The sequence below is a fragment of the Candidatus Enterococcus ikei genome (assembly GCF_017316105.1).
GTDB classification, from domain to species: domain Bacteria; phylum Bacillota; class Bacilli; order Lactobacillales; family Enterococcaceae; genus Enterococcus_L; species Enterococcus_L ikei.
Map to the genome: position 1 here is coordinate 1 of NZ_JAFLWD010000001.1, position 96,604 is coordinate 96,604.

Consider the following 96,604-nt stretch of genomic DNA (forward strand, 5'->3'; position numbering starts at 1 on the left):
CATAATAATTAAAAAATTAATAAAAGAAGGTGCAACAAAGCTTAAAAGCTTTGTTGCACCCGCATAAAATCCAATAAATAGTGTAATAAAAAACAAGTTAGTTCTTATTTTCTATCTTTTATGGATTTATTAATTTGAGTTGTCTCTAATAACAAAGCTACGTTTTTTATCGTTGTGGCGTTTTGCTGAACGATTGTCTTTGCTCTTATTGTAGCCGCCACCGTTTCCAGTGCCGCCTGTGCCTTTGTTATTTTTGTTTCCACGGTAGCCACCGCCACCGTTTTTATTACGATTACGACTGTTTCCACCGCCACCGCTGCGATTGTTTTTATTGAAACCTTTTTTATTTGATGGTAAAGGTCGTTCTGGTGTAATTTTAACAGGAACAGCATCTGATGGGTCTTTAGAAATAGTTTTTAGTAATAATGCTGCTAAATCTTCAGCAGAATATTTTTCTAAAAGATCTTTAGCAGAAGCCAAATAGTTATCTAGACCATTTTCTGCAATTTTTTCTTCGACTGTTTCGATTGCTGCACCTAATTGTCCTTTAAATGCTTCTTGCTCATTTGGTGGACGTAATGGTGTCATACGTTTTTTCGTTAATTCTTCAATGACATGCAAATAGCCCATCTCATTTGGTGTAACGAAAGTCACTGACATTCCGCCTTTTCCTGCACGACCAGTACGGCCGATACGGTGAACATAGCTTTCAGGATCTTGAGGGATATCATAGTTATACACGTGTGTTACACCTGAAATGTCTAAACCACGAGCTGCAACGTCTGTCGCTACTAAGATATCTAAGTTTCCACTCTTGAATGAACGTAAAACGCTCATACGTTTTTGCTGAGACAAGTCTCCATGAATTCCTTCAGCTTTGTATCCGCGAGCTTCTAACCCACGTGCTAATTCATCTACACGACGTTTTGTACGACCAAAGACAATAGTTAACTCTGGTGTTTGAACATCTAATAAACGTGTCATAACGTCGAATTTTTCGAAGTCTTTTGAACGTACATAATATTGATCGATCAAATCAGCTGTCATTTCTTTAGCTTTGATTTTCACGTGTTCAGGATCCTTCATGAATTTCACGCCGATATTTTTGATTGCTGGCGGCATTGTTGCTGAAAATAGTAATGTTTGACGTTTTGCTGGTATTTTAGAGATAATTTTTTCGATATCTTCTAAGAATCCCATGTTCAACATTTCATCTGCTTCATCCAAAACTAATGTTTCGATTGTATCTAGTTTTAATGTGCGGCGATTGATGTGATCTAATAAACGTCCTGGTGTTCCTACAACGATATGTGGATTTTCTTTAAGTCCACGGATTTGACGGCCAATATCTGCTCCACCATATACTGCTTGTACGCGGATTTTTTTGTCGCGACCTAAACGGTATAATTCTTCTTGTGTTTGGATTGCCAACTCACGAGTTGGGGCAATAACGATTCCTTGCAATACACGGTTTGATGTATCAATTTTTTGTAACATCGGAAGACCAAACGCAGCTGTTTTACCAGTTCCTGTTTGTGCTTGTCCAATTACGTCTTTTCCTTGTAGTGCTAGAGGGATTGTTTCCTCCTGAATCGGTGTTGCTTCTTCAAATCCTGAGCGCTCGATTGATGCCAATAAGTCTGGTTCTAAGCCAAGTTCTTTAAATTTCAAATGATATCCTCCTAATAATGTTTGTTCCAGAAGAAATGTTTCTTCTTTAGTTGTGTTACAGGTGATTTGACTTTCACTAATTTTGAAAATGTTTATGGAGTCATTAAACCATCAACATAGGTTTATTTTATTTTCTCATTAGTGTTACCGAAAAATCCACCTTATGAAGCTACAGGCACTAGAAAAGCCAAACGAGTTCGTTCAGCTTTTTTAATCTTTATATTAATAGAATAGTCTTCTTCACAGAGACTATCTATTTTTCTACTTCGATCTTCCGGCAATAGGTTATTTTAGCATAGTTTTACGTTTTCAGCAAGTTTTATGAAACCTTGCTAAATTTCAAGGAGATTATTGACGACTTCATTTAATCCCATGCCATTACTAGCTTTTAAAATCACCATATCGGTTGGTTCAAGATGTGATTTTAAGGTATTCATCAAGTCTTCTTTTTCTGCTTTTTTGAAGTAATGGATCTGATTTTCTTGATATTTTTCTTTTAGCACTTGATACAAGGCATTCATTTCAGCGCCATATAAAAAGATCTCTGAAATTTCCTTTGGATTTAGATAATCACTTACTGAAGCGTGCATAGCAGCTGAATCCGGTCCTAATTCAAGCATATCGCCTAAAACAGCTACTCGTTTGCCTGCTGTCGGCATTTGGCTGAAACTCTCTAACACTAACTTCATCGCTGTTGGATTCGCATTATAAACGTCACTTAGAATTTCGATGCCACTATTGGTTTTTAACCACTCTGTGCGATTTTTAGTTAATTGAAAACTAGCTAATCCTGCTTGAATTTTTTCTTCTGGAATACCTAACCATTGACCAATACTGATAGCAATCAATGCATTACCAACATTATATTTCCCTGGAACTGGAATGGTGAATATGGTATTTGATCCATTGATTTTAAAAGAAGTTTGTTCTTTTTTCTCTTCCAAGATTGTTGCTTCACAGTTTGCTTGCTCCCAACCAAATGTTTTGATCGTTTGCGGCAACTCTTTAGTTAGCGGCTGAAGTAGTACTTCTTCGGCGGGTATCAGCAACAACCCGTCTGTAACAAGCCCTGCTGTGATTTCCATTTTCGCTTTAGCAATGCCTGCTCTTGAACCAAGATTTTCAATATGCGCCTCACCAATCATAGTAATTGCAGCAATATCAGGTCGAGCCAACCTTGATAGAAAATCGATTTCATTTGCATGATCCATTCCCATTTCCAAGATCAGTTTTTCTGTTTCATCCGGCATATGTAAAATAGTATATGGTAAGCCGATATCATTATTGTAATTTCCTTGTGTTTTATACGTTTTGAATTGTTGGGCCAAGACCGCTTCTGTCATATCTTTTGTCGTTGTTTTCCCATTACTACCCGTAATCGCAATAACTGTCGGCGTCATTTTTTTTAAATAATAAACAGCTAAATCTTGCATTGCTTTTAACGTATCAGTTACTTGTAATATTGGTAAATCATCAGGCGACGCTTCTGGTGAACTCCAAAATGCAGCGCCAGCGCCTTTGTCTACAGCACTTTTGATGAATGAATGACCATCATTTGTCCCTTTTAGCGGAACAAACAAATTTCCAGCTGTGATCAAACGACTATCAAACTCAATACCGCTGATATCAAAATCGTCCCATTGTTTCCAATTATTAACGGCTTTTGTCGCTTCAGCGACTTCCCAAAAAGTTAATTTCATTGGTGTCTCTCCCTTTTAACATAAAATAGCATCTTTTATCAACTGCTCTTTCTAACATGACTAACCATAAAAGGGCTGAGGCAAAACTTCTAGCGTTTTGCCTCCTCCCTTTGCGTTTATCTTTCGTAAAAACTTTGTCTTTGTTTAAACCGATTTAAGGCTAATTGAATCAATTCTTCGATTAGATCATTGTATTTCAAGCCCATATTTTCCCATAATAATGGATACATGCTAAATTCTGTAAAACCTGGCATCGTATTCAGCTCATTTAGGAATAATTCATTTTTGCTAGTTAAAAAGAAGTCACATCGGCTTAAACCACTACCATCTAAAATAATATAGGCTTTTTTAGCGAATTCTTGCGCTTTTTGGTGAACTTCATCAGGAACTTCTGCTGGAATCTGCATAGTAATTTGATTATCGATGTATTTTGAATTATAGTCGTAAAAATCAACATCTTTAACGATTTCGCCTGGCATTGTTGTACGTACATCTTCATTACCTAAAATCGCTACTTCGATCTCACGTGCTTCAATTCCTTGTTCCACGATTGCTCTAGAATCATAACGATAAGCTTCTTCTAAAGCATTTTGTAATTCTTCACGATTTTCGGCTTTACTGATCCCCACACTTGAGCCCATGTTTGCTGGTTTAACAAACACTGGATAGATCAACGAACCTTCACATTGTTCAAAGACTTTTTTAGGATTTTCTTTCCAATTACTTTTTAGTACAGGGACAAATGGAACTTGTGGAATCCCCGCTGTTTGTAATAGGTATTTTGTCATGATTTTGTCCATTGCATTTGCACTTGCCAAGACACCAGCACCAACGTAAGGTAAGCCCAATGTTTCTAAAAATCCTTGGATCGTTCCATCTTCTCCGTTAGGTCCATGTAATACTGGAAAAACGATTGTATCTTCTTCTTTGATTTCACAAGGCATGATCACTTTACCAGTGTATTCGCCCCATTTGTCTACTTCACCGTTATCAGACCATGTCAGTTTAAGGATATCCTGACTTTCTGGTTTTTCTGACAGAAGAGGCCCTTTTACCCATTGCCCCTCTTTACTGATATAAACCAGTTGAACTTGGTAATAATTATAATAAATCGCATTTAAAACAGAATAGGCAGACAATATCGACACATCGTGCTCTTCACTTCTCCCACCATATAGCAAAGTAATCTTCAAATGCTGTTCCTCCTAAATTTTCTTCTATTATTGTTGTATCCTAATGATGAATTCAAAATAGCTCTTTCATATTTTAGCATAAAAGCATTAACCAGAATAGAAAAAAATCGTATCAGCATTTTTTTCTAACTAGAAGAATATTTTTTATTTATTCGGTTTAAGAGAGCTTACTTTTAAAAAAAATAACAAAAATCATTGTGGTATAAGTCCATCAATCTCTAGGTGTCAATTCATTTTTTTCCTTGATCAACGCAATCAATTTTTCTTTAAATTTGTCCCGATCCGCTTGCGTGAAAGCCTTCGGTCCTTTTGTATGACCACCACTTTTTCTAACTTTGGCACTAAAATAGCGCTGTTCCAGTAATCCGTCAATATTTTCACCTGTGTATTCATAGCCTAGCTGATGCAAAACTCTTACGCCTTTAGGCAAAACCAATGAGGCTAAACCGTAATCTTGAGTCACTAAAATATCTCCACTTCGAATCAACTGAACAATCTTATAATCAGCCGCATCGGCACCTTTGTCTACATAAACAAAAGAAACATTTTTGGGATATTCTTTCAACGAATAATGATCAATACTCGTCACGATCACAACATCGATTGAATAAACCAGAGCCGTTTCGATCGTACTTTCTTTCACTGGTGAACCATCACCATCAATAAAAATCTTCATGAGCGCACCTTTCAATTATTATGCCTAGTTTTAGTTTAAATACCAAGCAGGATGTCGTTTTAAAAAGATCGAGACTTCATCGAAAACAGCTTCTTTTACGATTTTGTACAACTCTGGGTTTCTAATTTTCTTTTTGACAGCGCCCGTATATCTCGGTCGTTTGACACTGATGGAAAGAACAACATCAAAACGTTCAGGAAAATTATCTGTTGTTAGATACTTCAATCGATTGGTTTCCTCCAAGAACTGATTAATCGCATCTACTGTTCCTTGAACAAAACCATCTAAATGTGTTCCACCATCAGAAGGTAAATGTCCGTTAACAAAACTATCTTTAACACTAGTAGAGCCATTCTTTGATATGACCGCTTGGATCGTCACACCTTCGCTGACCGTATTGATGATCAGCGGCTGACCGCTACGAGTGATGCTGTCATCTTTTTGAAAAATATATTCCACAAGTCCTTGTTTATAATGGAAATAATTTTTTTGTTTTTTTCCATCTGTCAATGAAATCGTTAATCCACTGTTTAGCATCGCTAACTCTTGGCAACGATTAAATAGGACAAAATAGGATAGTGGCTTGTTACCAAATAACGTTTCATCTGGCGTAAAGGCTAATTCGATTCTTTGACCTTCATCTTCTGACGGAATCAATGCTTTTTTATTTAATTGTCCGTGTTGATATATTTGAATCGTTCGCTTACCCAACTTTTCTATCCCAAAGCCTAATTGCTCCGACAATGCATTGACAACAGAAAGGAACAGATAGGGCGGCGTAAATTGCTCTTCAGGACTTTTATCTAAAAATAACCCTTTTTTACTGAAAAAAGAAAAAATAAATTGTTTATCCGAAAGTTCGATCGAAAGCTCTGCTTGTGTTAAATCGCCTGCTACGTACAGCAATTGATCCAGCACTTGCAATACCATACTTTCCAAGCCAGTTGGACCAATCCCGCCAATGTACATACTTGGTCGTTTTCGAATACTATCTTTCAAAACATCATCGTCTAGTGCTTTCCAAATATTTTCATCAGTCACGTTGATCTCCTCCTGAAAACAAACTTTTTTATATAAAAATAACGTATAAATAATAGCTTTTGTTCCCTAAGCATACCAATTTATCTTAGCCACGTAAATGGTTTCGCTAAATTACCTACTTATTCATTATAATGAAAAAGAGAGGAAAACAAAAGCGAGGGCGAAACAAAAGTAAAAAATACTTTTGTTTCGCCCTCTAAAACCAACTATACGCTGGTTTCCTCTTTTATTTATCGAATCAAATCTACAGTTGGCTGTTCCATAAGATGTCTGACTTGTTTACGTGTGGTCAACGGTACATCTCCTTGAATCGTATGAGCTAAAACACCGTTAGCTGTGGCAAAATCTACAGTTTCAATCAATGTCCAATTCTCAATAATCCCTAGAAGAATTCCCGATGCGTAACCATCACCTGCCCCGATTCGATCTAAATTTATGATCTCTCGCGGTGCTGACTTGACGTAATGCTCTGAATCAAATAAAAAACCAGTTAAATAGTGTTTGTCTTGATCACTTTGACGAATTGTTCCAGCAAAGTTTTTAATCTGATATTTTAGCATAAATCTGTGAACCAGATCTTCAAATTGACTAGATAAACCCAAACTTTCGTCGATCGACATTCCTAATAAATCAGTCAAATCGCGCGCACTCCCAAAAACGTAATCACAATATGGTAACATTTTTTCATATTGTTCCTTCATAAATGCAACACCATGCGCTTCATTTAAGCTTGGTCGAAAATTAAAATCAAAACAAACTTTTTTGCCCTTAGTATGCGCTTTTTTTGCCAAAACAAAGGCAGCATCTCGTGTTTGTTCTGTCAAACTTAGAGAAATTCCACAAATATGAACGAAATCGATTTCGTCTAATATGGTGTCAAAATCATAATTTGATCCATCACTCATACCAAATGAGCTATTTCGACGATTTTGATAAGTTACTTGTGTCGGTCTTGGGCCAAACCCCATTTCAGCAAAATAAGAGCCGATATGATCACCCGTTGTTCCAATCCAATGATCTTGGATACCTAATTGGCGAATACTTGCTTTGGCAGCTTCACCGATACGATTGTCGGGCAGATTCGTTATCAAGCTTGTTTGACAACCGAAATGAGCTAGATTACTTAAAATATTTACTCCTGTACCTGTAAAATCTAAACGTAATTCCTTCGTTTGTTCCAACATCAAATATTCTGGCGGAGTCAAACGCATCATTATTTCACCAAAAGCTGCAATTTTCATCGTGATCCCTGCCTATTTCCTAGATTTAAATACTAAGACTTTGGTATAAAGATAAAATTCGAATGCGGCATAAAGCACCGCAGTCAAATTTTCCTATTTTACCATCAGTCCTGGACGAGCACTTTTAGCTTTTATTTTTTTAATGTATTTTTGATCATACCTAGTAATGTTTTTACATCTTCAGGTCTTGTGTCACCTGTTTCTGAATCTATGATTGAGCTATATACGTGAGGAATAATCTTCTTAACGCCTGTATCTACGGCGATTTGGACGATTTCTTCAAAGTTTTCTAAATCGATTCCGCCTGTTGGTTCTAGGTAGAAATCATATTTCGCACACGCTGCTGCAACTGCTTTGTATTCTTCGATATGCGCTAAGCCTTTCATTGGGAAAAATTTGATTGAGCTGCCGCCCATATCTTGTAATAAACGAATTGCTGTTTCGATCGTTACTTCTCCTGCTGGTGTTTGTGAACTTAATGGTCCTGTAGCGATATTAACGATTCCTACTTTACCAGTTGGAGATACTAGACCGTTAACAATCGTTTCATTTTGCCCTAATAAAGCACGTGATGTACCCACGCCTGTGAAAACTTGGTTCACATGTTGAGGTTGTAAATCTTTAGAAATTCTTGAAACCATTTGACTTTGATTCGGGTCTCCTGCACCTAGACCGACTGATAATGCATTGTTGGTTTCTGCAGCATATTTTTTCATATCTTCGATTGCCGCTTCATCAGTTGGGTAGTTTTTAGATAATACACCTAAAACGATGTGCCCTTCGGCTGCTTCGTAACAGTCTTTAGCGTTTTCTACTGAGTTGGCTAAAACGTTTAAACAAATGCGGTCTTCTAAATAGTTTGGTGTTAATGTCATAATTGTTTCCTCTTTTCCAAAATAGTTTTTTTAGTTCATGATTGTTGTTATTCGTGTTACGATTTTAGTCATTTCTTCTTCATTGACTGAACGGATATCAAATTCGATAATCCCGTTATTGGCTTGGTATTCACGCGTATAAATCGCTGGGCTTTCAGCTTTTAATTCTTCAATAACTTCTTTCGCTGACTTTTCTCCACTGATCTTGATACTCGCTCTGTAAATATCTCTGCCAGCGCCATCTTGAACGCTTTTGGCTTCAATATTGTTTATTTGATTTAATGCTGCGATAAATGGTGCTAAACGTGCTTGCATCGATGTGCCTGATTCACTGCCGTTTTTCACATAATCTTCTACAGCTTGGGTAAATCCTAAAATGTTATCTTTGCCGATCTTCATCGCCCGTCCGATCCCTTTTCCTTGCAGACGAATCCATTCGATGTATGTTTTTTTGCCGATAACTAAACCAGCACTTGGTCCTTCGATTGCTTTTGCTCCACTGTAAATCACAAGATCCGCGCCTGCTTCGATGTATTTGAATAGATCTTCTTCAGCTGCAGCATCAACGATCAAAGGTAGCTTGTGTTTTTTAGCCACAGCTGCGGCTTCTGCCACACTTAACATACTCTTTTGAACTGTGTGATGACTCTTAATGTACAAAATTGCGGCCGTTTGATCTGTAATCATCATTTCGATATGTTCTGGTGAACACATATTGGCGTAACCTGCTTCAATCACTTGTCCGCCGCCTTGTTCCACCATCACTTCAACAGGTGTCCCATAATCCACATTATGTCCTTTCGGGAGGATAATTTCACGTTTGGTGATTTTATCCGTATATGGATGATAAGCGTGATAACTTGAGCCTTCACCGATTAAAGCAGCCACACTTTGAGCGATTCCAGCAGAAGCAGAAGAAACGACTTGAGCATCTTCAACATTCAATAATTTAGCTAAATAAGCACCAGTCTGAATACTTAACTCATTCATTTCAAAGAAATGTTCGCCACCGAACTTTTGAGCCGCTAAGACCTTTTCTGAAACTTTTGAAACACCTAGAATCGTCATTCGGCCTGAAGCGTTGATGACTTCTTTTAAGTTGAATTTTTCGTAACTAATTGTCATAAACTGTTCCTCCAATAATGGTTTTTACAGGTTTGATCAATTCTTTTGCTTCTCTGGTAAAGCCATTTGAATCAGTCAAGGTCTTTTGACCCATTTCGATCTTAAAGATCGTGATATCGCCATCGTAGCCTTCTTTCAAGTGACCTTTTGTATCGAAGTGGAAATTTTCGGCAGGAGTTGCTGTCACTTTTTCGATAATTTCAGCCCATTCATAACCTACCACACGTAATTTTTCCATCGTTGTCGCTAAATCATGTACAGGTCCTGTTTCACGATTACGGATGTAAATATCTGTACTAATTGATGCTGCTTTCATGCCTTGTGCTAAAGCTGTTTCAGCAACATGGAAGTTAAAGCTGTCCGTTCCATGACCAATATCAAATACAATCCCTTTATCATATGCCGCAAAAGCAAAATCTTTAATTTTATCTGTTGCTTGGTCCAAGATACCATTAGGTTTTCCATTAAAACAGTGAGTCAAGACATCGCCTTTAGACATATGCGCTAAAATTTCATCTAATTCTGGCGGTGCTGAACCAATATGCACCATTAAAGGCAAGTTATTATTGTCTTTTTGGATTTTTTTAGCCATTTCTAATGGTGTGATTCCGTTGTCCCCAATGACTGTTTTACTCATACGAGCTTTGATTCCTACAACAAAATCTGGTAGTTCAGTTAAGGCTTTATGGACTAACTCTTCTTTGATTTTACTTAAATCAGCTAGTTCATCTTGCTCAACAATTCCCCATTTTGAAATATTAATTAAAGCATGTACATTGGTTTTTGCTTCTTTGGCTAAGTCATAAAATTCATGGATATTTTCTGCGCCTGTAGTTCCTGCATCTATTACCGTGGTTACGCCTTTTTTAACACCAATTTCATCTGGAAAATCATAATACAAAGTCATTTTCTCGAAGCAATGGACATGATCATCGATCCAACCTGCTGATAGATATGTGCCAGCATCTAATTCAATCAATTGTTTGCTCTCTGCTTCGATTTTTTCTGAAACTTTCGCGATTTTTCCAGCGTTAATGGCGATTTCTATTGGTTTACCATCAATGGTTTGCCCATTTTTTATAATTAAGTCGTAACTCATCTTATCCCCTACTTTTCTTTAAATCTAAATTTCGTCCAGGGTTTTACAAAATCCAACAACAACAATTCTTTCTCTGTTATTTGACCTACTTTATTTTTACGGTCATCTGAATGCGGCTGTAAAACAACCTGTAATTCATTTTTATACTTTCCAAATCCATCATTACCGATCACAACATCACCCACTTGAAACTCTAGCGTATTGTCATGTGCAGGATTGGCTTTATCTTTATATTTTTTACGAACTTCCGTTGAGCGAACCACCTGATCTGTGATATCACCACGACGGAAATGTTGCTCCGTTAAAGTGATTTCTTTTTCAACCTCACTAGCCTCATTAGTAAATTCAATTGCCAATTCAAGTTGATAGCGGCTTAAACTGCCTAATAATTCCAATTCTTCATCGGAAGCATACGCATTACCAATAATCACATCATCGATCAAACCTGTCGCAAATAAATGTTTTGCTTGAACGTCCACTGGTAAATGGCGGTGTAATTCAAGTGTAGGCAATCCATCATTTACATCCCAAGGACCAATTGTCCCCGCTTGAGAATTGATAAACGCCGCGGTCCGAATCCCATGTTTTTTAAAGCGAACACTGCATCGTTCAAAGAAATCATACGGTAAAGCTGTGCCTTCCTGCGGGTAAAAATTATGACATCCATATAAAAATGGAACATTGGCTTCATACGTCAAAATATTATCCAAATAAGCCACATCGTTACTCATATTCAATTCAATCGCCAAGTCAAATGGATTAAACGTCAACCTCGCTTCTTTATTCCCATCAAAACCAGCATCTAAACGAATACCGTCAGCTCCAGTTTCATAAAAGAAGGTCAAATCATCATATGAAATTTCCAACTCATCAAAAATATTCGGTGCTACATCTAAAATCGTTTCATAACCTAAATCTTTTGCATAAGCGATCAATGATTTGAATTTTTCTTTTACAACTTCTTTGCCTTCCGTTACTTCTAACATACTCATAAAAATCCGCGAAAAACCACATTCACTGGCTTTTTTTAAATAAGCTTTATCTTTATCTATCTCACTGTGATCTGGGTAAACAGATACACCTAATGCTCTTTTCATTGCTTTTACCCTCGCTTTATATGGTCGAATTTATTACGATATTTAAAAGAAAGTACTGAACTACAAAAAATGGTCACAGTCCCCACTATAAATATAGGCTGTCTGACTAAGATTCCAATCACAATCGAAACAAAGATCAAACCAATTGAACCAATACATAAATGAAGTAACCGTAAATCAGTTAATTTTGCAGGTAGCCATTTTCTTTCAATTATTACTTGACTAAGAATAAAAAATACAATAAACCAAATTATCATGACCTTAATCACCAAAGAGGATAGTAATGTTACTACCCTCCCTCTCTTCTTAATTAAACAGTGGCTTTTGCTTTTTGTTCAGCTGCCAACTCTTCTGCTTCTTTATCTAACTGTTGTTTTTCATATACTTTGAAGAACGGGTAGTAGATCGCCAAAGTAATCGCGAAATTAACACAGACAAGAATTGCTGCTGGAACGCTCCAGTTTGTACTCATCCAAGCGGCGACCGGCGCAGGTATTGCAAATGGTAAACGAGCGGCCATCATTGGAATCAAATCTGTCACTGTTAAGAAATAAGAAAATGTTGTTGTGATCAGTGGTGCTACGATAAATGGAATCCCTAAAATTGGGTTCATTACGATCGGTGTACCAAAAATCACAGGTTCATTAATATTGAATAATCCTGGTAAGAAGGACAAACGTCCTAAACTTTTCAAGTAAGTTGATTTAGAAAACATCATTAAAACGACTAAAGCTAGTGTTGTACCGGCACCGCCGATCCAAATAAACCATTGTAAAAATTGTTCCGTAAAGATATTTGGTAAATTATGAACAGAAGCACCTTCTTGAAAGGCAAGTGTATTTTCAGCTATCGACATATCCCAGAATGGTCTGATAACAGGTCCCATAATTGCTGGCCCGTGAATCCCTAAAACCCAGAAGAAACAGATCAAGAAGACTGTCAATAATCCGCCAAACAAGCTATTGCCTGCTAACGTATCTTTTAACGGCATCAACAATGTGCTTAAGAATCCATTCAAATCAAAACCAATAACATGACGAATCACCCAGAATAGTAATAAAATCACAGCACCTGGAATCAAAGCAATAAACGAATTTGACACTTCTGGCGGAACGCCATCAGGCATTTTGATCGTAATATCTCTTTGAATAAAGAAGCGATAAATTTCAACAGATATCAGTGCGGTCACGATTGCACCAAACAACGAAGCTGAACCTAAATTAGCTAAGTTGACGTAGCGTCCAGCACCAATAACATCTTTAACATCTTCAAAAACTCTTGTTGGAGGAGCAGCTGTTACTAAAAAGGCCATCACCGCTAAGATTCCACATGTTAAAGAGTCTAACTTATAACTATTTGCCAAAGAAGAAGCAATCCCAAATGTTGCATACAAAGCCAACAATCCCATCGTATAACGTGAAGGAATATCTAAAACTGCCTGATACGGTTCAATAAACTTCGTATACGAGTCAATCGGAATATTTTGGAACACTGTAAAAAACGCACCTACGATCGTCAAAGGCATAGTTGCAATAAGTCCTTTTCTAATCGCAGTCATATGACGCTGCGAGCCAAATTTATTAGCAATCGGCATCAATTTTACTTCCATCCACTGCACAAAACCATTCATTTCTTTTGTCCTCCGTTCAAAAAATTAGTATGAATAAAAAGTCGAATTATTTCCCATTCATAATAACATGGTAACATTATAATGTAAACGGTTTTCAAAAGAAAAGTGCAAGATTATTGAAGTTTAGCTTGGTAAATCTACCGGGAAAATTGCACCAAAAATCATTGCGCCTAAAATCGCACCACCAGCAATTGGTTTTTTCCATACATAGAAAATGACTGCGCCAATAATTGAACCAATTCCGATCGGAGCAGAAGCGCCACATGCACTAATGATGATCAATGGACCTAAGAAACGACCTGACGCATTTCCTGCGCCCATCATCACATCTGCGCCAAAAGTAGAATTTGATTGATTGATCGTAAATTTACGAATCATAATAATAATTCCACCAATAACGATTCCAAGAAGCATACCCGTTAATAATGACAAGCTAAAGTTTGTAAGAGGTGCTTCAATACCCATGCTCAAAAGAATCGCTGGAACACCAATCCCAACACCTGTTAAGATTGCACCGCCAATATCTAAAATCCCCACCAGTGAACCTTCTAAAATACGAGCAAACAAGAAACTTGCGCCAAATGCTGCGGCTGCTCCATATGATCCGCCATCCATTCCCGCTTTTAACATCGCAACAATTGCTACTTCATTAAATGCCCCAACACCATAAACAAAATACATATGGGTTCCAGCAAACACACCTGCTGACAACAGACCTACTAAAATTGGAAATGACCAATCAGCAAACCAAAAATTCTTTTTTCCTTCTAACTCTACTATTTCATCCATTACAGTTTCCTCTCTTTCTATTTACATTATTTACCGATACTGAAAACATCATGCATGTTTTGTAACCAAACAGGAATTTGCAAACGGAAGCTTTCGATCATTTGTAAATCGAATCCCCGGAAAAAAGCACTGAATACAAATAATAGAATAACTGCTGCCATCATACTTTTAGTTACCTTATTCCAGCCAATTTCATCGACACCTTTACCAATTAAAATCCCTAAAACAACACCAGGAACAGCATTGCCCATAATCATTGTTGCAAGACCCCCGAAAATCGTTGCCCATAAACCTGAACGTTTTCCAGCATCAATTGCTGCTAACCAAAATAGTACTGGCATCACTGTGTTGATTAATAAATTTGCAGCTGGTACTAAAACTGCCACAGCTGTAACTTGTAATGACTCTGGAATTGCTGAAGCTGTTGTATTCAAGAAAGCTACAAGCAGCATCCCAACCACTGCACCTGAAATTCCCATTTTCTTAGGATTGTGCATAGTCTCAGCAACATTTTTGTTTTTTACTAATAATGCAGCGGCTGCCCAGTTAGGAATAACACGGTGATCCACATCTTGTGTAAATGCACCTGCTCCAACAGTTGATGCCCAAGCATTAAAGAAGAATCCTAATCCAAATGAGAAATGACTAGCCGCATCTCCTTCACAAGCATTCATCTCACCTAATGTTCTAAATGCGCCTAATCCTTGTGTACTTGGTGCATGGAACATTCTTGCTGCCCCTGCTCCTGCTGCAAATCCAACTAATCCCCCAATCAATAACGACTTGAGTAAAACAACTAACACGTCCATTTAATTTGCCTCCTTATGCATTCTTTTTTTCTTGCCAAAAGGGATGGGAAGACCATTTGGATCGGCAACTCTTTTTTCAACAAACGGAACAGTTTCCATCTCAATCAATGTGATCTCTACTTCAACATCCAGCAACACACGATAATCCGCACGCGTACGAGGTAAAAAGAAAAAGAAGAATCGTTCCGTAAAGGTTTCTTGTTCTGCTTTAACAATTTGAATATCAAGCGGCTCAATGCGTACAATCACATCATTTTTTTCTTTCAGTACACGATTGTGGATTTGGTTCAACGCATTTGCAAACGCCTGATTCTTTTCTTTCCCAGTTCCCTCGACTTGAATGATCTGCCGTTGCTTCGTTGTTACTTTTTCCATTGGACTTTCCTCCCCATAATTTAAAAGCTGAACAGGCTCATTTAGCGTTGACTGAAAAATAGGAAAATATGACTGAGGTGCTTTTTGCCTCATTCATATTTTATCTTTTTTCCGAAAGGCTAGCCTGTAAAGCTAAATGTTTCAAATGATTATCCGTTCTTTTTCACGTATGCTTCAACGATTCGTTTGCCTAATTCTTCTTGATCCATAAACCCAAAGCCTAAAACTGTTTTTCCATCATTGATTGCAGTCACACCTTCATCAATAGAGCGCATGCCGTGACGTTCTGGATAACCATATTTTGTAGCTGCTGTTAACGCTCCTGCACCACCGCTTCCGCAAAATGAAATGCCTAAGTCAGCATTTTCCTGCTGCATCACATCACCTAAACGCATATCTGCACCCATACCTGGAACGACGACAGCTTTTCCTCCTGCTGCTTCTACACCTTTTGCAACATTTTGACCTTTACCTAAACGATCTGCGATTACTACTGTTACCATTATTAATTCCTCCAATTTTTTTATTTAAAAGCTGATAATCAATACTCCAGCTCTTCTTTCTATCCTTCGTTTTGTCTTGCTGCTTCAAAATGAATCGATAAAACATACAGTTCATCTTGGGGCAGATTTCCAATGTGCTGAACCACTTTATCAGCAATCATCAATGCTTCTTTTGAGACTTCTTCAAACATTACTGGATCAACACCAGACATTTTTTCGTCTGCTTTCGATCTCTTGATCATTTCATTGACGTGATTGATTAAGATCGTCCATTGTAATTCCGTTGGCTGGATAGCTTGTTCTTTTAATAGCTCATTGATTTTTTCCAATGATGCTTCCAACTCTACTTTATAAGGACTCTCGTCAATTATTTTTTGAGCATCGTCATTTAACTTCATACGTGCTCCTCCTCTCTTATATAATTCAATAAAGCAGTGATTTCTGCTTGATTAACCATTAAATCATTTTTGGCAAAAATCTGTTCGATTTGCCCGACTAATTCTTGCTGCGCCAATAAGGTTTCTTTCACAATATTCCCTTCATTCTCGTACTGGCTGTCAAAGGTGATTCGATGAACCATCAACATCACATGGAGTAAAAACGCTTCTTTATACTCTTGCGTCAGCTTTTCAGCAAAGGCTTTAAGTAATTCTTCATAAATCACATAGGTCCGCACAAGAATATCTCGGCTTTCAGTTTCGATTCCTTGTTTTTCTTTGATTTGCTGGCGAGGAATCAATCGTGGGACTTTTCCTGATTGCGTATGTGTCAATATTTTATTGACTTCCTCTTGGATACTATGGATGTCTGCATCTGTCGGCAATGGATTGACTTTGATAAACGGCCGATTAACTATTTCTATCGGAAAAATACTCAAAACCAAGTCTGGATTTTTTTCTTCTATAACATCCACTGCATTCAAGACTGAAGCAAACCCTGCAATTTCAACATTAGAAACTTCTTCTAAAATTTTTTGTTCAATAAGACTGGTTACGCCTAACCCTGTCGAACAAACATAAACGATTCGTACCACTTTTACTTCATGCAAATTTTTTTCATAAGCAACTAAAAAGTGCAAGGCAATATAGGCAATAAACGAATCATTGATCAGTAACGCTGATCCGACGATATCACTTTGACTGGCATGTTGAATAGCTGAAAATAATTGCGGATACTTTGCCTTGATATCATCTACAAAAGGATTATACTCATTAATAAACAGATGCTTTTTCGTTAAACGTAAGGATAAATGTGCGAACAGATTCGTAAACAGCTGCTGATCTCGATAAAAAGGAAAATTGATTTCTTCTGAAACATCTTTGATCAACTCTCCGGTCAAACCAACAATATCCTGCTGATTATTTGCTACAAATACATCACTGTAAATATAAAAATACTCATCTGCCAAAAGCGGGAGCTCATAATGATCGAACACTTTCTTCATCAATAAAAATGGTAATTCCTGTTTTTGCTGCAACATTTTTTGGTTGGTCAACATCTTATAACCACCAACTGTGTGATGTAGCTGCATTCTTGACGCTGCGATTGCCACCCTTAAGGTGATTGAAAGAATCTCAGCATAATTAAATTGATCAAATAGCGAAGGATCTAAAAGATTGGTCATTTCTTTCAGCGCAACTTGATAGATTTTTTGAAAAATTGTATTGACGCCAACATGAACTTCCTGCATTTTTTTCTGTTGTCCAGATTGAACAAAGTAGCTCATGATTTGATAGATATCATATTCCGTTATTTCTTTTTGGGTAATGTATTCCATCAACAAACGTATTTTACTTTCTTTACCATGGATTGAAAATCCCTGACGACTTTGACGATTTAGTGCAAGATCATAAACCTGAATTTGTTCTTCCACACGGTCTAAATCACTGATGATCGTATTTCTACTGACTTGCAGATCATCCGCCAACTCTTGAGAGGTTAAACATTTCGAAGCTAACAACAAGCGAAAAATCAGTTGATTCACTCGTAATTCTTGATCTGGATATGTTTCAAATCTTTCCACTTCGATAATTTCATTTTTTAAGGTCAACCGTTCTGAATCCGGTATCTCTAGCCAAATCCCTTTGTTTCGGCGCGTCTGCAGTACAACATTTTGTTCTTTGAACCAATCTCTGACATTATCTAAATCATATTTGATCGTCCGAACACTAACATGGAAGGTCTCTGCCAACTCTTTTGTTGTAACACTGTCTTCTAAATCTAAAAGCAACAACAAGATTCTTATTTCTCGTTTTGATAAGTGCAGTGACATCCTACTCACCAACTTTCTTTCCCTTACACTTGAACTATAGCTTGATTTTTATTGCATCACAACACAAAAAAGTTGCACTTACACAAGTGCAACTTTCTTAGTATACTATTTTATTTGGAAATTTCACATTCCTTTATTCGTTATTTTATAGTATGCATTCACAGCTTTCCAAGCGTGAATACTGGGTTTCCTTGCTTTTTTTAGTGCAATCCAAATTATCTAATATGAAATATTTTTTTGCACCAATTATCCATTACTATTTTTGACAACAGATTAATATAACAATGCGGCTGACATATTATTGCCTTGCACAGCAAAAAAGAAGACCGAAGTCTTCTTTTTTACCACAGTATTTATAAAAATAAATAGATAACATCTTCTCCACAAAAATATTTATCCGACACGCCTACATCCGGTAGGTATGATTTAACATATGTGCCTCTGTTGTTTTGTCAATCACTAGCCGTCAAAACGGAACAGCCGAAGCTATCTGATTGAGTCAACTCGTCGCATGAGGTTACTTTAACACAGATAAAACACGATTGCAACTTCTTCTACGATTTACTTGTCATCTTCCAGCCACTCATTATATAACTGATCCACTAAACGTACAGTGTCCAATGTCATACGCTTTGTCATCACAGGACTTTCCAACAAGCTTTTTTGCAGGCAGTCGTTCACATGATCCACTTCAAAAACAAATTCACTTTCAAAGTCAACAGTCAATATTTTAGAATGTCCTTTCTCATCATAAATAATAGCTTGATTCGTCTTCCAAAAATAAGGAATTTCTATTCGACCCTTTTCACCATAAATCGTCAGGTTACTAGGAATGTCTAATTTCACTGAGATAAAAATATTACCTAGTACTTGATTTTGAAACTTCAAAGCCAGATTCACTTGGTCATCCGTTACACCTTTTTTTCTCGTAACACTTCCATGGTATTCATCGATCGACTGATCAAGCATAAATTGCATATACTGCAAAGGATAACTGCCTGATCCATGTAGCGCTCCACCGCCAGCATCCAATGAATGAAACCAACTGATATGATCCACGCTAGGATACGCCGTCACCGACTGAATCCAACGTATGTCACCAATTTGATTTTGCTGGATTGCTTTTTTGACCTGTAAACTAATTGGTAGAAAAACCGATTTTTGTGCTTCCATTAAGAAACAGCCATTTTTTTCTGCTAATTCAAAAAGTTCTTCTGCTTGGTCAATTTTCAAAGTGAACGGTTTTTCAACTAAAACATGCTTGTGATGCATCAATGCCATTTTAGCTGCTTCATAGTGACCTTTATTGTAGGTAGCTACATAGATGACCTCTACTTGATCATCCTGACATAATTCTTCATAGCTTCCGTAAGCTTTAGAAATCCCTAATTTTTCTGCCATTTGATTTGCTTTATCCAAACTTCGTGAAGCGATTGCTATCGCTTCTCCAGCTCTACTTTTTTTGATACCTTCTACAAATCTAGGAACGATTTGGGCCGTACTTAAAATCCCATAGCGAATTTTTTTCATCTACCTCAACTCCTATGACTATACTATAGCCATAAATTCTGAAAAATTCAAAAAATTTCTTTATGCTCCATTCTCTTGATCAGATAAAAAATAAGAGGATAAAACAAACACTAGTCCAGCGCTTGTCTTATCCTCTATTCTCAATTATTCAAAAAAGCATATTCGCGAATCGTTCGGTTTAACTTATCGTACAACCTTAGTTTTTCAATCCATTATTTACGAATATTTATGTATATCTTTACCTATGTACTACTCCCATTTAACGAATACCAATACTTATTTTCAGTGCTTGGTTGACCTTCAGCATATCCTCTTCATGTAAATGACAAATTTTGTGAAGAATTCGTTCTTTATCCAGCGTTCGGATTTGTTCTAGTAATACCAGTGACGGTGTCATTCGATCGTCATGCGGTATATCCACTTTGACCTGCGTTGGTTGCATTTTCTTATTCACATTCCTAGTAATAGGTGCAACAATCAACGTTGGGCTAAATAAATTTCCCTTATTATTTTGAATAATTAATACTGGCCTAATTCCCCCTTGCTCTGAACCAACAACAGGCGAGAGATTTGCATAAAAGATTTCTCCCCTTCGCATCATAATACTTTATCACCCCTAACTCACAAAAACTTCTTCCGTGTAAATTATATCATGCTTTTATGGTAAAATTTTTCAATATTTTGTACCAACCACTGAAATCTTTGATAAACTTTCAAAAAAAGAGGATTTCATGAGAAAAAAACACCAAATAATTCTTATTTAAAAATCGAACTATTATAACTACATTTTTTCATTTTCGAGCGCTATCCTTAGATAAAATCGATGTATATTTTATTTTTTTCATAAAAATAAGTCTATCACTGCATAGACAAGTGTTTAATAGGAAGATAGTCGACCGACTCTATAAATATTTTTACTATATATATCCATTTGTATTCTATAAAAAAATAATATATATATAAAAACAAGTTCAATAAAATAGTAGCTTACTTTAGTTGTCCATTTCCAAAATAGTTTTCCTCTCACCAAACTTTTATAAAAAAAGCTTGTATTTTTTTGTAAAACAACAAAGAAGTCAGGAGATTTTGCCCTCTTGACTTCTTTGTTTATAACTATTTTTCTATTTTTGAGATATGCTTTTTGATTCGCTTTCTTTCTCAGTACCATTTTCGGATGGAGATTTAGGTGTATAATTTGATGCTCCGGCTAAATTACCCAAGCTAATATCCAAGCTAACAGTATAGTCTAATGGTACATATAAATTATAAGCACTCATCCCAACAACTGTTCCTTTCGGCTCTGCAGAGTCAACATATCGAACGGTATATTTAATATTGGCTCCTTTTGATTGAAATTCTTCATAAAATTGTTTTTGTAAATCACCTTCTAATGTACTTCCCCTTAAATCTTTGAGATAAGGTTGACCAGCAGAATAGTAGACATTGACTTTCAACTCATCTTTACTCGTCAATTGCGTTCCTGCTTCAACGCTTTGAGAAATCAATTGTCCGTATGCGACATTATTCGTGAAAACACTTTTAGCCTGGACTGTCAGACCCTCTACAGCAGTTGCCGCTTCTTCTTGTTTATACTCAGCGAAGTTCGGTACAGTATATCCTTTACCTAAAGAGACAGTCACCGTGATACTATCTTTTTTAGCCACTTTTTGATCTTTGGCAATACTTTGAGAAATGATACTTTCTACTGGAATTTCTGCTGAACTAGCCTCTTCATAGGTTACTTTTATATCATTAGTTTTGGCCCAGCTTTCAACTTCAGTCTTCATTTTTTTTGTAAAATCAGGTACAGAAATATTTTTTTCAAAGGTTTCTTTGCCTTTAGAATAATAGATATTGGCTTTGTCTTTACGCTTGTAATTTTCTTTTGTCACTTCTTTATTAACGATCTCAAAACGAGCTGCTTTGCCTTTTTCCAAGGAATCACTGTACTCATCAATCAAAGAAATATTTTCAGCTTTATTATCCTTGATCCATTTTTCAGCCTCTGACTTTTTCATCGTCATAAAATCGGGTAGCTTCAATTTTTCTTCTGGATCAGCCCCCATACTTGATTCGACTGTTAATTCAGCACCTTTTTTGATTTTACTGCCTTTTTTTGATTTTTGTGAAATCACTTTGTTTGCTTCTATCTTTTTACTGTACGTTTGATCCACTTTTAATTTTACTTTATTTTCAGTTGCCCAGGTTCGTGCTTTCGCTAAATCTTTTCCAGAAAAATCTGGGAGTGCAACATGCGTCATTTGGTAGTACCCAAAATACAGGATACAAAGTGCTACAAAGGTACCCATTCCGATTAGTAAAAATTTTTGTTTCCTTTTCTTATGATAGGTCGGGTCTATTTCTGTTCCATCTTCGGTCTGACTTCTTCGTGTTTGAGAAGTTGCTGCTTGTTCCGTTTCAAAAGAAGCAGAAGAACTATCAACTTTGGGCTCAGCCACGTTGACTGGTCCGAACCTTGTCTGCGGTTCACTTTTACTTTCACCAAACGGTTTATTTGAGGGAGAACTTGTAGATTCCTGTTGGGTTGCTTCTTGTTTATCAGTGTCTTCCCGCAGCTTTTTCTCTTTGGTATCATCGTAATTGGATTTATTGAAATTAGATAAAAAATCACTCATTTAGCATCAACTCACCTTGCTTAAGAAAATAGGTTTTGTCTGATTGTTTTGCTATTTCATTGGAATGGGTAACAACAATCACACATTTATTATGTGTTTCAGCCAAATCTTTAAAGATATCCACGATTTCTTGTTCCATTCCCTCATCTAAATTCCCTGTTGGCTCATCAGCAAGAATGATATCGACATTTGTTGCTAAGGCTCTGGCGATTGCAACACGCTGCTGTTCACCCCCAGATAATTGGCCGACCAAACGATCTGCCTTGGCTTTATTGATACCGATATAATCCAGTAAATTATACGCTACTTCACGATTATCCTTTGGCATATCATTGTCAGTAATCGACATTGCCACTAGAACATTTTCTAAAGCCGTTAAATAAGGAACTAGATTGTAACTTTGAAAAATAATACTGATATCATCTCTGCGATACTTTTCCAGCCCAATTTTCTTGATATTTTGACCTTTATATAAAACTTCGCCAGATTTTGGTTCATCCAATGCACTAATCAAAGAAAGAAACGTTGTTTTTCCTGAACCAGATTGTCCTAAGATCGTATAAAACTGCCCTTGTTCAAAATTGATCGACGTATCTTGTAAAATCATTCGTCGCTTGTCTCCATCTTGATAAAAGTAGCTTACGTTTTTTGTTTGTAAAATTGTCATATTGGTTTCCTCCTACATCATGATTTTCTTTGGATTTAACCGTAAGACATAAGTCAAAGGTAAAATCGCAGATAATAAAACTGTGCTTAATCCTGCAATCAAGAACGTCACGATATAACTAATTGAGAATTTCACTTCATAAGCACTTGATACGTCTTCCGTTGTTAAGGTTGTCATATTAGTGGAACCACCAACCATCATCGTACCACCTTGACTAGCTGCATCTCCAGTTTGTGAAAATGCATCGCTGGCAATCAGAGATTCCGAGACCATTTTCCCAAGAATATTTCCTGTAACTAAAGATAGACACATAGCAACTAAACTAATTAGCAACAATTCAATCAGTATTTGCTGCATGACTTTTGCTCTTGTTTCACCTAATGATAAATAAATACCTAATTCATGTTTACGATCACGTAAGAAGAGAATGACCACTAATGAAATAATCAGTAAAGTAGCGCCAATCGCTAAGAGTACTACATAGCCGGAAATTTGAGACATTTTCTTGAACGTACCACCTACTTGATCATATTGATCGGTAGAAGCAGTTAGCTTGTAGCCTTCTGGAATCAATGATTTAGCTTCTTCTTTAAAGGCATCGACATCCTCTGGCGTTTTCAGCACATACACTGGCGTAATTTGATTCATATCTTCCACTGTCATCGCTGTGCCATCTGTTTTTTTATAGCGATCTGGAATCAATTCTTTCCCTTTTTCAAATTCTACTTTGTTGATACTCATCACAGCGTCATTTGGCATGTAAATCGTATTGAACTGCTCTGTTTCCATGAATTGCTCTTCAATACCTTTTTGGTCTTTTCCGTCTGATTTTTTCTTTTCAATACTTGTCGGCTCAAATATACCAATAATTTCTACAGGGTGATCTTGAGAAGCTAACTCTTCCGTCGAACCATCTTCTTTAAAGTCCGTTACTGAGCTATCTAGAACTACTTTATCCCCTACATTAAAACCATTCGCTTCTGCTAATTTTTTTGAGATGATGGCAACATCTTTACCACTGTTGATTTCGTCTTGCTTAAACGTTCGACCTTCAACTAGATTTACTTTTTTGTCTTTAAAATCTAGTGGTTCTAGTAAATTATTTCCTTTAAGGCTCAGTGTTTTCGGCATACCGCCCATAGTCGACGCATTTTCCATTTCATAGGTTTTGATTTTTTTCACAAAAAGACTTGTCTTCACGTTATAGTCAAATTCTTTTACGTATGGAGATTCACCCATTTTTTTAATGTCCTCCACTTTTAAAGCAGAGGGTGAAAAGGATTTGCCTTCGTCCATCATCTTTTGATAATCCATCTCGACACTGACTGTGGCACCTAGGTCATGTTTGATTTTCTTTTCGACATTTGCGGTAGATTGCTGAATCGCGATCGATCCTGCAATCACATTGCCTAATATAAAAATAACTGCAAATAAAATAACTGATTTTCCTTTTCTTCTTACAACACTGCACAGTGCTCGATTCCAATAGTTCATATATTCTTCCTTCCTACTTAAAACAATGAAGAATTAACTTAGATAGATATATCACACTATTCAGTTGAGTCAACAACAAGCTTTGATTTACGCTAAAGCTTATTCTGTTCTACATTGTCTTTGATAAATGATAGTTTTCCACCATTCAATCCCCACAATTCATCAACATATTCAGCAATTGCTTTGGATTGCGAGCTGATGATGATACACTTATTTTCATTTTTTGCGTATATACGTATGTACTCCATGATTATGTCTAATGAAAGTTCGCTTAACGATGCAACAGGTTCGTCGATCAAGACAATTTCAGGATTATTAACTATTGCTTTGGCCAAATAAATCCGTTGCTGATTGGAAACAGATAATTTTTTGATTTTTCGATTGGCTATCTTCTCATCGATTCCTACCTTTTTTAGAGCATCATAAAAATAATCATTTCCTTGTGTAACAGAGCTTGACGTGCACAATTTAAGTGTTGTCAAAGCTGTTTCATTTGAAAGAACATTATACTGTTGAAAAACGGTGCCGATTTCGTGCCGACGGTAATTGTCTCGGTCGATGTTCTCAAGATTTTGGTTTTTAAAAAAGATTCCGCCTGAATTGACCTTATCAAGTCCTGCAATAAGTGCGAGTAAGGTGGTTTTTCCTACCCCACTCTTTCCTAAAATGCCATAAACTTTCCCCGAATAAAAATTGATCGTTATATCATCCAACACAGTCACATTGTTTTTCTTATGCGTATATACTATATTTTTAAGAGAGAGGATCATCATTCGTCTACGTTCCTTTCTAACAAAAATTCAATTGGTTCAAATTTAAAAACTTTATAGCTGTCAATGGAAATGATCGTAATCAAAAATAAGATAGTAATTCCAAAAATAGTGATGAAAGAATCAACATTGAGCACCATAGGAATCGACGTTATAGATTCATTTTTTTCGCTAGCCACTATACTAAACAGCTGATCGACATTTCCCGTTAGTCGTTTTTGACTTCCTAATAACCAATCAGCAATCGGTTGTACGAACCATTTTGCAGCCACGAATGCTAAACTAAGACTAAAAAACGCAACTACCATTAATTCAATTGCTCGACTATTGATCATTTGCTTTTTGGTTATTCCGATATTGCGCAACACATAAATTTCTGTTTGCCTTTGTCTAAACGTCCGAATTGAAAATAATGCTAAACCAAAGTTGCCGAAAATCAAGAAACCTAATAGAATTGTTCCAGCTAGTGTTTCTACTCCATTAACGGGACTTAAAAATAGTTGCATATTCGCTTCATTTGTCATAACTTGATACTCATTAGGTAAACCATTTGCTTTCATCTCTTTTAAAAATTTATCAAAGGTATCCATGCTTTTTAATTCATACGATACGCTGTTATAACCAAAATGTTCAAACTCTTTCATAGCATGCAAGGTTTCCCAATTCGTAAAAATATCATTCCCACGAGTACTCATAAGTTGAGCTGTTCCAGTAAATTGGTCTTGTTTATTCGGTTGATACATTCCAGCAACCACCAGTGTCTTTTTCTCCGTTTTTTTATTTCCTGTTAAAACAACTTGAATCGAATCTCCTAGTTTAAGCTGATTCAACTGAGCAAATTCATTACTGACCAAGCATTCGTTGTGTTTTAGATCAGTGTTTCCTGCGCTGATTTTCATCCTGCTTTCAGTGAGCTCTTTTATAAGATCAGCAGATTCACCACTAAACAAATTAGCAATTGATTGATAGTAGTTGTTTTCAATTTTAGTATCCTCAAATTTTTGAAACTGGACTGAGGTTGGTGGTGCGATTGTTTTTAACGTTTCAAATGAAATCGGAGCATTACCAATCATTTTCATTCCATTTACATACTTAGACTCTCCAAATTTGCTATACTGTTCTTTTGTTAGTTTTTTTTCATGCGATAAATTACTTAAATCTGGTTCTAGAATCGTTACTAGAGTCATAAACTTCTTGTTGTAATTTTCTGTAAATAATTTAGCAGAAGTATAAATAGTATCTGTGAGCATTGCCCCTAAAATTAAAAGAAATAGCATGATACCGACTAGTAAATAATTCCAAATGTGTCTTCTAAAATTTAAGAAAGCATGTTTAAAGACAAATATGATCTTATTCTCCTCCTTTCTTGAACCTACAATACCAAACCAATTGTTAACTGAATGTTAACTTTCACCCATTTGTGGAAATGATAGATAAAAAGTAGAACCCTGATTTTGTTTACTTTCAACATAAACAAAACCTTTGCATAAGTCACAAACATGGGAAACGACGGATAATCCGATACCGTAACCATCTTGTTTTAGTCCATTGATTCGATAATTATGATTAAAAATAGTTGTGTGTACTTCTGGATCAATTCCTTTGCCATGATCTTTAATCTCAACAATAACACTACCTTTTCGGTTATTGACAGAAACTTCTATCGGTTTACCGTTCCCATATTTGATTGCATTATCTACTAAATTTGATACTGCTCGATAGATCCAACGGTTTTTACCTAAAATCAGGGTCGACTCGATTTCATCAAATGTAAAGGTGAGCTTTGGATAACTTTTACGATATGTATCACACACTTCTGCGCAGATTAATGAAACATCCACACGTTCACTCATCGCTTCTTCCGTACTGTTTGAAAGGGTTAAAATATCATCGATACTATCAGTTAGGCGATCTAAAATGTGTAGATTACCGGTTTCGTTTTGTTCGAGTTCTAAATTCGCTCTCAAAATCGCAATGGCATTTTTCTGTTCATGCGTAAGATAACTGCTGAGCCTTTTATAATCTTCTAGATTCCCATCAAATTTATCTTTTAGCTGTTTAAATGCTTTAGCGACTGATTTATCTTCAACTTTGTCTTCTGAGAATTTTTCTAAAAACTGTAGATCATGAATAATCGAAACCATTTGCTTCGTATAGATCCGTCGGAGAACAAACCATAAAGTCATAGTCAGCACTAAAATAGCCGAACACACTGCTAAAATAATCATTGGTAAATACTTTAATAAACTATTTAAATAAATATCATCCAGCGCTTGTGTACTGACTAATTCAGATGCTTTAAGTTCCAAAGTCCCTGCTGGTTGTGTTTGGGCAATTGTTTCATTTGCATCGTTTACAATATAAATAGCCGAACCAATCGATTGACCGATATTCAGTGAACTCCAGTTACTTTTTACTGCAAAAAATCCACCACTGATAATCAAAATAACAAAAAAAGCAAAGGTCAGCACCGTTAAACTGATTTTAAAATTTACTCGCATAATTGATATCCTTTCGCTCGAATCGTTTTAAGTAGTTCTTTTCCAGAAGCTTGTGCAAGTTGTTTTTTCAATCTAGCAATATGAACGCGCAAGACAGAAGAAAAGGGATCAAAATTTTCATCATAAACATGTTCGGCGATTACTTCTGTAGAAACGACCGCTGGATGCTGCTGAGCAATACATAATAAAATATCGAACTCTTTTGGTTTTAACACGACTTCTGTATTCCCATAACGAACAAAACGCTTCACAGGATCTATCATCAACTGATTGATCTGGATGTGAGGTGAGGTCCGTCCGTGGAAACGTCGAATAACCGCACGAATGCGGGCAACTAATTCTAATAATTCAAATGGTTTTACTAAATAATCATCCGCCCCGAAATCAAGTCCTTTTGCTCTTTCTTCGATTTCATCTCTCGCTGTAATAATGATAATTGGACTATCTATATTTGATTCTCTTAAAAAATTTAAAATCGATAACCCGTCTTTATCAGGCAAATTCAAATCTAATAAAATAGCATCATAGTTATTTACGTAGGCTTTTTCTTCTCCTTCTAGCCCTGAAAAAGCCAGATCAACTAAGAATTTTTCTCTTTCTAATCCCTTTTTTACTGACTTTGCCAGTTCACGATTGTCCTCAATAATTAAAATTCTCATCTAACACGATCCTCTCTTAGGTAACAGATATCCTCGTCAATAGTTATCTCATAAGATACTATACCTAAGAATGATTTGTCCATGTTTCCTTTTACTACGTTGAAATAAAATAACAAAAAATCAGCAGTTGTATTCGATGAACTCAAATACAACTGCTGATTTTTTAGTATTCACTTATTTATACTTCATTTAAAATACTTGCTACTTTTGTGGTGATCAAATCAATAGCCACATGATTTTCTCCACCTTCTGGAACAATTACATCTGCATAACGTTTCGTTGGTTCGATAAATTGATGATACATTGGTTTAACAACTGTTAAATATTGTTCAATAACAGAATCTAATGTTCTGCCGCGTTCTTCCATATCCCGTTTGATTCTGCGGATAATCCGAATATCATCATCTGTATCAACATATAACTTAATATCCATCAGTTCTCTCAATCGAGTATCTTCCAAAATCAAGATTCCTTCTAAAATAATAACTTCTTTTGGTTCTTGAATAATAATGTCAGAACTCCGAGTATGCGCAACATAATCATACACTGGTTTTTCAATCGTATCGTAGTTGATCAATTGCTGTAAATGCTCGATCAGCAAATCCGTATCGAACGCAAATGGATGATCATAATTAGTTGTTAGTCTCTCTTCAAAACTCAGATGGCTCTGATCTTTATAATAAGAATCTTGTTCCAACATCATGATAGAATGATTGGGAAAATGATTGAAAATCGCCCGACTGACACTAGTTTTCCCACTGCCGGAACCGCCAGTAACACCAATCACGATTGGTTGAGTATTTTTCATTCAACGAAACCTCTCTCTTATATGTAATAGTCATAATAACCTTTTTCTATTATAATAGAAACGAGCCAGAAAGCCACCGTTTTATCCATATTTTTTTAAAATCTGTGGATTTTATGCCAAGCCTTATAGAAAGGAAAAAATAGTATGATTATTAGAGAAATTCAAGAACTTCAAAAAATTCACTATGACTTATTACTATTAGCCGATCCAGCCCAAGATTTAGTAGAAAACTATGTCGCACGCGGTTTATGTTTTGAAGCTATTTTTAAGGAGAGCATCGTAGGTATTATAGTTTTACTTCCCACAAGACCAGAAACTCTGGAAATCGTCAATATTGCTGTTTCTGAAAAGAATCAAGAGCAAGGTTTTGGTGAGAAATTGATTCAGTTTGCACTATCTTATGCTAAAGCTAATCATTACAAAACAGTGGAAATTGGTACTGGAAGTTCTAGTTTCGGGCAATTATACCTGTATCAAAAATGTGGATTTCGCATGACAGGAATTGATCGCGATTTTTTCCTCCGTCATTATGAAGAAGAAATCATCGAAAATAAGCTTGTTTTAAAAGATATGGTGCGATTGAGTATTGATATATAAATAGAGGATGGGACAGAAGTGTTTAACCTCAAGAAATAAGAGGTTACTTCTGTTTCCACCCTTTATTCGTAGTTAGTGTGTGAAACAAAAGTGCTTTTTACTTTTGTCCCACACACCGTTTTTTATTATTCCAAAATACTAAAAATATCGTCTAAACGACTGATTTCATACGTTGGTTGAATTGCTTGTGTTGCTGGTTGTTTCGATGGATTTAGCCAAAGTGTTTGGATGTTCGCTAAGTTTCCTCCTTGAATATCTGAAGCAAGTGAATCACCAATGATCATTGTTTTTTCTCTCTCAAAATTAGGAATCCGCTCAAACACATGATCAAAATATTCTTTCATTGGTTTTTGATAGCCCACTTCTTCTGAAACAAAGATGTCGTTAAAAAATGTGGCCATATTTGAATCGTTTAGTCGTTGATATTGTGTTTTGGCTACGCCGTTTGTCACAATATACAACTCATAATCTGGCTGAAGTCGTTCAATGATTTCTTTACTATTTCCTAACAAGTCATGTCCTTGACCTAAATGATAACGATATTGCTCTCCCATTTTCTTGCCATCTACTGTTTTATTCAGCTGAGCAAATAGTAAGCTGAAGCGCGTATCCGTGACCGTTTTTTTATCTGTTTTTCCTTGCTCAAAATCACGCCAAAGCTGACTGTTGATTTTTTTATAGGTTGCTTCTATTTCATCAGTCAAAGTTAATTCTTCTTCTCGAAAAAGTGCCTGTAATGCTTTTTTTTCTGTTAATTGAAAATCTAGTAATGTATCGTCGACATCAAATAATAATGTTTTAAATTTCATGTTCCACACTCTTTTCTTTTTTATGAATAGTAAAATAAGGTAATAAGTTCTGTAATTCTTCTTGGTTTAAAGAACGATATTCACCTAAGCCAAGTGTTTGATCTAGCTGGATTGGTCCCATCGACAATCGTTTTAAATAGATTACTTTTTTGCCTACAGATAAAAACATTTTCTTGACCTGATGGAATTTTCCTTCTGTGATGTCTAAATATCCATGGCTTTCGTTTTTTTCTGAAGACAAAATCAGCAGCTCAGCTGGTTTACATTTTTTCCCGTCAGAAAACACAATCCCTTCCGCAAACGCTTTACAATCCTGGGCTGTTAGCGGTTCGTTAACAATAACTTCATAGCGTTTTGAGACTTTTTTATGAGGCAATAATAATTGATAACCTAACTGACCATTGTCTGTAATCAATAGCAGGCCTTCTGTATCACGATCTAAGCGTCCAACAGGATATAATCCTGCCCGTCGATCACTTTCTTTGATTAAATCAATAACGGTTTGATGTTGAGCATCTTTCACTGCTGTCACTACCCCTTGAGGTTTATTCAGCATATAGTAAACATGCGTTTGTTGCTGAATTTTTTTATCTCCAACGAAAATATTTTGTAAGGCTGCATCTACATTTAAACTTTCGTCCATAATGATCTGTCCATCAACAGTGACTTGTTTACTGCGGATCAGAGCTTTGACTTTTCTTCTTGAGCCGATTTTTTCTTGTTCTAACAATTTATCTAAACGCATTTATTTTCCTCATTTCAAGTAATATTTTAGTATAAACATCGAAGAATGAAAAGGAAACAGAACAAGTAAACGGTTTATTTTTTGATAGAATAAACTTTAAGTAATATTTAAAAGACAACTCATCTTCTTTCACTTCCCTTGACTTAACTTTCGATTCGCGTTATGGTTGATATAGAAAGTGAATAAGGTTTCTCAAAAACAGCGTAATGACCTGGGAGAGAATAAGGTATCATATGGAATTTTCCCCTGGATAATTGTGCACAATTATTCGGGATTTTTTGTTTTTGTTGTTCGTTTGTAGAAGCTGCTTGTTCGTTTCAAATTTGAACAGGAAAACCTTAGCTAAGTTTATGCTTTTACATGTTTACAATCTGCGTCAACAAAACTCCTTTTTTCCATCATGTTGCGTTTTGCAGATAACCAAATATAAATTCATTTTATTTATCTAGCTTCACAGGCTATATCAGCCTGCTTAGCTTTTAAATCAAGGAGGAATTTAGGTTATGTCAGTATCATTAGAAGTTAAAGAAAGAGCTGTCCGTCCGCGTTCACTAAGAAATCAACTACGTCACACAGGTCAAGTTCCCGCCGTTGTTTATGGATTTGAATTGGAAAGCACGCCTGTTTCCGTTGATGAAAAAGAATTAACAAAAGTTTTGCGCGACAATGGTGTTAATGCCGTTATCACAATGAATGTTGGTGGTAAAAAAATCAATACATTGATGTATAAAGCGCAATTAGATACGTTTACCAATAAAATTAAACACGTTGAATTTTTAGCTGTAAACATGAAAGAAGCAACAGAAGTTGAAGCTGAAATCGTTCTTGTTGGTGAATCTGAAGGTGTTAAATCCGGTGGTGAGCTAACACAAAACTTGTATAATGTTCTAGTTTCAGCTACTCCAGATAAATTGCCAGAACGAGTTGAAGTTGATATTACTAAACTTGCGATCGGTGATGCAGTTACTGTTGCTGATTTACCAAAAAATAAAGATTACGACATTATTACTGATGGTGAAGAGCAAATCGTGGCAGTTACTGAAGCCAAAGCAGCTATTGAAGAAGAAGGTTCTGAAGAAGCCGCTGAACCCACAGTAATTGGTGAAAAACCAGAATAACTGCTTGCTTAAAAATAAATTTTGAGAGATAGGGTCTTTTGACCTTGTCTCTTTTTTACTACAACAAATCGCAAGCTTTACACTTGCTTTTTTTATGAAACATGACAGAAGCACGTTTTTACTAAATAAGGTATACTGTTGATATTAGATAGATAAAGGAGGTCATATAAATGGTTGAAAGTTTTGATAGTGAACGTAGTCGGTATGCTTCTCTTGGGGTAGTTGAAAGCCTACCAGCAGCTTTGATCGACAGTATCTGGCTAATTATTGATTTGGATTTAAAAGGAGTGATTCCACTCACGAATATGCTATATTTTGATTTGATTGATAATGGCGGAAAAGTGACTGTTCATTTTTCACAAGAAATCAGCGACGTTCAAATGGCCGTTGACTTGCCTTTCCCTTATTCTGAAGAATATCCATCTCAAGTTTTTGCTTTTGATGATGGCAATAAGGAAACGATTTTACTGCCAGCAGAAATGTTGGAATAGAAATAATAATAATAAACCGCCCTACTCTTTTAATCGAATAATTAAAAGAATAGGGCGGTTTTTTTATATTTAATTCCTTAACGTGGAGCATCCCAGTGTCCAATGTTTATTTTTCTTTCTAAAATCACTGATTGTAAACAGTTGATTTTTGCGCTCGTTAATCATTGTTGGTGCCTTGGATAGTTCAATGCCATAACTATTCAATTTATATAGAAAAAATTCAAATTAAAAATAGCAGGTAAAAATCTAAGAAGATTTTTACCTGCTAATTTTTAGGCTATTCTATTTATGCCATTCGTTTAGCAATAAACGAATAAATCGCAATACAGATTACCGCACCGATCAGCGCTGAGATAATTGGAAATCCTCCGATCACTGGACCAAAGTTTCCTAAAAGCATTGTACCTACCCAGCTTCCGATAAATCCAACGATGATATTACCAATCACACCACCGGGTACATCTCTACCCAAAATTGCTCCAGCGATAGCACCTAACACACCGCCAACAATTAAAGACCAAATAAAACTTAACATAATAAACTTCCTCCTCTAATTCAAATACAGCTACATATTATTGTAATGTGCGTGTATTATTTTCTTGTTTTTTTTCGTTTTCGTTATCATCTTTTTTCTTGTTTTCAAATTTTTCTTCGTATTGTTCTTTAGACATAACATCATCTACATTCATGTTAAATTCGATGACATCTAAACCAGTCATATTTTTCACTTCATCTGCAACTTTTTTCGTTGCTGTATCAAAAACTTGGGCAATATTTTTACCATATTCACCTATTACATCTAAATCGATGGCTACTTGTTTTGTACCCACTTCTGCGCTGATTCCTTTAGTCGGATTATTTCCATTCGTAAATTTGTCGGTCAAGTTTGTAATAGCATTTCCGCTCAATCCTAAAATCCCAGGAATTTCTGATACGGCGATACCAGCAATTTTTTTCACTACTTGATCGTCAAATGTTAATTTTGTTTTGATTCCATTTGCATTTGTTCCTTCAGTTGTGTTTCCATTTGCTTTGTTATCCATTTTTTCTCAACCTTTCTGATTTTGATTCAATTTATTTTATCTTTCAAAAAAAGCTTGTATAGAAGCTAAAATTGAAGAGATAGAGCGTTTTTCATCTTGCGCTGTTCCGATAAAATAGCCGATTCCTGTTAAAACGACTAGCAAGATTGTTTTCCAAAATCCAATCGTCATAAAAAGTATGGCAATCAAGATAGCTAGAATTGTAAATATAATTTGATTGCGGTAAGGAGCTAATGCTAGTAATTTTTTCAATATACTTCCTCCTTTAAACCACGCGAGACTCTTTTTTACCGATTGGCAACAAGGTCGATTCTACTTTTTTCTTTTTGAAGATGACTTTCGTTTTATTCGTCTCTAGCATTGCCATCTGTTTCAAAGCTTGCGGGATTTGTTCTTGGATCATTTTCCCTTTACTTAGAAATAGTTTTTGTTTTTCGTCTGCCACAGTTACTTCTACATCTGCTGTTTGATGCTTCGTTAATCTTATCTTCACCTGTGTATCATCGACATTTACAATTTCTTGTAAGGAAGATCTAGCAATTGACTCTAGTGTATGCAATGGCAGATTGATCTGTCCCATGTCTTTTTTTATGTGTATTTCTTTTTTGGTGATTGGCTTGAATAGTACTAGCAAAAAAGCCAACAGCAATAGCGCTAATAGGACAAACAATACGATCTGATAAAAATAAAATAGCCAATCGTATTGAAATAATAATTCTCGGAAAAAGGTAGTCACAACGCCTAAGTTTTCCACTTGAGAATACAAACCAACGATACCAAAAATACCTGCTATTAATAGTAAAGAAATAAGACCTTTGATCACTCGCATAGATTTTCCCCTCCAACGTTGCTTTTACTTTTGCAAAAGTTTTTTCCTTGTTTCTATGTTTAATGTTAAACGCATTATCCAACAATTACAAAAGATACGCATAGGTTTTTGAGGATTTTCTGATTTTTTTCATGCTTTATATCCTCTATAAACACGACTATGAGTGTGTTCTGGAGAGCATTTAAAATAATAAAAAAATAGTGTGTGAGACAAAAGTGAAAAGCACTTTTGTCTCACACACTAAATACGAATAAACGGTGGAAGCAGAAGTAACCTCTTCTGTCCCATCCTCTATTTTTTACCTACTAGTCAACATGAGCTAAGCGATAAGAGACTGTTCTTCCAAAAGGAAAGACTTGCAAGTCTTTTAATCGATCTGCCTTCAAATAGCCAATCGCTCCTTGATAAAGCGGCAAAACAGCTACATCTTTTTCGATCAATGTTTCTTCCAACTCTTTCAATTTATCCCAGCGTTTTTCTGGTTCATTGGCTAAAGTGATTCGGGCATCGTTCAAGCCTTTATCGTACTCTGGGTTGTTATAACCTGAGGTATTCAAACCACTCTTAGAATCGTAAAACTCTAAGAAGTTGATTGGATCAGCATAATCTGGTGTCCATGTACCAAAAACGAGATCAAAGTTACTAGCTGTTTGTAAATCTAAACGATTTTGCAATGGAACAGATTTCAACGTGATTTTTAGTCCTGGCAGATTTTGTTGTAATTGCCCTTGAACATACTCGATCGTCTTTTTCGCAAGAGCTGAGTCGGCTGAAAGTAATTCTAATTCGATTTCATCTTTACCTAATTCTTTCTTAGCCGTTGCCCAACTTTGTTGCGCCTCTTTTAGATCAAATGGAAGGAAGTCTCCATTTTCTTTACGGAAGTCTTCCCCTGTTTCTGGGTCTTTCGCAAAATCTTTTGGTACAAAACCATTAATAGCTGAAGAACCGTCTCCTAAAATATCTTTTGTAAATGCTTCTTTGTCGATTGCTTGTAAGATTGCTTTACGCGCATTGGCGTTTCCTGTTACTTCTCGTTTATGGTTAGGACTTAAATAACCAACCATCGCTTTAGGTGTAAAATGAGCTTGAGGTGAATCTTTATATTGCAGAGCATACGTATCTGCTAACACAGTGTAATCTAAATCACCTGCATCAAAAAGGTTCGTTCCTGTACCGATTTCTTTGACTACTTGCACATCGATCGTATCTAGTTTGACATTTTTTTGATCCCAATAATCTTTGTTTTTTGTTAGCTTCCAGTTTTCTGTATTGCCATCCCAACCTGAAATCACAAATGGACCATTGCCAACAAAATTATCTGCAGAAGTTCCATAAGCTTCGCCTTTTTCTTTGACGAATTTTTCATTTTTCGGCATAAATGGTGTTCCTACCAAGACTTGAGCTAAATATGGAATTGGGTATTCCAAAGTCATTTCTAACGTTTGGTCATCAATGGCTTTAACACCAAGTTCATCTATTTTTGCTTGTCCTTCACGGATTTTACGACCGTTTTTGAAAATATCCATTTGGTTACTGCTACTTGACCCAAAGCTTGGATCAACAACATTTTTAAAGGATGAAACAAAATCTCCAGCTACAACTGGATCACCATTGCTCCATTTTGTATCTTTTAATTTGAATGTGTAGACTAGCCCATCATCACTAACTGTTGGCTCGCTTGCTGCAATCCCTAATTCTGGATCATGGTTTTTATCCATGCGATAAAGTCCTTCAACAACTTGACCAATCATATCTGAGCTGTAAACATCTGTGTAATGTGCGCTGTCCAATGTTGAGAGTTCACCACCAGAAGCTACTTTGATCACTTGTTCCTGTGCTGAATTACCGCCATCTTTTTCATCAGATGAATTTGTCCCTTTACCACCGCTGCAAGCTGCTAATAATAAAGTCGCTGCTAAAACAAAAACGCCAAACTTTTTCTTCATTACCTAATTCCTCCTCTTCATAAAAGCTGAACCGAACGCTTATAGACAACCAACTTAATTTCGTTTTTTAACTTTCAAGTGATTTATTTAATCGTTCTGTAAAGCTCGATGATTTATAATTCTTCAACGACATAACGAAAAACTGCCATTTCTTGTTCTAAATAATCATAAGCAAAATCTGGATGCCACTGCACACCTAAAAAGGCGACATTGGAATCTTTGCTTTCTACACCTTCAATAATCCCATCTTCACTAAAAGCAGTAACTTTTAATGTTTCTGCTAATTTTTTTACAGCTTGAAAATGAAACGAATTAACGGTTGTTTCTTTTCCATAGATTTTACGCAAAATACTCATTTCTTCTGTTCTAATCTGATGAGTGGGGATTTCTCTAGATACTGGAACTTGCATGTGAGCAATTTTAGTAGCACTGATTTCTTGGTATAAACTACCTCCAAGAGCCACATTGACTAACTGCAAGCCGCGACATACTGCAAAGATCGGTTTTTTTTGAGCCAAAGCTTCTTTGATCAACGCTAATTCAAATTGATCTCTTTCATCAGATACCGTTGCCTCTTTTACTTGATTTACTTCTCCATACAATGTTGGCGATACATTTTGTCCACCAGCTAAAATCAACTTGTCGATTTGAGTCACATACGCTTTTGCCAATTCAGGCGATCCTACAGGCAGCAATAACGGTAATCCACCAGCATTTTGAACTGCTTTTACATAGCCGCAAGGAGTGTAACAGATCGGCAAATGGTATAATTTTGCCCCCGCATCTTCTATTTCATTTGCTGCAATTCCAATAATTGGTCGCCTCAATCGACACCACTCCTTTTTACTTTCCGACAATAATTGTACCTAGTTTATCAGATATATATGGGAAAGGATAGTAGTAATAGAAACTGTGCGATAGTTTTTAACTATCACTACTTACTTACTTTTTAATAGGAATGACTATTTCCATTTTAACTCAACTTCGCATAATCAGTAACTTTTATGCTTAAAATAAGCTGTTTTCTGAATTTTCTAAACAAAGAGTTGTTGACAAGAGGAAAAACTGGTGGTAAAGTTATACAAAACAAAGAGCAGAAGAGTACCTTTATTGTTTCATTTAAGAGAGTCTTTGGTTGGTGGAAAAAGACAGAAGAATAAAGCGAACCACATCTGGGAGTTAACTTTTTGAATCGAAGAGTAGGAAAGTTCGGGAATGCCCGTTACAGCATTAGAAGTCTATGACTTCATGAGGTTATCGTTGTGAGACGATAATAAAAAAAGGTGGAACCACGAATTTTACGTCCTTTGGCTTAATTGCCAAAGGACTTTTTGTTGTGAATCACTGTGATTGGCCAAAGGACAGAGCAGATGATGAACAATACTTGGCGACCAACAGGAGAGAAGTTTCCCTACTAGCGAATCACCACAAAGTTACACTACAACCAAGGAAAGAAGCAAAAGAACCTTGCTAGTGAATGACCTAACGTATTATATCTAACAACAAATGAAAACAAACTATTAAAAAATTTCCATCGACCATTCTAACAAAACCAAAACACATAAACAGAACAAGTAATCAAAGACCATTTCCTGACAGAGACTTTTTTATTCGCTGAGAAAAAAAGCTGGAAACCTTTGCTGAACACATCTGTTTCGGTCATCTTCTGAAGCTAGTAGGAAGATGCGGAATTCTCCGTTATCAGAAAAGAATCTTTAGTTACATGAAAGATTCCAATGAGGTTGATACTGTAAAGTATTGACAAATTGAGGTGGAACCACGATTATTTCGTCCTCTTGGCTGATTGGCCGAGGGGGCTTTTTGTTTATTCTCACAAAAAAAATTAATAACTGGAGGAAAAAATATGAACTACATTTTAGAAATCATGCCGGCTTTACTGGACGGTGCAACTATGACCTTGAAAGTATTTATTTTTACACTATTAGGCTCGATTCCACTTGGGATCATCGTGGCTTTTGCTTTACAGACAAATTTTAAGCCGTTAACTTTTTTGATCAATATCTATATTTGGCTAATGCGAGGAACTCCTTTATTATTACAACTGATTTTTGTTTTTTATGGTTTGCCATTGATTGGAATCGTCTTTGAGCGTTATGATGCAGCCTTGTTTGCTTTTATTTTAAATTATGCAGCTTATTTTGCAGAAATTTTTCGCGGCGGGATTCAATCAATTCCAGAAGGACAATATGAAGCGGCAAAAGTTTTACGTTTAACACGCTTTCAAACTGTTTCAAGAATTATTTTACCTCAAGTGATCAAAGTTGTTTTACCCTCTATCGGTAATGAAGTCATCAATTTGGTTAAAGATACCTCGTTGATTTACGTACTTGGTTTAGGAGATTTATTACGTGCAGGAAAAATCGCGATGAGCCGTGATGTGAGTTTATTGCCATTAGTTTTAGTTGGTGTTATTTATCTATTATTAACTGCTGTATTGACGTTGGTTTCAAAAAAATTGGAAAAACATTATCAATATTATAAATAATCAAAACGTAATGTAGTATCGTTACCTATTTTTCATTCGAAGTTAAATGAACCTGTTCAGATTTTAAATTTAGGAGGAAACAATCATGTTAGTTATTAAAAATTTAATCAAAAGTTTTGACGGTCGACGAATTATTGACCAATTGAACTTAGAAATAAAAGATGGCGAAATTTTAACAATTGTAGGACCTTCCGGCGGTGGAAAAACAACTTTACTACGTTGTTTGGCCGGACTAGAGTCCATTGATTCTGGTGAATTGACGATGGACGGTGTGCCATTCAATCCTGTTGAAATGGACAATGCGGATCAAGTAGTCGGGATCGTTTTTCAAGATTTCCAATTATTCCCTCATCTTTCTGTATTAGACAACATAACATTAGCTCCAATGCTGGCTTTGAAACAATCAAAAGAAGCTAGTGAGAAAGAAGCGATCGACCTACTGACAAAATTTGGTTTAGGCGGAAAAGAAAAACTCTACCCTTATCAATTGTCTGGTGGTCAAAAACAACGGGTCGCTCTTGCTCGAGCTCTTGCCATAAAACCAAAAGTTTTAGGTTATGATGAACCTACGAGCGCTCTTGATCCTGAATTGCGTCAACAGGTTGAAGAAGTAATTCTAACCCTAAAAGAGCAAGGAATGACACAAATCGTAGTCACTCATGATATGAATTTTGCTGAAAATATTGCTGACAACTTACTGAAAGTCACTCCCGTTCAGTAGAAAGGACACCTTATATGAAGAAAAAAAACTATCTCGTACTTACCATAGCTGCTTTAATAGCTATTCTTTCGATAGCCGGCTGCGGTAGAAAAAAAACGAACACAGATCAATGGTCGCGGATTGCTTCCGAAAAACGAGTGATCGTCGGTTTAGATGATTCGTTTGTACCGATGGGCTTTCAAAACAAGGCTGGTGACATTATCGGTTTTGATGTTGATCTAGCTCGAGCAGTATTTGATTTATACGGAATCACCGTCGATTTCCAGCCTATTGACTGGTCCATGAAGGAAAATGAGCTGCAAAATCAAACGATCGACTTAATTTGGAATGGTTATTCTAAAAGCGCAGAACGGGAAGAAAAAGTGCTGTTTAGTGATGAATATATGAAAAATGAACAAGTCGTTGTCTCTTTGAAGAAAAATAATATCAATAGCTTTGCTGACATGAAAGGAAAAATTTTAGGCGCTCAAAATGGTTCTTCCGGCTACAATAGTTTTGAAGTACAGCCTGAAATTTTGAAAAACCTCGTCAAAGATCAAACTGCGATTTTATATGACGGGTTTAATGAAGCATTTATGGACTTGAAATCTGGGAGAATCGACGGTTTGTTGATTGATCGTGTTTATGCAAATTATTACTTGTCGCATGAAGATAATTTAGCTGACTATTCTATTGTTAGCGGTAGTTTTGAAAGTGAAGCATTTGCTGTTGGTTTGAGGAAATCTGATAAAGTTTTGGCTGAAAAAATCAATGCAGCTTTTAAAGAACTAAGAAAATCTGGTAAACTTAGCGAAATTTCTAAAGAATGGTTTGGAGAAGATGTAACCAAATAAAGGTTGCACTTTCTACTATAAAAGCAAAAGAAGCCTTGAGACATTTTCTGATTGTCTCAAGGCTTCTTTTATTTTTTAACCTAAATATTTACTCGTTACATCAACCAAACGTTTTGTTTGATCTTGGATTGCAGCTTTCACTTCATCCGCTTTCAGCATATTTCCTTCTCCGTCGATTGAAGCACTTGTTCCATAAGGATTACCGCCTGCTGCAAAAGTTGATGGATTCACGTATCCTGCTGGTACGATGATTGCGCCCCAATGTTGCATTACAGTATAAATCCCTTGAATAACTTGTTCTTGTCCGCCATTTGGGTTTTGTGCAGAAGAGAATGCTGTTACAAATTTATTAGCTAATTTACCTTGTGCCCAAAGTCCGCCTTGTAAATCAAAGAATTGTTTTAATTGGCTAGCCATTACACCGAAACGTGATGGTGAAGAGAAGATGTACGCATCTGCCCACAATAAGTCATCACTTGTAACTTCTGGAATATCCGCACTCGCTTCTACGTTTTTACGCCAAGCTGGATTAGAATCGATTGCCACATCGGGAGCCAATTCGTGAACTTTTCTTAAACGAACTTCTGCACCATTTGCTTCAGCCGCTTCTTTGGCCCATGTTACCATTTGTGTACCTGTTCCTGTTGAACTATAATAAGCGATTAATAATTTTGTTGTCATGATTTTTTCCTCCAATAACTGTTGTTTTCTTATCTACATTTATATACTAACAAAAAGTAAGTTAAACTGCAAGAGATTTAACTTACTAAAAATAAGTATTTTTCAAAACCATAATTTCTTAACAAAAAAACCGCAATGAGCACACTGCTCATCACGATTTCTTCTTATCTACAACTATTATCCTTACTGTCTCCATCCCAAACTGACATTCCTTCTGAAACAGAAACAACATTGTATCCATAATTTTCAAGAAATGAACACGCATGTTCTGAACGAACTCCATGTTGGCAAATAACATAATGCGGCTTTTCCCGATCAATTTCTGACATAGCCTCTGGTAATGTGGATAAAGGGTAATTTTTCGCAGTAACAATATGTCCTTCTGCAAACTCATCCACCTCTCGAACATCAATGATCGAAACTGGTTCGTTAACTGTTAATTCAATTAATTCTTTTAATTCCTTAACTGATACTCTTTTCATCTAAATACGATTCCTCCTACAGCTTTTTCAAATCATTCGATCGAATAATCGTCAAATTCGCCTCATTAGCAGTATACCACTGTTCTTTCCCACAACAACAATTTACTGACTTTTTTATGAATTAGATTAAAAAATAAAAAAACTAGATATAACTTTTGAAGTCATACCTAGATTTCTTATTTTTTTATTCTTGTGAACCGTTTGCTGCAATTAATTTTTTATACCAATAAAATGATTGTTTTCTAGAACGATCTAACGTTCCGTTTCCTTCATCGTCCATATCAACATAAATAAAGCCATAGCGTTTTTTCATTTCACCTGTTCCAGCACTAACTAGATCAATACAGCCCCACGGTGTATAACCAATCAAATCAACACCATCTAATTCAATAGCATCTTTCATCGCAGCTATGTGTTTACTGAAATAATCAATGCGGTAATCATCTTGGATCGTACCATCCGCTTCGACTTTATCGACTGCTCCAAAACCATTTTCTACAACAAACAATGGTACGTTATAACGATCATATAATTTACATAAAGAAATACGTAAACCTAACGGATCAACCGCCCAACCCCAATCTGATTCTTGTAAATACGGGTTCTTGACTGCAGGCATTTGATTACCGCCCACATATTTTACTTCATCCGGATTAGATGCAGAAACAGTCGACATGTAATAGCTAAAGCCAATATAATCAACAGTTCCTTCTCTGATGATTTCATCATCACCAGCTTCTTTTTTGATTACAACATTGTCACGTTCAAATTCTTTTATTTTATGAGCGGGATAATACCCTTTAACCTGTACATCAATGTAAAATTCTTGTTCACGATTAAATTTGATTGCTTCCATGACATCTTCTGGATTACAACTCATCGGATAACTTGGAATATAGGCCACCATCATCCCAATATTAAAATCAGGATTGATTTCATGTCCTAATTTAACAGCTTTAGCACTAGCAACAAATAAATGGTGAGCCGCTTGGTACTTCGCTTGTTTATCGTTTTGATGAATCCCAATTTGAGTCCAGCTTCGCAAGAAATTAATCTCATTAAAGGTCATCCAGTATTTGACTTTATCTTTGTAGCGCTTAAATAATGTTTCACAGAAAAACAAGAAGTAATCAATCACTTTTCTATTTGACCAGCCATCTAATTCATCTGCTAAATACATTGGAATATCAAAGTGATTGATCGTAACGATTGGTTCAATCCCATAACTTAATAGTTCATCAAAGACTTTATCGTAAAAGGCTAATCCTTCTTCATTGATTTCCTTTGTTCCTTTTGGACAAATTCTTGACCAAGCAATCGATAATCTAAAGCATTTAAAACCCATCTCTGCAAACAGAGCAATGTCCTCTTTATAATGATGATAAAAGTCAGTTGCTACATGACTTGGGTAATATTGATTTGGATCAACATAACCGACAGCCCCTTCAGGTAAAGCCTCTCCTCTAGAGCAGGTCTCAACTTTTCCTTCTTTTGTTTTGTAGGTAATCATTCTAGGTGTTGTATGGCTACCGCCTGTAATTGCATCTAGTGTACTTAACTCTTTACCACCAGAAAGATAGCCGCCTTCGTATTGATTTGCAGCTGTTGCTCCGCCCCATAAAAAATTCTCTGGAAATACTGATTTACTCATGTATCATTTCTCCTTATCAAAAATATTAGAAACAATGTTCCTTGCGTTTATCTATTCTATTTAGCCATGTATCAAAGAAATTGCGCTGCTTCTTCATCAAGAATCACTGTCAAATGTGGATGCAGTTTCAAAATAGAAGCAGGTATTTCGTCAGTGATTGCGCCTTCAACAAACGCTTTCATAATTTTCGCCTTCTTTTTTCCACTGGCAAAAAGAATTAAGTGCCTAGCATTCATCACACTTCTTGGTCCCATTGTAACATAAAAATCTGGTGTTTCAGCACGATTTTCAAAATGTGGCGCAATCCGTTCTTTCATTGCTTCATCACACACAACTTTGGTTGTAAAATCAGTAAATTTCGTTGTACCTGGCAAATTCCCACAATAATGTCCATCAGCTCCGATTCCTAGTAAAATCGCATCTAAACCGCCAGCTTCTGCTACTCGTTTATCCTGCTCTTCATAATTTTCTCCATCTAAAATATGGATACGTTCTTCTGAAATCTCTGCAGGCGTAAAATACAATTCTCTTAAATCACCAATTGTCACCCCTTCACGGCATCCTGATTTATACGGAATCTCATCAAAATTATAATAGTGGACGTTGTCAAAATACGATTTACCTTTAACTTCATCGACTAATTTTTCATACATACCAATGGGCGTCGTACCAGCTGTTATCGCTAAATTCACACGCTCATGCCGTTGAAACATTTCACCAATTAACATCTGTGCTGCGACCTTACTTAATTCATCATAATCCTTTACTACAATAACTTTCATTTCATTTCCTCCTTAATATAAAAGCGTAGCGGGCTCGTTCAGTGCTGACTGAAAAATAGGAAAATATCACTGAGGTGCTTTTTGCCTCATTTATATTTTATCTTTTTTCCGAAGCGCTAGCCCGCGAAGCTAGATAACATCAAAAGCGTAATCGGCTCGTTCAGCTCTGACTGAAAAATAGGCAAATATCACTGAGGTGCTTTTTACCTCAATCATTTTTTCTAAGAGAACCCGTTAAACTGCCTTTCTTCCCTCATTCTACAACTAAACCCACTTCATTTTCACCATGTCTTACTCCTGGAACTATCGTAATCAAGGCATCGTTTTCTTTAACCTTTTTTTGATCATCCATCGCCAAAACAGATAGATACTCATCAGAGTTTGTAATAACCATGACCACGCTTATATCGTACCCTAATTCACTGATTTTTTCACGGTCAAATTGAATCAACGGTGTTCCCACCTGAACTGTTTGCCCCTCTTTACACAATAACTCAAAATGCTGTCCTTCCAATTCAACCGTATCTAATCCGACATGAATCAAGACCTCTATTCCCTCTTTTGATATCAAACCTATTGCATGTTTTGTTTTAAAAGCGACAGTCACTGCTCCTGTGATTGGTGAAACAATTGTATTTTCATCAGGCATGATGGCAATTCCTTTTCCAACTAATTCTTTTGAAAAGGTTTGATCTGCAACATCACTGATTGGATAAACGATACCAGAAACAGGTGTGCAAATCGTTACAATCTCTTGATCTTTATCTACAATCACCTCTTTTTCTCTTCTATTTTCATTTTGTTCATCAATTTTCAATACACTTTTTGCCAGTAAAAATGTGCTGACAAACGTTGCAATCAATGTAACAACTAAAGCAATAATAAATCCTACCGCAGCATCGTTCAGAAAAACTGGAATCGAAAGAATACTTGGCATTACAGGAGCCATCGATTTTGCACCTAAAAGAGCACCGACAGCTCCACCGATTCCACCACCTAAAGACGCGCCTACAAAAGCAGCTTTGTATTTTACTAAAACACCATACAATGCAGGTTCCGTGATGCCTAAATACCCAGAAACAGTAGAAGACAACGCTACTTGCTTCATCTTTTTACTCGAAATCAAGAAATAAATAGCGAAAGCAGCGGTTGCTTGAGCCATCGTGCTCATAAAATTCATCGCCCCCATTGTTGAATAACCATATGTGGCAATTTGCTGTTGTGTAATTGGACGAATCGCATGATGCATGCCCATCAATACTAATAAAGGACGACTTGCACCAATCACAAATCCTGACACTAACGGAGAAAAGTTTATCAATGCTTCAATCCCTTGTGCAATGTATTCTCCAACATAAAAACCGATGGGAGCCAAAACAATCAACATCACTGGAACCATCAAAATTAAGGTCAATAACGGTGTAAAAATAACTGTCACCATACTTGGAATGACCTTCTCAAAAAAACGATACACATAGCTTAATAACCAAACAGCTAAAATGATTGGTAAAATCGAACTACTGTAATTTACGACTGGAACAGGAAGAAAGCCTAAAAACTGAACGTTTGTTAATTCTCCTGCAATTGCTGCATTGATCATCGTTGGGTACATCAATACACCTGCTAAACTTAAAGCCATATATTCATTAGTTTTAAATCTGCGTGCGCTACTGACAGCTAATAGAAATGGGAAGAAATAAAACATTGCATCTCCAGTCATATTAAGCACAAACATTGTCCCACTTTCAGGATCTGCCCATCCTAAACTTGTCAACATAAATAAAAAACCTTTTAACATCCCGCCACCAACGATTGGAGCTAAACTTGGGACTAGAATCGCTGATAAAGTATTGATCAAACGATTCAGCAGTGAATCTTTTTCTGTACTTATTTCTGCTTGCTCCTCATTGCTATCTAGGCGAGGCATTATCTTGATGATCTCCACATAAACTTTACTGACTTTTCCGCCAATGATCACTTGGTACTGTCCGCCTTGTCTTTGTACACCCATAACGCCATCTAGTTCTTCAATCGCTTGCGTTTGTGCCTTTGATTCGTTTTTCAAATTAAATCGTAGCCTCGTGACACAATGAGTCAGACTAATGATATTCTCATCACCACCTATGAGTGTAATGATTTTTTTTGCTAAATCCTGCATAGTTTCTCCTCTTTTCTGCTCAGTATTTTTATTTTTGATTCCTATCTCAGTTTCGTGAAACACTCTTTTATAAACAATCAAGACCTGCTCAAAAAAACTATTTTCTTTAGAAAATAATCTTTTTCAAACAGGTCTTGCCAGCCGAGCTGTAACGAATCCTCGTATTGATATTTATGAATGTAATAGGCGAGCTAAATGCAATGTCAGATACAATTGTTCATCAATTGTCGCTTGTTTCTTGTAACGATCTTCTAAATAATTGCTGATTTTCAAACTACATTTGAATTCTTTCGGATACTTCTTTTTAACAGTTAAAACAATTTCTTCGTTATCTAGAGAATTTACGGTTTCTTGGTCATTCAACCGAATCAAATAATACCTGAGATGATTCAAAAATCGGTGATAATTGATTGAAGTTTCATCTAGATCTACTTGAAAATAGTAACGAACTAACTGGGTAATATCACCCATCGCTTCCATATAATCCATTGTTGTTTCCATTGATTCTTGATTGAATTGATAATTCACAAAATGCATCGCAATAAATATTGCTTCAGATTCTGCTAAAACAATCCCTTTTTCTTCCTTGATTAATGCAATTGATTGAAGACCAATTTCAACTTCTTGAGGATAAAACTGTTTGATTTCCCATTCGATTGGGCTTCGAATTTTCAATTCTTCTTCATGTCGTTTAAAGGCAAATAATAGATGATCCAGTAAGCTAAATAAAATAACGGGATTAATCTCTCTTCCTAATTTTTCTTCACCCATTTTTACTATTTTCTCGACTAATAAAATTTCCTCATAACTCGCTTCATTTAATAAAACAGCCATCTGCTTAACATTCATTTTTTCTGTAGGCAGATACACCTGCTGGATTAACGTGGGATCGACAGGATCATTGGGATACACTTGAAATCCCAAACCTTTTCCAACAACAATAACTTCTAACTCCTCATCAACAGCCAACACAACATTATTATTAATTCGCTTTTTTATATACATGTTCCACCTCCTTACTATAAAAGCTGAAAAAGCTCATTCAGTCTCGTAGAAAAATAGGATAAATTGATTGAGACATTTTTTGTCTCATTCCATTTTTATCTTTTTTCCTAGAGACTAGCTTTTGATGCTAGACACATAAAAGCTGAAAAAGCTCGTTCAGTCTCGTAGAAAAATAAGAAAAACCATAACATAGCAATCACGATAAAGAAACCTTTATCATCTTTGCTATATTATGGTTATGCCTGAAAAATCAGTAACAATTCCATTAACTACGATTAATATATCACGGAAAGAAAACGCTGTCAATTCCTTTTTTATTCGTTTTTACTTTTTTCAATTAAGCTATTCTAGTATTATTTCTATCAGCTTTACCACTTATAGGATCATAACTCTTAAATAAACATAAAAAGCAGAAGTTTGATCCTTCTGCTTTTAGCTTATCATTATGGATAGTTTTTTCTATGTGCTTTCCATCTACTGAGAAGTAAATAAATCAATAGTAATACGAAGCCAATCGGAGCGATTGTTTCGATAAGACTACCAGTATTTGGAAATTTTCTTAGTTCTATATGTGCTTGTTTTGGTTGTGCTAACTTTGTATCTAGTTCTTGCTCGTGTTTTTTTGGCGGTTGCGGATTGGTTTTATTCCCACCGATTTGCCCATTTACCTCTATTTCAGCAGTGGAAGCATAAACAGAAGCTTGGAACAAACTAATACAGCCAGCCAAAAGAATGAGCGTAATGATGTGACAACTAAATTTCTTCATTGTTTATCACAGCCTTTATTTGATTATGGTGTTACACCAAGTGTTGTACCATCTTTTTGGATCGATGTGAATTTCAATGTTAGTGTGTAGTTTTCTGTTGCTGCATTTTCATTAACGTCAGTTGGTAAACTAGCCGTTGTCGTACCAGTATAATTGAATTTTGCAGAATTTGCATAAGCCGAAGCAGCATCCGTAGCGATATTCAGACGTCCATCTTTATTGGCTAAACGCATCCAAACAGGTGCACTTGTCAAATCAACTAAAGCATTGCTTTCAATCAAATTAGTCGCAGCAGGTGTCGCAACTAAACCATTGCCTTTTGCATTGATTGTTAAGGTATCAACATACTTAGGTGTTCCTTCCATTTTATTCAATGTCACAGCAACACCACGACCTGAATTATTCACGATACTATAATCAGCAGACTCAATGTTTTTGTGGGCACTTGCAGTTGTTGTATGGAAAGCTGTCGCTGTATCAACAGTCACGTTGATCCATTCATCAGACCCTTCTGGGATATTCGTATCTGGATCTGTATTATCTAGCTTACCAATCGTTCCGTTGATAATGACATCGGCTGAATTTTCTCCATCGATTGTTTCAGCTAAAACTAGTTGTGTTCCCCCTGATACGCTTAGGCCAAGCATCATTGCAGCAAGTAAAAAGTTAGGTGTTTTCATATTGTCTCTCCTTCTATGTGTAAGATGATTTATTTTCAACAGAAAATCTGTTAAATAACGATATTAGTTGTTGATACGGATTGTAATTCCAGCTTGAACTTGTCCACGCTTTTTGTTTGTTTTTGAATCATAAATATCAAACGTGGCTGTCGCTGGATGATCTCCTTGAGCAAGTTTTTTCTCTAATTTTGCTCCATTTATTTCATATCCCGGCTGAATTGCACCAGAGGAATAAACTTGTTCATTGTTGCTGTCTAAACGAATCACTACATTGATGGGATAACCGTTTTCGACTGGATTTTGAATATACAGACTGCCTTCACTGTCACCATTTTCAAATACGGCCTCTGATTTAATGACCATATTGAACTTACTAGCATCCACAGCTTTTTGCTCAGCCGCTTTCACTTCTTTGTCACTCATTTTTTTAGCGCCTTTTGTATCGGGTAAATAATCGCCAGAAATGACTTGGACAGGTTCTGTTTTAGTTGAAAAATAATAATATAAGCCGCCTGCTGATACAGCTACCAAAAACAATAACAGTAAAATCAGCAGTCGTTTCTTTTTCTTCTTTTCTTCGTTTGTTTTATCCATAGAATTCCTCTCATTCTTCATTTTTTTCAACTTTGAATGTCACTTTGTAGGTTGGAAATACCGCTTGCTTTGTCGGATTAAAGTACTTGCCCTGTAGGTTCAAACTTTTTTCTTCATTCACGTTTAAAACACCGATCGATAAAGGTTTTTTGGACAATTCACTTGTTAAAAATAGTGGTGCTGCTTGGTTGTTGTCTACCAGCATTTGCAATGCTAGTTCATCTTGTCCAGAATTTCCTGACAAACTATCTAACAATTGCAGTTGAGTCGCCGCGGCGTTTTCTTTCGTTAGGTTTGTTATCGATAGTTTTGTTGGGGTATTTCCTTTGTTTACGACTTGGTATTCACTAGAAGATACTTCGCCTTCTTTTGAGGTGCCCAGGTCTTTATTTTGAGTCTGAAAAGCCATTTCAATAGGAACTTCTACTTTGATAATTTCTGTTACTGTTTGAAATTCAGTTAAAGGATTCATTGTTAAAACAACTTCTTCTCCAGATGCTCCAGTAACTCTCACACGCACATAATAAGTAACGTCTCCATCAAGACCTTTTAATTTCGTTGAAAATTTCTGATTCTTATTGCCTGACAAAGTCGCAATTTGTGATTTTGTTGCATCAGCTGGAAAGTCTTTACTCTTGCTGTATTCCACTTTGACTTGCTGATAATTCCCACCATAATAAGCAATTTGATCTGGAAGAGCTGCAGCTTCCCCATTTGTAAAGTCTGTCCATTTTCCTGTATCACTTGCCAACTCACCGTTGATGATTGCTGACGTCGTTGTCACATCTGCCGTGATATTTTTTAGCTGAGGCTTTGTAGTGAAACTAGTTGCATCGGAAAAATTACTTTCTCCTGCTTGGTTGATGACAACCATTTGCGCCCAATAAGTGGTATTGGGATTTAAATCATTTACCTTTACTTTATAGGTTGAATCAAGCACTGTGTTTTCTTGTCCATCAAAATTGTTCAAGGTCACAATATGCTTGGCTCTTCTTAGATCATTGGTGTCACCTTTATCAGTAAATAAGAAAAATTTAACTTCTGATGCTGGACTCCCATTATTAACCGATGAACCATCTAGAGAAACGGATGTATCTGTTTCCTCTGTAGCACGCAATCCTAACTGATCTGGCACATCCATAAATTCACTAAAGACAAGTTTCTGCGAATTTTTCAAGTCTAGAATTTCTTGAGCGGAGAATGAATCTGGTGTACCTGCAATATTCGTAAAATTTGTTCCTTGTACACTTAAATCGGATGCTTTCTTAAATATTTCTTGCGTTGGTGTGCTATTTGTTTTACTAGAAAAGGTTTCAATTTTTTGTAAATAGTTGCTCGTAAATGACAAGTTATTTATACCATTCGCACCGTTTAGACCAATAGTACCCAGACTAGTTCCAGAAAATGAGACTTGTTTTGCTTTGTTCATACTGATTGCAAATGTACTAGAAGCTGCGGTTGTGAAAATTGCACCGCTCGCAACATCTATTGAAACATCTGCATTTTCTGCAATCGTCAGTCCACCTTTAGCTGAGTAGAGATTGATTGGTGAAGGGAGTTTGAAATCAACTTGAGCGTTTTCTTGAAAATCAAATAGTACTGGTTGGGTTTGAGAAGAAGCAAAAAATTGATTTCTTGTACCACCTGTAGCAAGACTTACTTTATCCAAATTAAAAACTGCATTTTTCTCAACGATATAACTTGGTGCCAAAGTACCATATGTCATATTACTGTTCGTTTGGATATCAAGTTGTGCATTTTCTCTAACTACAATTTGAGATTTTCCTGCATAAGGATTCGCTGAAGAACTGCTCGTTGACCAAATAAATGCACTGGTTTGATTGGAAGAATGTTTAATCGAAGTATGACCACTTTGAATTTCTACGTAATTGATTTCTGCCCATTCCTGGGAATATGTACTCGTACCTCTTTGATCGATCGTGTTTTGCCCTCGCATAATGACCGAACCGTTTATGTTATAAATCATTTGACCATTTGTTGAATAGTAATCGACACCATCAAAGATAAATGTCATATTAGCGGCGGATCCTCCAGATAAAAAGCCATAATACCCCACTGCACCAGAGCCATCACTATTACCAAACTGAGTATTCCGAATCTCGATTACAGCGTTTGCCTGATTTGCATAAAAACCTCTAGTAGCCGAGGCTCCTTTATTATACGTAATAATGTGATTTGCACCGTCAATAATCATGCTGTCTTTTAGTTGATAACCAGCAGTTCCTAAGTCGATATTATTGGTTAAACGAAATTTTAGCTTTTGACTATCTTTTAAATATTCAGTTAAAGTAGCTGCTGAATCCACTAGCCAGAAGCCGTCTGCATCTTGTAACGCATATGCTCTTAGCATGTTTTTACTATTTATTTCAGAATCATTTCCATCAATCGAATTTTTCATATCATTACTATCCGTTATTTTTTCATTTTCTATTGATTCTTCTTCCTCAGTCGATTCTTGACTAGATGAAGAATCACTGACAGTTGATTCTGATGAATCTGACGATTCGTTTTCTTTGGTTGACTCAGTTGTTGCAGAAGGTTCTTCAACTGATGATTCAATTTCTATAGCATAGGACCAATCAATCGGAAAAATTATTAAAATGATAAAGCTGATAAAAATCAAGTGAATATTTTTTTTCATGACCGACCTCCTCTACTATTTTATATAAATTATAACAATAATATATCTTTCACCTATTATTGTATTGTACTTCAAAGTGAATATCAATTTAATAACGCTAGTTTTTTTAAATTTATATAATTATTTTATCATTATTACCGATTGTTTTTGAAACTTTATATGTTTCATCATGGTTCAAGCCTTTTTGATCACCAATTCACAATTGTTAAGTTTTTTTAAAGATTCTAACATTATTTTTGATTTTTGATAATTTTTCTGTTTGTGTTGATGAAACTAAATTAAGTGAGTGGAACATAACTCTTTGAGTTACGCCCTACTCACTTGTAATCTGAATAAACGGCGGGAGCAGATGAAACTACTAAACTTTCGTTCCAACCTCTTGCCTTTTTTTAAATTTTATTTATTTTGAAGTGAGGATCTCTAAGTAAGTTCCTACTTCCTTCCTGATTGTCTGTTGGTCAACGATTAAAAATGTATCAAACATTTTTTGTAAAAAGAAACGGTCATGTGAAACAACAAGCAGTGTTCCGTTGAACTCTTCCAGTATTTCTTCAATCTCTTCTCTCGTTTCGATATCTAAATGATTGGTCGGTTCGTCAAGCACTAAAAAATTGACCTTATTGTGCATTAGTTTTGCTAATTCTAAACGAATTTTTTCACCACCACTTAAGAATCGAACTTGCTTCATGACATCATCACTGTAAAAGGAATACTTTGCTAAAACTCGTCGACTTTCTTGTTCAGCAAGACTGCACGCTTGATTGAATTCTTGTAAAATCGTCAGATTGGGATTTTCATACTGAATAACTTGAGGTAAGTAGCCGATATGAAGATTCGTCCCACGCTTGATCTCGCCATTATCTAGCTCCTCTAATTCTAAAGCCAATTTTAACAATGTACTTTTCCCTGCGCCATTTTCTCCTATAATCGCAGAATGATCTTTCCAAAATAGAGAAAACGCCGCTTTATCAAATAGTTTTCGTCCAGCATAACTTTTACTGACTTCTTTAAATTTAAGTACTTCTTTACCTGATCGGTCTGTTTCTTTAAATTTTTTACCTATTTTAGCTGTGTCTTCTTTAGGCTTAGGAACTTTTTGGATTTTTTCTAATCGTTTTTCAAGTTCCTTCGCTTTTTTGAAAAATTTTTCGTTATCGCCTTCGTGTCCCCATTGCCTAAAGCGACGGATAGCTAATTTTATTTTTTTGATCTCTTTTTGCTGCTCAGAAAAATCTTTTCTCAATTTTTCAAGATACTCTTCTTTTTGTTTTTTATACGCAGAATAATTTCCTTTGTATTCCAGTAAACGTCCATCTTCTAATTCTATGATTTTTTCTACCGTATGATCTAAAAATAACCGATCATGAGAAACAATCAAATACGCCATTTTCTCATGAGTTAAATACCCTTCCAACCAAGTGATTCTTTTCGCATCCAGATGATTAGTCGGCTCATCCAGTAATACAAGATCATTTTTTTGCAGTAAAATTCTTGCCAATGCAACGATCGTCTGTTCACCACCACTTAATTCTGAAAGTTTTTTTGGCAATAAATGAGCGATCATTAAACCATTCGTGATCATTTCCAATTGATTTTCCATTTCATAGCCGCCAGCCTGCTGGAATTCCTCTTGTTTTTGACCGTAGCGAGTTAAGATTTTTTCTAGGTCACATTCTTGTACTGCCATTTGTTCTTCTAAATAGGTTAATTGTTTTTGAATGTCATTCAATAATGTAAAGGTTTCTAATAAATAAGTCTTTACATTCTGCTCACTTGCTTCTGGTATTTGTGCTAGATAGCCGATCCGACTACTTTTTTTACAGCTGATCGTTCCTGAATCAATGCTTTCCGCTCCTGTAATAATTTTTAAAATCGTTGATTTACCTGATCCATTTGTGCCGATCAAGCCAATTTTTTCGCCTGCGTTTATTTGTAGATTTAATTCTTCAAAAAGTGGCACTGTCCCGTAATTTTTGGTGATTTTTTGTAATTGTACTAACATTTTCTTCCTCTTTCTGCCATTCAGACAGATGAACATAAATGATGATTATCTTTTTTAGACTAGTAAAGCTATTTTTAGCGTACACAAAAAAGCTGAACAACATTCTCTGTTCAACCTTCATTATCTACTATTAACTACAAATTCCTCACTGTTCGATCGTTGACAGTTTTGGCTTGATCCAACTGTGATCATCTTGTTATTTTATGACTGATCATTTTTAAGTAAATAAGTCTGAATGGTCTGTTTTATTCAATTGATTATCCCTTTTTGGACACACTTGTCCCTTGAGATAAAAAATTGGAAATAATAACATGACAAAAAGCTAGGTACGCTATTATATATGAAATACTTGCTGTTATTTTTGGCATGTTGACCATTGTACTTATTCACCACCTTCGTCATTTCTTAGTTGTATTGTAGCATGATGTTTTAAATTGTGCAAAGTGGGTTTTATGCTTTTCTGATGCTTTGGGTGAAGTTTGGCTGGATGATTCTTTAAATGAAATAGTAACTGAAATAGGGACAGGAACATTCAAACTTCTTATTTTTTGAAGTTAAATGCCTCTGTCCCTGACTCATTACTAAATTATTTAATTTGCTACAATATTCACCAATTTATCTGGAACAACAATAACTTTTCGCACTGTTTTTCCTTCAATAAATGATTGGATTTCTTCTGTTGCTAAAGCTTTCTCTTCTAATTCTTCTTTACTTAAGCCTCGAGCGATATTTAATTTTGCACGAACTTTTCCATTCACTTGGAAAACAACTTCGACCTCATCTTCGATTAATGCCGCTTCATCATATGTTGGCCAAGGCGCATTCGTCAAACTGTCTTCATTTCCTAGGATTGACCATAGCTCTTCACCGATATGCGGCGCAATTGGTGCTAGTAATTGAACGAATCCTTCAATGTACTCATACGGCAAAACATCAACTTTATTGGCTTCATTCACAAAGACCATCAACTGAGAAATCGCTGTGTTAAAGTGTAGGTTTTCCATATCCTCTGTCGCTTTTTTCACTGTTTGATTATAGACTTTAGTTAAGCGGCCATCATTTACAGTTGTGATGCGATCACGCATTTTATTATTTTCATCTACGATCAAACGCCATACACGATCTAAGAACTTACGACTTCCTTCAAGACCATTTTCACTCCAAGCAATTGATGCATCAAGAGGACCCATGAACATTTCATACATTCTTAGTGTATCTGCGCCGTATTTTTCAACAACATCATCAGGATTTACAACGTTTTTCAATGATTTACTCATTTTAGCTGGTGCTTCTTCTAACGCTTCACCCGTTTCGATATTTACCCAGATTCCGTCGCGCTTTTCTACCATATTCGTAGGAACTAATACACCGCGGCTATCACGGAAACTTTGGCCTAGGATCATTCCTTGATTATATAGTTTTTGGTAAGGTTCTTTTGTTGGTACAACACCAATATCATACAAGAATTTGTGCCAGAAACGAGCGTATAATAGGTGAAGAACAGCATGTTCTGCTCCACCAATATAGATATCTACAGGCAACCAACGTTCTAATTTTTCATAGTTGGCAAGTTCATTTTTATTGTGTGGATCGATATAGCGTAAATGATACCATGAACTACCTGCCCATTGCGGCATTGTATTGGTTTCACGTTTACCTTTTTTACCTGTTTCAGGATCGACTACATTGATCCATTCAGTAATATTGGCAAGCGGTGATTCTCCAGTCCCACTTGGTTTGATATCATCAGTTTTTGGTAATCTCAATGGTAATTCAGATTCCGGAACGGTCGTTGTTGTACCGTCTTCCCAATGGATCACGGGAATTGGTTCACCCCAATAGCGTTGACGAGAAAATAGCCAATCACGTAATCGATAAGTGACTTCTTTTTTACCACAGCCATTTTCTTCTAGCCACTGGTACATTTTTTCATTTGCTTCATCTTTTTTTAAGCCGTCTAAGAAGCCAGAATTGATATGAAGACCATCTCCAGTGAAAACTTCTTTCGTGATATCTCCACCTTCAATGACTTGAATCATTTCGATGCCGAATTTATCAGCAAATGCGTAATCTCTTTCATCATGAGCAGGAACAGCCATGACAGCGCCTGTTCCATAGCTTCCTAGAACGTAATCTGCAATCCAGATTGGGATTTCTTTGCCGTTCACTGGATTGATCGCATAGGCTCCCGTAAAGGCCCCAGTTTTTGTTTTAGATAAATCTGTACGATCTAAATCAGATTTTTTACTTACCTCTTCTTGATAAGCAGTGACTGCTGCTTTTTGCTCAGGAGTTGTAATCTCATCAACTATTTTCAACTCAGGTGCAACGACTAAATAACTAGCACCAAATAACGTATCTGCACGCGTTGTGAAAACAGTGATTGTATCATTGCTTCCTTTGATTTTGAAATCGACATTGGCTCCTTCAGAACGTCCGATCCAATTACGTTGCATATCCTTGATACTTTCTGGCCAATCAACTAAATCTAAATCATCTAATAAACGATCTGCATACGCTGTAATTTTCAGCATCCATTGACGCATAGGTTTTCTAACAACATCATACCCGCCACGTTCGCTTTTGCCATCGATCACTTCTTCATTTGAAATAACCGTTCCAAGTTCTGGTACCCAGTTAACTGCCACTTCTGCTTCATAAGCTAAACCATGTTCATATAGTTTTGTAAAAATCCATTGCGTCCATTTGTAATATTCTGGATCCGTTGTATTGATTTCACGATTCCAATCATAACTGAAACCTAAAGAATTGATTTGACGTTTGAAGGTTTCAATATTTTTTTTCGTAAATTCTGCTGGATCATTTCCCGTATCTAGTGCATATTGTTCTGCTGGCAAACCAAATGCATCCCATCCCATCGGATGTAGCACGCTGTATCCTTGACTTCTTTTCATACGAGATAAAATGTCCGTTGCTGTATATCCTTCTGGATGACCAACATGTAGCCCTTGACCAGATGGATAGGGAAACATATCTAATGCGTAGAATTTCTTTTTGCTAGGATCATCTTGGGTAGTAAAGCTATTATGCTTAGCCCAATATTTTTGCCATTTTTTCTCAATCTTTTTGTGCTCATAACTCACGTGTATTCTCCTCCTATTTTGACTAACTTTCATTCTGCTGGTTGATTGTACCTAGAATTGCAGATCATTAGTTTTGCAATAAAAAACGTCCTACAGGAAATAGTTCCTATAGGACGTGTGACATGCAACGTGGTACCACCTAAATTTACTTGTAATGATACAAGCCTTAATGTTGTAACGGTCGTCACCGATCTTACCTACTAAAGTGAGGATAAATACAGTCCAAAGTTCTGTTATTCATCATAACCTGAACAAATCTCAAGCGTTTCATTCAAGTACTATTCAGTAAAATAACTCAAAGGCGAGTTCGAAAGCTTCTGTGCGTATTTTCACCAACCATACGCTCTCTAAAACATGGTTCTTTCTACTATTCCTTTTCACTGTTTATCTATCAGGTGTGTGTTTCCATACTACCAAACTTCTCTGGTGATTTCAATCGTTTTTATTTAACTTTCAGTTTTTGTCCAATGTAAATTGTATCACCGGATAAACCATTCAGTTGTTTGATTTTTTGAACGCTCGTTCCATATTTTTGAGCAAGATCCCACAAGGTATCTCCACCTTTTACAGTATGTGTGCTACCTGTTTGACTACCACCTTGATTATTAGAAGTATTGCTGCTACCTGCTGAGCTGCCTTTTTTAACAATCAAACGTTGACCTGGATAGATAATATCGCCACTCAAGTTGTTCCATTGACGTAGGTTGGCAACACTTACGCCGTTTGCATTAGCGATTGCCCATAAGGAATCTCCTGATTTTACTGTGTATTGCGAGTTAGTTGTTCCTGTGTTACTTGATCCACCAGTATTTCCTGTAGATCCGCCTCCGGTATTTCCACTACCTGTGCTGCCTTGGCCTTTTTTAACGATCAAACGTTGACCTGGATAAATAATATCTCCACTTAGGTTGTTCCATTGACGTAAATTAGCAATACTTATGCCGTTTGCATTAGCGATTGCCCACAAGGAATCTCCTGATTTTACTGTATAATATGAGTTAGTTGTACCTGTATTGCTTGATCCACCAGTATTCCCTGTAGATCCGCCTCCAGTATTTCCACCGCCAGTGCTGCCTTGATCTTTTTTAACGATCAGGCGTTGACCTGGATGGATAATATCGCCACTTAAATTGTTCCACTGACGTAAATTCGCAATGCTTACGCCGTTTGCATTAGCGATTGCCCATAAAGAATCTCCTGATTTTACTGTATAATACGTATTGTTTGTTCCTGTATTTCCTGATCCACCAGTATTTCCTGTAGATCCGCCTCCGGTATTTCCACCTGTGTTACCTCCAGTGTTACCAGAACCTTTACCAACAACTAATTTTTGACCTACATAAATCACATCGCTAGAAAGGCTATTCCAGCTTTTGATATTGGCGATTGATGTTCCATATCGAGCAGCTAAAGCCCACAGACTGTCGCCAGCTTTTACCGTATGAATCACATCTTGGGTACTGGTTCCACCACCTGTATTGCCGCCAGTATTACCACCTGTGTTGCCGCCTCCAGTATTGCTACCTCCAGTGTCACCGCCTGTATTACCGCCTGTATTACCGCCTCCAGAAGATGGAGTATCATATTGTGTTAAATTATACGTTGTAATAATATTATTTAGCTTCGTATTATAACTTGGATCTGTTGCATAGCGTCCAGTCAACCAAGCTGTTGCATCTCTGTATGAACTTGTATTACTTTTCCATGCGCCAGAATAGTAATAAACTCCAGCTTGGAAAGATGTATTTTTTAAAACGTAGGCATTATCACTAAATGACTCTGAAAAAGAAGGATATTTTCTAAAAGCAGCGTTTACTTGAACCCACTGACCATTAATAACTTCCCACGTCTTCATCGTAACAGACTGTCCTTGATAACTTCCTTTAATCCCAAATAAATTATGGTTTGGAGCTGCTGATAGAGTACTTTTTCCCCAGTCGCTTTCAAGGATTGCTTGTGCCATCATTACGGAAGCGTACAAATCATTTGCAGCCGCAACAGATTGGGCATGTCCTGAAATTTCAGCGATAAAAGCGCTCGGGCTAACACTTCTAGATTGCGCAGAAAATGCTGAACGCATTGAAAGATCAGGTACAGTTACTTCTTCCGTTTCTTTATCAGTTGTGGAAGAATCAGTTGCTTCAGTCGAGTCTTCAGTAGATTCAATTGTCTCAGTGCTTTGTGTTGTTTCTGATGTATTTAATTCTGATGAGTCTTTAGTTTCAGACAGTTCTTCACTTGAAGACATATCAGGTGCTGTTGTCTGAGTCTCTTGTGTCATCGAATCGTTTGAATCAGTCGTCGCTTGCGTTTGAACGGCTTCTGTATGTGTATTTGTATCTGAGTAACTTACTTGAGCACTTGACGTTTGATCTTCTGTTGCTTCAGCTGTTTTAGGTGCGGCAATCGGTGCGGCAATAGATGACACAACAATAGCAGAGCTAAGGACAGTTGTCCCTTTTTTAAACTGTTCGTGAGCAAGCTTATTCTGCTCCGCTTTCCTCCGCTCTTTTCTTGATGTTTTGTACTTCTCCATAGTATATCCTCCAAATTTTCTTAAAAAAGTATTCCTTAATTTATAGTATACCCTTTTTTCAAAGAAAATAGAAATATTTTTTAATTTTTCCTTCTGGAAAATATAAATAAAAATGTAATTTATTTCATTCCCTTTTGTTTATTTTCTGTCTATAGCTCCTCCTAAGATTTGCATCAATATGACTAGGTCTCAAGACTGACACCCCTCTTTACTTTAGGCTGATTTTTTACTTAAGTACTTGTTATTCCCTCAAAAAATAATTATAGTTGAGAAGAAGTAATACGATTGTAAAATGAAATGAGGGGAAAAGATGAATAAAGAGCACTTTTTAATTGAATTAAAAATTTACCTGAAGCCTTTAACACCCCAACAGCAAGCATTCGTCTTGAATAAATATGAAACAATTTTTGATGAACGTTCGGCTGCTGGAGAAACAGAAGAAGAGATTGCGAAAAGTTTAGGTAAACCAAGAAGTATCGCTGAAGAAATTTTACAAGAATTTGATATCGCAATTCCTGAAAAAAAGCTTGAACGAGATGGCTGGCAAGAAATCCAGCCTAATGTGACTAATGACTACTATTATGAAGAAGCGCCTGAACATCCTTATGACGATACTTATCAGACATACGAACGTCCTCGTCATAGTGGTTTCACTAGATTCTGTCAAGTAGCTGGAGTTCTTTCGCTTAATTTTCTTTTAATGATTTGGTTTATATTTGCTTTTATTATGATATTTTTCGCTTGTTGGCTCGTCGCGGTGGTCTTTTTATTTTCACCTATACTAGGCGGAATCTCCGTGGTTGCTGGCTTTAATGATGCAACAATGTTCCAAATGTTCTTAAGTATTTTTCTTTGTGGTGCAGGAGTCATTGGAATTTTGATTTTGACTCCGTTAACTAAGTTTTTTGGAAAAGTCCTAAGACGTTATTTACAATGGAATATCCAAGTTTTAAGAGGAGAGATTTAGTATGAAAAAGACAACTGCTTTTTTTCTAACCATCGGAGTGTTAGCCATGATAATCGGCGGAATAGGCAGTGCCGTTTATTTCAGACGCGCTGAAGATTCTATGACAGACACAAAAAAACAAAGTTATGAGATAAAAAATAAACAAAGTACAAAAGAAATTCACCTAGATCTTTCAGGAGATGCAGATTTTTACATCTTAACTGAAAGCTCTAATCAAGTAGTGATGAATACTAGAAGTTCCGCTCCTGTTTCACTTAACAGCTCATTAGAGGTTAAAGAAAAAAATGATCAAATGACTATTTCTGCTACTAGCGAAAAGAAAAAGATAGCACTTGAAGGGGTAAAAATTGGTATTTTCGATAGAGGATCAGCAGTGACTTTGACGATTCCTGATAGTACAGAACGTTTAGTCATCGACGGAAAGAGCGAAGGGTCTATCAATTTTTCAAATGTTACAACGAAAGATTTTTCTATTACAATGAATAATGCAGATATCACCATTAACAATATCAATGCAGAAAAGTTAGCTGCTGAAACCAACAATGGCTATTTAAACGTTAATTCTGATGTCAAAACCGATAAATCGACATTTAAAACCACCAACGGCGACATACAAGTAAGTGATTTTGGCGCTTCAAATTGGTCTGCTGTTAGTACATCTGGCGATATTACTTTAAATAACACCAAAGGAATTGCTAAAATTGAAGCTACAAATGGTGATATTCAAGCAACTAATCTTAAAGGTGAAGCTGAGGTTAAAAGTATCAATGGCGACTTTTCACTGTATGGAACAGAAATTCCTAAAAAACTGACTGTTGAATCTCAACGAGGTGATATACAACTTCATACAGAAGAGATTTTGTATGATATTGCGATCAAAACAAAAACTAAGTTGGGTGATAGCACAATTTTTGGTAAAGAACGTACTTCCTATAAACGAGGAAAAGGATCAAAAATAATTGATCTGCAAACAAAATCTGGTGACATTTCAATTGAAGGTCCTTCTGATTTTGAAGATGATGAAGAGTAATGATCTTTGATTTAAAAAGGATTAAACCGAAGCGTTTATTTCTTTTCACTATCATTTATTTGGATTGTAAACCCCTGATAAAACTGAGTTTTAGTTTTGTTAGGGGCTTTTCTTTTTTTATTCTCAGATGTGTTCTTGATTATTTGATGTTATAATAAACTTTATCTATATAGGAAAGGATTTCTCATGAAAAATAAATTATACTACCAATTTGCGGGCAGTTGTTTTTTAGTTGTCTTTATGTTTTTAGGCTATGTGGTGCGTTTTTATCCAACATGGTTGAATGGATTCGATCAAACAATTACAAACCTTGTTCGAGCCCCTTATCCTCATGCTAATCAATTTTTTATTTGGTATACAAAGTTTGCTGATCCATTAACGGTGGGGATTCTCTGTGTGACGATCGCCTTCATATTATTTAGAGGAAAATATTATGCCGAAACACTTTGGCTTTTGATCAATACAGGATTGATTGCCGGTGTTGCAAATCCTTTGATCAAGTTGTTATTCATGCGTCCTCGTCCAACATTGGATCATTTAGTATCAGAGCATAGTTACAGTTTCCCTAGTGGGCATTCTACTGGCAGCGTGTTATTGTATGGTACGATTATTTTATTGTTACCACAATTTATTAAACAAAAAAAACTATGCTTATTTTTACAAATCTTATTAGGTCTAGGTATCTTTTTGATTGGAGTCAGCCGAATTTATGCTGGTGTTCACTTCCCTAGTGACGTTTTAGGTGGTTTTTGTTTTGGTTTAGCTTGGCTACTTATGACTTATCCAATTTACTTAGAAAAACGTTTTGTTTGGCGCTTTAAAAATAAACAACAATAGAAAGAAGAAGAACTATGTCTGAATTTGCATATACAGAAGATCCTAATAAACGCTATCATTCATGGAATTATGCGTTACGTCAGCAATTTGGCGGAAAAATTTTTAAGGTTCCGTTGGATGGCGGATTTGATTGTCCTAACCGTGACGGTACTGTGGCTAAAGGCGGCTGTACATTTTGTAGCGTTTCGGGATCTGGTGATATGATCGTTGCACCTAAAGATCCGTTACCGATTCAATTTCAAAAAGAAATTCACATGATGCATAAGAAATGGCCTCAAGTCGACCAATACATCGTTTATTTTCAAAATTTCACTAATACACATGCTCCTGTAGAAGTCATTCGTCATCGTTTTGAACAAGTTCTAAATGAAGAAGGCGTCGTTGGTATTTCGATTGGAACACGTCCAGATTGTCTGCCAGATGATGTGGTGGAGTATTTAGCTGAGTTGAATCAACGTTATTATTTATGGGTAGAATTAGGCTTACAGACGACTTATGAACATACGAGTACTACGATCAACAGAGCACATGATTATCAAACTTACTTAGATGGTGTAGCGAAATTACGTAAGCATGCTATTCGAGTTTGTACGCACCTAATCAATGGTTTACCAGGTGAAAGCTTAGTGATGATGAAAGAAAATGTTCGCCGAACGATTCTTGATTCTGATATCCAAGGAATTAAATTACACCTGCTACATCTGATGACCAATACACGAATGTTGCGAGATTATCATGAAGGTCGTTTGCAATTGATGACACGAAAAGACTATGTTGACGTTATTTGCGATCAGTTGGAAATGATTCCTCCAGAAATCGTTATCCACCGTTTAACAGGAGATGCACCCACCGATACTTTAGTTGGCCCGATGTGGAGCTTGAAGAAATGGGAAGTTTTAAATGCTATCGATGATGAAATGAAACGTCGTGATAGTGTTCAAGGAAAATATAATGTACGAGTAGAAAAGGAGTTGCTTATTTAATGTTGCAGACAGCACTTCATTTTAGTCACACGCTTTTGCAAGAGGTGATTCAAGAAGGCGATACGGTTGTTGATGCTACTATGGGTAACGGAAACGATACAGCTTTTCTAGCACAACTTGTAGGTTCAACCGGATTAGTTTATGCCTTTGATGTACAAGAACAAGCATTGATAAACACTGAAAAGAAACTCACTGAATCAGACTTAATCAATCAGGCTCGTTTAAATCATAAAGGACATGAAACGATCGATACAACCCTTCCAGAAAAAACGCAACTATCCGCAGCTGTTTTTAATCTAGGTTACCTTCCTAAAAGTGATAAGCAAATCATCACAAAACCATATACAACTAAAAAAGCCCTTGATGCTTTACTTCCTCGCTTAGCACCTAAAGGTCGTATTATTGTAGTGGTTTATTATGGTCACCTTGGCGGAGAAGCAGAATTAGCTCTTATACAAAATTATTGCCAAGAGCTACCGCAAGAAAACTATAGCGTATTAACTTATCAATTTATCAATCAGAAGAATAACCCGCCGATTTTGTTTTGTATTGAGAAAAAAGCAAAGTCGTAAATTTTAGAATTTCTTTGGGTTTATCTACGAATAATAAAAGAGAATAGCAGATAAAATCAATGTTGGCTGATTTTATCTGCTATTTTTAGTGAATCTATTGATGCTTATCTGTTCCAACCAACTTTGAAGCTCCTGCTCTGATTTCTTCTGGACTCTCTCCGTAGTTTCTCTAAGTACAAAGTGAACCAGATAAATGGTAGTAACAGAAGCAACTTATTATTAATTGGAGTTAACCACTTCTGAGCCCTGCTCTTTTTGCTCTATTTTATTCGAACACAAATTGATTATGATAAAGTTCTGCATAAAAACCATCTTGTTTCAACAATTCATGGTGACTACCTTCTTCGATCACTTCACCATTTCTTAAAACAACGATACGATCTGCATTCAAAATTGTTTTCAATCGATGGGCAATCACGAAACTGGTTCTGCCTTTGATTGCTTCATCCATAGCTTTTTGAATTTTCGCTTCTGTTACGGTATCAACATTACTTGTCGCTTCATCTAAAATCAGCAACGATGGATTGGTAATAATCGTACGCGCGATGCTGATCAATTGCTTTTGTCCAGTACTGAAAATGTTGTTTTCTTCAGTTATTTCAGTATCATAGCCCTTTTCTTGCTCCATGATAAACTCATGGATGTTTGCTTGTTTAGCGGCTTCTATAATTTCTCCTTCAGTAGCTTCTGGTTTTCCAAATGCTATATTCGCTCGAATCGTTCCAGCAAATAGGACGGAATCTTGTAGAACAATCCCAACATGCGTTCGCAAACTACTTAATTCAATTTCGCGAATATCCGTTCCATCAAACCGAACAGAACCACTAGTTACATCATAAAAACGATTCAACAAATTCATAATCGTAGTCTTACCAGATCCTGTTGGCCCAACTAAAGCTACCATCTCGCCTTTTTTAACGTCGATGGAGACATCTTTTAGAATAGGAACTTCTGGATCATATCCAAAGTCAACATGATTCAATGCAACAGATTCGTTGATGCCATTGATTTCTTTTCCATCTTTAGGATTGATTTCATCCGGTTCATCAAACATCTCATTTAATCGTCTAGCACCTGTGATCGCTAATTGGATCATGCTGTATCCAGAAGAAATTTGCATCAACGGTTGATAATATTGTTGTGAATATTGAACGAATGTTACAACTAACCCTAAAGCTACAGTCTTTTCTAAATCTCCGTTCAATGCTAACCAACCACCAAAGAAAATCACGATAGCAGTATTTACTAAAGACATTCCTTGCATCATTGGAAATAACAAACCTGAATAGACTTGTCCTTTAAATGTAGCTTTGCGTACTGTTTCATTGTGTTCCAAAAAGCCATCAATCGTTTCCTCTTGCAAGCCATTTGTGATGATCACGCGTTGGCCGCTGATTTTTTCATCCATATAACCATTCAATTTACCAACTTCATCTTGTTGGATATCAACATATTTACGTGCTTTGCTGATTACAACGACTGCAATCAAAATAGCTACTGGTGTAGAAGCGATCGTTGCCCAGGCCAACTGAACATTTTGACGGAACATCATGATCAAGATTCCCACAAACAAAGCAATGTTGGTCAATACTTGCAATAATGCTTGATTCAAACTATTTTGAATATTATCTAAATCACTAGTAAAACGACTTAAAATTTCACCATCTTGATGCGAATCAAAGAAACGAATCGTCAACTTTTCTAATTTATTGAACAAGCCTATCCGCATTCGATTCGTTGATTTTCCTACAACTTGTGTAAACAAGATGCTGTAAATAAAATTTGCTGCACTTGTCAGTACATAAAAAATCAATAACTTCCAGATAATATCAATGAATTTACTCTTATCATCTGTTCCTTGCATCAATGCTCCCACGTAATTTGCAAGCTCTTGAATGGCTTCTCCGATAAATTGTGGTGCTTTTACTTGTAAATAAGTGGCAATGATAATTGTTACAAAAATGAAGAAGAAGGAAAGTTTATAACGTTTTAAATAATGATAAAAGAATTTACTTGCTCTGATTAAATCAGTCATTATCTTCATCCTTTCCTTTTTGTGTTTCATAGATTTCTTGATAAACTGGATTGGTTTTTACTAGTTCTTCGTGAGAGCCTTCGCCAACCAATTGTCCTTTATCTAAAACTAAAATACGGTCTGCATGAACGACAGAAGAAATCTTTTGTGCAATCACAATCGTTGTCGTTTCTTTCAAATCCTTATCCAACGCTTCTCTGACTAAACGTTCAGAACGTGCATCTAAAGCACTTGTACTGTCATCTAAAATCAATATCTTCGGATCACCAATGACACCACGTGAAATAGATAAACGTTGTTTTTGACCACCAGAAAAATTATTACTTCGTTCAGCAACTGGTGCTTCATATTGTAATGATAATTTTTCGATAAATTCTTTTGCTTGTGCAATTTCAGTTGCACGGCTCATATCTGCATCGCTAGCGTCTTTTTTCCCTTGTCGTAAATTTTGTGAAATCGTACCAGAGAAAAGAATCGCTTTTTGTAACACAAAAGATACAGCTTTACGCAAACTGTGTTCATTGACATCACGTAAATCAACACCGCCAACTGAAACAGTTCCTTCAGATGGATCAAACAATCGAGGAATCAATTGGGCTAATGTTGATTTCCCTGCGCCAGTAGCCCCAACGATACCAATCATTTCTCCTGGTTTGATAGAAAATGAAACATCCTTCAATGTATCCACATCATCCCCTGGATAACGGAAGCTAACATGGTCAAAAACTACCTGACCATCCAAATTCTGTTCTGGAACATCTTTGTAAGTAAGTGCTGGAACTGTATCCATCACTTCTTTGATCCGCTTGATAGAAACAGCTGCTCGAGAAGTCATCATCATCATCATCCCACCAATAATGATCGCCATCATGATTTGCATCAAATAACTCATAAATGAAGCTACTCCACCAATCACAGTTGGGTCGTCTTTCACTAAATTGCTGACAAGAAAAATTGATCCAACGATCGCTAAATTTGCTGCCAACATAAATGATGGAATCATCACTGAAAACAATGTACCAACAATCAAATTGTGTTTCGTTAATTCGTCACTGACTTTAGTGAAACGGTTTAATTCATTTTTCTCTTGAACAAAAGATTTAACTACTCGAATTCCTAAAAGATTTTCTTTAGCTAAGCCGTTTACTTTATCAATCAACGTTTGAATAATCATAAAATGCTTGCCCATTTGTGAAAATGATAGTGCTGTGATAATAAATACTGCTACAACTAGTAAAACGATCACCCACCATAATTGCGGCAAGGTCATCATTGCTAAAATGAAGCTCCCAATAAAAAGAATCGGGATTCTAAACAGAGACTGCAATGCAATCATGATCACATTTTGAATTTGAGTCACATCATTTGTTAAACGAACAACTAAATTCCCAGCTGAAAATTCTTCAATATTTCCAAATGAAAAAGTCTGGATCTTACGAAAAGTCGCTTCACGAATATCTGCACTCACACCTTGTGCAACTTTTGCAGAATAAATCGTATTAAATACACCTGCAATCAATCCTAATCCAGCTATCCCGATCAAATATAAACCAAGTTCTTTCATTTGACTCTTATCATCTTTAATAATTGCTTCTAATACTTTTTGTAATAGTTTTGGCTGCCATAAAGCCGACATGACCATAACGATAACGGTGAACAATGCTATAGTAACTTCCAACTTGTACTTTTTGACATGTTCCATAATAATACTCACTTGATCCCAACTTTCTTTGTAAAACTCGCCTAATCTGATTCATTGTGCAACTTTCAATGATTATTTAGTGTTATTATATGATGATAGATAAATTTGCGAGACACGTTCGCTTTTATTGATTTCACAAACTTAACACTGTAAAATTAGGCTGCATAACAATTTACCATTTTTGGAAGTGAAATTCAAGAAGTTAGCTTATATTTTTTATATAAAGGATGAGAAAATTGGACTCAAAATTATCGAAAGAAAAAATCGTTCAGGCAGCTTTTCAATTACTAACAGAAAACCCTGAATTGGAAAAACTATCCATGCGAAAAGTCGCTCAAAAACTCGGAATTCAAGCCCCTGCGATATACTGGCATGTTGAAAATAAACAGGCCTTGCTACAAAGTATGGCTGAAGAAATAGAGAATCATTTTATACCGCCTAAGCCGCAAAAAAACTGGAAAGAAACGATTTATGCTTATATGGACAATTATTATGAATTGTATCAGCATTATCCTTGTGCTTTAGAAATTGAAGTACACACAATCCCTTCTTATCCTTCACGCTTGAGAAATCTTGATGCGATGCTTGGTGTTTTGAAAGAAGCTGGATTTTCAATTGAATTAAGCTACATGACGATTACTTCTTTGCAACATTTATTATTTGGCATGCTGATGGACTCTACTGAAGAGAAAAAATTATATAATAAAGTCGTAGCAGGTGATGAATATTTGAAACAACAAATCATCTTGATGAAGCAATATGTTCAGGAACAAAACTTAGATAATATCAATGATAGTATTCAATATCGACACAAAGAAAAGCAGAAAGATTTTTTTATGAAGACATTACGTGTATTTTTAAATGGTTTAGATACGTTCATCTAATAGTAGATACGCAAAAAAGCTTAGACATTTTTTATTTGTCTAAGCTTTTTGATTTTTATTTCTCTAATGGGAGCCATTCTAATACTCGTTGAATCCATTTATCCCAGAAAATCCAGTCATGATTGCCTGTCCCAGTTTCGAAAGTGTGTTCAATGTTATGCGCCGTCAATGCCTCTGACATTTTTTGATTTCCATACAAAAGCAAATCCTCTTTTCCGCAACACAGAAATATATTAGGTGCTTTTTTCCCGTCTTTTACAAGCTGTTCAAGTAAAAACATCGGATCATTGGCTGATCCTTTCACATGTTCCAGCGGTCCAAAAATCCCTTCCCAGAATTTTCTGCTTCTAACCGCTAAAAGGTCCTCCATTCTGTCCGCAAGATTCACTGCTCCAGATAAAGAGGCTATGGCTCCAAAGTTTTCTGATTTAGCTAACCCAAGTTTTAAGGCACCATACCCTCCCATTGAAAGTCCAACTGCAAATGTTTTTTCTCTTTTCGTGGTTAATTGCGGGAATAATTCATGACAGATCTCCGGCAATTCCTCTGAAATAAATGTCCAGTAATTCATTTCATAGCTTGTATCTGTATACCAACCCAAATCGGTTGAAGGCATGATCACAGCCAAACCTAAATCTGAAACATAACGTTCTATCGATGTGCGGCGTTCCCATACACTATGATTTCCACCCATTCCGTGAAGGAGATACATAACGGGGACATCTGTAAACTTTCCTTTCGTTGCCGTCCCAATTTTTTTCTCCGTTTTTTGAGGTAAAATCACATTCAATGATACTTCCATTTCTAATACGTTTGAATAAATGCTTGCTTGTAAAAAAGCCATCCAACATCCCTCGTTTCCTGTTTTCTACCATTGTAGCATTAAATTCCGAAATTTTTGACTAAATATGTATAACAAAAAAAGTGATTAAGCGATGACTCTGTAAGTCATCGCTTAATCACTTGGAATCTGCATAAACGGCTGGAACAAAAGCAACTCCTGTTTGTTTCTTCTGAGTTAAGCACTTCTGCTCCAGCCTCGAGGGAGGAGTTACAAATGAAAAATGTTTTTAGTTGTTTTCTCTTGGTATGTCTATATAATACAAAGCAAATATGACTTTTTCATGTCAAAATTTCGTATTCTATTGTTCTTTTTCATAAAGAAATAGCCACGCCCTAATTAACTACTCTCTTTTTTACACTTACATTTAAAATAATTGCAACAATAATCAGTCCAATTCCAACGACATACACATTATGAAGTCCGGCATAAAGCATGCCACGTAGAGGTCTCAGTAAATCTGCTGGTATCGTATTAGCCGTATGTGGATTAACAAGTTGATTCATCACATCTGGGTCGACCTGTAAGGTACTTTTAGCTAATTCTGAAGTTGTCACTGCATTAATGATCACACCGAAAATTGAAACCATCAACGTTTGACCAATCGTTCTCGCCAATGTATTGAATGATGTGGCTACTCCCATTTCTGACGGATCGACACTGCTTTGAGCCGTCACTGTAGTTGTTGTGATCGTAATCCCAAAGCCAACGCCTAAAACAGAAGAAATTGCGAAGAACCAGACAAATGAAATTGTTGCTGGAACCAATACTAAGAAAATACCACCTAATAGTGTAATACTTAAACCAATTGTCAGCACTCTTTTTGTTGTATGCTTCTCCATTAAATTACTAGCAATAAACGAACCTACCATCCATAAAATTGACATTGGTGCTAAAACAAGACCGCCAATCCCAGCGCTTTTGCCTAACACCCCTTGCATCCACATTGGGATATAGACTTCCACGCCCATCAAAAATCCACTGATCAAGGCAGCTACGATATTGACGATCACAAAAGTGGAATTTTTGAACAGCATCAAATCGATAACAGGATCTTTGGCTCTTTTTTCCACAAAAATAAAGCCAATAAAGAATAGAACAGACGCTCCTAAACAAAGGAAAACTTTTAAATCAAATCCGCCATCACCAATCAATTGAAATCCTAATAATAGCGTTAGTAAGACGAACATCAACTGAACACTGCCTAAGATATCCATTGGTACTTTGGATTTTTCTCTTTTTGGTTCAACTAAAAAGTAAGCGATCAAGCCCATCAATACAAGTCCAATCGGTACATTAATGAAGAAAATCCAATGCCAGCCAACAGTATCTACAATAAACCCACCAGCAAGTGGACCAAAAATACTAGCAATTCCCCAAGCTGCACTGTTCAATCCTAACATTTTTGCTCGTTTATCAATTGAATAGATATCAGCCAAAATCGTCAAAGCAACCGGCATTATTGCCCCTGCTCCGATCCCTTGAATTGCTCGAGCAATGATTAAGGTGATCATATTTTGGGCTAAACCGCAAAGTGATGAACCAATAATAAAAATAATAATTCCAATCATGAATATTGGTTTACGCCCAATTTTATCTGCTAGCTTTCCGTAAATTGGTGTTAGCATCGCATTTGTTAATAAATAAATAGAAAAAACCCAGTTCATGATTTCCATGCCGTGCAGTGATCCTACGATCGTTGGCATCGCTGTTGAAACGATCGTTCCTTCGATTGCTGTCATAAACGTTGCAACGAAAACACTGATTGTTACAAGTTTGACGTTTGTTTTTCTTTCCATGTATCTCCATCCTTTTGGTATTTTTTAGTTTAATAAAGTTACTTATGATTACTTTACAGAGTTTTGTTGTTACGGTTGTAAGACTTTTACATTACTATTAGAGTTTTTAGGTTTATTGTAACCTAATCCATGATTAATTTGTGAGTTGTTGGCTTCTATTTGTTGTTTGGTTTATGACATTTGGTGATTATAAGTACTTTGGTTGCTAGCTTCTATTTGTTACTTGAGATTACAGCGTTTGGTACTTTCAAGCACTTTCGTTGATAACTTCTATTTGTTACTTGGGATTACAGCGTTTGGTACTTTCAAGCACTTTCGTTGATAACTTCTATTTGTTACTTGAGATTATAGCGTTTGGTGTTTCACTAGTATGGTAACTTCTCTCCATTTGGTCGCCAAGTACTGTTCATCATCCACTCTGGCGGAGCCAGTCGTGGTGATTCACAGCAAAACGGCGCCACTAATTTTCATTAGTAGCGCCGCCTCGTTTACTCCATCAAGCTTTTCTTGATTGCATCGACTTTATCTGTCTGCTCCCAAGGTAGTTCAATGTCTGTACGACCAAAATGACCATATGCAGCTGTCTGTTTGTAGATTGGACGACGTAAGTCAAGCATTTCAATAATTCCTGCTGGTCGCAGGTCAAAGTTTTCCCGAACAGCTACAATCAATTTGCTTTCAGATACTTCGCTTGTCCCAAAAGTATTGATTGAAATCGATACGGGCTGTGCTACACCAATTGCATAGGCTAATTGGACTTCTGCTTTTTCAGCTAAGCCCGCTGCAACGATATTTTTCGCAATATATCGTGCTGCGTAACTTGCAGAACGATCGACTTTAGTCGCATCTTTTCCTGAAAAGGCACCGCCACCATGACGAGCGTAACCGCCATAAGTATCTACGATGATCTTACGACCAGTCAAGCCGGCATCTCCTTGAGGTCCGCCGATAACAAAGCGACCTGTCGGATTAATAAAGTATTTTGTTTCTTCATCTAGTAATTCTGCTGGGATCACTTCATCAATAACGAGTGCTTTCACGTCTTTTTGAATTTGCTCCAGCGTAGCTTCTTCATCATGTTGTGTGCTGATTACAACTGTATCTACACGTTGTGGTTTGCCATTTTCATCATACTCCACAGTTACTTGTGATTTAGCATCTGGACGTAGGTAAGAAAGTTTTCCCTCTTTACGTAATTGTGCCAATCGGCGAACAAGTTTATGACTTAAAGAAATCGGTAATGGCATAAGTTCTGGTGTTTCATCCACTGCAAAACCAAACATCAAGCCTTGATCTCCAGCACCAATATCGTCTTTAGTATCTTTATCACCACGTGTTTCTAGTGCATCATCCACGCCTTGCGCAATATCTGGTGATTGCTCATCGATTGCAACAAGAACGGCAACGGTATCACCATCAAATCCATATTTAGCTCGTGTATAGCCAATATCTTTCAATGTTTGTCGAACAACTTTTTGAATATCTACATAAGCTGTAGTAGAAATCTCTCCAAAAACTAAAACCAACCCTGTCGTAACACTTGTTTCACATGCCACACGGGCCAATGGATCTTGTTCCAAAATCGCATCTAGTATTGCGTCACTCACTTGATCGGCAACTTTGTCTGGATGTCCTTCAGAAACGGATTCTGATGTAAATAAATGTCTCTCTGTCATAATATATTCCCCCTAAATCTAGTCGGTTACAAGGCATCTTTGTACAAAATGTAGTCCCCACTCAAGTCATATGGAAATCATATTTCTTTGAATAGCCTACTACTTTACAACAAATCCTTTCGGGAACTTGTAACGCTAACAGTATAACAGATTTCCAAAGAAAAAACTTGCTTTTTATTTTTTTAGCTCAAAACTCTTTCGTTCCTATCATTGTCATAGAACTATTTGGTTTATACAATAAAAACACCTACGAATTTATAAAAATCAAGGTGTTTTTATCAAAATCGTTGTAACTTATGTAGCGGCAGTACTCTCATTTCTACAGTACCAATCACTTCTTTTTTATCTACCAACTGATAGTAACGGCTGTCCGTTGCGTAAGGTCGATTATCTCCCAAAACCAGATACTTATCTTTAGGGATCGTTACTTCACCTGTCAAAGCTTTTAAAGTAAAATCTTCCGTAAACATCATACCATCTTTTTCAAATTGATTTTTATAATCCGCTATAAAACGTTCCTCTTTTTCCTCTTCATTGATAAACAGCTGCCCATTTTTATAGTACAAACTTTCTCCTGGACGACCAATGATTCTACGAACTGATTTATCCTTAGAATTAGGAACATGAATATACACAAGGTCAAATCGCTTGATTTTCGCTAATTTATTGACAACAACAACATCGCCGTCTTCTAGCGTATCGCTCATTGAATATCCTTCTACTTTTGCTAATGAAAAGGTAAAAAAAGAAAGTAGATAGACCATTGCAAACGTCACAAGTATCGTCAAACTTATTTCAAAAAAAAGAACTTTCATTTTTCTAAGTCCTCTTTTTTTCTTATTCACGTTTTTTTTCTTATATTTTTTAGGTCGCGTATTTGGCGAACGCTTTTGAGTTGGTTGTTGCTTTGCTTTTCGTCTGTCACTTTTTTTATGAGTTGTTTTTTTCATAAAATCACCAGATTATTTTTTATTTACCAACGCTTTTTCATTGATTTTAAAGTAGCTGACTACTGATTTTTGGTTTTGTTTCACTGCTGCTAAATCTGCTTCAAATTCATTTGAAAGAGTTTCATCTTTGAAAAAGTCATCTGATTGAGAAGAAACATTGATTCCTAATTCCTTCATTGATTTATAGTATTTATTCAGCACTTTTTGCCCTTGTTTTGTGTTTCTGATCGTAGCCTTATAAATACCATAACTTGATAGTTGACTTGCCAGCAGTTTAATATTTTTTCCTGCTTTTACATCGTTCTCTGTTGTTTTCGCTTCTTTTAATTCATTTTCAAGATTGTCTAATAAATAATAACCCTGAATTACAGCCTTAGAATCTTTCGGGCTTAAATGCATTGATTGATAATACAAAGAATATCCTGCACTCAGAGCTGATAATAAAAACAATAGACTTAAAACAATCCCAAAAGTCCGCTCTTTCTTGCTTTTTTTTGTTAGTTCTCTGATTTTTCGTCTTTTTTGTTTACTTTTTTTCTTTTTAACTTTCGTTCTTTTAACCTTTTTTAATGCTTTATTGGTTTGAATCATCAGAAAAAAGGAGATCCCTGCAAACAATATTCCTATGCTTGCTAGGGACAAAGAAACAATAAAAAACCAATCCAATATCGTCATTTCTTTACCTCCATAATTTTTTTGATTGAACGAACTGTTCCATTCTAAAGCTGAAAATAGCAAATGCTGTATCACTCATTATTTTTTAGGTCTTTTCTTTCGTGCTTGTTTTTTCTTCGCTTGTTTCTTTTTATTGATCGTTCTAATTATAAAGAAAATGATAATCGCTAATAACAGTACGCCACCCACGATTCCTGCAATCAATTGCCAATTAAAGGTTTGAACATCTTCTAAACCAGCATCTTGGTTATTAAATTTGTCCGCTTCTTCATCTGTAATCTTAAATTTTTCGTCCCATTCCCATTTTTTTTCACCGGAAGTCACTAAAATTTTAGCGCGATAGTTTCCTGGAACCATACGGTCACCTTCCATACTGACTGGAAAATCGATCAATGAATTCGGCGCCATTCTCATACCAGAACGTTTTGTTTCATATAAAACTTCATCACTGTCTTCTTTCATGATTTGAACTTGTGTCGCCATATTTTCCAGATAAGCTGCTTCAACATTAGAGAAGTTTACAAAAAACGTATTTCTAAAATTGTTTAATTCTGCATAGACTTTATTTAATTCTAGATTCGCTTGAACTTCTTTATCTGTTTCTGAAAGTATCATCCCAATAACATAAGCGTATTTATTGATAACGCCTGTCTTCTTTGGTTTTGCTTTTTCATCTTTTTCAATTTTTTGAAGTTGGATTCCACCTGAGATCACACCATCAAATGATGCTTCTGGCATCGTAATTTCTATGTCGACATCCTGTTCAGCGTTTGCAGGTATTTTAACTTTTTCGGGTGCCTTAACAATATTTTCAAAATCATATTTTAATGATTTATCTTTTTTGATTGTTGTCGGCCCATATTCAATAACTCCGTTAGCATTTGTTTTCGTCCCATTCAGTTTGACTGAAACTTCTATTTCTTCTGAAGCTAGATTTTTGATTTTGATTTTAACCGTTTGTTTTTGTCCAGATGTCATCTTTAAATCAAAATAGCCCACATCGTTACTTCTTTGATTATCAGGCTTGATTGTTTCATATGTAAATCCAGTTGCGTTACCGCTGCTGTTGTCTTGTGCATATGTCTTGATCGGCATAAGCACAGCTAATATAACCGTTGCTACTATATATAATAGATGCTTTTTCTTCATCGCTATCCCTCTCTTTAAAAAGGCTGAGACAGAAAATCTCTTTCTGTCTCGCCATTTATTTGAACATGACTACTTAAAGTATGCTATATAATTCAACTATTACGCCGTCTATATTATAATACTTCAGCGATTGTCCAAGTGATTTCAGCTGTGTATTCGTCAGCTAGTAAAACGTTTGTGTTTGGTACAGTTAATTTAACAGATTTTGCAGTTGTGTCAGCAGTTCCGTCACCGTATTGTCCAAATTCGATAGTGTATGTTCCGATACCTTTAGAAGCTTCTTTGTTATCTAAAACAACTACTGATGAACCAGCACCTGTTCCAGCTGCATCAGCTGCTAATTGAAATCCGGCAACAGTTGTTGCTGGCCATTGTGCTGCTGGATCAGCAGAAGTAATTGCTGCATTTGAGTAATCGATCGTAGCTGATTTCAAGAATGTTCCAGCATTTGCGTTTGCCTCAAATTGTTTTGATAATTGTGCACTTACTTGATATTTATGGTTTGCAACACCACGTACATCTGTGAATTGTACGAAGTTCCCACGAGTAACATCACCATCAGCTGTTTTTACTGGGATTGCTGCAGCAAAGTATTCTGGGTTAGAAGCAAAAGCTTTCACTTTATCTTCACCAAAGTTTAATTCAGTTACAGCGTCAATACTGAATGATCCACGATCTGGGTTAACGATGATTGGTTCTTTAGGATCTACAACTGGTTTTTCAGGATTTTCTGGGTCAGTGATATCTTTAGGATCGTTGTCTTCAGTAAATTTGATTTTACCGTTTGTTGGTAATGATTTTGCCTCAGCGTTAGCTGCTAATGGGGCTGCTAAGCTTACTCCTAATAAAGTTAATAATGCTACTGAACATAATGTTTTTGTTTTCATGTGTGTTTCCTCCTAGTTTTTGTGTGTTTTTTTGTGTGTTTGTGTGTGTTTGTTCTATTTATGGCAACTCGGCTAATATCCAAGTCAACACCGTAGTGTAAGGTACCGGATCAACAATTGTTGTTCCTGGTATTGATAGTGAAACAGCTTTATTCAAATAGACAGGTTTATTGTCGAATACGGGGTCAAGAACTGCATGACCATCTTTATCAAGTCTGGGTTCCAAAGTATTCTTTTGGTTGCTCTGATTTTCAGCAGACGCCCCAAATGAAATCGTCCAGGTTCCACCGCCTTGACCAGTATTGGCTTGCGCTAAGTTATATGAAGCGCCAACGTTATCTATATTGATAATTTCTTTTGATAATTGTGGAGCACCACTAAGATCTTTTGAAGAACTTACCCATGATTTATCTAACGATAACATGGCTCCGTTTATCTCACTGTGTTCAGTATCTTTGTTTGTAAATTGCATTTCTTGACGCAATTGTAAGGTCCAACCTGTCGGCTTTTGTCTTAAATCTGTCACTTGAACAAAGTTGCCTCTAGGTTTGGTTGCACCAAAGAAATTCTGTGCATTTCCATAGTAAATTTCGTCTTTATCAGAAATTTTATTCTGATAAAAATCCAGTTTTGGAACAAAGTCGATTCTCAAGTCTCCTTTAAGTTGCGGAGTTTCTCCAGGATCAACTATTTCTCCAGGCTTTTCTGGATCAACAATATCTTGTGGGTATTCGCCTGAAAATTTGATTTTTCCAGGCCCGCTCAATGATTCTGATTCTGCGAATGCATCAACACTTTTCAGTGCTAATGAAGAAATCATGGCAACTGGTATAACGAGAAATTTCATCGTTTGTTTAAACTTTCTCATTTGTTATCCCGCCCTTCTTTCTCTTTCTTGCGTTTCCAGAAAAATAGCAGTAGGCCGATAATAATTAGGACTGCCCCACTGAATACAAGACTCGTTTTTACCATTTCACCAGTACTTGGGTAGCGCCCAACTGGTTTTATAGTTGCTTTAGAACTAGTTGATGGCTGAGTACTTGATGAAGGTTCAGTAGTACTTGACGGCTCTGTTGAAGAACTCTCTTCGTAAAAGCTGATTACACCACTGGTCTGCACCTCTCCTCCATTATTAGCCGCAGCATTCAATGGATAGCTGATTGCTAGCGTTAATACAAAAGTAAAGGAGAGGATTAAAAAGCTGATTTTTTTTCTCATAGGTTAAGAATCTCCTTTACTTTTATGGAGTATCGCCCAATTCCCAAAGGATTTCACCTTGATAAGTACCAAGGGTCTTCACATCGGCAGCTGAAACTTCAAACTTAAATCCGTCTCCAGATTCAGACCATGAATCACTAATGTTATATGTGGCTCCCTCAATTGATCCGCCAGTCACAGCTCCTTGAACCATAATATCTTGAGCACCGCCATTTAATGTGATTTCTCTGTTTTTATAAACATATTTAAGTGCGCCATCCAGCGTATAAGCTGGGGTATCCGGCGTCATACTTGTCATTGGGGTCGTCATTTTAGCCGTTAGTGACCAACCTTTTTTATTCGCTCGGCTATCTTTAACAATCAGATCATCACCATGATGTTCAGCAGCATTCACACGGGTTTTCTTTCCTTGGTATTTCACGTTACCAAAATCAATTTCCGTTGGTGCTGATGCTAATTCTAAAACACCAAAAACTGTTCCACCTGGATTATCTACACTCAGGGATTCTGCTGAATAGGTTTCATGTTGCGCATCTGGATTGGTTGGGCCTTCGACAAAAGGTGTTTCTCTTGGTGAATCACCAACTGCTGTTGCCTTGTTCGTAATAATCGTTCCTACAGCTTTTGCGGCAACAGTTGCTTTAAATGTTACTTTTGCAGTTGCGCCTGTTGTTAAATCTCCAATGTTAACTGTCAGTAAACGAGTATTTGAATCATACGTATAATCAGTAGGATTTACTGCTGCAACGCCGTTGATTTTCACCTCTGCTGTTGCAGGATCAAAATCTAATCCGACAGGAAGTGTATCTGTGACAACCACTTTTGCCCAATCAGTAGTATAAGAGGCTGCCTTATTGTTTTGGGCTGTTAATGTATACGTCAATATATCGCCGACTTGTGTTGTTTGTCCACCAGAAGAAACAACTGTTTTTTCCATAAGTGGTTTATCTGGTAATACATCTTCTACTGTATATTTCGTTGCCGCCTTAAACGTTGCATCACGGTATTTCAATTCGGTTGCCGGATTGATATTTCCGTTAGCAGTGTTGGTTATCGGTGCTGCTGGATCCAGCGTCTCAGTAATCTGCCCAGCATTATCTTCTAGGAAGATTTGGACTATTTCACCTGTGTTTAAATATCTAGGTAAATTATATGTCCAAGTACCATCATCATTAACTATTCCTACATTTGATTGACGTACGCCATTGATATCCACATAGATTTTTGCTTTCGGTTCGGCGTCTTTACCAATCAATTGTTTCGTAGCATTCGTCACTTTACCGCCATCAACAATTGCTGGCTCAGGTGGCGTAACATCTAAAACTGGTGTGACTGGATCTGTTTCAGAAATCCACGGTCCCCTGACAGCATGTGCTTTGATTTCTTTATTGGTCATATTAAATTTAGTGTCCGTCATTATTGCATAGCCTTGATTATCAGTAGAAACTGTATGTGTTTCTCCATAAGTATCCGTATAGGTTACTTGTGCCTGACCTGCTGCTGCATAAACTGGTTGTAAAATAACATTTCCATTCTCATCAAAGCTATCTGTCGGGGTCATCCCAATTTTCACTCTGGCTTTATAGGACTTATCCGCATCGGTGACAGGAACCCACTCAACTTCAGGATTTGCATTCATACCAGCGATTCGACGATATTGTGTTGCAACAAAAGTCGCCAAACCAGGTTCTGTCGTGGTGACATTCGCTGCTCCACCGTTAGCTTTTGCTGAGAATTGCTCAACTTTGGCATAGGTTTGCTGAGATGGTCCCATCAATTCTGATCTTAACGTCCACAAGTCAATATCTGAATCGTTGATTGTAAAGATATTCGTCGCAACGTTAGTAGTAGAAACCGCTGGGCTATTACTTGTAGATCCAGTATTCTTATTACGAATGTCAAACCCTTTAGGAGAATTCATCGTAAATGTTCTATTCGAGCCACCTGTTATATCAACAACAGGACTTGTTGTTGAACCAACAATATAAATACTACCGCCAGGTTCTAAATTAAATGCAGAGTTATTTGTACTAAATTGCATAACAGAACCACTACCACGACTGAGCAAGTTAACTGTTGCATCTTTTTTAACAGTCATAGAAGAACCAGTATTATCAAAACGAACAGAGTTTCCGTTCATGTTCGAGTTATAAATAGAATTTTCTCCAACAATCAGATTTGAATAATACGAATAAACGGCAGGATAAGCTGTTCCATTTGTAGAGTTTTTTAGCACTACTTGTGCATGTTTACCAATCTCGAATTTCTGAGCCGCACCAGTGTCAGTACCGCTTGAATTTTGTTCAAACCAGATTACTGAATAGTTTGAACCTGTATCTTCGCCATACCAATTCGTCCCATCTTCAATGATCATACTTCCCGCATAAAAGTTTTCTGAGGTAGTGATCAAATTCAATTTACCATAGACTGTTATTTCTCCACGTGTTCCTCGGATCAATCGAATAACACGCTGACCATTTTCTCGAACCGTATTAATATTACCTGTTCTGTAATACCAGTTTTGCGAATAAGGTGTACCGTTTGTTGCATTAACAAAGGCCCACATATTCCCTCCGAGACCGTTTCCTTCGTTTGCGGAATTCTTAGCAGTCATATCATGAAAGTGAAAGAATCCAATCCCATCTGTAGGACGTGTTGCCATTCTCAATGTGTCACTGTTCATATCTAATATGAAGCCTCCACCATCAATCTCGATTGACGTTTGACGAAGAGCTAAATTACTCGTTCTACTGATATCAGTAGTCATAATAATTTTAGTAACCGTTTGATCATCATAAGCCGCTTTAAATTCAGCCCAAGAACCAACTGACTTAACATTAACTAAAGGATCAAAACCAAATCTAGTATTCGCAGCATCATTTGCTGCAGCAATTTCTTCTGGCGTTGATGGAATTGGACCAGTTGTAGCATCATCTCTAGTTTTTCCAATGCTTCTTGGTTGAACTAAAGACAAACTATCATTAATCGTATTTTCAATTTTTGAAGATGACTCATCACTAAATGTAATATTTGCTGAAGCCACCACTTCATTTTCTTCATTTGTTAAAGTTATTTTACCTTCTGAAGTTTGATTTAAGCGACTAACTAAAAAGTTTATTACTAAAGAATCACTACTCTCTTTGGTCTTAATCAGTTTTGCATTAGAATTTTCTATATCCTCAATTGATATCTTTTCTTTTTGCTTATCAGAAATACCAACTAGTAATTCTTCTGTTGTCACTTCATTGATTCCTTCATAAGAAAGTTTCAATTTTTCATTTACTGGTTTAGAAATCGTCAATACCACTGGAAATTTCCCGTCTTCATTTATCGATTCCGTTTTAATGGAATATGCTTCTTCTGATGCTTTCAAAGGTGTTATATTATGAAAGATGACGCCATTGAAAATCCCCACTAACAAAACCAGTCCTAAAACAAAGTAAGACTTTTTTCCGATTTTCATACATTCTCAACTCCTTCCCAAAATAATTTTTTTGCACGTCTGTCTTAAAAGAACGCACAATCTATTTCTATTTTTCTTGCCAATTGTCTAATTTTTTGATACATTCACAATGCAGGGGAAAATTAGCACTCAACTTTTGTTTACTATTCCATGGAGAATGGCTGTTCTCAATCATGAAATTAGCAAAATGAGCACTGATTTTCTCTATTTTTGTTTATGTTTCAACAGTTGGCTAGAAAAAGAGAAAACTTATTTCAATCTACGTTTGTCACCGTCATTGTCTTTAGTCTGTTAAAGATCAACCGCCATGACATCTCTCTATTTTGGAGAATAAGTTATAGTGTTAACTTGTAGCCTTTTGAACGAACGGTTTTAATGTGATTAGGATGTGCCGGATCTTCTTCGATTTTTTGTCTTAGATGAAAAATCAAATTTGATACACGATACTGTTTATCATTGCTATCACTTTCCCAAACATTTTTGTAGATTTCGTCATATGAAACTGCTACACCTTGTTGGGTTTGTAAAAACTCGATTGTTTTAAATTCTAGTTTTGTTAAGTTGATTTCTTCGCCATTCAATACAACACTAAAATTGGATGGGCGTAATTGAAGCCTCGAGCTCTCCTTGGTCTCATTTACATGCTCGTCACTCTTCGTATAGACACGATTGTATCTATCTAATGAATTTGTTATTAAAAGTTTGCATTCTTCTGTGTCACATTCATCATCAAGTATTCCATCAGCTCCAAGCTGTAAATAAACAATATGATTCATCTTGTTTGCCCGCTCTGAAATCACCCAAATAAAGGTATCACTTTTTTTCTTTAATGAAATAATCAATTCACAGATCATCCCAATATTTTGTGCATCATGTTCATTGATTACAGTCCCATTATAATTTTCTACATTCTCTACTACTTCTTTTTTATTGACTGGATGTACATGTAATTGATCACTGTTTAATGATTCTATGTATTTTTCTTTATCGATTTCATCTAGCAAAACAAATCCTAGGTTGTACATACGGCGTGCTCCTTTATAATTTTGTTGATAGATCAGCCATCACCACTGACACTTCTTGTCTTCACATCAAATAAATTTAAAATAAAATGATATTTTAGATATAATATAGATATATTTTTTAAACTAAAATAAGTTTAATCTATTTCATTTATCAAGTCCACATAAAATCTTTATTTTATTTATCACATTTTTAATTAAAAATACAAATAATTGAGAATTCTGTGAATATTATGTTATTAGTTGAATTTTTTATCCGGTTTTTATCTTGAGTATTCTTTAAATAAAACATTGATTTATAACACTTTATTTATGCTTAAGTTTTCTTTTCTAACCTATGTTAAAATAATTAAAAAGGGGCGGGAAATAATGAGAAAAACAAAGATTGATACCTTAATGACTTTTTTTAACGATGAAAAAAAATTTATCACTGATGGTTATTATCGAATTCGGACAATTAATGAGAATACGGTAGAATTAGCTTTTTTAGTTGCAGGTTCTTGTGGCGAAACGCTTGTCCATCCTCAAATTACAGTTTCACTGACAGAGTCACCGCAAGCGATTGGCATAAAGCTAATTGATATGTATTCTATCCCACCACTGTTTCTTCATCGAAATGATCACACTGCTCATGAAATTGATACAGCATTAGATCATTTAATTGAAAAATTTTCCGATAAAACAAAAAATACCAAGACTAATTAAATAATCGTCTTGGTATTTTTTTATAAATAATCAAAATTATAACGTAAAAATATTGCATTTAATAGGATGTATTCATCCAACACTAGCTATTGTAGCTAAATAAATTCATTAAATAATTAACTAACTTATACATGTCACATAAAATATGCATGGAATGTTCCAAAGATCTAGATTTACATTTTATGTACACTATGTGCACTTTGAATGCCTCCACAAGCTTCTTTACAGGCTTGATTGATCAACCTAAATGAACTTTCTGTACTATTTAAGCCACGTTTATATTTGATTTCATCGATGACTTCACACTTTTCGTTCAACGCTTCCAGCCAAAAATAGATGCCTTCCTTATAAGTATCCAATCCTTCTAATAGGATTTTCGTTGCTTCTTTTTCGCCATAAAATACTAAGTCTTTCCTAAAACTAGCTTCTTCGACAAAGAACCGGTTAACATTGGTGCGGCAAAATCTATATGTATCTTTACCCCTTCTGTTAATGGCTTGGCTGCAGCTGTTTTCTTGTACTTCCTTAGAAATGGCATTAAAAATCTCATTGTAGACTTCAACTCGTTGCATTACTGACAATATCATATCTGTATAACTAAACATAATGCTCTCTCCTCCCATAACTAAGCAGCTAAAACCGCTGACTTATACTTATTATAGTATCTCTCAATCTTTAATATCAAGTAATATGCTATTAAAATAAAATATTTTTGTCATTTTTTTCATTCCTATATTTATTTTTTTTAGACTTAAAACCAAAAAAAAAGCCCATCACCCTAGTATCCATAAGGAAATGTAACATTTTTTTCAAAATTATTTCTATGAGATTATTTCCATATTTTTTATTAGTAATTTTTTTCTATAATAGGAATTATCAATCCTTTTAACTATCAAAATACAGGAAACACATTATTATATACATTATCTAATATAGACTGAAACATAACGCTCATTAAAAACGGACGAAAACTATTTTTTAGTTATTGACATTGGAGTACACTCCAATGTTAAGATATTTTTGAGGTGATCGATATGAAAGAACAATGGACTATCAAAGAAGTTGCTCAACGCGTTCATTTGAGTGAAGATACCATTAGATATTATGAAAAGGAACAATTAATACAACCCCAAAGAGGACAAAACAATTATCGTTTATATGGTCCAAGAGAATTTGAACACTTAAAATATATCTCTGTTATGAAGTATGCCCGTTTTTCTTTAAAAGAGATGAAAGAATTGCTGCAACTGTTCGACCAACCCGTTTCTTTAGAGTGTAATAACCGCAGTCGTGAGTTAATGGCAAACAAAATTAATGATTTAGAAACAACAATTAAACATTATCAATTGATCATCAACTCAATAAAATCGCTGCCAGTCCCTGAAACCTATGAAGAATGCGAAGAAAATTATGATCAAATGATATCGGAGCTCACAGAATTCACTAATACTATTTTTGACGATTTACACCCTTAAACTACTGATTTGGAGGACCACAAATGAATGTACTAATCATCTATGCCTATCCTAATACAACAGGCTATACACATGCTATTTTTACCAATGTTAAGCAAGGAGCGGAACAACAAAATAAAGTTAAAATCATCGATCTTTATAAAGAAAATTTTGATCCTGTATTGGTTTTCAATGAAACAAAAAAGAGAAGGAATATGCAATTTGATGAAGAGACGGCTAATTATCGTGAGCAAATTTTATGGGCTGATCACATCATCTTTCTATTTCCGATTTGGTGGGGAGGTATGCCGGCTATTTTAAAAGGGTTTATTGATAAAGTTTTCAGTAAAGGGTTTGCCTATACGTATAAAGGCATTCTTCCAGTCGGGCTTTTAAAAGAAAAATCAGCGTGGATCATAACAACGGAAGATTCACCTAAATGGTATAAAAAGCTATTTCAACAAGATTATGGTACTGTTTTAAAGAAACAAGTATTACACATGTGTGGAATTAAACAGGTCAAACACTTTTCATTATCTTCTTTGAGAAGTCTCAATGAGGAACAACGGAAAAAATTTCTACAAAAAATGCTTAAAAAAAGTTCTGAATTAACCAAATGATTACTTATACAAAAAGAGGGAAATACAACAATTACAATTGTAATTGCTGTATTTCCCTCTTTATTCTCTTTTTAAATGCAAAATGGGGTAAGCTCTGCCTGCATCATCCACTTCACTGCGCTCATATTCTTCAAACCCCATCGCTTGATAAAAGGCTTTTGCAGATTTGTTTTGTTCATTGACATCAACGAATTGAATCCCCTTTTCTTCAATCAAAGTCATTACTATCTGCTTGCCATACCCTTTTCCGATATATTGCGGGTCTAGAAAAAGCATCTCTAATTTATTCCCATCTACCCCTGAAAAACCAACGTTCTTTTCTTGATCCAACCAAATTTGTACATCCAAGTGTGGAAAATAGGTAGATAACTCTTTTTTTATTGTTTTGAAATCTTCGATTTGTAAGAAATCATGGGTTTGCTTGACCGATTTGCTCCAAATTTCTACCAGATTTTTATACTCTTTTTTAGTCGCTTTAAGCTGTTTCATTGTTTTTCTCCTTTTTCCAGACGATTGCTTTTCGATCGATTGCTTTAATAAATGCATCTTTTCCGTCTATATACGCTTGAATGTCATAAGGGAATTGTTCGGCTAATTTCGATTTTAGTCGGCTGTAGGCTTCCGCATCTTCCCGATGATTATTTAGAAAATCTCTAAACGCTAGGTGGCGATCAATTTCTGGATTACCGATTTGAAAGACATGGATATGATGACTTCTTTGGTCTCCACCTTTTATAAAAAAACGTCGTTTGAACATTCCGTTTTCCCCTAAACAATTATAACCTAACTGCTCCATTGCATGATTATAATTATCTACTTTTTCGATATCTAGCACTACCATCATGATATCAATGACAGGTTTTGCCTTGATGCCTTCAATAGCTGTACTTCCAATATGATAGATAGCAACCATTTCATTTGTAAAGATCGACTCTAGCTGTTTTTCTTCATGTTTGAACTGGTTTTTCCAGTCTTTTTTAGCATCGACTACTTCAACTTTTCTCGTCATTCACTTACTCATTTCTTTTTATTTAGTTCATTGATTTGTTCTTGTAGCTCTCCTAAAAGCTCAATCTGCATATTTTGCATCTGAACTAAGTGTTGCCATTGGCTATTGATCAAATAATCCATTTTTTCATGGAGTAAGTTGACTTCTATTTCAGATTTCAAATTGACTTGATAGTCATTCGCTGCTTGTTTTCGGTCTCTGTCTTCTTGTCGATTTTGGCTCATCATAATGATTGGTGCTTGAATAGCTGCTAAACAAGACAACGCTAAATTGAGTAAAATATAAGGATACGGATCAAATGGTTTAAATAAGAACATCACTGAATTAATAACGATCCAAGTCACTAATATAGCAATAAAAATGAAAATAAACGGCCAACTTCCGCCAAATTTAGCGATTCCATCTGCCGTTTTTTGTCCCGTAGTCAAGTTTTTTTCAGCAGAAGAATCTAGTTTGTCAGTAAGGGTTGTATTCTCTTTAATACTTTGCATGATCGTTTCATTCAATTGTTCCATTTTTCCTGAATCTGATGAGATCAACACTTTTATATAATCTAAACGATAATTCAATAAATCTGGAAAAGTGACTTTGGAATCTTCTGTAAGCTCTGGGCGCAATTTTAAAATGTATTGACGAATCTCTTCTTCCACATTTTTCAAAATGATTCCATCGATATGCTTAGACTCTTTTGTGGTCATTTTCATCTACTCCTTTTTTAGTATATGTCTATCATACAACGTTCTAAGGCTTTGAGACATTGATTTGACTAAAAAAAGCCTTTCTTTTTGAAAGACTTTTTCTAGAGGAAAATTATTCACTTTCTTTATAAACATTTTTCAAGGTTAACGGTGCTGCAAACGTATGATAACTCAAACCTTTAACTTGAGGATTTTGTAAAACAGATTGTTGATTCTGACTGATAATGATCATACCTGCTGTATCTTCAATTCCTTCTTTTTCAGCTGCAATCAATGTCTGCCAGCGCTTTTCTAAGTCTGTCGCATAAGTTTTTGAAGCATCCTCTAATAATTTATCAAATGTTGGATTCGCGTAATTCCGATCATTTCCTGAGCGCAACATACCAAGTGTGGATATCGGATCTTGATAATCTGGTGTCCAGTAAATCAAGAACATATCATAATCACTTTCGCGACTTAAGTTCAGTGCCGTTTCTGTTGGCAAGGCGGACATATTGATCTTTAAACCAGAAAATAGTTTTTCTAAACTGCCTTGTAAGCTTTCACCCATTTTTTTGTAAGAACCATCATCTGTCACCATCAAGTCTAGTGTGATTTTGTCGCCTAATTCTTTTTTAGCTAATTCCCAATATTTTAGAGCTTCTTCTTTATTGTAGCTCATTAAATCGCCAGCTTCTTCTCTGAAATCTACACCTGTTTCAGGATTGCTCACAAACCCTTTGGTAATTGCTCCGTATAATGGTTTTGACCCATCTGCGATAATATTGTTCACAAGGTTTTCTTTATCGATACCAAGAGCTAAGGCTTTTCTCAAGTTTTCATTTTTTAAAGGTGTCTCTTTTCCATTGCGTTTTTGATTTAAACGAATATAGTTCATCGTTGCTGTTGGATATGAATGATAGTCTGGGTTGCTTTGGTTTTGTTTCGCTAATTCACCTGTAATCGCTGCAACATCCAATTGTCCATCTTCAAAAAGGTTGAGTGCTGTTGACGCTTCTTTGACTACTTCGTAATGAATGTTATCTGATTTTACATTTTTATGATCCCAATATTTTTCATTTTTCTTTAAATCCCAGCTTAAGTCTGTTTGCTTCCAACTTTCTACAATAAACGGACCATTATACACGGTCTTTTCACCCGTTGTTCCATAATCTGTGCCAAATTCTTCTACGACTTTTTGATTTTGCGGGAAAAATGTGGGAAAAGCTAAAACAGAGGTGAAATAAGGTTTAGCTTCTTTTAATTTTACTTCCAAAGTGTAATCATCGATCGCTTTTACACCTAATTCGTCAACCGTTTTTTGTCCGGCTGAAATTTCTTCTGCATTTAAAATGGTATCAGCAACTAAGAAGCTATAGACAAATCCATTTTTGGGATCGATCATTTTTTTCCACGCATATTCAAAATCTTTAGCCGTGACCGGATCATCATTGCTCCAGATCCCTTCTTCTCTTAACTTAATTGTATATGTTTTACCATCTTCAGAAATAGAAGGCATTTCTTTAGCTGCAGCTGGTATCAACTGATCTTTATCGTCTAATGCATACAACCCTTCAAAAGCTGCTGTTTGAACGATTGCATCTGGAAAATCCAACATGACTGACGTATCCAGTGTAGTTAATTCCGATGGAGACATTAAATTTAATGGTTTTGTGTCTTTTGCTGCTTCCTCTTTTTGCCCACCAGAACATCCCGAAATAATGACGGTCATTATGGCTAGTCCCATGATCGATTGAATTGCTTTTTTCATACGTTTCTCCCCTAATTTCATTTTTATCCGCGTTCAACTAACATCCAAACGACTACAGCCGCTTCGTCCCCATCGTTGTAATTGATATGACCTTCTCCTGCTTCGATCAGTTGGGCATCCCCAGGTTTGCCTACAAGATCTTGACCGTCTTCTAATATCGTGTGTGCTTGTCCCGAAACTACATACGAATATTCATCTTGGTCATGTCTGGCAAAGCCTTCTAACGGTCTTTTTTCTCCTGGTTGTAAAACAATGACACCCATCTGAACTTTATCGTTCGGCTGATTTTCAGTATCGAAAAAAATGGTCATCTCTTGTGGTAGTGATGGTTTGATGATCATAATCTATTGCCAACTCCTTTTATTATTTTTTAGGTGATTTTATCTATTATTGACTTATCTTTCTAAGAAGTCAATAACATTTCGCAAAATTCTGACTTTTCAGTCTTTTTATTCTTTCTTAAAATAAAAAAAGTAGAAACAATTCAACTAAGTGAATGCTTCCTACTTTTTTATTAATTCCAATAGCCTTGATGAACAGCAGCTGCTGCTTGTTCAATTTCTGGAAAAGGTCCAATTACTTGAATGTTTTTTTGACCGTGACTTAAGATTTCTTTGGTTGGTAGGTCAAATGTTGGATTTTGTTCATTGTCACCAGTTAGTTCCAATAAACGTTGTTCTGTCATTGCATAAACGATTGTTCCAATATTTCCCCAGTAAATCGTTCCAGTACACATCGCACATGGTTCAGCTGTTGTGTATAAGGTACACTCCCACAAAAACTCTTTACTGTATTTTTGTGAAGCTTTAGCTGCCAAAGTAGTTTCAGCATGTCCTGTACAAATATTTTCTGTGATTTCGATGTTTTCCTGCTCTAAAAGAATATTTCCTTCTTTATCTGCCAATAATGCTCCAAACGGCGTATTCCCATGCTCTCGAGCATTTTTGGAAATTTCAATACAGCGATTCAATAAGTCAATGTGCTGAGTTTTCGTCATACATTCCTCTTCTTCCATTCATTTATTCTAATCCAGAACAAAGCGATGATTCAAGGCTTCTTTTGCCACCTTATCAATACCGATTGCTTGTCTTAGATAAGTTGACATATCTCCATATTGCTTTTCAACTGTTTGATAAAAGTTATCTAAATAGCTACTGTCTACATTTAAAGCCACGTGTAACGCTTCTAAGTTAGCTTCTTCCAAGTCAGCTTTTTTCGCTTGTTCTAAGATCATCGCATTTTCTTTTTTTCTCAAATTATTTGTTAATAAATAATCTGTATAAATGGCTTCTCTTGGTACATTTAGCGTCTCTAATACCAATAATGCAGCGATTCCGGTGCGATCTTTCCCTGCAAAACAATGGAATAAAATGCTCTCTTGTTTTGGCAAAGCTAAGATTTCTTTGAAAAATTTATTGTAGCCTTTTTGAGAGGTTCCATTCAAGGCAATATCCTCATATAATTTTTCCATGTAGGCAGCTGATTTCTCAGGAGAACCGATTTTGACAAAATCACCGATTGAAGCCCCTTCATCTTGGATATCTTCCAAAATATCAATGTGGATGTATTCAGCTTTTGGAACGGACATATCTGGTCGTTCTTCTACTTCAGCTTCACTTCTTAAATCAATGATTTTACCTAAACGATACGTTGTTTCTAAACGCCGTTCATCCTCTTTAGTTAAATTAGATAGCTCACCTGATCGTAAAAAAACATCTTTTTTGATTTGTTTACCGTCTTTATTTTTGATACCGCCGATATCACGAAAATTTGTAATAGTCACCATAATTTTATCCCATTTCCTTCTTTTTGCTTTTATTATACACAAAATTCGATCAAAAATGTTTCTTTGATCGAATTTTGTGCTAATGAGGTTGAAATGAAAGATTTATTTACCATCTCTAGCTCATTTTTTTATTTTTTTTGCCCTGCTTCAACATAACTAAGATCATTGACCTTGTCTAAGGTGTATTTTCCATCCTTATATTTTACAGTACAAACACTGGCATTTTTTAAGCCGCCTTCTGGAATTTTATAATCATCGAATAATGTGGCAAGTAACGCAGAAATACTTAACCCATGTGAAGCAATCAAAACATTACCACTACCTTCATTCTTCATTTCTTTTTCAACGATATCATCCAGTCCTGCTTTAAGTCGAGTAGTGATTGTTTTATAATCTTCCGCCGGCCAATTGACTTTAGCTTCTTCTACATTTTTAGCATCTAGTTTAGCAACACTATTGGCAAAAGATTCAGGTGTCATATTTTTCAAAAATTCTTCTAAAGTAATTCCTTGATCATCTGCAATATCTTGCCACATCGTATGATTTAAATCGCCTTCGTATGTTCCAAAGTTAAATTCTCTTAATCGTTCATCAGTTATAACCTTTAAGTCTGATGATTTTTCATTTTCTTTCACGATCAGATTCGCTGTTTGAATGGCGCGACCGCTGTCACTGCTATATGCATTTTGAAAATCAATCTCTTTCAATCCAACACCTGCAGCCGTTACGACTTCTTCACCTGCTTTAGTTAAAACTGCATCCGACCATCCTTGCACACGATCTGTTGTATTTAACATTGTTTTGCCGTGACGAACAATATACAACGTTAGTTCTTCTGGTGCTTTTTTAGATGACGTAGACTCTGCTGTTTTCTCCTTAGCATTACCGCATCCCGTTACAAACAATAAACCTAAAACTAAAATACCTAAAAACTTAACGAACTTTTTCATTCAATTGCCTCCTGGAATTAATTGTTTGTTAAATCTTCCCCATTAGTCGCAATGACTTTTTTATACCAATCAAATGATTTTTTCTTCGAACGTTTCAGAGTTCCGTTCCCTTCATTATCACGATCGACATAGATAAAACCATAACGTTTTTTCATCTCACCTGTTCCTGCTGAAACAAGATCAATACAACCCCACGTTGTATAGCCTAATAAATCAACCCCATCAAGTTCTACAGCATCTTTCATCGCTTGAATATGAGCTGCTAGGTATTCGATGCGGTAATCATCGATCACGTTGCCATTTTCGTCTGGTATATCCACGGCGCCTAAACCATTTTCCACGATAAATAATGGTTTTTGGTAACGATCATATAAGTCATTCATTGTTGTACGTAAGCCTAGTGGATCGATCTGCCAACCCCATTCACTTGCTTCTAGGTATGGATTTTTCACTGAGGCAAAAATATTACCTGCTGTTTTTTCATTGATTGCTGGATCGGTTGATTGAACACGTGATGAATAATAAGAGAATGAAATAAAGTCTACTGTATGTTCTTTCAGTAATTCTAAATCTCCGTCTTCAATCGGTAATTCGATTCCTTCGCGTTCTAATTCTTTAAGAGCATACGCTGGATACTCCCCGCGAGATTGAACATCGATAAAGAAGAAATTCTCACGGTCTGCTTTACGCGCTGCCCAAACATCTTCTGGTTTACACGTATACGCATAGTTTGTTCCAGCCGCTAACATACAGCCAACTTGGTTTTCTGGATCGACTTCATGGGCAATTTTCGTTGCGATGGCGCTTGCTAATAATTCGTGATGCGCCGCTTGGTATTTGACTTGTTCTTTGTTTTCGCCTTCTTCAAAATAAAGACCAGCCCCCATAAATGGTGCGTGTAAAATCATATTGATTTCATTGAACGTTAACCAGTATTTTACTAAACCTTTGTAACGATTGAAAATCACGTTACATAGATTTTCATAGAAGCCAACCATTTCACGACTACGCCATGCGCCATATTTTTCGACTAAATGCATTGGACAATCGAAGTGGGTGATTGTTACAAGAGGCTCTATATTGTGTTTACGGCATTCTTTGAACAAATCTTCATAGAACTTCAAGCCTTCTTCATTCGGCTCAGTTTCGTCTCCTAGAGGGAAAATACGACTCCAGGCAATTGATAAACGGTAGGTTTTAAAGCCCATTTCGCCGAATAACGCGATATCTTCTTGATAACGGTGATACATGTCGATTGCATTTTGAGCTGGGTAGAAATGTTCATCATCAAAATCAAACATTTTCTTCTCCCCTGTGATTACTGGAAAACGATCCGGTCCAACGGGTGCTAAATCAACGTTAGCTAAACCACGTCCGCCTTCGTTATAGCCGCCTTCACATTGATTGGCCGCTGTTGCGCCGCCCCATAAAAAGTCTTTTCTAAATGACATATCAAAATCCCTTTCTTTTACAAGCTTACAGCAAAACCTATCATGCTTTGCTGTAAGCTCAGTTCTCTTATCTATTATTTTTTAAGTTAATCCAGTAATTAAGGTATCGTTTGAAGTTACTTCACGATCTTGTGTTTCCACAATATCTAAATAATCGCCTGTGTTTGTAACAATAACTGGTGTTTCAACGCTGTATCCAGCTGCTTTGATGGCATCAATATCAAACGTAACTAAAACTTGTCCTTTTTTCACTTTATCACCTTGTGCCACTTTTCCTTCAAAACCGTTTCCTTCTAACTGAACGGTGTCCATACCAATATGGATCAATAATTCCATTCCTTGATCTGATATCAATCCAATTGCATGTAATGTTGGAAATAGAGTCATAACTGTTCCATCAAATGGTGCTCTAACTACGCCTTCAGTTGGTTCAATCAAAACACCTTTTCCTAAAGCGCCTTGTGCGAATGCTTGATCACTTGCTTTACTTAACGGTAGAACACGTCCTTTAACCGGACTTAAAACTGCTTCTTTGATTGCTTTTTGCGCTTTTTTATTCTCTGTTACTTCTTCTACGACAGTATCATCTTTCCAGAAGAAGAATGTCAAACCAAAACCAATCACCATCGCGATCAAGATTGCGACAAAAGAATGAATCATTCCACTGGCATCATCGCCATTAATATAATTTAAAACACCAAAGATTCCTAAACCGCCCATTGTATATGAAGTTGTTCCATTGACCATCAAATATAATCCGCCGATTGCTCCTCCGACCATTGAGAAAATAAACGGTGTTTTTTTAGGTAAAGTAATACCATAAATTGCTGGTTCAGTTACTCCAAAAATTCCTGAAATAATCGCTGGTGGACATAAAGCTTTCATTTTTGTATCTTTTAATTTGAAAAACATTGCCATAACTACTGCTGTTTGAGCGAAACTAGCTGCAAATGAACCAACTAATACTTGACTTGCTCCTTCTTGGGTAATTTGCATGATTGCAAGTGGTACAACACTCCAATGTAAGCCGAAAATAACCAATACTTGCCAGAAGAAACCAAGAATAACTCCGTATAATGCTGGAGAAAAGCCCATCAATGCTTGGAAACCAGCACTTAGTAAATCTGTTAACATACTAATGATTGGACCAATTACTAAGAAGCCAACTGGTAATGCAATTAATAATACAAAGAAAGGTACTAAAAACGTTTGAACTACTTCAGGAATAAGTTTCTTAAAGAGCTTTTGAATTTGGGCTGCAAAAGCAACAATGAAGATAATCGGTACAACACTACTCGTATAACCAGCACCAACCCATGGAATACCTAAAAACGTATCATAAGCGGGTAAACCTAACAAACTATATGGCGCTGCCGCACCTGCACCTGCCGTTGTTTCAAAGGCTGCTTGCAATGCACTTCCTTGTACTGTTGGGTAACAAAGAGCTGCCCCAATGACAATTCCCACCATTGGGTTTAAATTGAATTTTCTAGCTGCTGTATAACCTAAAATAACTGGCATGAAGTAAAATATCGCATCTCCAATACCATTTAACATTGTATACGTTCCGGAAGTAGCTGAATATAATTTCAAGAAAACAAGTAATGCGTTTAAACCTTTTACCATCCCTGCTGCAGCTAACGCTCCTAAGAATGGTTGGAAACACCCACTTAAAATGTCAATCAAACGATTAAATAGATTGCCTCCAGATGACTCTTGCTCTGTATCTGCTGAAATCCCAGCAATAGTTACAACATCTTCATAAACGGCTGGTACATGATTCCCAATTACCACTTGATATTGTCCACCGCTTTTCATTACGGTAACTACGCCATCCATATTTTTCAATACATCATCATTTGCTTTTGATTCATCTTTCAACTTAAAACGCAGGCGTGTAATACAGTGTGTTAAGCTATTGATATTTTCTTTTCCACCTACATTATCAACTATTTTTTGTGCTAAATCATAATATTTTCCCATTTTTTTGTTCCTCCAAAGTTTAGTTTTTTAAATACATTACGTTTGAAGGTTTAGCCAACTTAATGTCACTATCCAAAGGGTTTATCTATCATCTATCCACCTTTCGTTTGATTTTAAATCTATGCTAAGATTAAATAATCTTGTTAACTATTTGTGTGTACAACTCTTGCAATATGAATAATTAAGTACATTTTCTCTTCCTTAGAAACACTATAGTGATAACTTTCAGTTAAGAAATCAGAAATTTTATTTACACAATTATATGCATTTCGATACTTTTTCTTGATTACTTCATACAATTCTCCATCATCTTCACCATGAAATTCTTTATGATTTAATAAACGGTAAGCGAAAAATTTTAAATGAGTACTAAAACGATAAAAATAGACAGAATCTTCATTAAAAGTAATCTTGAAATGATATTTAACAATATTCGTAATTTCCTGCATAATTTTTGTTAGTTCATAAACATTGCCGACTTCTTCATCCATTTCGGCATTCACCAGATGTAAAGCAATAAATCCTGCTTCATCTTCTGAAAGTTGCACATCGAATTTTTCTTTCACCATTTCCAAAGCTTTATTGCCAATAAAATATTCATCTGAAAAAAAACGCTTAATATCCCATAATAAAAAGTTCTTTACTTCGATTCCCTGCCTTATTCGCTCTAAAGCAGTGTGGAGATGATCAGTTAATGAAATAAATATCGTATCATTCAACTTTCTACCTAATTTGGTTTTGGCATACTTGATGATTTCATCAGATAATTGCATTACTTCCAAAGGTAATTCTCCTAGCAATTCTTGAAACTTCAAAGAAGTATCCTGATTTGCCAAACGAAATACTTGATCAACTTGATCTTCTGCAATAAAATCCCCAATTTTTCTTTTAAAGGCAATACCACGTCCCATCACAATTTGTTCCTGTTCATTCACATCCAACGTAATCACAACATTATTATTCAAAATTTTTTGAATAATCATTTTTTCACTCCCTTCTTCTCTTCCCACATTACTCCTTGGATTGTAAAAAAGAAAAACCCAACCTTTCCAAAAAAGAAGATACTCCTCCTCTTTGGAAAAATTAGGTTTAGCTTGTATTTAAACAATCACTATCCATCTATTTACTTGTTGTGTACAAGCATAGAATACCCTATTACCAATATAATGTCAACGTTTTCATAAAAGATTCTACAAATAAAAAAACATTCAGCTTAAAAGCTAAATGTTTAACAGTCATGACCCGTACGGGAATCGAACCCGTGATACCGCCGTGAAAGGGCGGTGTCTTAACCGCTTGACCAACGGGCCTTTTAAAATTATGGGCCTAAATGGACTCGAACCATCGACCTCACGCTTATCAGGCGTGCGCTCTAACCAGCTGAGCTATAGGCCCTTAAAGAAAAAAAGCGGGTGACGAGAATCGAACTCGCGACAACAGCTTGGAAGGCTGTGGTTTTACCACTAAACTACACCCGCATGTTTCTTCTTTCAAATGGCGCAAGACAGAATCGAACTGCCGACACACGGAGCTTCAATCCGTTGCTCTACCAACTGAGCTACTGCGCCAAATAATTATAATGATAACGGTCTGGACGGGACT

General features: G+C 36.1%; 88 protein-coding genes, 4 tRNA genes, 1 riboswitch and 3 other annotated features. Of the genes, 15 read left to right on the forward strand and 77 right to left on the reverse strand.

From position 1 onward, the window contains the following. Window positions 1-129 precede the first annotated feature (129 nt). The 27 genes from cshA to udk all read right to left on the reverse strand — a co-directional run bounded on the left by cshA (window position 130) and on the right by udk (window position 29,161). The gene (cshA, locus tag JZO69_RS00005; RefSeq protein WP_207110844.1) at window positions 130-1,671 is read right to left on the reverse strand and encodes a degradosome RNA helicase CshA; all 1,542 of its coding nucleotides are present in this window, start codon (window positions 1,669-1,671) and stop codon (window positions 130-132) included. A 332-nt stretch (window positions 1,672-2,003) separates the two neighbouring features. Continuing rightward, on the reverse strand, window positions 2,004-3,371 hold the full coding sequence (locus tag JZO69_RS00010; RefSeq protein WP_207110845.1) for a UDP-N-acetylmuramoyl-tripeptide--D-alanyl-D-alanine ligase: 1,368 nt from the start codon (window positions 3,369-3,371) through the stop codon (window positions 2,004-2,006). 116 nt (window positions 3,372-3,487) lie between these two features. Then, window positions 3,488-4,564: a D-alanine--D-alanine ligase gene (locus JZO69_RS00015; protein WP_207110846.1), complete on the reverse strand. Its 1,077-nt coding sequence runs from the start codon at window positions 4,562-4,564 to the stop codon at window positions 3,488-3,490. Between the two features lie 211 nt (window positions 4,565-4,775). Further along, window positions 4,776-5,240: a YaiI/YqxD family protein gene (locus JZO69_RS00020; RefSeq protein ID WP_207110847.1), complete on the reverse strand. Its 465-nt coding sequence runs from the start codon at window positions 5,238-5,240 to the stop codon at window positions 4,776-4,778. Window positions 5,241-5,270: 30 nt separating this feature from the next. Then, window positions 5,271-6,281: a DNA topoisomerase IV subunit B family protein gene (locus JZO69_RS00025; protein ID WP_207110849.1), complete on the reverse strand. Its 1,011-nt coding sequence runs from the start codon at window positions 6,279-6,281 to the stop codon at window positions 5,271-5,273. A gap of 230 nt (window positions 6,282-6,511) precedes the next feature. Next, on the reverse strand, window positions 6,512-7,522 hold the full coding sequence (locus JZO69_RS00030; RefSeq protein ID WP_207110850.1) for a sugar kinase: 1,011 nt from the start codon (window positions 7,520-7,522) through the stop codon (window positions 6,512-6,514). A 131-nt stretch (window positions 7,523-7,653) separates the two neighbouring features. Further along, on the reverse strand, window positions 7,654-8,397 hold the full coding sequence (gene dagF / locus JZO69_RS00035) for a 2-dehydro-3-deoxy-phosphogluconate aldolase (RefSeq protein ID WP_207110852.1): 744 nt from the start codon (window positions 8,395-8,397) through the stop codon (window positions 7,654-7,656). Window positions 8,398-8,427: 30 nt separating this feature from the next. After that, entirely contained in the window at window positions 8,428-9,522 is a 1,095-nt protein-coding gene (locus JZO69_RS00040; protein WP_207110853.1) for a DgaE family pyridoxal phosphate-dependent ammonia lyase, read from the reverse strand. Beyond that, window positions 9,512-10,621 (reverse strand): amidohydrolase/deacetylase family metallohydrolase, encoded by a 1,110-nt coding sequence (locus JZO69_RS00045; RefSeq protein ID WP_207110854.1) that lies wholly within the window; start codon window positions 10,619-10,621, stop codon window positions 9,512-9,514. Before JZO69_RS00045 ends, JZO69_RS00040 begins: the two co-directional genes overlap by 11 nt. An 8-nt stretch (window positions 10,622-10,629) precedes the next feature. Beyond that, window positions 10,630-11,718, reverse strand: a complete 1,089-nt coding sequence (locus JZO69_RS00050) for a DUF871 domain-containing protein (protein ID WP_207110855.1) — start codon at window positions 11,716-11,718, stop codon at window positions 10,630-10,632. 310 nt (window positions 11,719-12,028) lie between these two features. Next, window positions 12,029-13,348: a PTS sugar transporter subunit IIC gene (locus JZO69_RS00055; protein ID WP_207110856.1), complete on the reverse strand. Its 1,320-nt coding sequence runs from the start codon at window positions 13,346-13,348 to the stop codon at window positions 12,029-12,031. 123 nt (window positions 13,349-13,471) lie between these two features. Next, window positions 13,472-14,137 (reverse strand): DUF4310 family protein, encoded by a 666-nt coding sequence (locus JZO69_RS00060; protein WP_207110857.1) that lies wholly within the window; start codon window positions 14,135-14,137, stop codon window positions 13,472-13,474. Between the two features lie 26 nt (window positions 14,138-14,163). Next, the gene (locus JZO69_RS00065; RefSeq protein ID WP_207110858.1) at window positions 14,164-14,946 is read right to left on the reverse strand and encodes a DUF4311 domain-containing protein; all 783 of its coding nucleotides are present in this window, start codon (window positions 14,944-14,946) and stop codon (window positions 14,164-14,166) included. Further along, window positions 14,947-15,321 (reverse strand): DUF4312 family protein, encoded by a 375-nt coding sequence (locus tag JZO69_RS00070; protein WP_207110859.1) that lies wholly within the window; start codon window positions 15,319-15,321, stop codon window positions 14,947-14,949. It lies immediately after the preceding gene. Window positions 15,322-15,470: 149 nt separating this feature from the next. Continuing rightward, the gene (locus tag JZO69_RS00075) at window positions 15,471-15,824 is read right to left on the reverse strand and encodes a glycine-rich SFCGS family protein (RefSeq protein WP_207110860.1); all 354 of its coding nucleotides are present in this window, start codon (window positions 15,822-15,824) and stop codon (window positions 15,471-15,473) included. A 59-nt stretch (window positions 15,825-15,883) separates the two neighbouring features. After that, window positions 15,884-16,222, reverse strand: a complete 339-nt coding sequence (locus JZO69_RS00080; protein WP_207110861.1) for a PRD domain-containing protein — start codon at window positions 16,220-16,222, stop codon at window positions 15,884-15,886. After that, window positions 16,219-18,096, reverse strand: coding sequence for a BglG family transcription antiterminator (locus tag JZO69_RS00085; protein WP_207110862.1), 1,878 nt, complete (start codon window positions 18,094-18,096; stop codon window positions 16,219-16,221). Before JZO69_RS00085 ends, JZO69_RS00080 begins: the two co-directional genes overlap by 4 nt. Window positions 18,097-18,657: 561 nt before the next feature. Next, a complete protein-coding gene (locus JZO69_RS00090; protein WP_207110863.1) occupies window positions 18,658-19,626 on the reverse strand; it encodes a Gfo/Idh/MocA family protein in 969 nt (322 codons plus the stop codon). Between the two features lie 259 nt (window positions 19,627-19,885). Then, window positions 19,886-20,227, reverse strand: coding sequence for a type II toxin-antitoxin system PemK/MazF family toxin (locus JZO69_RS00095; protein WP_242586425.1), 342 nt, complete (start codon window positions 20,225-20,227; stop codon window positions 19,886-19,888). 520 nt (window positions 20,228-20,747) lie between these two features. After that, window positions 20,748-22,262, reverse strand: coding sequence for a PASTA domain-containing protein (locus JZO69_RS00100; RefSeq protein WP_207110864.1), 1,515 nt, complete (start codon window positions 22,260-22,262; stop codon window positions 20,748-20,750). Next, on the reverse strand, window positions 22,255-22,929 hold the full coding sequence (locus JZO69_RS00105) for an ABC transporter ATP-binding protein (RefSeq protein ID WP_207110865.1): 675 nt from the start codon (window positions 22,927-22,929) through the stop codon (window positions 22,255-22,257). Before JZO69_RS00105 ends, JZO69_RS00100 begins: the two co-directional genes overlap by 8 nt. A 12-nt stretch (window positions 22,930-22,941) precedes the next feature. Continuing rightward, a complete protein-coding gene (locus JZO69_RS00110; protein WP_207110866.1) occupies window positions 22,942-24,423 on the reverse strand; it encodes an ABC transporter permease in 1,482 nt (493 codons plus the stop codon). Window positions 24,424-24,515: 92 nt separating this feature from the next. Then, window positions 24,516-25,196 carry an ATP-binding cassette domain-containing protein gene (locus JZO69_RS00115; protein ID WP_242586426.1) on the reverse strand — a complete coding sequence of 227 codons (681 nt, stop codon included), beginning with the start codon at window positions 25,194-25,196 and terminating at the stop codon, window positions 24,516-24,518. Continuing rightward, on the reverse strand, window positions 25,193-26,470 hold the full coding sequence (locus JZO69_RS00120) for an ABC transporter permease (protein ID WP_242586428.1): 1,278 nt from the start codon (window positions 26,468-26,470) through the stop codon (window positions 25,193-25,195). Before JZO69_RS00120 ends, JZO69_RS00115 begins: the two co-directional genes overlap by 4 nt. A gap of 126 nt (window positions 26,471-26,596) precedes the next feature. After that, window positions 26,597-27,694 (reverse strand): sensor histidine kinase, encoded by a 1,098-nt coding sequence (locus JZO69_RS00125; RefSeq protein WP_207110867.1) that lies wholly within the window; start codon window positions 27,692-27,694, stop codon window positions 26,597-26,599. Further along, window positions 27,685-28,353, reverse strand: coding sequence for a response regulator transcription factor (locus JZO69_RS00130; RefSeq protein ID WP_207110868.1), 669 nt, complete (start codon window positions 28,351-28,353; stop codon window positions 27,685-27,687). Before JZO69_RS00130 ends, JZO69_RS00125 begins: the two co-directional genes overlap by 10 nt. A gap of 178 nt (window positions 28,354-28,531) precedes the next feature. Then, window positions 28,532-29,161, reverse strand: a complete 630-nt coding sequence (udk, locus tag JZO69_RS00135; protein ID WP_207110869.1) for a uridine kinase — start codon at window positions 29,159-29,161, stop codon at window positions 28,532-28,534. A gap of 144 nt (window positions 29,162-29,305) precedes the next feature. Between udk and JZO69_RS00140 the strand changes: the two genes are divergently transcribed. Next, window positions 29,306-29,758, forward strand: a complete 453-nt coding sequence (locus JZO69_RS00140; protein ID WP_207110870.1) for a GNAT family N-acetyltransferase — start codon at window positions 29,306-29,308, stop codon at window positions 29,756-29,758. Between the two features lie 125 nt (window positions 29,759-29,883). Here the strand turns inward: JZO69_RS00140 and JZO69_RS00145 are convergent, their stop codons facing one another. Next, window positions 29,884-30,567 carry a YjjG family noncanonical pyrimidine nucleotidase gene (locus JZO69_RS00145; RefSeq protein ID WP_207110871.1) on the reverse strand — a complete coding sequence of 228 codons (684 nt, stop codon included), beginning with the start codon at window positions 30,565-30,567 and terminating at the stop codon, window positions 29,884-29,886. Beyond that, window positions 30,557-31,312, reverse strand: a complete 756-nt coding sequence (locus JZO69_RS00150; RefSeq protein ID WP_207110872.1) for a 16S rRNA pseudouridine(516) synthase — start codon at window positions 31,310-31,312, stop codon at window positions 30,557-30,559. Before JZO69_RS00150 ends, JZO69_RS00145 begins: the two co-directional genes overlap by 11 nt. Before the next feature lie 503 nt (window positions 31,313-31,815). Between JZO69_RS00150 and JZO69_RS00155 the strand changes: the two genes are divergently transcribed. Continuing rightward, window positions 31,816-32,430 (forward strand): 50S ribosomal protein L25/general stress protein Ctc, encoded by a 615-nt coding sequence (locus JZO69_RS00155; RefSeq protein WP_207110873.1) that lies wholly within the window; start codon window positions 31,816-31,818, stop codon window positions 32,428-32,430. Window positions 32,431-32,600: 170 nt separating this feature from the next. Then, the gene (locus JZO69_RS00160; RefSeq protein ID WP_207110874.1) at window positions 32,601-32,921 is read left to right on the forward strand and encodes a DUF960 domain-containing protein; all 321 of its coding nucleotides are present in this window, start codon (window positions 32,601-32,603) and stop codon (window positions 32,919-32,921) included. Between the two features lie 286 nt (window positions 32,922-33,207). On the opposite strand, the gene JZO69_RS00165 is transcribed toward JZO69_RS00160, so the two are convergent. The 6 genes from JZO69_RS00165 to JZO69_RS00190 form a co-directional block, all read right to left on the reverse strand. After that, complete coding sequence (locus JZO69_RS00165) at window positions 33,208-33,456, reverse strand: GlsB/YeaQ/YmgE family stress response membrane protein (protein ID WP_207110875.1); 249 nt, start codon at window positions 33,454-33,456, stop codon at window positions 33,208-33,210. 37 nt (window positions 33,457-33,493) lie between these two features. Beyond that, on the reverse strand, window positions 33,494-33,964 hold the full coding sequence (locus JZO69_RS00170; protein WP_207110876.1) for an Asp23/Gls24 family envelope stress response protein: 471 nt from the start codon (window positions 33,962-33,964) through the stop codon (window positions 33,494-33,496). Window positions 33,965-34,000: 36 nt separating this feature from the next. After that, complete coding sequence (locus JZO69_RS00175) at window positions 34,001-34,216, reverse strand: DUF2273 domain-containing protein (RefSeq protein ID WP_207110877.1); 216 nt, start codon at window positions 34,214-34,216, stop codon at window positions 34,001-34,003. 13 nt (window positions 34,217-34,229) lie between these two features. Beyond that, window positions 34,230-34,793 carry an alkaline shock response membrane anchor protein AmaP gene (gene amaP / locus JZO69_RS00180; RefSeq protein WP_207110878.1) on the reverse strand — a complete coding sequence of 188 codons (564 nt, stop codon included), beginning with the start codon at window positions 34,791-34,793 and terminating at the stop codon, window positions 34,230-34,232. Between the two features lie 305 nt (window positions 34,794-35,098). Continuing rightward, window positions 35,099-36,742 carry a peptide ABC transporter substrate-binding protein gene (locus JZO69_RS00185; protein WP_207110879.1) on the reverse strand — a complete coding sequence of 548 codons (1,644 nt, stop codon included), beginning with the start codon at window positions 36,740-36,742 and terminating at the stop codon, window positions 35,099-35,101. A gap of 113 nt (window positions 36,743-36,855) precedes the next feature. After that, a complete protein-coding gene (locus tag JZO69_RS00190) occupies window positions 36,856-37,569 on the reverse strand; it encodes a gamma-glutamyl-gamma-aminobutyrate hydrolase family protein (protein ID WP_207110880.1) in 714 nt (237 codons plus the stop codon). Window positions 37,570-37,822: 253 nt separating this feature from the next. Further along, window positions 37,823-38,053 (forward strand) — a binding site (T-box leader). A gap of 241 nt (window positions 38,054-38,294) precedes the next feature. Continuing rightward, window positions 38,295-38,541, forward strand: a binding site (T-box leader). Window positions 38,542-38,606: 65 nt separating this feature from the next. Between JZO69_RS00190 and JZO69_RS00195 the strand changes: the two genes are divergently transcribed. From JZO69_RS00195 to JZO69_RS00205, 3 genes are all read left to right on the forward strand, one after another. Further along, the gene (locus JZO69_RS00195; RefSeq protein ID WP_207110881.1) at window positions 38,607-39,248 is read left to right on the forward strand and encodes an amino acid ABC transporter permease; all 642 of its coding nucleotides are present in this window, start codon (window positions 38,607-38,609) and stop codon (window positions 39,246-39,248) included. 85 nt (window positions 39,249-39,333) lie between these two features. Next, on the forward strand, window positions 39,334-39,969 hold the full coding sequence (locus tag JZO69_RS00200; protein ID WP_207110882.1) for an amino acid ABC transporter ATP-binding protein: 636 nt from the start codon (window positions 39,334-39,336) through the stop codon (window positions 39,967-39,969). A 14-nt stretch (window positions 39,970-39,983) separates the two neighbouring features. Beyond that, window positions 39,984-40,802 (forward strand): amino acid ABC transporter substrate-binding protein, encoded by an 819-nt coding sequence (locus tag JZO69_RS00205; protein WP_207110883.1) that lies wholly within the window; start codon window positions 39,984-39,986, stop codon window positions 40,800-40,802. Between the two features lie 75 nt (window positions 40,803-40,877). On the opposite strand, the gene JZO69_RS00210 is transcribed toward JZO69_RS00205, so the two are convergent. The 13 genes from JZO69_RS00210 to JZO69_RS00270 all read right to left on the reverse strand — a co-directional run bounded on the left by JZO69_RS00210 (window position 40,878) and on the right by JZO69_RS00270 (window position 59,906). Further along, entirely contained in the window at window positions 40,878-41,483 is a 606-nt protein-coding gene (locus JZO69_RS00210; protein WP_207110884.1) for an NAD(P)H-dependent oxidoreductase, read from the reverse strand. 164 nt (window positions 41,484-41,647) lie between these two features. Beyond that, on the reverse strand, window positions 41,648-41,965 hold the full coding sequence (locus JZO69_RS00215) for a rhodanese-like domain-containing protein (RefSeq protein ID WP_207110885.1): 318 nt from the start codon (window positions 41,963-41,965) through the stop codon (window positions 41,648-41,650). Window positions 41,966-42,149: 184 nt separating this feature from the next. After that, entirely contained in the window at window positions 42,150-43,616 is a 1,467-nt protein-coding gene (locus JZO69_RS00220; RefSeq protein ID WP_207110886.1) for a glycoside hydrolase family 1 protein, read from the reverse strand. A 71-nt stretch (window positions 43,617-43,687) separates the two neighbouring features. Beyond that, window positions 43,688-44,398 carry a glucosamine-6-phosphate deaminase gene (locus JZO69_RS00225; RefSeq protein WP_207110887.1) on the reverse strand — a complete coding sequence of 237 codons (711 nt, stop codon included), beginning with the start codon at window positions 44,396-44,398 and terminating at the stop codon, window positions 43,688-43,690. Between the two features lie 253 nt (window positions 44,399-44,651). Further along, entirely contained in the window at window positions 44,652-46,556 is a 1,905-nt protein-coding gene (locus tag JZO69_RS00230) for a beta-glucoside-specific PTS transporter subunit IIABC (RefSeq protein WP_207110888.1), read from the reverse strand. 171 nt (window positions 46,557-46,727) lie between these two features. Then, on the reverse strand, window positions 46,728-47,561 hold the full coding sequence (locus tag JZO69_RS00235) for a PRD domain-containing protein (protein ID WP_207110890.1): 834 nt from the start codon (window positions 47,559-47,561) through the stop codon (window positions 46,728-46,730). Window positions 47,562-48,004: 443 nt separating this feature from the next. Further along, window positions 48,005-48,328 (reverse strand): EF2685/EF0750 family sortase-dependent surface protein, encoded by a 324-nt coding sequence (locus JZO69_RS00240; RefSeq protein ID WP_207110891.1) that lies wholly within the window; start codon window positions 48,326-48,328, stop codon window positions 48,005-48,007. 23 nt (window positions 48,329-48,351) lie between these two features. Next, window positions 48,352-49,008: a hypothetical protein gene (locus tag JZO69_RS00245; RefSeq protein ID WP_207110892.1), complete on the reverse strand. Its 657-nt coding sequence runs from the start codon at window positions 49,006-49,008 to the stop codon at window positions 48,352-48,354. 63 nt (window positions 49,009-49,071) lie between these two features. Continuing rightward, on the reverse strand, window positions 49,072-49,602 hold the full coding sequence (locus tag JZO69_RS00250) for a hypothetical protein (protein WP_207110893.1): 531 nt from the start codon (window positions 49,600-49,602) through the stop codon (window positions 49,072-49,074). Window positions 49,603-49,612: 10 nt separating this feature from the next. Further along, window positions 49,613-52,264 (reverse strand): fibronectin type III domain-containing protein, encoded by a 2,652-nt coding sequence (locus tag JZO69_RS00255; protein WP_207110895.1) that lies wholly within the window; start codon window positions 52,262-52,264, stop codon window positions 49,613-49,615. Between the two features lie 400 nt (window positions 52,265-52,664). Continuing rightward, window positions 52,665-54,266 carry a ribosomal protection-like ABC-F family protein gene (gene abc-f / locus JZO69_RS00260; protein ID WP_207110900.1) on the reverse strand — a complete coding sequence of 534 codons (1,602 nt, stop codon included), beginning with the start codon at window positions 54,264-54,266 and terminating at the stop codon, window positions 52,665-52,667. A gap of 590 nt (window positions 54,267-54,856) precedes the next feature. After that, window positions 54,857-57,370, reverse strand: a complete 2,514-nt coding sequence (leuS, locus tag JZO69_RS00265; RefSeq protein ID WP_207110902.1) for a leucine--tRNA ligase — start codon at window positions 57,368-57,370, stop codon at window positions 54,857-54,859. 106 nt (window positions 57,371-57,476) lie between these two features. Next, window positions 57,477-57,760: a binding site (T-box leader), on the reverse strand. Between the two features lie 52 nt (window positions 57,761-57,812). Next, window positions 57,813-59,906: a muramidase family protein gene (locus tag JZO69_RS00270; RefSeq protein WP_207110903.1), complete on the reverse strand. Its 2,094-nt coding sequence runs from the start codon at window positions 59,904-59,906 to the stop codon at window positions 57,813-57,815. A gap of 310 nt (window positions 59,907-60,216) precedes the next feature. Between JZO69_RS00270 and JZO69_RS00275 the strand changes: the two genes are divergently transcribed. The 5 genes from JZO69_RS00275 (at window position 60,217) to mnmM (ending at window position 64,295) form a co-directional block, all read left to right on the forward strand. Next, the gene (locus tag JZO69_RS00275) at window positions 60,217-60,873 is read left to right on the forward strand and encodes a DUF1700 domain-containing protein (protein ID WP_207110904.1); all 657 of its coding nucleotides are present in this window, start codon (window positions 60,217-60,219) and stop codon (window positions 60,871-60,873) included. Window position 60,874: 1 nt separating this feature from the next. Next, entirely contained in the window at window positions 60,875-61,903 is a 1,029-nt protein-coding gene (locus tag JZO69_RS00280) for a DUF4097 family beta strand repeat-containing protein (RefSeq protein ID WP_207110906.1), read from the forward strand. 186 nt (window positions 61,904-62,089) lie between these two features. After that, the gene (locus JZO69_RS00285; protein ID WP_207110908.1) at window positions 62,090-62,740 is read left to right on the forward strand and encodes a phosphatase PAP2 family protein; all 651 of its coding nucleotides are present in this window, start codon (window positions 62,090-62,092) and stop codon (window positions 62,738-62,740) included. A gap of 14 nt (window positions 62,741-62,754) precedes the next feature. After that, window positions 62,755-63,723 carry a tRNA modification radical SAM protein MnmL/YtqA gene (mnmL, locus tag JZO69_RS00290; RefSeq protein WP_207110909.1) on the forward strand — a complete coding sequence of 323 codons (969 nt, stop codon included), beginning with the start codon at window positions 62,755-62,757 and terminating at the stop codon, window positions 63,721-63,723. Further along, window positions 63,723-64,295 (forward strand): tRNA 5-(aminomethyl)-2-thiouridylate-methyltransferase MnmM, encoded by a 573-nt coding sequence (gene mnmM, locus JZO69_RS00295; RefSeq protein WP_207110911.1) that lies wholly within the window; start codon window positions 63,723-63,725, stop codon window positions 64,293-64,295. The genes mnmL and mnmM overlap by 1 nt, the downstream gene beginning before the upstream one ends. A gap of 265 nt (window positions 64,296-64,560) precedes the next feature. Here the strand turns inward: mnmM and JZO69_RS00300 are convergent, their stop codons facing one another. Beyond that, window positions 64,561-66,330 (reverse strand): ABC transporter ATP-binding protein, encoded by a 1,770-nt coding sequence (locus tag JZO69_RS00300; RefSeq protein WP_207110913.1) that lies wholly within the window; start codon window positions 66,328-66,330, stop codon window positions 64,561-64,563. Beyond that, a complete protein-coding gene (locus tag JZO69_RS00305; protein WP_242586430.1) occupies window positions 66,323-68,032 on the reverse strand; it encodes an ABC transporter ATP-binding protein in 1,710 nt (569 codons plus the stop codon). The genes JZO69_RS00300 and JZO69_RS00305 overlap by 8 nt, the downstream gene beginning before the upstream one ends. Window positions 68,033-68,268: 236 nt before the next feature. Between JZO69_RS00305 and JZO69_RS00310 the strand changes: the two genes are divergently transcribed. Next, window positions 68,269-68,916 carry a TetR/AcrR family transcriptional regulator C-terminal domain-containing protein gene (locus tag JZO69_RS00310; protein ID WP_207110916.1) on the forward strand — a complete coding sequence of 216 codons (648 nt, stop codon included), beginning with the start codon at window positions 68,269-68,271 and terminating at the stop codon, window positions 68,914-68,916. Window positions 68,917-68,971: 55 nt separating this feature from the next. Here the strand turns inward: JZO69_RS00310 and JZO69_RS00315 are convergent, their stop codons facing one another. From JZO69_RS00315 to JZO69_RS00365, 11 genes are all read right to left on the reverse strand, one after another. Continuing rightward, window positions 68,972-69,760, reverse strand: coding sequence for an alpha/beta hydrolase (locus tag JZO69_RS00315; RefSeq protein ID WP_207110918.1), 789 nt, complete (start codon window positions 69,758-69,760; stop codon window positions 68,972-68,974). Between the two features lie 332 nt (window positions 69,761-70,092). Continuing rightward, a complete protein-coding gene (locus JZO69_RS00320; protein ID WP_207110920.1) occupies window positions 70,093-71,556 on the reverse strand; it encodes an MDR family MFS transporter in 1,464 nt (487 codons plus the stop codon). 488 nt (window positions 71,557-72,044) lie between these two features. Further along, window positions 72,045-73,232: a methionine adenosyltransferase gene (gene metK / locus JZO69_RS00325; protein WP_207110922.1), complete on the reverse strand. Its 1,188-nt coding sequence runs from the start codon at window positions 73,230-73,232 to the stop codon at window positions 72,045-72,047. Next, window positions 73,230-73,370, reverse strand: a riboswitch (SMK box riboswitch). It overlaps the preceding gene by 3 nt. Before the next feature lie 140 nt (window positions 73,371-73,510). Beyond that, window positions 73,511-74,182, reverse strand: coding sequence for a signal peptidase I (gene lepB / locus JZO69_RS00330; RefSeq protein WP_242586434.1), 672 nt, complete (start codon window positions 74,180-74,182; stop codon window positions 73,511-73,513). Window positions 74,183-74,194: 12 nt separating this feature from the next. Beyond that, entirely contained in the window at window positions 74,195-74,857 is a 663-nt protein-coding gene (locus JZO69_RS00335) for a hypothetical protein (protein ID WP_207110924.1), read from the reverse strand. 78 nt (window positions 74,858-74,935) lie between these two features. After that, window positions 74,936-76,006, reverse strand: coding sequence for a WxLIP family cell surface protein (locus JZO69_RS00340; protein WP_207110925.1), 1,071 nt, complete (start codon window positions 76,004-76,006; stop codon window positions 74,936-74,938). A 113-nt stretch (window positions 76,007-76,119) separates the two neighbouring features. After that, window positions 76,120-76,893, reverse strand: coding sequence for a WxL domain-containing protein (locus tag JZO69_RS00345; protein WP_207110926.1), 774 nt, complete (start codon window positions 76,891-76,893; stop codon window positions 76,120-76,122). Between the two features lie 58 nt (window positions 76,894-76,951). Further along, window positions 76,952-77,761, reverse strand: a complete 810-nt coding sequence (locus JZO69_RS00350) for a WxL domain-containing protein (RefSeq protein ID WP_207110927.1) — start codon at window positions 77,759-77,761, stop codon at window positions 76,952-76,954. After that, window positions 77,758-78,111: an LPXTG cell wall anchor domain-containing protein gene (locus tag JZO69_RS00355; protein WP_207110928.1), complete on the reverse strand. Its 354-nt coding sequence runs from the start codon at window positions 78,109-78,111 to the stop codon at window positions 77,758-77,760. Before JZO69_RS00355 ends, JZO69_RS00350 begins: the two co-directional genes overlap by 4 nt. Window positions 78,112-78,133: 22 nt before the next feature. Next, window positions 78,134-81,574 (reverse strand): isopeptide-forming domain-containing fimbrial protein, encoded by a 3,441-nt coding sequence (locus tag JZO69_RS00360; protein WP_207110929.1) that lies wholly within the window; start codon window positions 81,572-81,574, stop codon window positions 78,134-78,136. Between the two features lie 335 nt (window positions 81,575-81,909). Then, window positions 81,910-82,599, reverse strand: coding sequence for a winged helix-turn-helix domain-containing protein (locus JZO69_RS00365; protein WP_207110930.1), 690 nt, complete (start codon window positions 82,597-82,599; stop codon window positions 81,910-81,912). A 366-nt stretch (window positions 82,600-82,965) separates the two neighbouring features. Here JZO69_RS00365 and JZO69_RS00370 point away from each other — a divergent pair, with 366 nt between their 5' ends. Next, complete coding sequence (locus tag JZO69_RS00370) at window positions 82,966-83,301, forward strand: hypothetical protein (protein WP_242586436.1); 336 nt, start codon at window positions 82,966-82,968, stop codon at window positions 83,299-83,301. 173 nt (window positions 83,302-83,474) lie between these two features. Here the strand turns inward: JZO69_RS00370 and JZO69_RS00375 are convergent, their stop codons facing one another. Further along, window positions 83,475-83,906: a hypothetical protein gene (locus JZO69_RS00375; protein ID WP_207110931.1), complete on the reverse strand. Its 432-nt coding sequence runs from the start codon at window positions 83,904-83,906 to the stop codon at window positions 83,475-83,477. Window positions 83,907-84,335: 429 nt separating this feature from the next. Here JZO69_RS00375 and JZO69_RS00380 point away from each other — a divergent pair, with 429 nt between their 5' ends. Together JZO69_RS00380 and JZO69_RS00385 are read left to right on the forward strand one after the other, a co-directional pair. After that, window positions 84,336-84,776, forward strand: a complete 441-nt coding sequence (locus JZO69_RS00380; protein ID WP_207110932.1) for a MerR family transcriptional regulator — start codon at window positions 84,336-84,338, stop codon at window positions 84,774-84,776. Between the two features lie 23 nt (window positions 84,777-84,799). Then, on the forward strand, window positions 84,800-85,375 hold the full coding sequence (locus JZO69_RS00385; protein WP_207110933.1) for an NAD(P)H-dependent oxidoreductase: 576 nt from the start codon (window positions 84,800-84,802) through the stop codon (window positions 85,373-85,375). 60 nt (window positions 85,376-85,435) lie between these two features. Here the strand turns inward: JZO69_RS00385 and JZO69_RS00390 are convergent, their stop codons facing one another. From JZO69_RS00390 to JZO69_RS00460, 15 genes are all read right to left on the reverse strand, one after another. Beyond that, entirely contained in the window at window positions 85,436-85,864 is a 429-nt protein-coding gene (locus tag JZO69_RS00390; RefSeq protein WP_207110934.1) for a GNAT family N-acetyltransferase, read from the reverse strand. Further along, the gene (locus JZO69_RS00395; RefSeq protein ID WP_207110935.1) at window positions 85,851-86,384 is read right to left on the reverse strand and encodes a GrpB family protein; all 534 of its coding nucleotides are present in this window, start codon (window positions 86,382-86,384) and stop codon (window positions 85,851-85,853) included. Before JZO69_RS00395 ends, JZO69_RS00390 begins: the two co-directional genes overlap by 14 nt. An 8-nt stretch (window positions 86,385-86,392) precedes the next feature. Next, window positions 86,393-87,082: a DUF1003 domain-containing protein gene (locus JZO69_RS00400; protein ID WP_242586438.1), complete on the reverse strand. Its 690-nt coding sequence runs from the start codon at window positions 87,080-87,082 to the stop codon at window positions 86,393-86,395. A 112-nt stretch (window positions 87,083-87,194) separates the two neighbouring features. Further along, window positions 87,195-88,832 (reverse strand): peptide ABC transporter substrate-binding protein, encoded by a 1,638-nt coding sequence (locus tag JZO69_RS00405; RefSeq protein WP_207110937.1) that lies wholly within the window; start codon window positions 88,830-88,832, stop codon window positions 87,195-87,197. Between the two features lie 23 nt (window positions 88,833-88,855). After that, window positions 88,856-89,173, reverse strand: a complete 318-nt coding sequence (locus JZO69_RS00410) for a cupin domain-containing protein (RefSeq protein ID WP_207110938.1) — start codon at window positions 89,171-89,173, stop codon at window positions 88,856-88,858. A gap of 173 nt (window positions 89,174-89,346) precedes the next feature. Continuing rightward, complete coding sequence (locus tag JZO69_RS00415) at window positions 89,347-89,829, reverse strand: nucleoside deaminase (protein ID WP_207110939.1); 483 nt, start codon at window positions 89,827-89,829, stop codon at window positions 89,347-89,349. Between the two features lie 27 nt (window positions 89,830-89,856). Continuing rightward, on the reverse strand, window positions 89,857-90,618 hold the full coding sequence (locus tag JZO69_RS00420; RefSeq protein ID WP_207110940.1) for a tyrosine-protein phosphatase: 762 nt from the start codon (window positions 90,616-90,618) through the stop codon (window positions 89,857-89,859). Window positions 90,619-90,746: 128 nt separating this feature from the next. Continuing rightward, complete coding sequence (locus JZO69_RS00425) at window positions 90,747-91,568, reverse strand: histidine phosphatase family protein (protein WP_207110941.1); 822 nt, start codon at window positions 91,566-91,568, stop codon at window positions 90,747-90,749. 17 nt (window positions 91,569-91,585) lie between these two features. Further along, the gene (locus tag JZO69_RS00430; protein WP_207110942.1) at window positions 91,586-93,019 is read right to left on the reverse strand and encodes a 6-phospho-beta-glucosidase; all 1,434 of its coding nucleotides are present in this window, start codon (window positions 93,017-93,019) and stop codon (window positions 91,586-91,588) included. 81 nt (window positions 93,020-93,100) lie between these two features. Continuing rightward, window positions 93,101-95,002, reverse strand: coding sequence for a beta-glucoside-specific PTS transporter subunit IIABC (locus tag JZO69_RS00435; protein ID WP_207110943.1), 1,902 nt, complete (start codon window positions 95,000-95,002; stop codon window positions 93,101-93,103). Between the two features lie 143 nt (window positions 95,003-95,145). Then, on the reverse strand, window positions 95,146-95,985 hold the full coding sequence (gene licT / locus JZO69_RS00440) for a BglG family transcription antiterminator LicT (RefSeq protein ID WP_207110944.1): 840 nt from the start codon (window positions 95,983-95,985) through the stop codon (window positions 95,146-95,148). Window positions 95,986-96,240: 255 nt separating this feature from the next. Next, window positions 96,241-96,312: transfer RNA gene (locus JZO69_RS00445), tRNA-Glu, on the reverse strand. An 11-nt stretch (window positions 96,313-96,323) separates the two neighbouring features. Continuing rightward, a tRNA-Ile gene (locus JZO69_RS00450) sits at window positions 96,324-96,397 on the reverse strand. A gap of 12 nt (window positions 96,398-96,409) precedes the next feature. Further along, window positions 96,410-96,480 (reverse strand) — tRNA-Gly (locus tag JZO69_RS00455). 17 nt (window positions 96,481-96,497) lie between these two features. Further along, window positions 96,498-96,570 (reverse strand) — tRNA-Phe (locus tag JZO69_RS00460). Window positions 96,571-96,604 lie beyond the last annotated feature (34 nt).

What these genes read in the sequence shown, in the direction of transcription:
- JZO69_RS00145 (WP_207110871.1), bottom strand. Translation starts at nt 30,567, where the DNA reads ATGAAATTTAAAACATTATTATTTGATGTCGACGATACATTACTAGAT.
- JZO69_RS00045 (WP_207110854.1), bottom strand. Translation starts at nt 10,621, where the DNA reads ATGAGTTACGACTTAATTATAAAAAATGGGCAAACCATTGATGGTAAA.
- JZO69_RS00075 (WP_207110860.1), bottom strand. Translation starts at nt 15,824, where the DNA reads ATGGTAACAGTAGTAATCGCAGATCGTTTAGGTAAAGGTCAAAATGTT.
- JZO69_RS00140 (WP_207110870.1), top strand. Translation starts at nt 29,306, where the DNA reads ATGATTATTAGAGAAATTCAAGAACTTCAAAAAATTCACTATGACTTA.
- JZO69_RS00105 (WP_207110865.1), bottom strand. Translation starts at nt 22,929, where the DNA reads ATGACAATTTTACAAACAAAAAACGTAAGCTACTTTTATCAAGATGGA.
- JZO69_RS00010 (WP_207110845.1), bottom strand. Translation starts at nt 3,371, where the DNA reads ATGAAATTAACTTTTTGGGAAGTCGCTGAAGCGACAAAAGCCGTTAAT.
- JZO69_RS00305 (WP_242586430.1), bottom strand. Translation starts at nt 68,032, where the DNA reads ATGGAACATGTCAAAAAGTACAAGTTGGAAGTTACTATAGCATTGTTC.
- JZO69_RS00060 (WP_207110857.1), bottom strand. Translation starts at nt 14,137, where the DNA reads ATGGATGAAATAGTAGAGTTAGAAGGAAAAAAGAATTTTTGGTTTGCT.
- JZO69_RS00280 (WP_207110906.1), top strand. Translation starts at nt 60,875, where the DNA reads ATGAAAAAGACAACTGCTTTTTTTCTAACCATCGGAGTGTTAGCCATG.
- JZO69_RS00240 (WP_207110891.1), bottom strand. Translation starts at nt 48,328, where the DNA reads ATGAAGAAATTTAGTTGTCACATCATTACGCTCATTCTTTTGGCTGGC.
- JZO69_RS00095 (WP_242586425.1), bottom strand. Translation starts at nt 20,227, where the DNA reads ATGATGCGAAGGGGAGAAATCTTTTATGCAAATCTCTCGCCTGTTGTT.
- JZO69_RS00425 (WP_207110941.1), bottom strand. Translation starts at nt 91,568, where the DNA reads ATGAAAAAGTTCGTTAAGTTTTTAGGTATTTTAGTTTTAGGTTTATTG.
- JZO69_RS00115 (WP_242586426.1), bottom strand. Translation starts at nt 25,196, where the DNA reads ATGATGATCCTCTCTCTTAAAAATATAGTATATACGCATAAGAAAAAC.
- JZO69_RS00385 (WP_207110933.1), top strand. Translation starts at nt 84,800, where the DNA reads ATGAATGTACTAATCATCTATGCCTATCCTAATACAACAGGCTATACA.
- JZO69_RS00370 (WP_242586436.1), top strand. Translation starts at nt 82,966, where the DNA reads ATGAGAAAAACAAAGATTGATACCTTAATGACTTTTTTTAACGATGAA.
- JZO69_RS00270 (WP_207110903.1), bottom strand. Translation starts at nt 59,906, where the DNA reads ATGGAGAAGTACAAAACATCAAGAAAAGAGCGGAGGAAAGCGGAGCAG.
- JZO69_RS00080 (WP_207110861.1), bottom strand. Translation starts at nt 16,222, where the DNA reads ATGAAGTTAAATGACGATGCTCAAAAAATAATTGACGAGAGTCCTTAT.
- JZO69_RS00150 (WP_207110872.1), bottom strand. Translation starts at nt 31,312, where the DNA reads ATGCGTTTAGATAAATTGTTAGAACAAGAAAAAATCGGCTCAAGAAGA.
- JZO69_RS00335 (WP_207110924.1), bottom strand. Translation starts at nt 74,857, where the DNA reads ATGACGATATTGGATTGGTTTTTTATTGTTTCTTTGTCCCTAGCAAGC.
- metK (WP_207110922.1), bottom strand. Translation starts at nt 73,232, where the DNA reads ATGACAGAGAGACATTTATTTACATCAGAATCCGTTTCTGAAGGACAT.
- JZO69_RS00230 (WP_207110888.1), bottom strand. Translation starts at nt 46,556, where the DNA reads ATGCAGGATTTAGCAAAAAAAATCATTACACTCATAGGTGGTGATGAG.
- JZO69_RS00110 (WP_207110866.1), bottom strand. Translation starts at nt 24,423, where the DNA reads ATGAACTATTGGAATCGAGCACTGTGCAGTGTTGTAAGAAGAAAAGGA.
- amaP (WP_207110878.1), bottom strand. Translation starts at nt 34,793, where the DNA reads ATGCGAGTGATCAAAGGTCTTATTTCTTTACTATTAATAGCAGGTATT.
- JZO69_RS00070 (WP_207110859.1), bottom strand. Translation starts at nt 15,321, where the DNA reads ATGGAAAAAGTAACAACGAAGCAACGGCAGATCATTCAAGTCGAGGGA.
- JZO69_RS00420 (WP_207110940.1), bottom strand. Translation starts at nt 90,618, where the DNA reads ATGGTGACTATTACAAATTTTCGTGATATCGGCGGTATCAAAAATAAA.
- JZO69_RS00365 (WP_207110930.1), bottom strand. Translation starts at nt 82,599, where the DNA reads ATGTACAACCTAGGATTTGTTTTGCTAGATGAAATCGATAAAGAAAAA.
- JZO69_RS00255 (WP_207110895.1), bottom strand. Translation starts at nt 52,264, where the DNA reads ATGAAAAAAAATATTCACTTGATTTTTATCAGCTTTATCATTTTAATA.
- udk (WP_207110869.1), bottom strand. Translation starts at nt 29,161, where the DNA reads ATGAAAAATACTCAACCAATCGTGATTGGTGTTACTGGCGGTTCCGGC.
- JZO69_RS00320 (WP_207110920.1), bottom strand. Translation starts at nt 71,556, where the DNA reads ATGGAAAGAAAAACAAACGTCAAACTTGTAACAATCAGTGTTTTCGTT.
- JZO69_RS00235 (WP_207110890.1), bottom strand. Translation starts at nt 47,561, where the DNA reads ATGTATATAAAAAAGCGAATTAATAATAATGTTGTGTTGGCTGTTGAT.
- JZO69_RS00345 (WP_207110926.1), bottom strand. Translation starts at nt 76,893, where the DNA reads ATGAAAACAAAAACATTATGTTCAGTAGCATTATTAACTTTATTAGGA.
- JZO69_RS00050 (WP_207110855.1), bottom strand. Translation starts at nt 11,718, where the DNA reads ATGAAAAGAGCATTAGGTGTATCTGTTTACCCAGATCACAGTGAGATA.
- JZO69_RS00225 (WP_207110887.1), bottom strand. Translation starts at nt 44,398, where the DNA reads ATGAAAGTTATTGTAGTAAAGGATTATGATGAATTAAGTAAGGTCGCA.
- JZO69_RS00430 (WP_207110942.1), bottom strand. Translation starts at nt 93,019, where the DNA reads ATGTCATTTAGAAAAGACTTTTTATGGGGCGGCGCAACAGCGGCCAAT.
- JZO69_RS00100 (WP_207110864.1), bottom strand. Translation starts at nt 22,262, where the DNA reads ATGAGTGATTTTTTATCTAATTTCAATAAATCCAATTACGATGATACC.
- JZO69_RS00165 (WP_207110875.1), bottom strand. Translation starts at nt 33,456, where the DNA reads ATGTTAAGTTTTATTTGGTCTTTAATTGTTGGCGGTGTGTTAGGTGCT.
- JZO69_RS00275 (WP_207110904.1), top strand. Translation starts at nt 60,217, where the DNA reads ATGAATAAAGAGCACTTTTTAATTGAATTAAAAATTTACCTGAAGCCT.
- licT (WP_207110944.1), bottom strand. Translation starts at nt 95,985, where the DNA reads ATGATTATTCAAAAAATTTTGAATAATAATGTTGTGATTACGTTGGAT.
- abc-f (WP_207110900.1), bottom strand. Translation starts at nt 54,266, where the DNA reads ATGTTAGTACAATTACAAAAAATCACCAAAAATTACGGGACAGTGCCA.
- JZO69_RS00030 (WP_207110850.1), bottom strand. Translation starts at nt 7,522, where the DNA reads ATGAAAATTGCAGCTTTTGGTGAAATAATGATGCGTTTGACTCCGCCA.
- JZO69_RS00205 (WP_207110883.1), top strand. Translation starts at nt 39,984, where the DNA reads ATGAAGAAAAAAAACTATCTCGTACTTACCATAGCTGCTTTAATAGCT.
- JZO69_RS00040 (WP_207110853.1), bottom strand. Translation starts at nt 9,522, where the DNA reads ATGACAATTAGTTACGAAAAATTCAACTTAAAAGAAGTCATCAACGCT.
- JZO69_RS00155 (WP_207110873.1), top strand. Translation starts at nt 31,816, where the DNA reads ATGTCAGTATCATTAGAAGTTAAAGAAAGAGCTGTCCGTCCGCGTTCA.
- JZO69_RS00120 (WP_242586428.1), bottom strand. Translation starts at nt 26,470, where the DNA reads ATGCTATTTCTTTTAATTTTAGGGGCAATGCTCACAGATACTATTTAT.
- JZO69_RS00380 (WP_207110932.1), top strand. Translation starts at nt 84,336, where the DNA reads ATGAAAGAACAATGGACTATCAAAGAAGTTGCTCAACGCGTTCATTTG.
- JZO69_RS00395 (WP_207110935.1), bottom strand. Translation starts at nt 86,384, where the DNA reads ATGACGAGAAAAGTTGAAGTAGTCGATGCTAAAAAAGACTGGAAAAAC.
- JZO69_RS00130 (WP_207110868.1), bottom strand. Translation starts at nt 28,353, where the DNA reads ATGAGAATTTTAATTATTGAGGACAATCGTGAACTGGCAAAGTCAGTA.
- JZO69_RS00375 (WP_207110931.1), bottom strand. Translation starts at nt 83,906, where the DNA reads ATGTTTAGTTATACAGATATGATATTGTCAGTAATGCAACGAGTTGAA.
- JZO69_RS00300 (WP_207110913.1), bottom strand. Translation starts at nt 66,330, where the DNA reads ATGACTGATTTAATCAGAGCAAGTAAATTCTTTTATCATTATTTAAAA.
- JZO69_RS00020 (WP_207110847.1), bottom strand. Translation starts at nt 5,240, where the DNA reads ATGAAGATTTTTATTGATGGTGATGGTTCACCAGTGAAAGAAAGTACG.
- JZO69_RS00170 (WP_207110876.1), bottom strand. Translation starts at nt 33,964, where the DNA reads ATGGATAACAAAGCAAATGGAAACACAACTGAAGGAACAAATGCAAAT.
- JZO69_RS00185 (WP_207110879.1), bottom strand. Translation starts at nt 36,742, where the DNA reads ATGAAGAAAAAGTTTGGCGTTTTTGTTTTAGCAGCGACTTTATTATTA.
- mnmM (WP_207110911.1), top strand. Translation starts at nt 63,723, where the DNA reads ATGTTGCAGACAGCACTTCATTTTAGTCACACGCTTTTGCAAGAGGTG.
- JZO69_RS00400 (WP_242586438.1), bottom strand. Translation starts at nt 87,082, where the DNA reads ATGACCACAAAAGAGTCTAAGCATATCGATGGAATCATTTTGAAAAAT.
- JZO69_RS00390 (WP_207110934.1), bottom strand. Translation starts at nt 85,864, where the DNA reads ATGAAACAGCTTAAAGCGACTAAAAAAGAGTATAAAAATCTGGTAGAA.
- JZO69_RS00405 (WP_207110937.1), bottom strand. Translation starts at nt 88,832, where the DNA reads ATGAAAAAAGCAATTCAATCGATCATGGGACTAGCCATAATGACCGTC.
- JZO69_RS00195 (WP_207110881.1), top strand. Translation starts at nt 38,607, where the DNA reads ATGAACTACATTTTAGAAATCATGCCGGCTTTACTGGACGGTGCAACT.
- JZO69_RS00360 (WP_207110929.1), bottom strand. Translation starts at nt 81,574, where the DNA reads ATGAAAATCGGAAAAAAGTCTTACTTTGTTTTAGGACTGGTTTTGTTA.
- JZO69_RS00355 (WP_207110928.1), bottom strand. Translation starts at nt 78,111, where the DNA reads ATGAGAAAAAAAATCAGCTTTTTAATCCTCTCCTTTACTTTTGTATTA.
- JZO69_RS00415 (WP_207110939.1), bottom strand. Translation starts at nt 89,829, where the DNA reads ATGACGAAAACTCAGCACATTGACTTATTGAATCGCTGTATTGAAATT.
- JZO69_RS00065 (WP_207110858.1), bottom strand. Translation starts at nt 14,946, where the DNA reads ATGGACGTGTTAGTTGTTTTACTCAAGTCGTTATTGATTGGGGGATTA.
- JZO69_RS00435 (WP_207110943.1), bottom strand. Translation starts at nt 95,002, where the DNA reads ATGGGAAAATATTATGATTTAGCACAAAAAATAGTTGATAATGTAGGT.
- JZO69_RS00200 (WP_207110882.1), top strand. Translation starts at nt 39,334, where the DNA reads ATGTTAGTTATTAAAAATTTAATCAAAAGTTTTGACGGTCGACGAATT.
- dagF (WP_207110852.1), bottom strand. Translation starts at nt 8,397, where the DNA reads ATGACATTAACACCAAACTATTTAGAAGACCGCATTTGTTTAAACGTT.
- mnmL (WP_207110909.1), top strand. Translation starts at nt 62,755, where the DNA reads ATGTCTGAATTTGCATATACAGAAGATCCTAATAAACGCTATCATTCA.
- JZO69_RS00085 (WP_207110862.1), bottom strand. Translation starts at nt 18,096, where the DNA reads ATGTCACTGCACTTATCAAAACGAGAAATAAGAATCTTGTTGTTGCTT.
- JZO69_RS00220 (WP_207110886.1), bottom strand. Translation starts at nt 43,616, where the DNA reads ATGAGTAAATCAGTATTTCCAGAGAATTTTTTATGGGGCGGAGCAACA.
- JZO69_RS00245 (WP_207110892.1), bottom strand. Translation starts at nt 49,008, where the DNA reads ATGAAAACACCTAACTTTTTACTTGCTGCAATGATGCTTGGCCTAAGC.
- JZO69_RS00340 (WP_207110925.1), bottom strand. Translation starts at nt 76,006, where the DNA reads ATGAAGAAAAAGCATCTATTATATATAGTAGCAACGGTTATATTAGCT.
- JZO69_RS00125 (WP_207110867.1), bottom strand. Translation starts at nt 27,694, where the DNA reads ATGCGAGTAAATTTTAAAATCAGTTTAACGGTGCTGACCTTTGCTTTT.
- JZO69_RS00350 (WP_207110927.1), bottom strand. Translation starts at nt 77,761, where the DNA reads ATGAGAAAGTTTAAACAAACGATGAAATTTCTCGTTATACCAGTTGCC.
- JZO69_RS00090 (WP_207110863.1), bottom strand. Translation starts at nt 19,626, where the DNA reads ATGAAAAAAATTCGCTATGGGATTTTAAGTACGGCCCAAATCGTTCCT.
- JZO69_RS00160 (WP_207110874.1), top strand. Translation starts at nt 32,601, where the DNA reads ATGGTTGAAAGTTTTGATAGTGAACGTAGTCGGTATGCTTCTCTTGGG.
- lepB (WP_242586434.1), bottom strand. Translation starts at nt 74,182, where the DNA reads ATGAAAAAAACAACTCATAAAAAAAGTGACAGACGAAAAGCAAAGCAA.
- JZO69_RS00410 (WP_207110938.1), bottom strand. Translation starts at nt 89,173, where the DNA reads ATGATCATCAAACCATCACTACCACAAGAGATGACCATTTTTTTCGAT.
- JZO69_RS00210 (WP_207110884.1), bottom strand. Translation starts at nt 41,483, where the DNA reads ATGACAACAAAATTATTAATCGCTTATTATAGTTCAACAGGAACAGGT.
- JZO69_RS00250 (WP_207110893.1), bottom strand. Translation starts at nt 49,602, where the DNA reads ATGGATAAAACAAACGAAGAAAAGAAGAAAAAGAAACGACTGCTGATT.
- JZO69_RS00285 (WP_207110908.1), top strand. Translation starts at nt 62,090, where the DNA reads ATGAAAAATAAATTATACTACCAATTTGCGGGCAGTTGTTTTTTAGTT.
- JZO69_RS00315 (WP_207110918.1), bottom strand. Translation starts at nt 69,760, where the DNA reads ATGGCTTTTTTACAAGCAAGCATTTATTCAAACGTATTAGAAATGGAA.
- JZO69_RS00055 (WP_207110856.1), bottom strand. Translation starts at nt 13,348, where the DNA reads ATGAATGGTTTTGTGCAGTGGATGGAAGTAAAATTGATGCCGATTGCT.
- JZO69_RS00215 (WP_207110885.1), bottom strand. Translation starts at nt 41,965, where the DNA reads ATGAAAAGAGTATCAGTTAAGGAATTAAAAGAATTAATTGAATTAACA.